We start from the raw sequence: 115,343 nt of genomic DNA, 5'->3' as shown, positions 1-115,343 counted from the left end.
TACCCTTTTAAACCAGATAATGTAAAGAGAGAATGGACTTTTACCATGGATGATCCCATACTCACATGTAATCAAGGGGTTTTTACACTCACTATTTCAGAATCTGGGCAAGGAAAAATAAAGCGTACCACAGAAAAAACTAATGATAGAATTAATATACAAACTATGACAACAATGTTATTAGGGTATAAAAGGCCGGATTATCTTTATAAAATAGGAAGGCTAGTATGTAATAGCGAAACATTAGATATGTTAGAAGATGCTATAGAGCAACAGACACCTTATTTCTCTGATTATTTTTAGAGGATGTAGAAAAAAGGAGGGGATTTAAGCCGAATATGTAGGCTTAAATCCCCTCCTTTTACATCTAAAACTAAATGATAGCTGGTCACTAGCTTAATTATCCGAAAAGGGGATGGAAATATCCGAGTCTCTCCCCAAATTAAAACTGGCGAGTATAATGTGGTAGTATTATTGGATTGTAGTACCATGGAGAGCCAAATCATTCAAGGGATGCAGTGGGGAAGTGTAGCCTTTATTATTTTAGAAGGCTTAGTTATTTGAATAGAATATTTGATTTATAAAAGGTATCTTACATGGGAGTACGCCACAAATAGACTAACGGTTATCAAGTATTATGTGGTAATAGCCAATTTAATGACAATGACCATAGGAGCGCTTATTCAGATATAAATAAGGAGTTTATTGATTATATTAAGGTAGCAGTGACAGTGGATAGGGTAGGTTCTGTACTTGAAAGTGTTACAGATTTTAGAGTCACTAGAGGCAGATTTCTAAGGGCGTGGGTAAGACTGTTACTAAATATAGAGATGATTTTGGAAAACAAGGAATATATGTTGAGCATCCAGGAATCAAAGGTTATTAGATGCACAGTATATTGTAGGGACAATTAAGTGTTCTAAGTGTAAACAAATCATTAAGCTAGTCATTAAAGATGTAGGCTAAATAAAAAGGAGCATAGAGCCATAAAGAACCGAAAGCAGAGTTATCCAGAGAGCCTAGGACACTATTTCTAAGAGACTAGAGGTAGTTGTAGCTAGGCTTATTTTATTGGCTCCATTAACTTAAGAGGGAATCAGCAGAAATTCTCCATTCTTCATTACCTTTCAAAAAGGTATTGACTCTCCCCTTACAGGAGTATGTAAAGTAAATTTAGTTACTAAGTCATATAAGTGTGAAAGGAGAGCAAATGAATACAGTTATTGAAGTGAATGGACTAAGAAAACAGTATGGCAGCAAGGTTGCAGTAGATGGCTTATCTTTTCAGGTAAGCAGAGGTGAAGTCTTTGGGCTTCTAGGACATAATGGTGCAGGAAAATCTACAACGATTAATTGCATTCTAGGGCTTAAAAGCTTTGAAGGAGGGAGTGCTACTGTGTTGGGTATGAAAGCAGCCAATTCTAGAAAAGAGCTTTTTGAGAGAGTGGGTGTTCAATTACAACAATCTTGTTATCAAGACCGCATTAAGGTAGAAGAGCTTTGCCAGGAGACAGCTACCCTTTATAAAGACCCTGCAGATTATGGAGAGTTACTAGAAGCTTTTTCATTAAGTGGATTCAAAAAACAATATGTTTCTACTTTATCTGGAGGAGAAAAGCAAAAGCTATCAGTATTACTAGCCCTTATCCCAAAGCCAGAGGTTATTTTTCTAGATGAGTTAACTACAGGTTTAGATACAGCAGCTAGAAGAGAAGTGTGGAAGAAATTACGTGAACTGAAGGAAAAAGGAGTGACTATTTTTCTCACTTCTCATTATATGGATGAGGTAGAAGCACTCTGTGATAGGATTTGCATTTTACAAGAGGGGAAGGAAATAGTGAGTGGTGCTGTAAAGGAACTCATAGGAAATAGTCCCTATGAACGATTAGAAGAAGCTTATCTTTGGTATATGGGGGAGGAAATAGAATCATGAAAAGGTTTCTAACATTACTAAAAGTAGAAGGACGCGTGGCTCTTAGGGGAATAGATGGTATTTTCTTTGGGGTATTAATGCCAGTAGGGATTGCCCTTTTAATAGGGATGATTTGTGGAGATAAACCAGCTTTTGAGGGAGCTGAGTATACTTTTGTGCAAGGCTCCTTTGCGGCTCTCATTACTGTGGGGATTTGTGCTACAGCTTTTATGGGAATTCCTCTTACAGTAGCAGATTATAGAGACAAAAAAATATTAAAGCATTACTGTGTGACACCTATTAGTCCAGCTGTGATATTATTAATACAAGTAGTTATTAATATGATAACGGCTTTAGTTTCCTCAGTAGCAGTTTACCTAATGATGAAGTTTGGATTTGGGTATCAACTTCAAGGCTCTATCTTAGGATTTATGGGTAGTTATTTACTAGTGATGGTGGCTATGTATGGGCTAGGCATGCTTATGGCAAGTTTATGTACAACAATAAAAACAGCTAATCTAGTGTGCACTTTAGTTTACTTTCCAATGCTCTTTTTATCTGGGGCAACGATTCCTTATGAGGTATTACCTAACCCTCTTCAAGCTACAGCTAATGTATTACCTTTAACTCAGGGCATTAAACTACTTAAAGGCTATTCTCTAGGAACACCTGTAAGTGACTTAGCATTTCCCATCCTTTTAATGCTAGGCATTGCCCTCATAAGTAGTGTCATTGCAGTGAAAAAATTTAGATGGGAATAGGAGGAGAGAAGATGGAAGAGAAGAATCAATGTGAAAAAGTAGAGCCAACTCTATATAAAATCGGCTTATTTTCTCAAATGAATCATGTCACTATTAAGACCTTGAGGCATTATGATGATATAGGTCTTTTACATCCAGAACATATTGATGAGGAGAATGGATATAGATATTATACCTCTAAGCAATTACCTATTTTACATGAGATATTAGCACTTCGTCAGATGGGCTTTTCCTTGGAGGAAATAAAGAAGGTTCAAGAGGGGATGTCTGTAGAGGAGCTTCTCCTTCATAAAAAAGCCGAGTTAATTAAAAGAATTGCAGAGGAAAATATGAAGCTTTCTCAGGTGGAATACTATCTTATTCATAAGGGAGGGGACAGGTCTTACAATGTCATTCTTAAGGAATTGCCAGAGGTCATTGTAGCTTCTATGAGAACGATTATTCCTAATTACAATGTCCTTTTTAATATTGTGCCTCCTATGGGACGTGAAATGGAGAGGTTAGGTTGCATTTGCGCAGTGCCTGAATATTGTTTTAATATTTATCATGATGGTGAATATAGAGAGGAAAATATAGATGTAGAGGTTTGTGAAGCTGTTACTGAGATGAAAGAAGACTCAGAGATGATTACCTTTAAAACCATTGAAAAAGTAGAAATGGCTGCATGTGCCTTGCATAAAGGACCCTATGAAGACTTTCCAAAAGCTTATGGAGCTATTTTAGCATGGATGGAGGAGAATGGATTTGAAATAGCAGGCTATCCAAGAGAGTCTTATATTGATGGTATTTGGAATAAAGACACACCGGAAGAGTGGTTAACTGAAATACAGTTTCCTGTAAAAAAGATTCAGAAGTGATACAAAAAGGCAGAAAGCTATAGGGTAAAATATATTTACAAAACAAAATACAAATACTATTTGATAATTATTTAGGCTGTTTGAGGAAAAGTCTACTATAGGGATAGAAAAGATATTTCAAGGAATGAGCTCAGGGCAAATAGAAGACTCCTTAAATGGTATTCGCTCAGCCAGCAGTGTCGGCCTTAATGTAATTATGGTATCAGATTTAATTGAGCCAACAAAGGAGATTCTATTTCTAATGCAAACTTAACTATGAAAAAATATGAGGATGTACCCTATTTTGATGAAGCAAGATTAACACTAATATGTAAAAAGCTGTATGCACAAGAATTAAAAGAAGAATGTTTTATTGAAAAGGATATTATAGATGAGGGGAATCCAGAGAGGAATCCCCTCTGTCGTATTAAGGAGAGTGCTCAGCTGACACGCTCTTTGTCAGCGCCGAAGGGAACCTAGGGTTCCCTAGCAGAAGAAATGTGGACGCTAGTCCACTTTTTTATTTTGTTCAATTTGATTTTACGACCAAATGATTAAATTTTCAGAATAAAATGTGACCCTTATGAAACTTAATGTGTCTAAAAAGTAGAAAAGGAGGAGAATAATCAATGACAGAGTATGAGTTAGAGCAGATGATGAATCAATATGGTGATTACATTGCACGTACATGCTATATCTATTTAAAGGATTGGGCATTAGCCGAAGATGCTGTGCAAGAGGTATTTATTAAGGCGTATAGATACATAAGTGAATTTAGGAAAGAGTCCAGTGAGAAAACTTGGCTCACTAGCATTGCTATTAATATTTGCAAAAATTATGTGAGGACAAGTTGGTTTAGAAAAGTACAAATTGGAATTGAAAAGATTGAAACGCGTAATACGTTAGAGGACGAATTGATTAATCAAATTAACCAAAGTGAGTTACTCAAACAAGTAATGGATTTACCTATTAAATATCGTGAAGTTATTCTCCTATATTACTATCAAGACTTTAAAATAAATGAAATTGCAGAGATACTTGGCATAAGTGAAAGTAGTATAAAAATGAGACTGAACCGAGCAAGAAAAAAGCTCAAAGATGATTTTGAGGAGGAATGTATATATGGATGAGAGATTGTTTAAAAAAGAAGTAGATACATATTTAGAACCAGTAAGATTATCGGACCAAGCGAAAAGAAATATTCGATTAGCATGCAGTGAAGATAAGCAGGAAAGCAAGTATTTATCCAGGCGTTATATAAAGTATAAAAAGGTTTCAGTAGCTATGTTAATGCTTTTAATTTGTTCAAGTACGATTCTGGCCATGGATTATACATTAGGATTAGGTTTGTTTTTTGAGCAGGAAGAAATGAAAAAGGTAATAGATGAAGTACAATATGTAAAAGCTTATGATGAAAATCAAAAGGTTAAAATGGAAGTAAAAGAAGTCCTTAATCAAGGACATGGAGCAGTTGCTACTGTTCAGTTTACAAATCTGGGAGATAAACCATGGACGAAGGATGTAGTATGTCAAAGAATTAGCTTTGTAATGGGAAGACGTAAATTTGGGCATCCATCATCTAAAGGGGTACTCTCTTCAGATGGTAGACAGCTTACTTATTGCATTGAGACATTTAACAACCCTGATTTAGTTAGTGATTCACCTATTAAAATTAAAGCAGAAAACCTTATGAAAAAACAAAGTATAGAAAAAGAAATAAAAATTCCTCTTAAGCCTTTTAAAGTTACAGAAATAGGCAGTACAGTAGAAAAAAATATAGAAAAAGAGGTCCAAGATAAAGGAGGATTAGCTATGGAGCTAAGGGAACTCTTAAATCGAAGAACCGAAGGTGGAAAAACAGCTGTAATCGATGAGGAGTATCCTTCAGTTTTATTAAAAGGTATTGCTGTTATTAATATTAAAGGTGATGAAAGATATAAAGAGAATCAAAATATTCAGGGGATTGTGATTCATATAACAGGTGACAAACCTTATATACAATCTGGGGACTCTAGAGAGATAAGGTCACAAAAATTAAATATGAAGTACGTAGAACCATATACAGAGGGCGAAATTACAGAGCTTGTAGATACAAGAACAGGACAAGTCTATAAGGCAGAAGAATTTGATTATTATGGTGTAAATGAAATTGTATACGGAGAGGTATTAAGCTATTTTCCTAATATAACCCCAGAACAAATCCCCTATTTGGAAGCCACCAAAATTGTTTATGATAAACAAGATGTATTAGTAGATAGCACATGGGAAGCTGAGTTTAAAATAGATCTGGGCAATGTTAAGAAATGGGAAACCAATATCCAAATGGATAAGACAGATTATAAGGTTATGGTGGATGAGGTGTATTTAACAAATACAGGTATTCAAGTAAAAGAACGTACAATTTATAAGAAAACTAATAGGTTTGCTGGTTATTTTAATAGTTACTGGCTAGATATTACACTGATTGATAATCAAGATAAAGAGATTAAGCTAAAGAATGTTGGTCTAATTTTAGGAGAAGATGACAGTAGTAAATCAGAGTACTATATATTAACTTATGAAAATTGTGATGAAAAACAAGAATTTATTGATGTTAATAATATTAAAAAAATCATTATCAATGACAATGAAATCAATTGTCAGGAATAAGAAAAATTAATTATACAATTATTTCTTTAAGTTTAGCGGATAACTACTTTGAATTAGGTTACTTACTGTCTTTGCACCTTCCATAACGATAGAAATACCGTTACCTGGATGAATAGATGTACCAGTAAAATAGAGATTTGTAACAAAAGGACAAATAGGCTGTGGACGTAGCCATGCACTTTGTAATATTGAAGGAGCAAGGCCAAAGGCAGCACCTTGATAGCAATTAAATTTTTGTTGTAAATCTCTGGGGGTACTCATTGATTCGTGGATAATATAAGGAGCGATACTATTTATTTCTAACAAATCAGCTAAATGTTTGAGACAGATACAGCGCATCCGTTCAATGGTTAAAGGAGACCAGTAGGAAGCATTAAAAGAAAGATTAGGCACACGCACCATGATATTTAAAGTGGTGGACCCATTTACATTAAAAGTATCATCGATATAAGAAGGGTAATAAATATACATAGGAAATTTCAAAGGCATAGTGCCACTCCCAACGGCTGAAAAAGTATTTTCCGTATCTTGTACGAGATAGATATTATGGGTAGAAAGCATGGGTAGGCTGATTGAAAGTGTAAGTCTTAGCATAAAAACAGAGCAGGTCATCTGAAAAGACAGAAGAGGTTTATGCAATCTAGCAGAACGATTTAGTAATTTCGTAATCGTAAAGTGATAATCAGCATTAGAAATCACAATATCTGCTTTTTTCATTTGCCCTGACGTGGTTAGGATACCATAAGCCTTATCATGATCAGTTAGAATGCGCTCAATAGGTGCATTGCAATAAAGTTGACCTTTACAGTCTATGAAGGCTTTTTGAAGCGCCTTTACATAAGCACCCATACCACCCTTGATATGAGTTAAACCTAGTGCCTGAGTACAGGCTGGTATAGTGGCATAAAGCTGAGAAATCTGTGAAGTTGGATAGCCCATATAGTAACTTTGAAATAGCAAGAAATCCCTAAGCTTAGGACTAGTAAAACGACGTTTAATAGCACAAGAAGCAGAAGTTAGGGGATTAAGTTTAATCAAAGCAGATAACTTATGAGGAGTCATCATATCTTTAATATGAGTTAAAGGCTGAGAAAGTATAAGTGCATAAGCAGTAAGATACTTTTGATAAAACTGATTGATGAAGGCATTATAATCACTAAAGGATTCATTATAAAAAGCCTCAAAATCATATTTATAAGAAATCCCATTTTTTTTAAATGTAAAGGAAGACCCATCTTCATAAAACACACGGTATAATTCATCTAAGTGAATTTCAGAGAAATAATCTTGCCAGTGTAATCCAATATCAGTGAAAATTTGACGATAAGCATAAGGATGAATACCAATGGAGGCAAAGCTATCATAATCAGCATAGCCTGGTGCACTAGGAATGGATTGAATAACGCCACCTACCTGTGGGCATTTTTCATAAAGTGAGACCTGATAACCTGCATGAAGTAGGTGGAGGCCACAACATAGACCACCTATACCTCCGCCAATGATAATAATATGACACCCAGCCATGGTAATACCTCCCTAATCAGATGAATAATGCAACTAGTTATCTTATGCATTAATTTTATATGGAACTAGTTATTACCTAATTGATATGAATTTAAACTAAAAAAGGTATTAACTGCCATCCGAATCAAGTCATAGATATATGCATTGAAATGTAATTTTACAATCTAATTCTATATATATAGAAAGTTATGATTAAATCTATTGACCTCCCTGACTAATGGTATTAGACTAAATGTAGTCTAATACCATTAGTCAAAGGGGTGTTTTAATGGAAACTTATAAATTAGGTGAAATGGAGCAAAAGTTTGCTGATTTAATATGGAATAACGAACCCATCAGCTCTCGTGAGTTAACTCAGTTATGTGAGAAAGCCTTTATGTGGAAGAGAACGACTACTTATACTATGCTAAAGCGTTTGTGTGAACGTAAAATATTTGAAAATAGTCATGGAACGGTAAGGGCATTGATGAAAAGGGAAGAGTTTTTAGGTGCCCAAGGAGAACAGTTTGTAGAAGAATCTTTTGGTGGTTCTCTGCCACAATTTTTAGCGGCCTTCACAAGGCGAAAGAAGCTTAGTGAAAAAGAAATAGAGGAAATAAGAACGCTCATTGATGCACAGGAGGAGGGATAAAAATGCTAGAAAGGTTATTTTTAGAAATCCTTAATATGAGTTTTACAGCAAGCTTTGTTATTTGCTTTGTAATGATTACTAGACTTTTACTTAAAAGAGTACCTAAAATTTTCACCTATGTTATTTGGAGTATTGTGCTATTTCGTCTGATTTGTCCTTTCTCTATTGAAAGTATTATGAGTCTCATGCCTGCAAACACAAAGCCTATCTCACAGGAGATTTTGTATACGCAGACACCTACTATCCATACTGGGCTTAATAATATGGATCAACTCGTTAATAATGCTTTACCTGTAGCTACTATAGAAGCTAGTGTTAACCCTATGCAGATATGGACTTTTATTGGGTTAATTGTCTGGGGAGTAGGCGTGGTAATCTTATTAGCGTATGGAATATTCTCTCTTATTAAATTAAAGAGGAAGCTAGAAACAAGTCGACATGAAGAAAACAATATTTATATAACAGCGCAGCTAGAGGTTCCTTTTGTGTTAGGTATCGTTCATCCTAAGATTTATTTGCCAGAGGGACTTTCGCCTGATGAAAAGCATTATATTCTTTTGCATGAACAAATACACATTAAAAGATATGATCATATTATCAGGCTCATTAGTTTTATAGTGGTGTGTATCCATTGGTTTAATCCACTTGTATGGGTAGCTTTTTTTATGGCAGGGAAAGATATGGAGATGTCTTGTGATGAGGCAGTCATTAAGTCTCTAGGAAATGATGTCAAAAAGGCATATTCTTCCTCATTACTATCCTTTGCAGTAGGGAAAAGGCATACTGGACTTATACCTCTTGCCTTTGGGGAAGGCAGTACCAAAAGCCGTGTTAAAAATGTATTAAGTTATAAGAAACCTAGTTTTTGGGTAGTAAGTATCATCTTAATAGGAATATTCCTATTAAGTGTGGGACTTTTGACTAATCCGATTACTTTCTCCACGGCGTTAGTTGCAAAAGAGGTGGATTTAACAAAGTTTGAAAGTAGTATCATAGGTTCAGAAATGCCTAGGATACTCTATGCGGATAGAAATAAGGTGATTTTTGAAGCTAGTGGCGTTTATGTGTATGATCTTAAAAAGGAAGAGCTTGTATGCTCCTATGCGTTTGAAAGCTTTGATACCCAGCTTCTTAAGAATAATAAAGTTTTTGTATTTTCACTAGCAGATGGAAAGCAGATCATATGGGGATTTGAAGATACAGCAGGCAATGACGTAAAGGCTTATAGCTGCATTACAGGGGAGAAAAACTTAATGGAGGTTAGCAAAGAGCTAATGGCTACCTATCAAAAAAATAGTTTTTCGTGCTATTATCCTAATGAAAATGATGAACGTTACAATCAGTCGTTTGGGGCCATTACTATGCTACCAGGTACCCAGGATGAAGTGATTTATTTAACTTTTACTAGCGTAGAAGTCGCTACCATTAAAATTGTTTATGAAAGTAGCTTAGAGCATAAGGAGTATCAAGTGTTTGGGAAGCAACAGGAGGTCACAAATAAGCAAGAAGTAGAAGAGATGAGGCCAACACCACAAATGGAGGCATCCCCTATCCAAGAATATGCAGAGCAGTATGTAGCTGAAATGTTTGAAAGCTATTCTAAGTATACGACATTTAAGCTTGTAGATAGCAAAATAACAGCATTAAATAAAATAGCTACCTTTACCCATTTAACGAATGCCCCTATTGAACTATGGGCTATTGAGTATCGCTTGCTTCCAGATAATATTGGTAATGTCTTACTGGCAGGAGGTATGAATACTATAGATGGTTGGATTACTGAAAATGGAGATATGGGAAAGCCTATTTTAGTTTTTAGTATTGAAAATGGAGGGCCAGAGTATTTAGGAGTACTAAGGTCTGGATATCTAGGAAACACATTATCAGGGCAAGAAGTAGCTCTTAGACAATTCCTTGAGAAAAGTGGAAAGCTTCCTAAGGAAACCTATTCAGGGGAACATATCTTAGTAAAATTTCCTCTTTCTACAGGAGAAACCTGTAAACTCTTATTATCTCAACCAGCCCAAAAAGGAAGTGGTGGCATATGGTGCGTAGAAAGGTGGATGGATGGTAATGGTAGCATTTACTATGATGATCCACAAGTAGATACTATCCTTATGGAGTATTATGAGGGTATGCAGGAGGCATATGATAAGGGTGAAATGCCTTGGCTTGTAGATACGAAGAATGTGGCACTGAAATACACCAATAAGGTGCTTGGTCAGATGCTTACCTATAAGGATATTGAACTCATAGAAAATGCATCCCTTAGTGACTTTCAGCAGTTACCAGTCAGTATCTATTTTGGATATATATCAGATTTTCAGCTAGATACAGAGCTATTTCATTTTGATAGAGCAGAGTGGGTTACAAGTAGTCAGGAAGAACGAATGAACGAACTGAATTTAAGTGATGCGGATATGCCAAATGGCTTTTATATTTACAATCCTAAGCATTACTTGGATACATTTATAGTCAATGAATATACCCAGTATCATTTTATGAAAAAAGCTAAAGAGTCTGATGAGTTAAATGAATATACCACTACAGATAAAAATGAGTTTTATAACTACCTCAGTGGGTATGAAGAAGGAAGTACTCCTCCGTTTTGGGTGCAAACACAGGGTGGTTATGTAACCAACATTCGTGAACAGTACCTCCCATAAGCAGATTTATAAATCTACAGAATTAGTTATAGAAATGAAACAAAAAGATACCAGAAAAAGAGATGAAAGTTCTCTTTTCTGGTATCTTTTTTAGTGAGTGGTTAGCAGATGTTTAATGGCCATAATAGGATGATAAAGAAGCATCCAAGGGCCGCTAAAGCGCATAACTTCTTTAATTTTGTCTTTGTGTTGTGGCGCATAACAATGGGTTTTGCAGGCGCTACAGAAGCTTTTGTTTTCACCATATTTGCAGCAGCTTAACCTCTTCCTGGCATAAGCATTAAGTACTTCACAGTCTGGACATAGGGTTCTAGATTTGTGTTTTTTACGGCAGTAAACACCAATCATAGCTGCTACGACTTGCTTTTCTTGTTCAATACGAGACATTTAAGATGCTCTTCCTTCCTGCATGTAATAGATACGGTCAGCGATGCTCATGGTAGAGGCTCTATGACTAACTAAGATAATGGTTTTATCCTCACTATGTGCTTTTAAGGCATTTAGGATAATGCTTTCATTTAAGCTATCTAAGTTACTGGTTGGTTCATCTAGAAGGATGATTGGGCTGTCATGTAAGAAAGCTCTAGCAATTCCTAATCGTTGACGTTCTCCACCAGAGAGGCTATCGCCTAGTTCACCTACTTTACTTTTAAACCCATTTGGTAAAGAAAGAATGAAGTCATAGAGATTAGCTTTTTTACAAGCTTCAATAAGCTCTTCCATTGTAGCATCACGTTTGGCAATGCGAAGATTTTCCTCAAGAGTTGAATCAAAGAGATAAGTATCTTGTGTAACATAAGCCATATTTTGACGGAGGCTAGAAGTCATCACTTGATTCACATTATGACACCCTATTGAAATCTGACCTTCCCTAGTCTCATGGAAATGCATAATAAGCTTAAGGAGAGTTGATTTACCACAGCCACTTTTGCCAGATATGCCAATGATTTCACCTTTTTTAAAGGAAATAGATAGGTCTTTTAAAATAGGGGTACTTTGGTAGGCAAAGGAGACATTTTCTACTTCGATACCTGTATCTGTAACTTCATGGCCAACAGTAATTTCTGGGGTATCTGGTATTTCTTCCAAGAGTGATAGGACACGCTCACCACTAGCTAAAGTTTGAAGAAGATTATTAGATAGATTACTTAAAGCTACAACTGGCCCATAGGAGCTCATAAGGCAAACTAAAGCAATAAGGAAGCCGCCAAAGGAAAGTGAACCATTTTGGCAAATTAAGATACCTACTAATAGCATCAGGGCTGAAAAACCTAAAAGTGCTGTTTCTGTAATGGCTTTGGTAATACCTTCATGAGTCTTGATTTTCTTAGTACTTTCATCGGCTTTAATACTTTTTGCTTGGATGACCTCATGACGAGCATTACCTTGATCAAAGAGGATGATTTCTCTCATGCCTCGTAAGGATTCAAGGAAGTATTGATTAAGTTCCCCTACATTTTCACGATAAACCCTACCATCTTCACGAGCACTTTTTGCTGTGAAATATGGGATGATTGCTCCAATAGTAATATAAGCAAAGAAAGCAACAAGTGCCATGAGAGGTGAGTAGTAACCCATAATACCTAGCATAATAAGGCAAGTAATGATGGCAATGGCAATAGGTGCAATAGTATGAGCATAGAATACTTCTAATAGCTCAATATCTGAAGTAATAAGGGCAATGAGCTGCCCGTTATCTTTATGATCTAATTTACTTGGAGCTAATCTTCTAAGGGATTTAAATACTTTATCTCTTATAAATGCTAGGAGTTTAAAGGCAATGTAGTGGCCACTCGATTGCTCCATATATCTTAAAACACCACGCATAATAGCAAAGATAGCTAAGCTAATATAGATTGCTTTCATTTCAGTAAAGAATGGAAGAAGTGGTATATCGAGAGTCGCTAAAATACCAAATGCTCCAAAAACAGTAATCCCAATAGCAGCTAAAAAGCCGAGCACACCCATGGTGATAGTAATCATCATAATAAGAGTAAAGGGAGAAATTAACTTAAGGAGTTTGCGCATGATAGTAAGGCCGCTTTTAGGCATTTTGATGTCCTCCTTCAAATATATTTTCTAGATTTTGTTGACTCATATAGAGGTTAGAATAAGTTTTGCCATGAGCTAAGAGCTCTTCATGAGTTCCTTGTTCTACGAGTTTTCCTTTGTCTAAGACAAAGATGGTATCACTTTCTACAACATTAGCAAGGCGATGAGAAATTAAAATAACAGTTTTAGTTGTAGCTAATGTTTTAATGATGTTATAAATAATGCCTTCACTTTCAACATCAATATTTGAAGTTGCTTCGTCAAAGATATAAATAGAAGCATCATGGAGTAAAGCACGGGCTAAAGCTAATCGTTGTGCTTGTCCACCTGAAAGATTAGAAGCCCCTTCAGTTAGCATAAAGTCAAGACCGCCTTCTGACATAACAAAGTCATAGAGGTTCACTTGTTTTAAGGCTTCTAATAACGCTTCATCTGTTGCATTTTTATTTCCCATGAGGAGATTGTGTCTAATGCTACCCTTAAAAAGATAGTTTTGATGCTTAACAATACATACATTCTCCATAAATGATTTTGAATCAATGCTACCCAGTGGCACCCCGTCAATGCTTATGTGGCCCTCAAAGCGTTTATTAAATCGCATAAGAAGAGAAACAATAGTAGATTTACCACAGCCTGATTCTCCTACAATAGATACAAAGCTGTTTTGCTTAATAGACATAGAGATGTCTTTTAAAATCTGACGGTATTCATCATAGCTAAAGTTAACATTTGAGATTTGAATATCTCCATTTTTAAACGCCTGAGTAGTAGCTATTTCATCTTTAGATTCAATATCAATAAGAGCAAATATATTTTTAGCAGCTGCCATTCCGTTCATTGCTACGTGGAAGAAAGAACCTAATAGACGAAGTGGAATGAAGAATTCACTTGTTAAAAGTAAGAAGACAATGGTTTCACTTAAGCTAATGCTTCCATTTCCAAAAGCAATGAGACTACAGATAATACCAATAGCTGCACCACCATAGGCAATAAGGTCCATCAGTGTGATGGAATTAAGCTGCATCGTGAGTACTTTCATAGTGATTTTTCTAAAGTGTTCAGCGTCCGTATTCATCACTTCATTGTAGTATTCATCAGCTTCATAGACTTTAAGCGTTGTAAGACCTTCTAAGTTATCTAAGAAATGATCTCCTAGTCCAGTATAAGAAGCCCAGTATTTATGAAAGAGTTTTTTAGCAAACTTGTTAACTGCAATAATTGATATAGGAATCAGTGGTACACACACTAATAAAATAAAAGCTACCTTGATATTAAGGAAGGAGAGGATAATAAATAAGGTAATAGGTGCTAATAAGCTATAAAAAAGCTGAGGTAAATAACGACCAAAGTAAATATCGATTTGTTCTACACCTTCACTAGCCATCTGAACCACCTTTGAAGTTGAAACTTCTTCGTTATAGTGGATACCTAGTTCTAACAGTTTGTTATAAATGAGAGAACGAAGCTTGTTTTTTACTTCACTACTTGCGTAGTAAGAAGCGCGGGTAGCTTTAATATTTGTAGTAAATCGAACTACAATAGCCAGAATAATAAGCCCAAAGGCAATGAGTATTGAATGTGTAGTAAGCTTGTCAAAAAATAAACCTTCTATTAAGAAGGCAGTTGAAAAAGTAGCAAGTATATTAAAAAGTAAACCCATCCACTGATAAAGCACAGTGTGAATGATAAAGTGGATACTGTTGGGGACTAATTTAATAAGTCGTGGATTAAACATAAATTTCTAAAACTCCTTGTGTATAAATTTCTAGTATTAAAACAATGAAAATAAAATTAGGAATGGAATAGCTAACTTAGACTGTTTTAATTCTAAAGATAAAGTAATAGTACTTAATGATATACAGTGCAATAATAAATAGCCTAAAAGCTAATACATCCACAAAGATGAGAGGGAAGAGCAACATGATTGAGGCAAAAGCAAGTGTGCATATTTTAGTTCTAAGTGTCATGGCTCTCTCGTTTACGAAGCTCTCTAAGTTATTTTTATAAATTTTGGTTTCAGTGAACCAACGGTGAAAGCGATCGGAACCTTTAGCAAAGCAAAAAGAAGTCGCCAATAAAAAAGGCGTAGTAGGGAGAACTGGGAATACAACCCCTAATAAGCCAAGAGCTAAAAAAATGAAACCTATAGTGAGATAAATAAATCGGTGCATAGAACCTCCATTACGGACTCATTGAAGTCTTTATAGTCATTATATGAATATCTTAATATAAAAAGAAGTTCATGTAAACAAAAAATGAAAATAATTATCAATATCGTAAAGAGGGTATATGTAAGGGCTAAACCCAATATAAATGTTTCGGTAATTCTAAATAAAGGGTATAGACAAAATTATCTGAAAACAGTAGAATGATGAAAAATAGTACAGGGGCAAATTAATTTTTTAGATGAAGTACAACTACGAACTATTTATATTAAGAGAAGGAATGGTGCGATATGATGTTTGTTGAGAAAAATAGTACAGAGATAATAGTAATTGATAGGGAAATTAAAGTTGTTGGGCTAAGTTTACAAAAATCAGGTTTACCAGTTTCATTTGCCAGCCTTGGAAAGCTGTGGGATATTTATGGTGAAACATATAGAGGCAGTGTTAAAAATGCGGAAACACCCGTTGTTGAATATGCCGTTTGTTTAAATAAAACACCTGATTATATTGCAGGATGCGGAGTAACAGAGATAGACAAGGTTGAAAAGGATTGTCTCTCATTTATAATTCCTTTAGGTAAGTACATTAAAGATACATTTAATGCCGAGACATTTGAACAACTAACGGGTGAGGTAATGGGCAAAAGAAATGTAAAAGCTTGGGCCAAAAAGAACAAGGTTAATATAAATGGACAGTTTACCATTGAAGTTTATCCAAGAGAGGATTTTGAAAAAGGCAATTTCCAAATGTATACGTTAACTCCTGTAAAAGAATAGTATATATTTCTTCTTTAAAACGGTTATGGCTATATTTTTCTCCATTTAAGTTCTAACTTTGTAAGTAATTTATCATGAGTTAAATCTATTATTGTATGAAGGGTCGTTAAGTGACCCTTCTCATTTTCTATAACATCACTACAAACGTGTAAAGAAGCTTCATCTAGGGCTTCTTTTTTATATAGTACTTTAATATTTGAGATTTCAGACGTATTTAAAATAGTTCTAGGTAAAGTATCAACTGCCATTTCAAGATACTTAACATTATTTACATGTTGATTGATATCAATATCACTATGTCGTGCGCGATAATCCTTTGAATATTTATAGCCTTCAAGTTGTATAAAATCGTCTAAGGGAATGTTTTCTTCTAATTCCTTTTCTATTCCATAGAGCTTACATTGTTCAGGGGAGATTCTTACAGGGCGTCTTTTATTAATGTCAATAAGCACAGCAGTGGAAATACCAGAAGCAAGGAGAGTACCTTCTGAAGTTTTAATTTTAAAACTTCGATAGCCATATAATTTTTTTATGCCTACAATATCCGTTTCAACAGTGATAGTGTCGCGAAATTTGGGATATTCGATAATGGTTAAGTCATATTTGAGTAGAACCCAAGCGCAATTATTAATAAGACCATTATCTGTTTCTCCTAGAGAATCACTTTGTGAAACAACTACATCCCATAAATAATTCATTAGAGATGAGTATTTACATCTATAATTTGAATCAACATCATAAATTTCTATCGTATATTTTTTACTGAATGTATTATCCATTTTTAATAGCCCCTTCGTATGGAATCTCTTTGTGACTAATTATATCTAAAGCAATCTAATGAATCAATTGTATTCTTGCCGTATACCTTGGCTTGTAAACAAAATGAAAGGTATATATGACCCAAAAGGTACGATAATTAAAAAATAAGGCTTTTTAAACTTATATAAGTTGGGTTATACTAAGCCCAAAGATAGGCCTTATAAAATAATGATATCTATACAGAGCAAATTTTAATGATATCAAATCCAAAAGAAGGCCATTAGTGTATAGCTTTCTTTTTGTATATTTATTAAAGGTGTAGATATCTAAATAATGAGGGAAAGAGGGGAATAAATGAAAATCTTAGTTGTAGAAGATGATTTATCCATTGCAATGGGAATAGAGTATTCACTGGGACAAGAAGGTTATGAGGTTAAAGTATGCGGCAATGTGGCAGAGGGGAAAGCTTATATAGAAAACGAAGTAGTAGATTTATGCCTTTTAGACCTTACGCTTCCTGATGGTTCTGGTTATGAGCTTTGTAAGGTGGCGAAAGAGAATAGAGATATTCCAGTCATTTTTTTAACAGCTTGTGATGATGAAGTTAATGTGGTTATGGGACTGGATATGGGCGCAGATGACTATGTAACGAAACCTTTTAGAATTCGAGAACTTATTTCTAGGATTAAGTCAGTATTGCGCCGCCATAATAAAACAGACAGTACAAAATCTATTTTTAATTATAATAATATTAGAATAAACACCTTGGAAGCCAAGGTTTATAAGAATAATAAAGAGGTGCAATTGACAGCTTTAGAATACAGACTGCTGCTTACTTTCATTACGCATGAGGGGCAGGCTTTATCTAGAAATCAGCTGTTAGAAGGCATATGGGATATTGCAGGAGACTTTGTAAATGATAATACTGTAACAGTTTATATTAAACGTTTAAGAGATAAATTAGAAGATGACCCTGGGAATCCAACATTTATTACGACGATTAGAGGAATTGGTTATAAGGTGGGAAGATAGATGATTCGGAATAAAGAATATAGAGTACTGCTTGTTGGCATGTTGATAGTAGCACTTATTAATATAATAGGTGCTTTTATTTTAAATACTAGTTCGGGATTTTTAGCTTTAGGAACAAGTATTCTGCTACTCATTTTAATATGGTTCTTTAATAGAAGGCGTTATAAAAAATTAGATGAGTTATCATCTTATTTGCACCGCATTTGTTCGGGAGAATACTCATTAGATATTAGAGATAATCAAGAAGGTGAGTTAAGTATATTAAAAAATGAAATTTATAAAGTTACTTTAAGGCTATCAGAGCAGTCTGAGCTATTAAAGAAGGATAAGGTTTATTTAGCAGATGCCATATCAGACATATCTCACCAATTAAAAACACCTCTTACCTCTATGATTATGATGACAGAGCTACTAGCAAGCCCTGACTTGGCAGATGATAAAAGGTTAGAGTTTACAAGAAGGATTAGACTGCAACTAGAGAGAATTGAATGGCTAGTAAGTTCGCTTCTAAAGCTTTCAAAGATAGATGCAGGAACAATTAAGTTCAAGAAAGAACCTGTAGAGGTAAAAGCCTTAATTAATAAAGCCGTTCAACCACTTTTGATACCTATGGAGCTAAAAGAACAAAGCTTAGTAGTAGAGGGAGATGAAGTACACTTCGTAGGTGATTTTAATTGGAGTGCTGAAGCTGTTGTTAATATCATTAAGAATTGCATGGAACATACACCTGTAGGTGGGGAAATTCATGTGCACACTGTGGAAAACCCACTGTACACAGAAGTAGTGATTGTGGATAATGGAGAGGGTATAGATTCAGAAGATATACCGAATATTTTCAAGCGATTTTATAGAGGGAAGAATGCCAGCAGTGAAAGTGTGGGCATTGGACTAGCCATGGCACGTAGTATTGTACTTGGACAAAATGGAGATATTACTGTGAAAAGTGAAAAAGGTAAGGGAACAAGCTTTAGAATTAGATTTTACAAGAAAGTTATATAAAAAAAATTGAACTATTCTGCTATATAGGTTTAAAGACTAATTTTTCATTATTCATTCTTAATTCTTCATTAGTTATGTAATGATGACAAAACTGTCATAATACAATCACAAGGATGTAATCCAGAGAGAATAGTATAGGAGTATAACCTAAGAGGAGGATGAAAATGGAGATCTTACGAATAGAAAACCTATCAAAAGTATATGGCAGTGGCGAGACAGCAGTGAAGGCTCTTGATAATATATCATTTTCAGTAGAGAAAGGTGAGTTTGTAGCTATTATTGGTGCTTCAGGTTCGGGGAAATCTACTTTACTACATCTTTTAGGAGGTGTAGATAGACCAACAAGTGGTAAGGTATTTGTGGATGGAACAGATATTTATCAGTTAGATGAAAACAAATTAGCTATTTTTAGAAGAAGGCAATTAGGTCTTATTTATCAGTTTTATAATTTAATTCCTGTACTTAATGTAGAGGAGAATATGACACTTCCTTTACTGTTAGATCAGCAAAAAGTGGATCAAAGACATTTAAATGATCTTTTAAACACGCTTAATTTAATTGAAAGAGTGAATCATTTACCTAATCAGCTTTCTGGAGGACAACAACAAAGGGTGTCCATCGGACGAGCGCTAATTAATAACCCGGCTTTGATTTTAGCAGATGAGCCAACGGGTAATTTAGATAGTAAAAATGGAATGGAAATTGTAGAACTCTTAAAGATGTTTAATAAAGAGTATAATCAGACACTTATTATGATTACTCATGATGAACGTATTGCTCTTCAAGCAGACCGAATTATATCCATTGAAGATGGAAAGCTTGCTAAAGACGAGGTGATTCGTCGATGAATATTGTAAATAAGCTAACGCTTAGACAGTTAAAGATGAATAGAAGAAGAACTTTAGTAACTATTATAGGAGCCATTATCTCCGTAGCAATGGTTACAGCGGTAACAGTTTCTGTGAGTTCTGCTATGGATTTGATGAAACGAGTAGCTATAAGCTCTGATGGTAACTGGCATATGCGTTATCATGATATGAAAGCGAAGGATATAGCAATTCTTCAAGACGATGAAAACGTAGACAAAGTAGTAGTGAGCTATCCAGTAGGTTACTCTATCTTAGAAGCTACCAAGAATAGTGATAAACCTTATTTATTTGTAAAAGGTTATAATCAAGAAGGCTTTGAGTTAATGCCGGTCAACCTAATAGAAGGGCGTTTACCTAAGGCTAGTAATGAAATAGTCATTCCAGAACACTTAGAATCTAGTACAGGCTTATCTTATAAAGTTGGAGATAAGATAAAACTAGATTTAGGACAAAGATATGCTATCAATGAGGAAACAGGTGAAAAGGAAGAAGGAGCCCTAAATCAAGGATATAGTTTTGTGAGAAATGCTGAAGGGGAAAGTATGGAGACTTTTGCAGCTCAGCAAACACAGGAATATACGATTGTAGGTGTAACCAAGAAGTCAAAAGAAGAATATAGTTGGTCCCCTGCGTATGAGCTTATGACTTATATTAGCCCAGATGAAATACCGAGTGAGGCTACTGTTACAGTATCCGTTTTACTAAAAAATTTAAATGTGGGTATCTATGAACATAATGCAGCCCTGGGTATAAAAGTTGGCATAGAAGTCGTGGAACCCAATAGTGAGCTATTAGCTTGCTATGGTGTAAATAGTGATAGTAGTTTAATTTTTGCATTATTTGGTGTAGTCGGCATTGTTTTAATCATTATTATGGCAGGTTCCATCTCCCTTATCTATAATGCTTTTGCTATTTCAGTAGCAGAGCGTTCTCAGTATTTAGGTATGTTGGCAAGTGTAGGGGCAACTAAGAAACAAAAGAGAGATTCTGTATTCTTTGAAGGTGCTGTTATTGGAGGAATTAGTATTCCGCTAGGTCTTTTGGCAGGGTTTTTAGGAATGAGTATTACTTTTGGTGCTATTAATGGTATGTTTAAAAATATTATGAGTATAGAAGAAAACTTACATTTGGTAGTATCACCCATAGCTGTTATAAGTACAGTGCTTATTTCTATTTTAACTATTTTTATTTCAACTTATATACCAGCTAGAAGAGCTTCTAAGATATCGGCAATTGAAGCCATTAGGCAAACAACGGATATTAAAATGAATAAGAAAAAAATTAAAACCTCAAAGTTTACAAGAAGACTATTTGGTTTTGAAGGGGAGCTGGCCTTAAAGAATTTAAAAAGGAATGGGCGCCGTTATCGTGCAACACTTTTCTCATTAATCATTAGTATTATACTCTTTTTGACAACAGCTACTTTTTCGGCTTACATGAATCGTTCACTGGAAATGGTGGTACAAAATACAAACTATGATATACGTGTATCAGCTAACTATAGAAATGATGTAGAAAGGAAAGTAGAGCTAGAGAAGCTAAAAAGTCTTGATAAGGTTGAAAAGTATAGCTTATTAGAAACGGCATACTTCGAGGCCGATTTACCTGATGAAATGACACCAAGTCATATAAAAGAATTTTTGGGTGGGATAGAAGAAAGAGGCTATTTTTACAATGTTAATCTTATAGCATTAGAAAATGAAGCCTTAAAAGCATATGCACAGTCAGTAGGAACAGATATCAATTTATTAAATAATCCTCAAACACCAGCAGCTATTGTATTAAATCGTGCTAAATTTAAGGATAAAGAAACGCAAAATTATAGAGATGAGGAAGTAATCCGAGCCTCTATAAATGATAAGCTTACATTAAGCAGGCGAGAATGGGATGAAGCTAGTAACGAAGAAAAGATATTAGATGGTGAAGAAATAGCTTTTGCTGGATTTGCTAAAGAGCCTCCAATGGGAATGGGAATTCAAGAAAATGATAATACCCTTAATTTAATTGTATCTGAAGATGTGCTTAATACACTTATGAAAAATAGTAATGAACATATGGGGTATGAAATATCTAGCTATCCAACAATGTATTTAACTTCAAAGGATCCTTTTGGATTACAAAAAGATATTCAAGCACTGCAAGAAAATAGTGGAAATCCAATCTATAGTATTTATAATATTTATGAAGAAAAACAGACTTCGGAGCAAATACAAACTGTCATAAAAGTATTTATCTATGGCTTTATTGTCCTCATTACCCTTGTAAGTGTGGCTAATATATTTAATACTATTTCTACTAGCATTGCACTTAGGAAAAGAGAATTTTCTATGTTAAGGTCAGTAGGAATGACACCAAAAGGCTTCAATAAAATGATCAACTTTGAAAGTATATTCTATGGTCTTAAAGCATTGCTTTATGGATTACCTATAAGTTTTATGATTATGGTGGTTATATATAAGCAGCTTAGTAATAGCTTTGATTTTGATTTCTTCGTTCCAGTAGGTAGCATAATAACAGTTATTATTTCGGTGTTCGTGATTATAGGGGCTTCCATGTTTTATTCTGGGGCTAAGGTCAAAGGACAGAACATTATTGAAGGATTGAAAGATACGAATTTATAAGCTCGCTAGTAAGCTAAGCACAATGAGAGCAAAAAGTATAAGTGATTAAGGTGTAATAAATAGAGATATAAAAGTAAGGTAATAAATAACAAAGAGATAAGACAAATAAGCAATAAAGGAAATAAGATGTGGTTAAGTGGATAGTTTGGGGATTATTTTACTCCTTAAAGAAAGTTATGGGGATACTTTCGGAGAAAAATAATAGCCAACTATCCATTTTTGTGATTGAATAAAGTAATAGAGCTTAAGCTATACTAGAAATTGTGAGCCAATTAGAAAAGCATAAATTAAGAGGGATAGCTAAATCACTAGTAAATAGTGATTCGGCTATTTGAATGAATAGTATTAGGAAGGGAAAAAGAAATGATAAAAGCAGTTGTTTTTGATATGGATGGTGTTCTTTTTGATACAGAGCGTCTTGTTTCTGTGGCCTGGAGTCAAGTGGCAAAAGAAGAAGCTATGGAAGGAATTGATATGGTATTAAAGGATTGTATCGGTAGAAGCTATGAAGATACCAGGTTAGTTTTTCTTAAACACTATGGTGAGACGTTTGATTTTGAAGGCTTTAGAACAAAAGCAGGTAAATTGTTCTTTAAAGATATAGAAGATAATGGGTTACCTATCAAATTAGGTGTTCATGAACTATTAGCTTACTTAAAAGAAAAAGGCTATAAAATAGGCCTGGCTTCTTCTACTAAAAAACAAGGTGTACTTTCTCATTTAAGAGAAGCAAAGATAGAAGAGTATTTTGAAGTAATAGTAGGAGGAGATATGGTAAAGCACAGTAAGCCAAACCCTGAAATCTATCAAATGGCTTGTAGGCTTCTCGGGGTAGAACCTAGTGAAGCAATTTGTATAGAAGACTCCTTAAATGGAATTCGCTCAGCAAGTAGTGCAGGCCTTAATGTTATTATGGTACCGGATTTAATTGAACCAACAGAGGATATTCTACCTTTGCTACATAAGCAGTTTGCATCTTTATTAGAGGTAAAGGCGTATTTAGAACAAATGTAAAGGCAAAGGTGCTATAATTAATTAAACAACATATTAAATGGAGGGACATATTATGAAGGAGATATCACATGACCATTTTAATGAAAACTCTTTTAACATGATAGGGAAGGATTGGCTATTAATTACTGCAGAAAAGGACGGAAGAGTAAATACAATGACTGCTTCATGGGGCGGATTAGGTATAATGTGGAATAAAAAAGTAGCTTATATCTTTATTAGGCCACAACGTTATACAAGAGAGTTTGTAGATTCAGCAGATAGACTTTCGATTTCAGTTTTACCTAATAGTTACAGAAAAGAACTAGGATATTTAGGAAGAGTTTCAGGTAGAGATGAGGATAAAATTTCTAAGGCAAACTTAACTGTGAAACAATATGAGGATGTACCCTATTTTGATGAAGCTAGATTAACATTAATATGCAAAAAGCTGTATGCACAAGCATTAAAAGAAGAATGTTTTATTGATAAGGGTATTATAGATGAGTGGTATCCAGAAAGAGATTATCATATAATGTATGTAGTAGAAATCGAGAAAATATTAGAAAAATAATAGGATCTAAGCAAAGAGGCTGAAATTGCTATTTGACCAGGGATTTTATTACTGGAATTTCATTTGAATTATTTTTATACGCTACTGTAAGATATATTAGGATAACTGCGAGGGCTAATAAGCCCTCTTTTTTCGTGGGCAATTTATTAAGTTAAATATTTATATGGTTTGGAAATTTTGAACTAAGAAGATAGATATAAAGAATTTTGAGAAGAATTATGAGGTTTTTCATAAATGATATTGAATATCAATATCTAATAATGTATACTGAACAAAGTGATTAAAATACTTAATATGTTAAATACCATTAATTTGAAAAATAATTAAAGAAGAGGAAGTTATGAGATACATTTTTATTAATCCTGTTATAGACAAGATGTATATGAAAGAACAATTAGATAAGGCATTACTTCAGAAGGGTTATCAGAGAATAGAAGTAAAGGTAGATTGGCATAAGCTAGTAAAAGAAAAGTATAACGAGATGCTTAAGCAAACAAAGTTAACTATCGTAGATAAACGCTGTCCAAAAGCTATTGAGACAATGAGCCCATATTTAGATAATAGAAAACTATTAGTACCTTCAATTGACCCAATCTTGATACACTGTGGAATAGAGCTAGCAGGCAGAGAAGAGCTAAAAGGCCATGAGAAGATTATTACAACACCATGCGAGAGTTTGGCAAGCTATGGAAATAAGCTGAAACTAAAAGATACGGAGTTTATAAGCTGGAAAGAATTCTTAAAGCATTTAGATCCAGATAGAGAAATTCAAATCAAATCACTGGATGAAAGTCCAATTCCACCAGGGTATTTTGAAAATTTAGAGGTTAAAATAAGTAGCATTTCTGGAGAAGAGAATATAGAAAATTATTTTAAGATGAATTTATATGAGAAAGATGAATTAGTCGAAATGCTGTATTGTCATAATGGTTGCCATAATGGAGATGGAGTATTAATCAATGAACAGAAGTAAAGTAATTAAAACCACCATTTCAGTAGTTATTCTGATTTCAATATGGGCACTTGTAACAAAGATGGGGATAGTGAGTTCTTATATATTACCATCACCATCTAAGGTTCTAAATAGCTTCTTTAAGATGCTTCAAACAGGTGAAATTTTTGAAGATATCTATATTAGTTATATCAGGGTTTTAAAAGGTTTTTTAATAGCAACACTAGTAGCATTTCTGCTTGCAATGGTGAGGATTATTTTGCCTCGATGTAATGACTACTATGAAAGCATTGTTCAGTTTTTAAAAAATGTGCCACCATTAAGTCTAATATCACTATTAATTTTATGGTTTGGTATAGGTGAGACAACAAAAGTTGGTATTATCGTATTAACTGCATTTTTTCCAATCTATTTAAACACAGTCAAAGGCTTTGTAAGCTGTGATAAGAAGTTGCTAGAAGTTGGAGAAATTTATGGCTACTCCGAGGTAGATAGTTTCTTTAAGATTAGATTGCCATATGCCATGTCGGATATATTAGTAGGTATGCGCATAGGCCTGGGTTATAGCTGGCGAGCTATTATTAGTGCAGAGATGATTGCTGCATCAGCTGGACTAGGTCACATGATTTTATTTGCTCAACAAATGTCCAGGACAGATAAGGTGATTGTTGGGATTTTAGTAATCGGTGTAGTGGGGTATATCACTGACAGGTTATTTGCGCTGATAATTGATAAGACTTTGAAAGGGTCAGAGAAAAATGGATGGGATTAAATTAGTAAATGTAAGTAAGTTTTATGCAGTGGAGAAAGACCAGGTTAAAGTTCTAGATGGTATTGATTTAACTATACCAACTAATAAAATTACGATTATTTTAGGACGAAGTGGATGTGGGAAAACTACACTATTAAGGCTTGTATCAGGTTTAGAAGGATTTGAGCAAGGAGCCATTCAAGGTATCGATTTAAAAAGAAAGGCATATGTTTTTCAAGAAGACCGATTAATGCCATGGTTAGATGTCAAAAAGAATATAACCTTTGGCCTTAAAAATAAAGAAGTCAATTATGAAAAAATAGATGAGATCATTGAAATGGTAGGTCTAAAGAAATTTTGTAGTGCTTACCCAAGTCAGTTATCAGGTGGTATGAAGCAAAGAGTATCTATTGCAAGGGCAATAGCTTATAATCCAGATTTTATCATGATGGATGAGCCTTTTTCAGCATTAGACTTTTTCACAAGAGAACAAATGCAAAAAGAGTTATTAAAGATTCATCATAAGACAAGATGTTCTATTTTATTTGTTACACATAGCATAGATGAAGCACTGATTCTCGGAGATAAAATAGTGATTTTAGAAAAAGGAATCATTAAGTCTCAATATGAAATTGAGGAAGAAAATCATGTAAGAGACTTATTAGATGATAAATTTGTAGGATTAAAAAAACAAATTATTGATGATTTAAAAATTGTTTAATAAAAAGACACAAACAAAGGAGAAAAGTAATGAAATTAGCAAAGAAAGTATTAACATCAGCATTAGTAATGGGGGTAATGATGACATCTATGGTAGGATGTGCATCAAATAGTAATTCATCAGCTGGTAGCAATGACACTACAACAACAGAACCTACACCTACAGAGGCAGTTGATACAGGAGCTATAGATTTATCACAATCAACATTAGATGAATTAACAATTACTCATGTAACATCACCACTTAATGTGCCAAGTATTATCCAAAAAAATCAAAATGCATTTGTTGATGAATTTAGCAAAAATGGTAAAACAATTGAAGTTAAGTATGCAGAGATTACATCAGGAGCTGATCAAACTCAAGCATTAGCATCAGGAGATGTAGATATCTTATATGCTGTTGGAGGTACTTCTGTTGTTCTAGCAGCAGCAAATGGTGCGGACATTAAAATCTTAAATATGTACAGTAGATCTCCAGAAGCATTTTGCTTATATTCAGGTGATGAAACAATTAAATCAGCAGAAGATTTAAGAGGTAAAACAGTTGCAGGCCCAGTTGGAACTAATTTACACCAATTACTAGTAGCCTATCTTAAAGAAGCGAATATGACCATTGATGATATTAACTATGTAAACATGTCTATTCCAGATGCAAAAGCAGCATTAGACGGTGGTAGCATTGATGCTGCACTTGTTGCAGGGCCTACTGCTTACAAATCAAAACAACAAGGATATAACTTAGTAACAGATGGTAAAGGGTTAACAGATGCAGTTATTGCAGTAGCAGTTAGAGAAGACTTCTATAATGAATACAAAGAAGAATTAGAAGTATTTATGAATGCACAAGCTAGCATCATTGAATATATCAATACAAACCATGAAGAAACTATGGAAATTGTTGCAACAGAACTAGATTTAGATAAAGCAGCTGTTGAGGAAATGTTTGCTCAATATGACTTTAATATTGAAGTAACAGAAGAAGACTATAAAGCATTTCAAAATGTAGCAGACTTTATGTATGAAACAGAAATGATTGAACAACCAATTAACACAGATGAACTTTTCATCAAATAAATAGGAGTAAATAGTAATGGTAGAAAAAATTAAAGTAAAAGACCATAATGATATTATTGAAATCACTTATGAAGATTTATTAAAATACCATGGGAAGCAAATGTTAGGTGGAGCAGCACTTGCATTTAAGATCATGCTTATGACGTTTCCTAAACTTTGTGATGAAGTGCCAGAGAGAGGAAACTTTAGCTTTTATAGTGGTATAGGATGCAATGGTAAAGGTATTATTGATGCAGCTGAAATGGTTATGCGTGTAAAAACATATGATAGATTAAGACTAGACCTTGAGTATGCTGAGGATAAGTTAGGGCAGCTAGCTCCAGGTGGTGGCAGATACTATTTTGAAATAGGATATAATGAAAAGCTTATTAAGCTATATTTAAAAGAAGGTATTATTCCAGATGAATTCATTACTTATTCAAAGCTAGCACATAAGTGCAAGGCAGAGAATGTACCTATGAAGGAAGAAGATCAAGAAAGACTATTAGTATTAAGGAAAGAATTAGCTAAAAGTATTATGGAAGCTAGGCCGAAAGACTTATTTGTCATAATGGCCTAAAATATAATGGATATAGATATTTTACCTTTCCCTTAACTAGGTAAGGTGAACCGTATCATAAACAAAAAATATGGTTTTATTTAAAATAAAATCAATAAAAAAGTATGCTTGAAAAAAGTAAAATGTTTATTTATAATAACAAGTAAATGAATATTGGCGCGTATAATTGTTCAGCGTGAGACTATGTATAATGGTCTCACGCTTTATTTTTGCTCCAGTACTAAGTTAAAAGAAAAGAGGAAGACAAAAATGGAATTTTATATGAAGCTACCACGTAACAAAAAGGAATTTGCTTTGTTTTTAGCTACTATATCTATTATATCAGTAAATATAATTGCACCATTAATTACTTGTTTTGAATTTGGATTTAATATGTATGTATGGGCTGATACATTAAGAGTCATACCATTTGTTTGGATAAGTGTTATTGCTTTAGTTTTATTGACACATAAACCAGCTGAGTGGATGACTTCAAAAATTATTGCAAAAGAAGATAGTTTTAATGCACATATCATTATAAACACATTATGTACAGTTCTTTTAATGTCAATATTCTTAACAGTAATAGGAACATGGATTGGTGTAGGGAAAATAAGTATGGAGCCAATTCATACATTCTTCTATAAATGGCCAAGAAACTTTGCTATAGCTTTTGCTGTAGAAACTTTTGTGGCACAGCCTATAGCAAGAATGACTATGTTAAATATTCATAAAATAAAAGATAAGAAAAATGATACAGCAGAAATCTTAAATTAAAAGAGACAAGTGATAGTGATAAAAATTAAGTAGGTATAAAAATAAGAAGTGTAGATCTAGTACAGATTAGACTACACTTCTTATTTTTATGAATTTATTTATTTTGTATGCTTCTTGCTTTGTTTTTTTATACTAAGGAGTCCGACTCCTGATATAAGGATAATTATTAAAAAGACGGTTGTTGAATGATTTTCGCCGGTCTTAGGAGAGGCATTATCCTGTGTGTTTGAGTTCGCTTGACCATCAAGAGTAGTATTGGCACCCAATAAATAAGAATTAGTATCACCAGAAGAAGTGCTATTAGAGGTGTCATTAGGGCCAGAAGCAGGAACAGAAGTAGGTTCAGGGCCAGGAGTAGGACTAGAAGTAGGAACAGAAGTAGGTTCAGGGCCAGAAGTAGGAACAGAAGTAGGTTCAGGGCCAGAAGTAGGAACAGAAGTAGGTTCAGGGCCAGGAGTAGGACTAGAAGTAGGTTCAGGGCTAGAAGTAGGACTAGGGCTAGAAGTAGGACTAGGGCTAGAAGTAGGACTAGGGCTAGAAGTAGGACTAGGGCTAGAAGTAGGACTAGGGCTAGAAGTAGGACTAGGGCTAGAAGTAGGACTAGGGCTAGAAGTAGGACTAGGGCTAGAAGTAGGACTAGGACTAGAAGTAGGCTCAGGGCTAGGAGTAGGAGTAGGACTAGGACTAGAAGTAGGCTCAGGGCTAGAAGTAGGTTCAGGGCTAGAGGTAGGACTAGGGCTAGGCTCAGGAGTTACTCCAGGTTTATAAAAAGGATAGAAATGGCCTTCTGCATCGGATTTTTTAACATTCTTAGCAATAATGCCTCCTTCAAAGTTGCCACCCTCTAATGAAACATCAGCTTGTGGTGCCACTAGGTGTCCAGAAAGTCCTTGGGCCGTTAGGTTTCCAGTTGCATCTGGAAAATTCCAAACCAATTTCATTCCTTCAAGGTTTATTTGTGCGCCATTGGTTCCGCCTTGAAGGTCTTTTAATGCTTGGCTAAAAGATTTACCATTCATGTTAATGTTATAAAATGAAAGTGTAAAATCAGTACTTTCTACTCCTGTAATAGAAATGATATATCTATAGTCTACAAAATCTTGAACAGATGAAAGGCCTTCAATAACAATACTACTTGCAGTGGTAATAGCATTATATGGAATAGTTATATAGGTATCCTTTGCAGGAGCTAATGTAAGGGTTAATGTCCCACTATTTATTGAATAAGCAGAGGTCCCTGATGTACTCCATGCAACTGATTGATCTTCGAGCTCTGTAAAGGCTTTATCAAAGTCAATATACCCTGGAGAATGTGTAAATTTTTCAGTAAGCCAACCTGGTAAGCTGGAATCTAGGGTATCATAATAAAAGTCAGTTACTTTATATGAACTATAGAGTGAATTATCAAGCCATTTTCCTTGTTCGAAATTAGATAGCCTTTTTACGTGTTTAACATAAGAAGCAACTACTTGAGCATCACCTACCGTGTTTGGTGTATCTAATATGCCTCCTACTGCAATGGCGCTAACACAATGGCCTGAATTAGTGGCTGTTAAATCCTCTCGTATAAAGTATTCATAATCACTTAAAACATTTTCGATTGTATAGGCTTTGTTGTATGTTGGTTGTGCATATGTAGTGTAGTTTAAGCAAGTAAATGAAATAAGAGTTAATGCAAGTATTGATGCAACTTTGAATCTAAATTTGCGTTTTTGTTTCATTAATAGAATCCGTCCTTTCAGTTTGATCAAGATAACATATAAAATATATGTGCCTGAATTAAATTTTATTAATAATCCGATAAGGGGACTATTCAGTAATAGGGAATAAGTGTAATGTATCTAATATCTATATAAAACTAATTAATAAATAGTATTGTCTTATAGTTTTTGAGCTATTATTAGAAGTCTTTTAGCAGAATTAGTTTTTAAACAGGTTGATAAAATAAGTAATTGGGAAGTTGAATTAACATCTAGATCTTTGGTTAGGACTTTTTGAGATTCATTTAAGATATTTTTTAGAAATAGAGTTTTACCCCCCTCATTTAGGAAATCAAACTGCTTTAAAATATGACTATTATCATATTCTGTTACTAAGACTATTTCATATTTAAAAGCTTGTTGTGGTGTATAAATAGAGATACAATAATTCTCATTTAAGAAGTTAGCATCCTCATATTTATGCAATGAGCCAAACATAGTTCCGTTGTTCATATTGTGGCCGTATATTACAGTAACTGGATCTGAGAAATCTATTTTGTTATAGCTCTCCGAATAGATACAGCCAGGATAGCCCCTTTGACCATCTATGTTGTGATTTAAATAGTAATTATCATCTTCTGGATGCTGGAGTATTGGATAATTGATTTCTGTACCAGGAATATATATCCAAGCGTAAATGTCATTATTAAGTTTTTTTAACTCATTAAAGTCAATACTTAAATAGGAGCTTTCGAAGAGAGTCTCTTGGTTCGAGGAAGATGGCTGAGTTGTTTTAAAAAATTCTTTTGTCTTAGTTTGAATGGCTTTGGTTTGAAGTCCCTTATATAAGGTTTCATTTTTATATTGTAGGTAATAATAGTTTGAAAGGTAAATAATGCTTACTATAATGCTAAAAGAAAATATAAAAAAGAGGACTTTGGGTTTTCGATTTTTTTTATTCATTGTATATCATATTAAGTACCTTTCTAGAGAATACATATAAAAATGGATGTAACTAGTTAATTATTAATGGGAGAGCATTTAATAAAAAATATTTAATAATACTATTTATTGATTATATGCTAGTTTTTAAATTAAATCTACTATTTGAAGAATTAATTTTTTTAATTTTTTAAATATTAAAATGGGATTAACTAAGATATAGATTAAGCAAGCTCACATAGATTTTATTTATTGGATATGGAACCATTTTTTTACAAATTAATATTATAGTATATGAAGGAGTTGATAAAATGCAATCAGAAGCAAATAATAGTTCAAACTTACAGAATTTATTTAATGAGTGTAAAGAAATGATGAATTATCATGTTATTATAAGAATGCAAGATGGTCGAGAATTTGATGGTGTTATTGAAAGCGTTGAGCCAGATGGTGTTAATGTTCTTATGGGAGAAGATGTAATCATTCGAGATGATGAAGATAATAGACAGATGCAATTTAGGAATCCTAGGAGATTTAGAAGGTTTAGACGTATGAGATTTCCACTTGCTACTATACTAGCACTATCATTATTACCTTATCCATATTATGCTCCACCATTTCCTTATGCTCAGCCATATCCTTTCTTTCCTTATTAAAGTGTCAAGTTGAAAGGTAAAACTAGAAAATGATATTTCTATAAGGTGGTTATAATAGCAGAGGTCTAATTAAGAGGACTTGACTAAATTAGAAAATATAAATGAAAAGGATATTTTCAATGAATTGGTTGAAAATATCCTTTTTTGCTATGGAACAACTTTGTTTGCAAGCTAATTTTTTCTTTTGGTTGTCTCATTATTTGATTAAATGGTACAATGAATTAAAGTATAATAAATAAGGGTGAATTGTATGAAAATATCTGTCTTTTATCATCATATAGTAGAAGCAGCAAAGCAGGTAGGGTGTACAGAGGAGAAAATCCTAAAAAAAATAAAGGAAGTAGGCATTACTGCTGTTGAGCTGGATAGAGATGATATCTTGAATCCAGATAAGCTTTTGGAACTTCTTAAAAGAAATGAGTTTTCTGTCTCTAGTATTTATGGATTTTATGATTTTTCCGAGACTGAGGATTTAGAGAACTGCAAGAAGCATATAAAGCTAGCAATGGCTATGGAAGCAGATAAAATAATGATTGTTCCAGGCTTTTATAGTAAAACAGATGAAAGTGCTAGAAAAAGAGAACTAGAACAAATGATTGAAGGAACAAGAAAACTTTGCAAGATGGCTGAGGCAAATGGAATGAGAGTAACGATAGAAGATTTTGATGATGAGAAAAGCCCCTTATGCTCAATAAGCGGAATGGGTACTTTTCTGGATGAAATTCCGTCGCTTTATGTTACTTTAGATACAGGGAATTTTATTATTAGTGGTGAGGACGAGCTTGAAGCTTTTGAGACGCTAAAAAATAAAGTCATTCACGTGCACTGTAAGGATAGGGCCTATGATGAAAACGGCAATATATGTCCGATATCTGTGGGTAAAGGGTTTATTAAAATGTCTGAGGTTTTAGAAGAGCTATCTAAAATGCATTATGATGGATGTTTAGCCATTGAACATTTTGGAGCAGAAAACTATCTTGAATTTATGATAGAATCCGCAAAGTGGATAAGAAGAAAAGTGGAGGTCTAGTCTTATGATAAGAGTTACTGTATGGAATGAATTTGTGCATGAAAGAGAATATGAAGCAATCAAAGCCATTTATCCAGAAGGTATACATAGCTGCATAGCAGAATTCTTAGGAAAAGAAGAAGCCATCACTGTAAGGTGCGCAACCTTAGATATGGAGGAACATGGGCTTACAGAAGAAGTGCTAAATCATACAGATGTACTCATCTGGTGGAGTCATGCAAAGCAGGAAGAAGTAAGTGATGAGGTTGTTCAAAGAGTAAGAAATCATGTTCTTGCGGGGATGGGACTTATTGCACTACACTCAGCACACTATAGTAAAATCATGAAAGTCCTTCTAGGAACTTCTATGAGTTTAAAATGGCGAGAGGGTTCAAGAGAACGCCTTTGGGTTACTGCGCCATATCATCCTATTGCAGTAGGAGTTCCAGAAACTATAGATATTCCAGAGGAAGAAATGTATGGAGAATTCTTTGATATACCTAAGCCAGATGAAGTCGTTTTTACAGGATGGTTTGCAAGTGGAGAGGTATTTAGAAGTGGCTGTACTTTTACAAGGGGCTATGGAAGAATTTTTTATTTCCAACCAGGACATGAGGAATATCCGATTTATCATATGAAAGAGATACAGAGAATTGTCATTAATGCTGTGAGATGGTGCCATTCTGAGATTAAAAGGACATTACCTATAGAATGTGAGAACACAGCTCCTTATGAAGCAATTTGATCTTTTGCATAAAAATCGTGATGTTGCAGGACTTTTCCTAATTCGAAGATAAGTCGAATACAACTTGGATTAACACCAATAGTCAGGCTTTTCTATGCCTAGCTATTGGTGTTATATAGAAAGAGGAGCTGGGCACTAATTTTTTAGCGCTCAGCTCCTTTTTTATGAAATAAGTTTTACGATTTCGTCTATTTTTTTAGCACCAAAGTATACTTTTTCATTGTTGATAATAACGGCAGGTACACTCATGACCTTATACTGGTCTTTTAATTCTTTAAAGAGAGAAATATCAATCATTTCTGTTTCTACATTTTTATTTTCCATGGCAATTCTCTGAGCAGCTACAACGACATCTGGACAGAGGTGACATGAGAGGGAAACACAAACTTTAATATTAGTATTTTGATTTAAATCTTTAATGTCTGTTAGGACTTGTTCGTTAATGGCTTGACCAGGTCCAGCTAGATTATAAATAGCTAATATGAAAGAATTGAGCTCATGACCACCTGGTACGCCATAGAATTTAACACCGCTATATGTTTTAGCATGATCTAAAAGGAATACTACAGGGTAACGTTCTACATTAAACTGAGCTTCAAGGTCTTTGTTTTGTCCCTTGGTATAAACTTCAAGATTAATTTTTTCACCTAAATCAGCAATGTCTAACAATAAATCTCTTAATTCAATAGACTTTGCATTCTGCTCATCTACAATAGTAATAAGTGTCACTTCTTTTTCCATTCTACTTAAAACACCTTGTAGTTGTGTTCTTAGTCCATCGTTTAAAAGAGAACTACGTCCAGCTGTTAGTATATTTTCTGAACTAGAACTAATAGGAGCAACTTTTTCTACTTTTTTAGGTGGAATATATTCGTCCTTAATACCTAATCTGTCTTTAAGTTCAATAACGTATCTTTCAGCTGCTGTAGCAGCAATAGCACCATCTGAAACAGCCGTTACAATTTGTCTTAGAGCCTTTGGTCTTAAATCGCCAGCTACATAAACACCTGGAATATTAGTTTCCATATTTTCATTAGTAATGATATATCCAGCAGGGTCCATTTCTAATACTTCTCGAAATAGCTCACTTTGAGGTGCATAGCCTACAAAAACAAAGACACCAAATGAGCCATCTTCCTCTTTGGCGTGATATTCAAAGCTTTCTCCTGTTTGGTTGTTAGTAAATTTAGCGTAGTTGACCATATCATCTCCGCTAGCTTCAATGATTTCTGTATTAAATTTGACTTCGATTTTAGGATGTGACAATACCTTATCTGCAATAGACTTGGCACAAGTAAACTCTGGTTCTCTAGCAATCACAGTTACTTTAGTCGCATATTTGGTAAGGAATATGGCTTCTTCTGCCGCAGCAAAGCCAGCACCAATAACAAATACCTCGAGACCTTCAAAGAATTGTCCATCACAAGTAGAACAGTATGCAACACCTCTTCCAGTAAACTCTTTTTCACCTTTAAAGCCTAGTTGTCTTGGAGAAGCACCAGTTGCAATGATTACAGATCTTCCTTTGACATCACCTTTATCTGTTTGAAGAATTTTAGTATCACCATTTAATGAGACACCTAAAACAGTTGCTGATAAAAAGTTTACATTAAAATCATCTGCTTGGGCTCTCATATCAGACATGAGTTTTGGACCATTGCTATCTCTAGCACCTGGGTAGTTGGAAACTTCATAGGTCTTATTTACCTGTCCTCCTAACTCATCTTTTTCGATAATGAGGGTATTTAATTTGGCTCTTCCAGCATAAATCCCGGCAGAAAGTCCAGCTGGACCGCCACCAATGATTACTAAGTCATAAATTTTTTCCATTATTAATCCTCCTTTTCATTTTTTAATTGAATATGAAGTTAGTCATTCATCTGTAATATCAATTCTGTCTTAACTAAATCAAAACATTGTTAAATAATCAAATGAAAGGTTAATTCTTTAAAAATATCTTTATTTAATAAGAGGAAGCTGCAAAGTAGCAGCTTCCTCTAACTTCATTTTATTAAAGTTTTCCAATTAAATCTAAGCTTGGTGTTAAAGTATCTTCACCTGGTTGCCATTTAGCTGGGCAAACTTGATCACCATGTTCTGCAACGAATTGAGCTGCTTGAACTTTTCTTAGTAATTCTTCTGCATTTCTTCCGATACCATTATCATGAATTTCGTAAGCTTTGATTTCACCTTCTGGGTTAATAACGAATGAACCTCTTAGAGCTAAGCCCTCATCTTCAATCATAACTTCGAAATCTCTAGCGAGTTTACCAGTTGGGTCTGCTAGCATTGGGTATTTGATTTTACCGATTGTATCTGAAGTATCAGCCCATGCTTTGTGAACAAAGTGAGTATCTGTAGATACTGAGTATACTTCACAACCAATTTCTTGGAATTTTGCATAGTTATCTGCAAGCTCACCTAGTTCTGTTGGGCAAACGAAAGTGAAGTCTGCTGGATAGAATACAAAGACTGACCAATGTCCTTTTAATGAATCTAGTGTTACCTCTTTAAAATCACCGTTTTGGTATGCTTGAACTTTAAAATCTGAAACTTTTTTATTAATTAATGACATAATTTATTCCTCCTATATTTTCACTATCAAATGATAATCTATATCATTTATCTATATAACTAATAATAATTATTATTTACTAATTTGTCAAGCTTTATCCTAAAATTTTATTTATGAAATTAAATCCCAATAAATTAAGGTAACTAAAAAGCACGTCTTTAGTTGTGTAATCAACTTTTAAGACGTGCTTAAATGTTTTTGTAGCCTTTTATATGTTAAGAGTATCATACTCAATAGCATCACATTCTGTTATTCTTGTGTAGCGCCTAAGAGGATAGTCTCCATCATGAGCATCCATACAAGTAATGTCAGACATTTTGCCAAGTTCCTTTACCCTAACTATACCAGCCCTCAGAAGTAAATTGGAGAGAACAGGATAGTCTTTGGCAAGACAGAGTAAACCAGCTGTTTGAAGGTAAGGCTTACTTTGACGAAGGACTTCTAATAACTGATGACGAGATAAGGGTTTAACAAGGCAGTTACCAAACATAAAAGAAAGTTCTAGCGTATGATCTGATTTGGCAATTAAACTTGCACCTTCACCTTTATAAGTACGGTTGGTAGAAAAAAGACTTTCTAGTTCAGCATTATAAACTTGTAAGCTAGACTGAGCAATAGCGCCTATATCATTAATAGGATACTTAATAGCAGCTTGTTCCATAAAAGGAAGGAACATTTCACAGAAGCTATAGATTTCATCTATATTTTCGGTATCAATATAAATGGTTTGACAAGAACTACATAAAAGTTGTTTGGTCCTAAAAATATGCAGAGCTAAAGCAGTAAGAGCAGAATCCTTTATGGCATTAGGGACTATATAAGCAAAGCCCAATTTATGGCCCCATTCAATAAGTTTGGTACCTGGATTAACCATTTTTCTAACAGCAGCTACAGCTAAATCACCACCCCAAACGACAACACCATCAGAGAGCTGAGCCATATATTTCATAGCTTCAAGATCAGTTGAAGGTGTATCAAAAACATAAATATATTCCTTGAGTCTAGGGTCTATAGTAATAAGCTCAGCAAGTAAAGTGATAGACAGATCTTTATCTGCTTGTGGGAGCTTTAAGATATTAATATTACCAGCTAATAAGCCTTCAACGATGCTACAAGCAGGAAGGCCATCAGCATTGCCTGCGGCAATATGAAATAAAACACCTAGAGGATAAGTATGTTTGATAATAGCTCTCTCCTCAAAAGGAGGGAGAATGATTTCAGGTTCAAAAGGTTTAGAGCCTAATTCTGTATGTAATTTACAAAGTAAACTTTCTCTTTTGAGCATATGGATAACAGTATGTAATTCCTCCTTTACTAAGGTTTGGTCTATAGGAAGTCTAGAAATAAAATGATTATAATCACCATTTGCTAGTTTTTTAGAAAGCCGATCACAAGCTTCTATTACCCAATAAGGATTAAGCATACTAGTAGCTAAAGTTTGACTCAGCATAGAGGGGAGGTCTTCTAGAATTTTATTTTGCATATGAGAGGGGATAATATTACCATTTATTAAAATCATAGCTTCATCTCCTTTAATAAGTCTGCCGCACCAGCAGCACAGGTTTTGATATCTTGAAGTCCGACTCTACCTATGATTTCTAGGTAAGGAGAAGTAATACCACAGCCACAAGACACCCCATCATGTAATATACCTAGATCGTCAGTCATTACACTGAGTAGAGGAACGCTTTTGACCATTGGAGTAATAAGATTGATAAGACCTATTTGGCCATTTTTAACAGGTTCTAATGTATGAACATCTCTTATAATAACCCTACTATAAATAGGAATATGAAAATGATGGTTAGGACAATCACAGTATAAAATAGGGTGCTCAACAGCACCGAAAAATTCTACAACATGAGATTCTGGAATGCCTAAAGTGTTTTCAATTAATTGATAAAGTTCTTTTTTATCAACTTGGCTAGTAAAGAATTGCTTCCAGCCACCCCCTAATAAGACCTTAGAGCCTTTTTTGAGCTTGAAATTTAGTTCCTTTTCCTTTAATTTTTCCAGTAGGAAATAAGTATAAGAAGGAAAACCCATGAAGCGAATAGGAAAAGGTTGATGGCTATACTTTTCAAGAGCAGTAATAAGGCCTTCTAAGTCTACTTTATAACCATCAGACGTATACTTCATAGCATAAGCACGATGTAAGGGAGGAGCAAATAAAGTAGCTCCAAAAGCTGTTTTAGTGACAGCTGTTTGATTACTTTTATGAGGTTCATAACCGAGGAGAATATAATTAGTGGGTTTAATGGAAAAGAGTTGATGAATTTTTCCTAGACGAAGAACCATACGAAGGCCACAATAAAGGCCTAGATTATCAAAGCCAATATGACTTTTCTTACCTTTAGTACCAGAGGAGGTTGCTTTAATAAGAAGTTTTTCAGGTGGCATGGTGAAAAGCTGGTGTGATTTAAAGAATAGAGTTGGAATAAAAGGTAACTTGGTTAAATCATTGATTGTATTTAATGAGGAAAAAGAGAAGTGGTTGCTATCAAGTATTGTTGCATATTCAGGGCAATGCTCATATTGGAATTGTCCATTTTGCTTAATGGCCTTTATAAAAAGACCATCTGTTCCAGCTAAATCATAGGGGTTCTTATGGGTAAAAAGTTTATTTCGGTAATCCATAGGTAGCCTCCTGTTTTTATTTTGAATCATTCCTCAGTCATTTCTCTTAGTGGCTGCATGATGTCTAGAAAACAGATATTTCTTACTATTATAGAGCAAATGGTAAGGAAGGACAATTCGTATGCTATAATGAAGATGAATTTTTAGAAGCTAGGGTTTTTACTATGTCAGAGGAAAGAAGGCGATGAGTTTGGAAATACTCATTATGGGTGGAACTGAGTTTGTAAGTGAAGCATTAGCTAAGTATATGATTGAAAAAGGACATCAAGTATCTATTTTTACAAGGGGAGTAAGGCCTGTGAAATACAGTGGGTTTACGGCTCATTATAAGGGGGATCGTAAATGTATTTCAGAAATAGCTTTCAATATAGAAGGAAAAGCTTTTGATTATGTTTTTGATATCTCAGCCTATACTTTAGAAGATGTAACAAACCTTTTTAAGGTCCTAGATACTTCGCAGCTAAAACGTTATATTTTCTGTAGCTCAGGGGCAGTGTACATACCTTCTGAAGAGATTATGGATGAAACCTTTTCAAAAGGAGAAAATAAGAATTGGGGTAAATATGGTTTAGATAAATTGGCCATAGAAGATTACTTATTTGAATTGTATCAGGCAAAAGGAATACCTGTTACTATGTTGAGGCCAACTTACATTTACGGACCTGGCAATAATCTATATCGTGAAAGCTACTTGTTCCATCAAATTTCAAAGAATCAACCTGTTTTAGTACCAGAGGGGGATACGAGAGTACAATTTCTTTATATTGAAGATCTAGTAAAGCTATTTGAAGCTGCTATGTATGAAGAAAAAGCTATAGGACAAGTTTACAATGTGACTCATAAAGAGCAGGTGACTTATGAAGAATGGGTAGAGACAGCAGCTGAGGTAATGGGTAAGCAAGCACAAATAATTAAGTTGAAAACACCAGAGGGTATGGTTTCTAGAATGTATTTTCCTTTTAGAGAGTGTACTTACTTATTAGATACTTCAAAGTGTGATAGGGAGCTTCTAGTAGCAAAAACACCTCTAATAGCAGGACTCAAAAAAGCTTATGAGTGGTATGTGGAAGAAAAGCCACAAGTCATAGATGAACGTATGCTAGAAGGTATAAAATTACTACTTGAGGGATTAGCCTTAGAGTAGTTTCATTGAGTTATAAAAGCAAATCGATTTACGAGATAAGGAGATATAAAGTGGAAAAGCAATTTCAAGTCATTACTCAAGATAAGTTATTACAATACGCTGAGCTTTTTGTGAAAGTGTTTAATGAAGAACCTTGGTATGACCATTGGACTATACAAACAGCCACTAAAAGGCTAGAAGAAATGATGGATAATCCTCATACGAGAGGGCTTGCTTGTTATATTGATGATGAATTAGTGGGTGTCATTCTAGGTCGTAAGGAACAGTATTATGATGGTGTTCATTTTCAAATTCAAGAGTTTTACATTAGCAATAATACGCAGGGGCTGGGAATTGGAACAGCTTTATTAGATACATTTAAAGCTGAATTGAGTAAAGAAGGAATTACTCAAATTTATTTAGTTACTTTAAAAGGGGAAAGAACAGAAGGATTTTATAATAAAAAAGGATTTAAGACAGATGAGCTGTCTATCCTTATGAATATGAAGCTATAGTAGGCTTAAGTAAATAATAAAAAGCTCTCACTAAGTATTTAGGTACATGGTGAGAGCTTTTTGGCTCCAGATTCTGGTTTGAAACTTTATTTAGTTGGTGCAAGATGTAAAATGTTAAATATAATAAAGATAATAATTTAATGTTTATCATTAAAAAATTATTGACAAAATATAAACTTAAACATATTATATATTTATAAATATTCTGAATGATAAGGTGGGGTTAGGATGAGTCGTAAGGTGAATGTAGATAGGGTTAAAAAATTTGCAAAAGCACTAAAAATAATGATGAATGTAATGATTGTTATAATGATTATTGGTTTAGTTGGGGGGATTATTATTGGAGGGATAATGGTTTTTATTCCTAATAGTAGTTTTGCACATGTTGGTTTGCAATTAAATATAGGAAGACATCTTAATATTCACCTAAGAGACAATAAATTATTAGAAGTGGCTCAAGTTAGAACACTCATTTTAGCTATAGCTAGTTCAATGATTCCTATAATCATTACGACTATTGTCATTGTTAAGATGATTAGAGACTTATTAATAACAGTGGAGGGTGGTAAACCTTTCGATGAAAAGAATTCTAAAAGATTGATGATAATAGGAATTACTGTAATAATAGGCAGCCTTTTTGAATCACTAAGTTATATTATAATTTATAATCTTGTAATTCCTATGATAAATTCGTTAGGACTAGAAAACATTAATTTTACCATTAATGCTTTAGATGGAAGTACTATATTATTAGGTGTTATTATTATCTTGATTTCTGGAATTTTTAAATATGGCTGTTACTTGCAAAACGAATATGATGAAACCGTATAGGAAGGAAGGACAACATGGCTATTATTGTACGTTTGGATAGAATGTTAGCAGATAGAAAGATGCAGCTTAGTGAACTCTCGCAGCAAGTAGGGATATCTATTGTTAATCTTTCTAATTTAAAGACAGGTAAAGTAAAGGCGGTACGTTTTTCTACTATCAATGCTATTTGTAGAGTATTGGAGTGTCAACCAGGAGACTTATTAGAATATAAATATATTGAAGGTGAGGAGTTGGAAGAGGAATAAAAAACACCATCATAGTCTTTTGCAGGCTATGATGGTGTTTTTTAGAGTCCATAACCATGTTTCAATAAAAATATATCGAAAAACGATAAAAATATATTGCTTTACATTTTGCGTTGTACTATAATACATTTTGAGGTGAGGAATTATGAGAAAATTAAAAACAGATATCTTAAGTCAATTATTATACTGGGTCGTAATGGGTGGACTTGCACTAGCAACAGCTAGTCTTGCAGCATTACCTTGGTTAATGGATTTTATTTTTGAGGGGAGTACCTTCTACAATTTAGTAGAACACTATAAAATTCTAGTTCTACTTTATATTACAGGAGTACCAGCTTGGATTGTATTATGGATGACTAGAAAACTAGCCCAAAATATTATTGATCGTGAGCCTTTCTCAGGTAGCAGTAGTCAGAGTTTAAAAGTCATTAGTATTTGTGCTTTGTTTATTTTCCTTTGTTACTTATTTACCTGTATTTTCATGCAGGCTACCTTTGGTATTATTGTTATTACAGCCGGAGCTTTTATGGTAGCTTTAATTGCAGCTATTTTATATCGACTTGTAGAACTAGCCATTGAAATTAAAGAGGAAAATGAATTAACGATTTAAGGAATAGCGAAAAATTGTAAAAGAAGATGAGGTGAAGAAAGATGCCTATTATCGTTAATTTAGATGTAATGCTTGCTAAACGCAAAATGAGTATGAATGAGCTTTCTGAGAAGGTAGGAATTACCTTGGCGAATTTATCTGTTCTTAAAAATAATAAAGGAAAGGCAGTTCGTTTTTCTACATTAGAGGCCTTATGTGAGGTACTAGAATGCCAACCCGGAGAATTACTAGAGTATGTTAAAGAGGAAGAGTTAAAAAAGTGAGTTAAGTGAGGTAAAGAGAGGGGGCTTTTGGGATGGAGAGAGCTGAAAAATGGATGTTGGGGGGAACCCTTGTTTTGGCTATTATCGTCATGGAGACTATTTTATTCGGGGGACTTGGATTAGGGGTAGTAGCTGGAGTGATAGCATACTTTGTATGTTTGGGCTTGTTTTCAAAACTGTATAATAGGGCAATGAGCAAGCTAGCTAAGTGGCTTATGATACCTATTGTATTATCTACCTTATGTTTTGTGATATTTGGAAATACAGTATTAAGAGGATTTAACATCATATTTCTAGCCATTTTGATTTTATTACATGCCCTTGAGGTATTTGGAAAATGTGAACAAGCAGCTTTTTTACCTGCTTGGGTAGGAGAAGTTCTGAGTTTAGGAATTACATTACCTTTTGCGTCTATTAATAAACCTGTTGTATTAGTTAAGGATGAACTTGGAACAGGGCAAAAAAGGAATATGAAAGTAATAGGTAAGGTGCTTTTAGGAGTAGTTATTGCAACACCTATACTGCTAGTGGTTGTTGGCTTGTTAGCCAGTGCAGATGCTGCTTTTGAGGGAATAATCAATTTTGCATTCCAAAACCTTACCTTTAATTTTGATAAACTGGGTGCTAAGTCATTCTTTGTAGTTGTTTTATTCTTTATGTTTTTTAGTTATTTTTATGGCTTATCACATAAGGAAGTTAGAGAAGTAAGAGAAAATTATATTGATCCTCAGAGGGCAAGAGATTCTTTGCTAATGGAGGATGAATCAGAGAGGATTTTAAATGAGGAACATGACCTCATTAATCAAGAAGATAGTGTGGTTAATCAGCCAGGGATCTATCTAGATTTTGTAGTAGTGAGTACCATAGGAACATTGCTCTGCTTAGTTTATTTGATCTTTTGCTGTTCTCAGCTGGCCTATTTTGTATCGGCTTTTAAGGGTGTATTGCCTGCAGATTTTTCATCTTCTGAATATGCGAGAAGAGGCTTTTTTGAGACATTACCAATAGTAGGGTTTAATTTGCTCACTATTATGTTTTTAAGCTATGTTACTAAGCGGGAAAAAGGAAAGAAAAATACATACATCAAAGTGATGATTAGTTTTATTACAGGATTTACAGCTTTTATGGTGACTTGTGCTCTTTCTAAGATGTTCCTGTATATGGAGAGATATGGCCTAAGCTTATGGAGAGTTTATGTAGCTTGGTTTTTAGTATTGAGCTTGATGGTGGTTATATTAGTATTTGCTAAAGTGTTCTGGCAGAAACTGAGGCTGATTAAGATAGTATTTATTGTGTTTACAGTCATGTACTTAGGATTAAATTATAGTAATGTAGATTACCTAGTAGCTCGCCAAAATGTAAATTTGTATAAGCAAGGCAAAACAAGTGATTTAAGTGGCTGTTATAATTTAAGTAGTAGTGCCTTAGGGCCTATTAAGGAATTGGTAGCTTCACATCCAGAAGTACTTGAATATCAAGAGGATATGTATTACGACACTGCAACTTATATTCTTTCAAGGTTGGAGTATAATCTTCAAAATGAAAAGTGGCAAGCCTTCAACCTAGCAGATTATAGAGGAAGAGCCTATCTAGAAAAAATTAAAGAAGCGGGCTATGAAAGTATTGAAGGTGCTGTGAGGCCTTTAGTATTTCTAAGATAACAAAAAATAGCTCTTCAAGTAGTATCACTACTTGAAGAGCTATTTTTTGTTCCAGACTCTTGAAATGAACTTTCGTGGCTAGCTAAGTAGGCCTTAATCAAGGCGCAAAATGACTCCTCAGCACGTATGCGTTATAGCTTAGTGCCTACTAGAACTAGTTATGAAAGTCAAACCAATGAGTGAGGAGCTCCTAAAAGTCTTGGCCGGTGCACCCTATGCTAGGAAGCTAAGACCTTAAGACTCTGGTTTAAAACTTTATTTGATAATGTGACGTATAAAAACATTTAAAACAACTTATATATGGCGTCTTCCTTGCAGCGTATCAGTGAACATCTTCCTTAAGTCCAGAGGTACCTATAACAATAGATTGAGACTTGGCTGACCCGGTTAGTTCCTCAGATTGAAGCTGTGGTAATTATGCCGTGGGAAGCTATTTATTTGTTCTTATACTTATATATATGTAGCCAAGTAACCGAATCCCTAATAAAGAATAAAATAAGTAACTACAAATCTCTATTTACTATAATCACTCAATAAAAAAAATAATATTATAAAAATATTAAGATTATTTAATTCGTCCTAAGAGTGATACAATGTAATGAGTTAAAGCTAATTAGGAGGGATTTAAGTGTTTTTATTAAATAGAAAAAAGGCTTGGCTATTGTCAGCAATAGTAGCTTTGGGTAGTGTAGGGACCTGTTTCGCTAGTGATACTATGGATAAAAGGACAGCTACTTTTATAGAACAAGTCAATGTAGAAAGGTCTTTAGGCTTTATTAATTATTTATCAGGAACTATAGGTTCTAGACCAGCAGCTACTGATAAAGAATACGAAGCAGCTTGTTATATTGCTGATGAATTAGAAAAGTTAGGTATGACAGTAGAAGTGCAGAAGTTTCAATATAGTAAGTTCTTTAAAAAATTTACTTCTTGGAATGTAGAAGCAATTAGAAAACCTAGTGGTGAAGATCCTCAAGATACGGATGATATTGTTTATGTAACCGCACATTTTGATAGTGTGAGTGCAGGACCAGGAGCTAACGATAATGCATCTGGAACTGGCGCTATGCTAGAAATTGCAAATGCCATGAAGGATTTAGATATTGATAAAGAAATAAGATTTGTTGCTTTTGGTGGAGAAGAGGAAGGTCTTCTAGGTTCAAAGGTTTATACAAAATTTTTATCACAAGATGAAAAAGCAAGAAGTATAGCTTGTTTTAATTTGGATATGGTGGCAACAGATTATGAAACTGTGACAGAACTAGGTATTTATACAGCTGATGGGAAAGAGAATTTAGTAACAGAAGTGGCTTCAAGAGTGGGAAAAGAACTTACGAGCTTTTCAAGTAAGACTACAAGTTATGAGGCTGAAGCAGAGAAGGATAAGTCAGGTAAATTAATAACTAGCAGTGCTTCTGACCACGATTCTTTTACCAGGGTAGGTATACCAGCTGCAGTATTTATCAATATAGACCCTAATAAAAGGGCAAGTATCTATGGTTCCCTCGAACCCTATTATCATACAGCTAAAGATCAAATAGAGCATATTAGTAGTGAAAGATTAGAAAGGAGTATTAAATTAGCTGGAAGTGCTATATATAATACAGTAGAAACTGAGCACTAAGCTAGTGGTGAAGTTCAAAATGAAAGGTTCCCGTAATGATGATAAGTCAGTATGAGAGCCTTTTTAGTCATTCTAAAATAGTGGGGGAGAGCGTTTGATGAAACAAAGAATAAGAGTTGCAGCCATATTAGTGAAAGAAGGTAAAGTCTTATTAGTAAAACATGTACATCCTAAGACAAAGTATCAATGGTGGGTGCCACCAGGAGGTGGGCTAGAAGCTACCGATGCCAGTATTTATGAATGTGTGATTAGGGAAGCATGGGAGGAAACAGGTTATCAGATAAAAGTAGAGGATATTTTATATATAAGAGAATTTAAAGATGATGAACGAGATATTTTAAATCTAGAATTATTTATGAGAGGGCATGTAGTAGATGGATATCTTACTGTAGAAAATATTTATGGCAAAGGAGAAGATGATGCATATATAAAAGAAGCACAGTGGCTGAGTCAGAAAGAACTAATGGCTTTAAATGTTTTTCCAGAAATAATAAAGGAGAATATCTTTTGGGAGGAGATTAAAAAGGATAGTATAAAAACGAGATACCTAGGAAGAAGTAACTAGTAGCAAAACAGATAAACATAAGAAGATGAATAAGTAAGGGTATTTATAGTATAAGAATTGAATTTTAGAAAAAAGAGGTAGAGGGGGATAAAAGTGAAAGCAATACCAAATATCATCTCAGTAGGAAGAATCGTTCTGAGCATTGCTTTACTTAAAGTGGAACCACTAAGTGGTGTGTTTTGGATTTTATATATAGGTTGTGGGTTAAGCGATATGGCAGATGGTTATATTGCTAGAAAAACCAGTAATACCAGCGAATTAGGAGCTAAACTTGATTCTATTGCAGACTTTGTTATGATTGTTGTGGCCGTCATTATATTTTATCCTTTAGTAAAACCTAATTATCTCATATTATTTTGGGTTCTAGGAATTGCAGCTGTTAGGCTACTAGCAGTATTAATTGCGTACATTAAATTTAGTACCTTTGCTATGCTCCACACTTATGCTAATAAGTTAACGGGACTTTTATTATTTATATTTCCTTTTGGAATGACTATCTTACCAGTAAATATTATTATGGGTATAGTTTGTTTAGTAGCAACCATATCAGCTTTAGAGGAATTTGTGATACAAGTAAGGTCGAAAAACTTAGATTTAAATAGAAAAAGTATTTATGTACCAAACAATGAAGGGCAGACAGAAAATCTAAATTAAGCGAGGGAAGTTTAAGTGAAGGAAATAGAAAGAATTCGGTGTGGGAATAGTAACTGTTTTTTAATAAAGCAAAATAATAGGGCAATCCTAGTAGATACCAGTAGAACAAAATATAGAGATAAAATACTAGAAAGCTGTAGGCAAGTAGATGTTAAACTTATTGTATTAACGCATGGGCATGTAGATCATATACAAAATGCTGCTTATCTTTCTAAAGAGTTAGGAGCTCCTATTGCTATGCATAAAGCAGATTGTGAACTCATTAAAAATAACATGCTAGAGCCTATGTTTGCAGATAAAGTGATGGGAAAACTCGTTTTGGCACTTTCTTTAGAAAGTTTTAAGCATGATATTGTGGAAGCTTTTGAACCAACTCTATTTTTAAATGAAGGAGATTCTCTAGAAAATTACGGTATAGAAGCTAGTGTAATAGAATTACCAGGACATACTAGAGGATCTATAGGATTAAAGGTATGGGAAGCAGATTTAATAGTAGGGGATGCTTTAATGAATTTGTTTTATCCAACAGTATCCATGCTTTATGGAGATAAGCAGATTATGCTAACAAGTGCCACTAAAATTACAGAGCAGGGAGAAGCTACTATTCATTTTGGTCATGGAAAATCTGTAGCCAATAAGCAGTGGGCTAAAAATTAGTTATACCACTTCTCAAATAATGAGAGTAGAATAAAAGTGTAAAGATAAAAACACAGTTCCGGTTGGTAGTCCGGACGTAGCAAATGCTATCAGTAACCTGCCTCCTTTGGTTGTCCCTTCTTTACTAAGTAAATTAAAAGGAGGAATGATGATGGAGAGTATGAGGTCAAGCTTTACTATACTTTTTGAGGGACCTTTTTGGATAGGTGTTTATGAGGTACAAGAAGGTAGTCATTATGAGGTCTGTAAGATAACCTTTGGACCAGAACCTAAGGATTGTGAAGTATATGAACTGATTTTAAAGAAGTGGAGCCAATTAGAAAGGCGCCATTATGAGGAAGTTCCATCAAAACTTGTAAAACCTATGAATCCTAAAAAAATGCAAAGGGCTATAAAAAGAGAACTGCAAAATACAGGCATGGGTACAAAAGCACAACAAGCATTAAAAGAGCAATACGCACAAAACAAAATAGAGCGAAAATCACGCTCAAGATTGCAAAAAGAAGCAGAAAAGCAGTATAAATTTGACTTAAAACAAGAGAAACGCAAAGAAAAGCACAGAGGTCACTAGTTCGGAAGTGATAGGGAGAGTTTAGATTTAGTTTAAAGCCATAATGAAATACAAAAAGCACAGGAGATTTCCTGTGCTTTTTGTATCTTTAAAGAGTAGTTGAACACTTGTGTAGCAGCCTTTTTACTGTTAAGCCTCCTAGATAACTGATCTTACTTATCTCAAGAAATTGGTGCTTATCAAAAAGATGCAGCAGATATTAATTGATTTCATTATTGATGGCTTGGGATTTATTGAAAGCAGGTTCCTATAATCAATAGAGCATTTTTATGATTCTTCTTCTGTGGTACTTAGGCGGTTAACTTTACAGAAGTATCGATAGAAATCAGAAGCAGTTTCTCGCTGCAATGGATCGGTGATAACTTTTTGCATATCATTTAAGATACGTTTCATTTGCAGGTTAGAAAAATATTTCATTTCCATTCTGCCCCATCTTGGAGAACGTGTAGTTGATGAAAAGTAATCCCAAAAGAGGAGTTCACCATCTTTATCGTTAAGTAAAATTCTATGAGTCTCATGACTTGGAATGATTCCGTCTTCACAGTACTTACCTTCAAAATCATCCTTAACCATAAATGCACCGATAATACGGCGTTCTTCTTCGAGGCATCCAGCTGGACATTCCGTGAGTAAGCAAGCAGAATTTAATTTGAGTCTGGTTGGTACCTTAGGGGTTCCTTTAGAGTATCCACTTAAATAATTACCTGCAAAAACTGACCATGACTTTAAAACGGTGTTACGGCTATTTTCCATAAAACCAAATGCTGCTTGTGATTCAGGGGCTACTTTCAAGAAGAGCATTCTTTGTAAACGTTCTTGTTCAAGTTGCTCTGCATTTTTAATCTTTGATATATCGTCTAAAATCTTGCCTACATAGGCTTGTCCTTCTTCGTCCGTTATAGAAATAAAACGAGAGAAGGCATCTGGAAATAGAAATTTCTTATGATTACCTGCAAAATCAACCGTAAGAATATTGTCAGTCCTATTTGTTATAACTCCTCTTCCAAATGTAACATGTTTGATTGCTTTTCCTACCAATTCCATCTCTGATCGCTCCTTTCGATAAAAAAATAAGAAGGACTTTTTATATCCATGCACTTAGCACAATACGAAAAGCCCTTCTTATACAAGACGGTTCTTTAGTTTATTATTTTATTAAATTTAGTTTATTTTGATTATTTCATTCATCATACCATAGATTGGAAAATAAAGCAAGGTGACGACATAAAATTAAAAACTATTGAAAAATATTTTGACAAATTTAAAATGTAGGAGTATACTAACAACAAATTAATAAAAGTAAACCGTTGATAGGGAGATAAAACTGTATAGCGCACTTAAAGAGAGTCAGGGAAGGTGAGAGCCTGATAGAAAGCGAATCAGACAAATGGACCCTAGAGGGTGAGGTGAAAAGGTGATTAGCCTTAGTATCCTAGACGCAAGACCAGCGTTATCACAGGTCAAGAATGTATTAGCATTCTAGCGAGGTGGGCATATTTTGTATGTCAATTAAGGTGGTACCGCAGATGAACGCATCTGTCCTTTGTATAAGGATAGGTGCTTTTTTAGTTGTCAAAAATAGTGAAAAAATGGGAGGAATTAATATGAAAAAGAGTGTAGCAAAAATAGTAACATTGGGTTTATTAATGGGGCTTACAGCAGGTTGTGGTAATAGTAGTACGGCTAGTAGTGGTGAAGTAGCAGCACCAAGTACTGAAGCTAAAGAAGGAATGAAAAAGGTAGCCATCGTTCAATACGTAGAGCATCCAAGTCTTGATACTATTAGAGAAAGCACGATAAAGGCTCTTGCAGAGCAAGGTTTTGTAGAGGGTCAAAATATTACAATCGATTACCAAAATGCACAAGCAGATCAATCTAACTTAAATTCTATCGCTAGTAAATTCGTTGGAGATAAAGCAGATATTATTATAGCAATTGCTACACCAGCAGCTCAATCAGTAGCTTCAGCAACTACAGATATACCTATTATTTTCTCAGCAGTAACAGATCCACTTGGAGCAAAATTAGTAGAGAATATGGAAGCACCAACAAGCAATGTAACAGGGACTTCAGATGCTATCCCAGTAGATCAAGTATTTGAACTTTGCAAAGAGCTTACACCAGATGTTAAAACAATTGGTTTCCTTTACACAGCAAGCGAAACCAATTCACAATCTGTTATTGAACAAGCAAAAGCACTTGCTGACAAGTACGGCTTTACATATGAAGAAAGTACTATTACTAACACATCAGAGCTTCAACAAGCAGCAGAAATCTTAGCAGGTAAAGTAGATGCTATTTATACACCTATCGATAACGGTATTGCTTCAGCTATGCCAGTTTTAGCAGAAGTAGGTAAAACAGCAGGCATTCCAGTTTATGTAGGAGCAGATTCAATGGTAGCTGATGGTGGATATGCAACAGTAGGTATCAACTATGAAGACCTTGGAAAGAAAACAGGTGAAATGGCAGCACAAGTATTAAATGGTACATCTATTTCAGAAATCCCAGTAGCTACTCTTGATAATTTCTATAAAGTAATTAATAAAACAACAGCTACTGCAATCGGTGCACCAGCGGATTCAGAAGGTGCAACTATCGTAGAATAACTTGTTAAGTAAGAATTAGAATAGTTAGTATAATAAAAATTGATTATCATCAAAAGATGAATTAAACTTGAGTTATAAGCTTAATTCATCTTTTGGTATATAAAATATAAAAGGATGAATAACAATATTATAAAAGGAGACTAGATGATGAATATGATAGCTATTACTTCAGCAGTGGAGCTGGGGTTACTGTATACGCTGATGACTTTGGGACTATTTATTTCCTATAGAATATTGGATATTCCGGATCTAACAGTAGATGGTAGTTTTACTTTAGGAGCTGCTGTGTCTGCTATTTGTGTTGTAGCAGGACATCCTATTTTAGGGATTTTACTTGCCATGGGAGCAGGTGTTTTAGCTGGAATGGTAACAGCTACGCTGCAAACTAAATTGAAGGTACAACCAATACTTGCAGGTATTTTAACCATGACAGGTTTATACTCCATTAATATTATGGTTATGAAGGAAAAGTCTAATGTTCCTCTTCTAGGTTCAGATACTATTTTCACCTATGCCAAAGCCCTATTTGGTAATCAAGGTGTTATGATTGTAGGACTTGTGGTAGTAGTAGTGGTTTGTATTATTTTAGGACTATTTTTATTTACTAAGCTAGGCCTTTCCATTAGGGCTACAGGCGATAATGAGGCAATGGTAAGAGCTTCATCTATTAATGTAGACTTAATGAAGATTATTGGACTTGCTCTTGCTAATGCACTAGTAGCAACTTCAGGAGCACTTATTGCTCAAAAGCAATCCTTTGCGGATGCAGGGATGGGAACAGGTATGGTTGTTATAGGGATAGCATCCTTAATTATAGGAGAGGTGATTGTAGATATCTTTGTAAAGAGAAGATCTATTCCAGTTAATATATTTGCTGCTGTTTTAGGCTCTATTATTTATAGAATTATTATTGCTGCAGCATTAGCAGTTAATATTACAGCATCTAGTATGAAACTTATTTCTGCTATTATAGTAGGTATTGCTATTTCTTATCCTGTTATACAAAAGTACATACAAGTAAGTGTAAGTAAATCCAAGAGAATCAGAGGGAGGAAGGACACCGAATGCTAAAAATTAATAACTTAAGTAAGACCTTCAATAAAGGAACTGTCAATGAGAAGGTAGCAATGAATGATGTAAGTTTACACCTAGAACCAGGCGATTTCGTAACGATGATTGGTTCCAATGGTGCTGGTAAATCTACTTTATTCAATTTGATTGCGGGAGACTTTCTTTCTGATGAAGGAGAAATCATTTTAGATGGGAAGTATATTACCTTTGAAAAGGAATACAAAAGAGCTAGAAATATAGGAAGGCTTTTTCAAGACCCACTTAAAGGAACAGCTCCTTCTATGACTATTGAAGAAAATCTGCTTTTATCCTACTCACGTAGCACGAGTAAGAGAGTTAGCTTTGGAATGAGTAGTAAAGAAAAAGCACTTTTTAGAGAGAGGTTAGCAGAATTAGATCTAGGGCTTGAAGACAGGATGAAGACTAAAATGGGACTTCTCTCTGGTGGGCAAAGACAAGCAGTGACCTTGCTGATGAGTACCCTAGTAACACCAAAACTTTTACTTTTAGATGAACATACAGCAGCCCTAGATCCTGGTACAGCTGATAAGGTACTTAAGATTACAAAGGAAATCGTTAAGGAGCATCAGATTACAACGATGATGATTACCCATAACATTCAATCTGCTTTAGATTTGGGAAATAGAACCATTATGATGGATAGTGGCAGTATAGTACTAGATATTAAAGGGGAACAAAGAGCTAATATGACAGTACCAGATGTATTAGCTTTATTTAAAAAGGAAAGTCATAAAGAATTAGATAATGATAGAATTTTATTAGCATAAGATAGAAGCCTTATATTTTCCCAGACTTGGAGGGAAATATAAGGCTTTTTATACGCTAGTTTGTAAAGGCATCTCTTTTATTTGAATCATAATACGTGTTACAAAATCATCGGGTTTACAAGAGGCAATATCATCTATTAAATAATCCTCATAAAAGAATTCACCGACTTCAAGATGGTGCCTTTGAATAAATTCTAGAATTTTCTTATATGTTTCATGTGTCGTTTCATAGCTTCCATGATGATAAGTAACAGCATATAAGCCTCTAGGTTTAATGATAATGGATGGAATAGTGGTATCGTGAGTTTTGGCATAGAGGCTTGTAAAACAATCCTGAAGGCCACTTGCTATATCTTCAAATTTAATAAGTGTCCCGAGTGAATCATGAGTCGTTAAGGCATACTTTTTACAAAATTGAATGTATTCTAGCATATAAGTTGAGAATTCCTTGTGTGTAGCAGAGCTTAAATTAGAACTAACAATAAGATATTCTTCTTCTTGTTCTACCAAAACTGTTTGAGCGTGCCTTGTGTTAAGTGCTAACACCGTATGGTGGGTAGCAGTAGTAAGACGGTTTTTTATTTCAGTGAGGTCAGCTATAGCAGAATCTACTTCAGATAGCTTTTCTTCTAGAAGCTGTATATAGTTTTCGGGCGTACGTGTATCAAGATAGGTCTTAATATCCTTTAAAGGCATGTGAAGGTTCTTAAGTGTAAGAATCATTGTAAAAGTGTAAAGTTGACGATACGAATAGTAGCGATAGCCATTTTCTTTAACAAGAGTAGGAGAGAATAAGCCGATTTCATCATAATGAAATAAGGTTTGTTTTTTTACACCACAAAGCTTAGCAAACTCACCTGTTGTGAAGTAAATTTCTAATTTTTTGTCCATATAAATAATCTCCTCTTGACTGTATGGTTACTGTATAGTTTAACATACAATAATGATGAAAACTATTAAAAAAGCAAGTCAAATATAAAAGGAGGTATAACAATATGAGACTCATTTTAAGCTATTTAAAAAATTATAAGCTTCTTGTGTGCTTAAATATTATTTCAGTTTTTGGTTTCGCACTTGTAGAGCTTGGCATACCAACCATTATGGCTAAGATTATTGATAATGGGATTGCTGTGGGTAACATACCCTACATTTATCAAATGGGCACTATTATGGCTATTATCTCAGTTATTGGTGTACTAGGCACTATACTGCTTGGCTACTGTTCATCTAAAATATCAACCAATATTACTCGTGATATACGAAATGATATTTTTAAAAAAGCACAAGAATTTTCTCATAGCGAGTATGATGCTTTCGGTGTTTCTTCAATGATTACAAGAACCACCAATGATGCATTTCAAATTTTACAATTTACAAATACTTTACTCAGAATGGCACTTTTAACGCCCATTATGTTCCTAGTAAGTGTTGTGATGATTGTACGGACAAATTTAGCTTTATCAGGGGTTTTAGCCGCTACTATTCCCTTTATCATATTAGGAGTAGTGATTATTGCGAAGCTATCAGGCCCACTTTCAGAGAACCAACAAAATAAACTAGATAGACTTAATCGTATTTCAAGGGAAAATTTAACAGGTATCAGGGTGATTCGTGCCTTTGGAAATGATGACCATGAAAATGAACGCTTTTCAGATACCAATGAAGACTATGCAAAGGTATCTAAAAAATTATTTAAGCTCATGGCTATTTCACAGCCTACTTTCTTCTTAATGCTTAATATAGCTATTATTGCAATTTTTTGGATATCCAGTCAGATGATCAGCTTAGGGGCACTTCAAGTAGGTGAATTAGTAGCTTTTATTGACTATTTATTCCATGCTATGTTCTCTATTATGCTTTTCTCAATGGTATTTATTATGTATCCTAAAGCGCAAGTGTCTGCAAATCGTATTCAGGAACTATTAGAATGTAAGCCTATCATTGTAAGCCCAGAAAATGGTGTAACCGAAACGAAAGAGCAAGGTTTAGTAGAGTTTGAGCATGTTACCTTTACTTATCCAGATGGAGAAGAACCTGTACTACGTAATATTAGTTTTACTGCTAAAAAAGGAGAAATGGTTGCCTTTATTGGAAGTACAGGAAGTGGTAAAAGTACACTGATTAATTTAATTCCGAGATTTTATGATGTAACAGAAGGATCTGTAAAGGTAAATGGTGTAGATGTAAGGGAATATGATCTTAAAGCGCTACGAAATAAAATAGGTTTTATACCACAGAAGACAAGATTATTTACAGGTACCATTGCAAATAACATTCGATTTGGTAAGAAGGATGCAACAAGCAAAGAGGTAGAGCACTCTACAAAGGTTGCACAAGCTTATTCCTTTATTAAGCGTAAAGCAAAGCAGTTCGAGGAGCCTATTAGTGAAGGTGGCGCGAATATGTCAGGGGGGCAAAAGCAGAGATTATCTATTGCTAGGGCCATTGTAAGGAAACCAGAAATATATATTTTTGATGATAGTTTCTCTGCGTTAGATTTTAAAACAGATGCCACCCTACGTGCAAAACTTAAAGAAGAGACAACAGATGCTGTTGTATTAGTAGTGGCACAAAGAATCGGTTCTATTATAGAAGCAGACCAAATTATTGTACTCAATGAGGGAGAAGTAGTAGGTAGTGGTAAACATGAGGATCTACTAAGAAATTGTGAAATTTATAAAGAAATTGCTTTATCACAGCTATCAAAGGAGGAGTTAATGCTATGAAAAACTTTAAAGAAACAATCCAAAAACTCATTCCTTTTCTAAAACCTTATTTGATTCCTTTTTTAGGAGCCATTTTATTTATTATCGGTGCTGCAGTCATTAATGCCATTACGCCAAGAACAGAGGGGCTCATTATCACGCAGCTCACAGAGGATGTATTAGCTATTAGTAAAGGACTAGAGAATGCAGGTATTCATTTTGATTATATTATTAAAGTCCTCATTCTATTAGGGGTACTTTACGTATTAAGTACGTTATTTACGTATGTAGCAAGTTTCTTATTAACCAATGCGATTCAAAATACGGTGAGAGATTTAAGAAATGCCGTGCAGAACAAGATAAGAAAATTACCTATTAATTATTTTGATCAAAATAGTTTTGGAGAGGTACTCAGTCGTATTACTAATGATATTGATACAATCTCTAATGCAATGCAACAAAGCTTTAGTCAAATTATCAATTCAGTGCTATCCCTTACACTTGCCCTTGGCATGATGTATGTTATTAATATTCAAATGGCCCTGGTAGCTACGCTTATTGTACCATTAAGCTACCTAGTATCTAAATTTATTGTAGGTAAATCTCAGCAATTATTTTATAATCAACAACAAGCACTAGGAAAATTAAATGGTGCTGTACAGGAGATGTATACGGGATTTAACGAACTTAAATTATATGGTAAGCAAGAAGATGCCATAGAAGAATTTGTAGGCATTAATGAAGAACTTTGTCAGGAAGGGTTTAAGGCACAGTTTATTTCAAGTATCATGTCACCTTTAGTATCGCTTGTAAGTTATTTAGGAATTGCTGTTATAGGGGCTATGGGTGGTATATTAACCATCCGAGGGGCTCTAACTGTAGGGAATTTACAAGCTTTTATCCGTTATATTTGGCAGATTAACCAGCCACTTACACAAGTTACACAGCTTTCTTCAGCGATTCAATCGGCTTTTGCAGCAGCAGAGCGTGTTTTTGAGTTTTTAGAAGAAGAGGAAGAAGTAAGTGATGCACAGAATACTGCTAAATTAACAGATGTTAAGGGAAATGTAACTTTTGAACATGTGAAGTTTGGTTATAAAGAAGGGGCTACCCTAATTGAAGATTTAAATGTAGAAGTGAAAAGTGGTCAGATGGTAGCTATTGTAGGGCCAACAGGTGCAGGAAAAACAACACTCATTAATTTGCTTATGCGTTTTTATGATGTAAGTGGTGGTTCTATTAAGATAGATGGGATTGATATTCGTGACATGAAGAGAGAAGACCTCAGAAGTCTTTTTGGAATGGTACTACAAGACACTTGGTTGTATAGAGGTACCATTGCTGAAAATATCGAGTATGGAAGATTTGGCGCTACGAGGGAAGAGATTATAGAGGCTGCCAAGGTTGCTAATGTCCATCACTTTATTAAAACCTTACCAGATGGATATGATATGGTGCTAAATGAAGAAGCATCTAATATTTCACAAGGTGAGAAGCAGCTGTTAACCATTGCTAGAGCGATATTAGCAGATCCAGCTATTTTAATTTTAGATGAAGCGACAAGCTCAGTAGATACAAGAATTGAATTGATCCTTCAAAAGGCAATGAGAAACATTATGAAGGGTAGAACAAGCTTTGTCATTGCGCATAGACTTTCAACTATTAGGAGTGCGGACTTAATTCTAGTTATGAAAGACGGAAATATTATAGAAAAAGGAACACATGAAGAACTGATGGCACAAGGTGGTTTCTATGAATCACTTTACAATAGTCAATTTGCAGAATCTTCTCCAGTAACATCTAATAGTTAATGATGGAAGCTAGAATGATAAGCATTCTATTTTACCTAAGAACTTTAGGGTATAAAATCCTAACAAAGAGGAAAAAGCAGGCTTAGATAGCCTGTTTTTTTATATCTATCATGTAGATTTGGAAGCGATTACTTATAAATTAAAGGTGAATCGTATGAGTGGTAGCTAGAGTTTTTAGATGCTATAATGTTTGAATATAAAGACTATTATGATATAATAATACTTAATTTGCAATACAGCATACCAAGGTATTTATAGCGAGTGAATGAAGTAAATCAGAAGTTGTGGAGAAGATTACATATGGGGAAGCTAAAAATTAGCTTGGGCTCAATATAAGAATAGAGAGGATGAACATGATGGATAGTTCCATATTTCAAAATGTAGATTGTGTATCTTTTTATGTTGATGACCTTGATAATGGTATTTCATTTTATTCAAATGCCCTTGGACTCAAATTGTTATGGAGGGCAGATTATTCATGCGGACTTGGCATGTGCGATGCTATAACCGAAGTTGTACTTGTTAATGAACACAATCCGCAAGTTAATTTTAAAGTCGAATCAGTAAAAAGTGCGTTAGAGGTTTTTCTAGATGCAGGTGGAAAACTTGAGTATGGCCCTTTTGATATCGATATTGGAAAATGTGCTGTTGTAGTTGATAAGTGGGGAAATAGGTTTTGCATGCTTGATATGAGTAAAGGACAGTATACGGTTGATGCCAATGGGAATGTTACAGGGGTTAAGTAAAATGAGATATATTGGAATTAAGGGTAGGGGAGTACAGTGATTAAGCATATTGTCGCATGGAATTTTAAAGAAGAAATATCACAGGAAGAAAACTGTAATAATGCTAAAAAAGTTAAAGAAGAGTTAGAGGGATTAAGGGCTAAAATTAAAGAAATAAGGACTATAGAAGTAATCATAGAACCCTTAAAGAGTGGAAGCTTTGATGTTGTTTTAGTGAGCGAATTTGATTCTGTAGAAACACTACAAGCTTATCAAATTCACGAAGAACATTTAAGAGTAAGTAGCTTTGTGGGCTCTGTTTTAAGGAATAGAAAGGGCATAGATTATGAAATTTAAAAAATAAGGTGAAAGAGACTCAACCTTGGGGGGATTGGCAATGTATAATTTAGAGCTGAGAAAGTTTAAAAGTTGTGATATTGGGTTATTTAAAAAATGGGTGTATGAGGACTATGTTGCTAAATGGTATGAACAACCACTAGATTGGATTTATGAACTAGAGCATGATCAAGATGAGTTCTCTTGGGTGGAACATTTTATAGTAGTTTGTGATGGAAAGGATATTGGTTTTTGCCAGTGCTATGAGTATAAATTAAGTGGAGAAGACTGGCATGGCGATATTGAGCTAGAAGGGACATATAGCATAGATTATATGATTGGCGAGAGGGACTACTTGAAAAAGGGAATAGGGACAAAAATTATTAACTTATTAGTGAAACATTTATTTGAAACAACAAGCGCCAAGAGAATTATTGTACAGCCTGATGAGGATAATAAGGCCTCCTGTAATACGTTGCTATCAGCAGGATTTACCTATGATGAGGAAAATGAACTTTATATTTTATAGCAGTACTATTTATTTTCTGTAATATCTATAGGTGTTATTGTAACATGACTATTAGCATAAATAAAAAAGAGCAGTAGATGTATCGTACATTTACTGCTTTTATATTATAGGAAGTGAAGTGCGTATGAACTACGCGGTTACTGCTGAGGCACTGTCATTGGTGCCTTTGGTAAAATACGCCTTGTAAGGGTGCCTTGAAGTGGATTTTTCTTATATTCATTCTTTTCCTCCTTCTTTAGTTGTGATTGGTTTTTCAACCTTTTGAATATTCATTTACAATAGTTGTTTTATTATTTAAAATAATCTAAAGTAGATGAATATTTATAAGATGATTATAGGGGATATGGGGGAAAGAAAAAATGGGTAAAAAAGCTACGAAAGCAGCGGATAACGTGTATTGTATTGCACGTTATAAAGCAGCAGAGGAAGAAAGCAAATTTGATAGTAGAGAAAGCACAGCAGAACTTATAGGAATGGATCGCACAAGGTTAGCAAGAATTGAACTTGGCACAGTGAATCCTTATCCAGAAGAAGTATTACAGTTAGCTAAAGCTTATGGCTCACCGGAGCTCTGCAATGTGTATTGTTCCAAACAATGTCCTATTGGAGAAAAGACTGTTAGGACAATAGAGATAGAGGAGTTTGATCGTATTGCCCTAAAGGCATTAGGCTCATTACAAAATGCTGATGAACTGAGAGAAAAATTAATTCAAATTGCAGCAGATGGTGTGATTTCTGAAGATGAGCATGAGGACTTTAATCATATATTAGAAGAACTTCAGAGGATATCTATGAATGCACAAGCTCTGCAGCTTTGGGCGGATAAGCATATTGAACTAATCCATAATAGAGAGGAAAATCAGAATGAAAGAAAATAGATGGTATATCTATCAAAAGGAAAGATTCCCGTTAGCTATGTACATACCTATGATTTTGGCATTTAGCTTCAGTGCTATTAGTTATTCAGCAGCAACACTTGATGGAAGGATTACAATTAAAGCTTTAGCAGTTTCCTTTTATGTATCGATTTCCTTTTTTATGCTACTTCGTATTGCGGATGAATATAAGGATTTTGAAGAAGACTCAAAATATAGACCTTATAGACCTGTCCCCAGAGGACTTGTAAAGCGAGAAGAGTTAGGAAAAATAGGCTTTGTATTAGGAGTAGGTCAGTTTATTATTTGTGGTTTGTACGAACCAAGGTTACTGATTTTATTGGTGGTGCTATGGATTTATTATGGCTGTATGTGTAAGGAGTTTTTTATAAGTAGTTGGCTGAGAAAACATATGGGCTGGTATATGTTTAGTCATATGCTCATTATGCCTCAGCTAGATTTCTTTGCTACTGCCTGTGAGTTTTTGCCTAGGCCAGGAGTTCAAATAGGAAGTGCTTTAGTCTGGTTCATTATTTCTAGTTTCTTTGATGGCATGGTCATAGAGGTCGGTCGTAAAATCAGAGCAGAGGAAGATGAGGAAGAAGGGGTTGAAACTTATTCAAAGTTATGGGGGAAAAAGGCCAGTGTTGGTATATGGCTAGGGGCGATGATCATTTCCTTTGCTTCTACTTTCTTTGCATTATATGAATTAGGAGGAGCAGCCCTAGGTAGCGTTACCTTAGGAATTGCTATTGCCATCTGTATACTAGGAGGCATACGTTATTTAAAAAATCCTCATGGTAAAAATGGTTCAAGGTTAGAATTATTATCGGGCGTATGGACCTTAGTAGATTATTTGTCACTAGGAATTATACCATTACTGCTATAATTTTTGATTTATATATGCAGTTCAAGGAAGGAATATTTACATAGAGGAGACTTAGATAAAATTGACATAGAACAACATGCAGGGTTTAAAAATAGAAAGTATACATATGATTGGAGGAAGTGTATGGAAAAGCAATATATAGTAACAGAGCGGGCTCATTTCATGTGTCCTAATATGCATTTTGGCATTCTACTAGAATTAGATGCACCCTATGAAGAAAAAAGAGTAAAAGCTTCATTAGATACCTTGGCGCAGGCACATCCCTTTTTAAGATGTACAGTCCAGTATGAAGAAGGAACAGAGAAGCTTTATTATGCAGTAAAAGAACAATCAATGATTTACTTTGAAGAGAAAACCAACATACACCATATGTGGGAAGACTATAAGCGTATTGCAGCGGAGAAATGGGATCTATTTGAAGAAGGGTTACTTAAAGTATATGTGTATCCATTAAAGGATGGAATGAAGGTTCTCTTTGTTGCCCATCATTTATTAGCAGATGGACGTAGTCTATTAGAACTATCTCAGGAGTTTGCTAATCATTATGTATCCGGGATTAGCCCTAAATATATAGAAGAAAAACTGATTAAGAGTATACAAGACCTACCATCTAAGAGTGAATTATCTGGTATTAGTAAGCTGCTCATTAAACGTACCAATAAACAATGGAAAAAGGAACAACACCAGGTAACTTATAAACAATACCAAGAATTTACTAAGGAGTATGTTAAAAATCATACGGTTAGCTATAAGTCTTACCAACTTTACGGAGACAAGTTAGAAGAAATGAAAACCTCTTGTAAAGAAAATGGAATTTCTATGAATGATTTACTAATGGCACACATGTATTTAAAAACGGGTACGAATAAGATTATTATAGCTGTAGATATTCGGGAGAAGATTAAGTGTTATCAAACGGGAGCACTTGGAAATTATGCTACAGCAATTGGCGTACGATGTAAGACTAAAACAACTGATGTAATAGAGAAGGCCAAAGAGGTTCATAAATGCGTAAAAGCTCATATACAAGATAATCGTAAATTAATGCTAGTACTTGCGTGCTACTTAGAGATAGAACCAACACTTTTAGATGCAGCAGCAATAACTGCGCTTGGTGGTTTTAAGAGCAAGGCAGGAGAATTTGTTGGAGGCAGTATGTTTGGGTTTAGAAAGCCTAGTAGCTATAGTATTACTAATTTGGGGAAAATCAATAATGTTAATATAAAGGAAGCAATGTTTATTCCACCAGCCTCTCCTGCAGCAAAAATGACTGTAGGTGTACTGACTGTTAATGAAAAAATGCAATTATGTAGTAGTGTCTATGAGAAAATGTAATTTTGAAGTTAATAGGATAAATATGTAGATGATGATACATCAGTTGCTCAGAATGGAAGGTTATATGTTTTAAAGTGTATTTACTAAAAAGTGATGATTTTGCTTGGATAACAAATATATGGGATGAAATTGATAAAATCAGAATTAATAATATATGAGAAAGAATTTAAACTAAAAGTTACGAGGGCGGTGGAATGAAGTATAAAATACATTTAAAACAAATTATTGCAGGTTGTGTTATCTTAGGCCTAATATTTATGCTATTTTTAATAGGCAAGGATATTTGGAAAAATAATTCATATCGTTTAATAGGACAGAAGCATTTGTCTCTATCTGATGGGAAAAAAGAGTTGTTTTGGTTTGATACTATACATTCAAATAATCCAAAGGATATTATGTTTAGATATCTTGAAGAAGCATTTAATAAATTTGAACCAGACCTTGTTTTAGTAGAGGGTGGTTATGATAGTTTTGTTGGAAGTAGAGAAGAAGCAATTTTAAATGGAGAAAGTAGCTTTGCTACTTATTTGGCCAAAGAATCTAATATAATAGTCGAAGATATTGAACCCCCACTTTCGGCACAGTTAGCATATCTTCAGACAAAGTATGACGCAAAGCAGATTCTTGCTATGTATGCATTAAGACAGATCGGGTCCTATGAATTATTATCTAACAGTAACCAAATAAATTTTGAAGAGGAGGTTGTTAACTTACTTGATGAACTAAAAGAGAATGGACTTGATTATGGAGGAACAAATGTAGCAGATGTATTACGTGCGGTTAATCTATATCTACCTCAAAAGATGACAACAGAAAATTGGAGAGACTTAAAAGTTTATCGTATATATGCCAGAGAAGATAATGAAATAGGAAGTATATATAATGATGTAGTGAATTATAGAAATATCTATTTAACATCATTAATAGAGAAGAAAAAGGGTAGTTATAATCGTATTTTTATTGTAATGGGTAATGCACATAAAGAAGCAACAGAAAATAAGCTACGTAGTATCTATAATAATTAAAAATAAGTCGGAAAGCGGGGAAATTATAATATGAACTCAGAAGTTAAAAATTACATTGAAAAATACAGTGTGGAGATACAGGAAATGTTTATTGCATTAAGAAGAGTGATCAAACAAAGCATTGCCAATGAAATTGAAGAGAAACTGTGGGCGAAGTTACCCAGCTATTATATAGGCGATAGATTTATTCGTCTTATTCCGTTTAAAGACCATATAAATATTGAAGCAGTAGCTATTATGGAATATAAAAAAGAGCTAGAGGGGTTTAAGATTACACCCAAGGGAATGTTACAAGTTTATCCAAACCAGAACATACCATGTGATATTTTACAAATTATATTCAAAACAACACTTTTAGGATGGATGTAATAGAAACTATCGAAGATTTGTCTTAAAAGAACACTTACAAAATTGGTTTATGAGGTTGGTCTTAAGATAGTTGGTTTAAGAATAGAGCTTTTTGATAAATGGGGGGATAAGATGAAGTACATAAAGCATGGGTCAGAGTTAACGAAGGAAGAACGAAAACAAATAGGCGGTAAGGCATCGGCCCTTTTAGATTTGGCTCAAGGTAGTTTTAATATTCCTGAATGGGTAGTAGTATTGCCTTCTGCATTTGAGGCAACGAAGAATCTAGAGCAAAGGGAATTGTTTGAGCAAGAGGTAAGAGAAACTATCAGTGCATTAGGGGGAGATGATAGGTATGCAGTAAGATCCTCTGCTTTGAGTGAAGATGGCATAGCTACATCATTTGCAGGTCAGTTTGAAACTTACTTGTGGGTGGACGCAAAAGACGTAGTAGCTGCTGTTTATAAGGTGTGGGAATCAGGCTTTAGTGAACGTGTAAAAGCATATAAGGAGCAAAGAATGTTAGGTGGGGAGGCGGAGGTTCCTGCCGTTATCATTCAAAGGATGGTATGTTCTAGTACTGCAGGTGTAGCTTTTGCTGTCAATCCTACTAATGGGGATATTAAGACCGCTATTGTTTCGGCTGTTTTTGGATTAGGTTCGGCCTTGGTAGATGGGGCTTGTGATGCAGATGTTTATGAAGTAGACCAGAAGGGACAGGTATTAAGCAAGGTACTTGGAGAAAAAGAAATGAAGCATGGCATAGAAGAAGGAGAACTTAAGACTATTGAAACCCCAAATCAAAAAGATAAGGTGGTCCTTCAAGATAGTGAAATCCAAGCAGTAGCTTCGCTAGCAAGAAAAGCAAGCCGACATTTTAATAAATATCAGGATATTGAGTGGGCTTTCGAAGATGGGCAGCTTTATTTATTACAGTCACGTCCAATTACGACTTTGGGCTTAACGCTAGAAGAGCAAGGTACTGTAGGTGTATTTGATAATAGCAATATTGCAGAAAGTTACATTGGCACCACCATGCCTCTTACCTTTTCCTTTATTAGAAAGGCTTATGCAGAGGTTTATCGTCAGTTCTGTAGAAATTTTGGTGTAAGTGAAACGATTATTCAAAAAGAAACTCAGATTTTTGATAATATGCTAGGCTTTGTAGATCATAGAGTTTACTACAATTTGGTTTCTTGGTATAAGCTACTTGCTATCTTACCAGGCTATCAGTTTAATAAGAAGTTTATGGAGCAAATGATGGGAGTTAAAGGGGAGCTACCTGAGGCTTTCTTAAAAAGTATTGAAACGCCTGAAGCCAAAGGCTTAGATAGAACGAAAGACTTATTGAGACTTATAAAAACAGGTTTTAAGATGTTAGGGGAGTATAGAAGATTAGAAAAAAGCATTAGGAAGTTTTACATAAGGTTAGACGAAAGCCTGGAAAAAGTAGATGTACAAAATATGAGGCTTGATGAGCTATATAGTTATTATAAGCTGTTAGAAAAGAAGCTTATGACGAAATGGGATGCGCCTTTAGCTAATGACTTCTTCTGTATGATTGGTCATGGTTTACTTCGCAGTTTGTCAAAGAAATGGCTGGAGGATGAAAGCCTTGCTAATCAGTTTCTGATTGGCCAAGGAGATATTATTAGCGCCAAACCAGCAGAGATGATAGGACAGATGGGGGCATATGTAAGAGAAAAGGCTTTGGGAAAACTATTTTTAGAAGGAAGCCTTCAAACCATTGAAATAGAGATTGAAAGGTTGCCTGAGTTAAGAAAGCAAATCAATGAGTATTTAACAACTTTTAGCGATAGGTGTTTAGATGAACTTAAACTAGAATCTAAGACTGTGGCAGATGACCCGCTTGTATTATACCGTGCTATTGGTGCTAATAGTATGAATGTGCGCAGAGTAGAAAGTTATAACCTTAATCAAATGATAGAGGAAAAGGTTAATAGTAAACTCAAAGGGCCTAAACGAAGAGGATATATAAAGGTGCTCAAAGCGGCGAGAAGATTAGTACGTAATAGAGAAAATCTAAGGTTTGAAAGGACCAGACTTTTTGGCAGGGTGAGACAAATCTTTTTGGAAATAGGAATGAGATGGGCCTCTACAGGACTCATTGAAAATCAAGAAGATATTTTTTATCTAGAGGTCTCAGAAATACTAGGTGTCATTGACCATACAGCAACAAGCTATAACTTAAAAGAACTAGTTGCTCTTAGAAAACTAGATTATGAAAGAGACAACTTAAAAGATGACCCACCAAGGCGTTTTATGGTGAAAGGCTGTTTTGGCAGCAGTAAACGCATAGATGATTTTAATGAGACCATCCATGATGAGCTTACTAAGGATATGAAAAATGGAGAAATAGAAAGAGGAAAAAGGCAAAAAGGTGAGCAAGATAGCCTAGAGCAATTGAATATCCTAACTGGTCTAGGCTGCTCCGCAGGTATAGTAGAAGGATATGCAAGAATAGTCCTTAATCCTAAAGAAGCAAGGTTACAGTTTGGAGAAATTTTAATAGCTAAGCAAACTGACCCAGGTTGGATTCTACTTTTTAATATGGCAGCAGGAGTTGTAGTGGAAAGAGGCAGTTTACTCTCACATGCAGCTATTGTATCAAGAGAGTTAGGACTTCCAGCAGTAGTCTCAGTAGAACAAGTGACGACGAGAACACAAGATGGTGACTATATTAGGTTAGATGGAGCTAAAGGGACTGTGGAGATTTTAAAGAGAAATGAAGAATTGATAATTAATAGCTAATTATAGAGAGGTATTAAATAAAATAGCACTTTACATAAGGAATTGTTGAGACGTTCTATAGAAGATGGTTTGTATATTGGAAGAGGTGTGATTAGGTGAATTATAACGAAATATTAGATCGAATATCCTGTGAGTACAATAGAATACTTTCAGATAATCTTGTGGGGATATATGTTCACGGTTCTATCGCATTTGGTTGCTTTAATTGGGACAAAAGTGATATTGATTTTTTAGTTGTAACTAAAGAAATACCCTCATTAGAGGAAAAGAAAGAACTTATCAAAGTTTTGATGGAATTAGACAAGATATGTCCACCCAAAGGCTTGGAAATGAGCCTAGTTCTTGAAAAAGTCTGCTCAAAATTTGTTTATCCTACCCCTTTTGAACTTCACTTTTCAAATGCGCACAAAGAAAAGTGCAAGAGTAATATAGAAGAGTATGTTAAAGCAATGAATGGTGTAGATAAGGATCTAGCGACACATTTTACAGTAATTAGGTCTGTTGGTATTGTTCTTTGCGGCAAGGATATTGCAACACTATTTGGAGAAATACCAAAAGCTAATTACATCGATAGTATAAAATGTGATGTTGAATGTGCGGAAGATGAAATTGTGGAGAATCCTATTTATATCGTTTTAAGCCTTTGCCGCGTGCTTGCGTATATGAGAGAGAATCTTATTATTTCCAAAGAACAAGGTGGGTTATGGGGGATCAAAAAATTGCCTTCCGTGTATGTGCCTGTTATAAAAGAAGCGGTAAAATGTTATCAATCTAATGAATGTTTTTCAATGGATTTTAAACTAGCAAAAGAGTTTTCACACTATATGGTTAAGCAGATATTCGTTGATAATTAAAATAGCTTTTTAAAGATAAATTTGAAGTAGTAGATGGGAGGAGCAAGTTATGAAAAAAAGTTTAATTGCATTATTAGTAATAACGGTGTTGGCAGTTTCACTAGGGGGATGCTCAAAGGAAGAAGCACTAGAACTTCCTATTGGAACTTATGAAATGAAAGATACCTCACAAATATTTCCTCCCTATATTAATTTAAAGGATGGCAATGAGTTTATTTTTGTATTTTCTGCATTAAGCAGTCAGTTACCTATTGGTACATATAGCATAGTGAAGGATGAATTAGTGTTAACTATCGATGATGAAGAAAAGATCACGTATGTTTTTAAGATTGATAATGGAGATCTAGCTTTCCAAGCAGATAAATCTGCCAGTATTCCTAAATTTGAAAAAGAAGATTCGATAGTAGATGGTGATATCTTTGTCTACAAACAAAATAACTAAATACTAACTTATTGGGTTGAACAGTTACAACAATTTTATGGTATAAGAAAGGACGAATATAATGAAACTTAAGGTCATTAATGAAACATTTTCAGTATGCAAAATTGAAGATATTAATAAGGTCAATTTTGAGGATTCATTTTGTTTTGTAGGTAAGACAGATGAGGAGTTATCTTTAGTATGTGCTACAAAATTTGCGCCAAGTGAAACCATAGAAAGAGAAGATGGTTGGAGAGGTTTTCGTATTGAAGGTGTTTTAGATTTCTCTCTTATAGGCATTTTATCAAAGCTTTCTACTATTTTAGCTGAGGAGCAGATAGGCATATTTGCTATATCTACTTTTAATACAGATTACCTTCTTACTAAAGAAGAAAACTTTGAAAAGGCACTAAAAGCTTTAGAAGCTAGGGGATATGAAGTAGTGAGATAGTACTTCGTATGAAGGAGGATGAAAAGTGCGCCATCTTATTAGATTAAGTGACTATACAAAGGAAGAAGTAAGGGAGATCTTTAGTATTGCAGACCGAGTAAAGCACGGGAGATATAAAGGTTTTTTAGAAGGGAAAACAATTGTGATGTTTTTTCCAACTAGTAGTATTAGAACAAGGGTTACTTTTGAAAAGGGGATACATCTTTTGGGTGGTCAGTCTATTTTATTTCCTCCAGAAGCACTCGATAAGAAGAAGCAATAGAGGATGTTATAGGGTATTTAAATAACTGGGCAGATGCAGTTGTTGTTAGGCATCAAAACATTGAACTTTTAGAATCACTGAGAGAAAATGCAAGTATTCCCATTATTAATGGGATGACGGATACTAATCATCCTTGTGAGATGTTGGCAGATATGTATGCTCTTTCAAATCTTAGAGAGGATTTTTGTGAGAGTCAATTTTTGTTTGTAGGACCAAAGGGGAATATTGGATTAGCTTGGAAGGAAGCAGCGGAGCTGATGGGATTTCATTTAAAACAAAGTGCACCATATGGTTATGAAATAGAAGATGTTGATGTTATTTATGATTTAGAAGAAGCCATAAAAGGTATAGATGTTGTATGTACAGATTCCCTTAGTGAAAGACAACTAAATGAGTTTAAGAATTATCAGATAAGCTTGGAACTAATGGAGAAAGCCAATAAAAATGTTTTACTTAATCCATGTCCACCATTTTTTAGAGGAGAAGAAGTCTCAAGGCAAGTGATTGATAGTTCTTATTTTGTAGGGTATGAATTTAAGAAGTGTTTGCTTGAAATCCAGCAAGCTATACTGATTTTTAGCTTGATGGAACAGTAGAACGTTAGCGAATTTAAAGGGGAGAATAGTATGAGTGAATAGAAATATGGCAATCAAAGTAAACATGAGTAGTAAACCGAAGAGGGGGAGAGAAAGAGATGAAAAGTGAGATTGAAAACTATGCTGATTTTTCCATCATACGTTATGCGCAGTGTTGGGAAGATACGAGCATTTTGTTAAAGGGACTAGGCCTTGCTGAAGGAGGTACGTATATATCTATTGCTTCTGGAGGAGATAATAGCTTAGCTATGTTAACGAAACCAGTAAATAAGGTAGTTGCCCTTGATCTTAATCCAGTGCAGCTCCACTGCGTGTATCTTAAAAAAGCTGCTTTTAAGAAATTGGATTACGAGGCTGTATTAGCTTTTCTAGGTATTACAGCATGTGACAAACGATTAGCTTTATATGAAGAGTTAAAAGAGGAATTGCCAGAGGGAACACAGTTTTATTGGGACAGTCACCAAGAACTTTTAGAAGCAGGTATCATTCATGTAGGTAAGTTTGAAAATTACTTTAAACTATTTAGAACAAAGGTATTATCTTTAGTACATAGCAAAAAAACAATAAAAGAGTTAATAAGACCCAAAACAAAAGCCGAACGTCTACGTTTTTATGATGAAAAGTGGGCTAACAGAAGGTGGCAATTACTTTTTAGATTCTTTTTTTCTAGAAGGATGATGGGGAAATTAGGGAGAGATGCAGCCTTTTTTAAATATGTAGAAGGTCACGTAGCTGAAAATATTTTAAAACGTGTACGCTATGCGCTGACAGAGATAGATTGTTCTAAGAATCCTTATTTAGAGTATATATTGTTTGGGCATTATGAAAGGAACCTGCCATATTATTTAAGACCAGAACATTTTGAAGCGATTAAAGCCAACATCGATAGGCTAGAGATTCATCAAAATAGTATAGAAGGTTTTTTAGAAACTTATGAGGGCGAAGGCATAGATGGATATAACCTTAGCGACATTTTTGAGTATATGGAAGAAGGCGAAATGCTGAAGATTTATAAGTCCCTGATAAAGTATGCTAAAAAAGGTGCTAGAGTGGTGTACTGGAATATGCTTGTTCCAAGAAAGTGTCCAGAGGTATTAAAAGAACAGGTGGAGACTTTAGAAAAGCTTTCAGAGCAGTTGTTTTTAGAAGATGAAGCTTTCTTTTATAGTAGATTTTTAGTGGAACAAATTAAGTAAAATGGACATAAGGAGTATGGAGGAAAGGAGGATTTAGTGATATATGGATTGCATCAAGAGATCACTAAGACAAGAAAATGATACAAGAAATAATCCATTTTTGGATAAGCGTTGTGGTACTAAGTGGTTGTTTGGCTCTAGCTAAGGTGATTCAAAAACGATTTAATCCCCCCCCTGAGGTTGCTAGAAAATTGGTCCATATTTTTATTGGGACAGTATCCTTGTTTTTTCCTTATTTATTTCATGAAAGGCTAACAGTACTTATTTTATCCTTTGTAATGTTTGCAGTGGTGTTTACCTTAAGACTTAGGCATTATAAGAAAAAGGAAGTAGGGAGTTATCTTTATAGCGTGGAGCGTTCAGCAAGGTCTTTAGGGGAGTTAGTATTTCCTATCGCCATTGGTTCAACCTTTTGGATGGCTAAGAGAGACCCTATTTTATACTTTATTCCAATCTTGATTTTGACTTATGCTGATACAGTAGCTGCTATAGTGGGAACGCGCTATAAAAAAGGTAAATTATCAGCAGAAAGAGAAGATGAAAAGTCGTTAGTAGGAAGTATAGCTTTTGCTATAACAGCTTTTATTTGCACCTTTGGAATTTTAGCTAGTTATAGTGATATGGCTTTGCCACGAATACTATGCCTAGCCCTCATTATTGGTGGACTGACTGCTTTAGTAGAAGCAACGGCATCCTTTGGGCTAGATAATTTGCTTATTCCTCTTTTGTGCTATGCTTTTCTTTTTAATCAATTGCCATTACCAGAGATTTATTTAATTTTAAATTTAATACTTATTATTGTCTTTTTTGTAGTAGTCTACAAGTATAGACATGTTGTTGATTTAAGTAAGCTGGCTATTATGGAAAGTGTATTAGCAGTATATATTACTTTCCTGATTGGTGGCATTAGATGGGGACTGGCACCTATTACAGTTTTAGTAATTTATCCAATGTTTCCAAGGAGAACACCTGAGCAGAGGAAATTAGTTTTTAATAAACATGTTATAGAATCCAATTTAGTGGTAGGGATTATTCTGCTCTTTTATGCTACCATTTGGGAACAAAGAGCTGAGCTGTTTATGGTGTTTTACTTGGTTTTTGGCTTACATATTGCACTTAATAATTATGGTAGCCTTAGGGGGTATCACAGTGCCGGTAAAAAGAAAGCTTATTTAGTGGGACTTGTAAAAGGAAGTTTTTTAATTGTCATGGGGGCAGTAGCTAATTATCTTGAGTTTGGGAAAGGCACAAATTTATGGCAAATGGGGATATGCTTAGTGTTACTAATGACTATACTGGGTATAGCAGCTAAATACCTAGATAAACCTAGCGAATATAATAGGTTATCGTTGGCAATGGCATGGAAACAAGCAGGGTTAGTAGCTGGAGGAACTTTAATAAGTGTGGTGGTGAGTTTGATTATTCTATGATGCCAAAACTTAGATTAAGAGCAGGGCAAGTCAAGGCGACCAAGAAGATTGTTAAACCTGTTATGGGGAGATTTCGTTTTATATTATGAAAGGGGAAAATAAATGAAAAAAACACTTATTTTATATATGGTAGGTATATTATCCCTAACAGCATGTTCTTTTAATACAATGAATGCTTTGTATGGAGATAATAAAAAAATTGCGAGTATTAGTAATACCTATAACCTTAATAGTAATGAACAAGAAATTAACCAGCAGACTTTTACTGGAAACATAGAATTTGAAGGGATGGAGACAATATGGGAGTATGAAGCTAAAGAGGATGCACAGCTGGAGATAGAGTACTTACTGTCATTAACTCAAGGTACAGCAAAGTTAGTATTAATTTCACCTGATGGTACAGTAACACCTATTGTAGAGAATACAAATCAATCAGAGGTAAAGGAATTAGCTCGTAGTCCATTAGGGATTAAAAAAGGCAACAATAGAATAAAGCTAGTTGCTAAAAATAAAGCTAACATTAGATTTGAAGTACATATTGAACAGGGAGAGTTTTTTGAACTAGGTATGTAGCTAGGAAGATTGTAGCATTTATTATGCTTGAAAAAGTATTCAGTTTATTAGAAGTGAATATATTAGATTGTCGACAAATGTAATAATTATGAGGATATGAAGAGGTCAAATAGGATAAATATCATTAGGAAGATTAAGATGAAAGAGTGCCACCAAACTATAAAATAGTTTTGTGGCACTCTTTCGCTGTGTTTATTTTTGGAAATATGAAAGGATATATACGGTAGTCCCTTTTTACTTTGGCAGTGCTGTAGAATTTTATATTAATATTAGCAAAAATTATTCCTGGTGAGGAAGTAACTAAAGTTTAAGGGCAATCTTATATAGTGTAGAAAGATAGTAATTATTTCATGAAAAAGCATAATATTGTAAGGTTACCTTATAGAATTGAATATTTTATGATAAGTAAGAGAAGGTTTAAATATAACTAGACATAATTATCGGAGGGGGAGTGGAATTATGAGTAAAAATAAGACAAATAAATCCAGACCTAGTAAGCAAAATCTACAAGGAAGTAAAGCAATCTCTTTATCTTTATCAAAGCAACTTTCAATTTTTATGGTATCTATATTTATTATTTTCATAGGTGTATTCATTTTTAATAATAGACAGATGAATAAAATGGTACAAGCTTATAAACAGTATGCAAGCTCACAAGAAATTGTAACGATAACTAAAAATATTTATACCCAAGCCATGCGTGGATTTAATAATTTGCAATCGGCTCTTTTATTTTATGGAGAAGAGTTTACACACTATGAGGATGAATATAACAAAGATAGTGAAGTCATACAATCAGAATTAGCGAAACTAGAGAGTATGAAAGAAACATTAATGGAAATTGATCCTGTACTGATAGAACAAGTAGAAAAACTAAAGGAAGTACTTGAAGCGAATAATGCATCTAGTAAAGAAGCCTTGGATGCTAAACGTTTTAATAAAGCATATGTATTCATGATAGAAGCCGGACAAGAGAATATGGCACAAATCCAAGAAATATTTAAAGAGATAGATACGCGTAATACAGAGAAAGCTAATAAGCAGGTACAAACTACAGTTCAATCACTAACTACAATTAGTCGAATGAGTATAGTAATTATTGTTATATTTAGTATTATGGCATCTATAATATTTATTGCTTATATTAATAGCTTAAAGAAAGCTTTAAAAAATATTACTAGTAAGGTAAATAGAATATCTAGGCTTGAAATTAATAATAAAGTGCAAGAAAAGAAGAAATTTGAGAAAAGGCTGTTTGTGGATGAGGTTTCTGAAATTGATGATAGTATACAAACGATGAGTTATGAATTACTTGATATGATACAAGTGCTTAGAGACTCTATTAAAGAATTACAAAATGTAGATTCACACCTAGATAGCAAAGCAGTAAATACTAAAAGTGCTTTTGACGTTATCAATCACAACTTAGACGGTGTAGTAAAAGAAATGAATGTTTGGAAGGAAGAAGTAGGAATTGTTGCGAATGTAACGGAAGAACTTACCGGTAATAGTGAAGAAACGAGTGCAACCTCAGAAAATATTACAAATACCACAGTAGAAGTGATAGGAGAAGCTGTTAATGGTATTGATATGTTACATAAAATCATGGAGCAGATGAAGCATATCAGGGAATTTATTGAAGAAGTAGTAGGGGTTATAGAAGCCTTAAAGAAGGAATCAGCTATAGTCAACAAGTCTACTGATATTATTAATCAAATTAGTGAACAAACTAATTTATTAGCTTTAAATGCATCGATTGAAGCTGCAAGAGCAGGTGAAAGTGGCAGAGGTTTTGCCGTTGTAGCACAGGAGATTAAGAATTTAGCAGATGTAAGTAGAAATTCTACTGTGGAAATTAAAAATTGTATAGATAAAATGGGTCACTTAATTGAACATACAAGTCAGTTGGTAGGCGATACTAATGAGGTGGCAAGTCAAGGTGAACGATTTGCTGAGCATACACTTGATAAATTTAATGTAATAGATGAGAACTTAAAAAGTACCATTGTTAGACTTGAAGGAATGAATGTTGCAGTAATTGAGTCTAGCAAAGGGATAGAAAGTATTTTAACAAGTATTAATGCAATTAACGCATTAGGAAATAGTGTGAGTGAAAAGACAAATGGTATTACAGAGGAAATGAGTGAACAGGTAGAACTTATTAATGATTTAGGAAATGCGGCTAATAAGTTATCTACTATAGTTAATATCCTAGACCGTATGATTAATAAATTTATTATAGACTAAAAAGTGAGGGGAAAATGTATGTTAAAGAATGTATTAGCTAGAGAAACACTAAACGAATCAACAAAAATACTTAAAAGTTATTTTAAAGAGTATATTGATGAGAACTTAGTATATGATAGTCAGTTTATGGATATTAGTAATACGCATATTATTGCTATTGGTGGATTCACCTTTAAGGTTCCAGCTTTAAAAGAGCTATGCAAGGATGAAAAATTAAGTTCCTATTTTGATAGTTTAACTCATTCAGGATCTCATTTGTTTTGTATAGAAGACTCTGGTAAAGTGAAGTATTTTTGCTATATAAATGGAAGTATTGTAGAGACACCCATAGATTCAGTCAACGAAAGTCATATGCTAGCCGTTTGTGAAGACTACAAAAAATGGGCAGGTTATATCAATATGAAAGGTGAACATGTTATAGACTTAAAAAAACCAGTGCCAGGCCCACATTTTTATACCAATATGCTTTTAGGAGATCGTATGAATTTTGAGCTAGCACTTCAGTCTACACCTAAAAGTGTAGTAGACCGCTTTGGGGGAGGAAGTTTTAGAGCACATGCAGCTACTCAAGTATTAGCTACTAGGTGGGATATGCTTCCAGAAGAAAATGGCTTCCCTGCTAATAGACAGTTTTATCTTGTAGAAGAAGGAAAACAAATTTTTTATTCAGCAGATGTATTAGATTCTAATATTAAAACAGCAGAATGTAGACATGGGCAAAATTATACAGAGATTGAATACGAAACAAAGTGTGGACTTCATATTTTAAGAACCATTTTTTTAGTACCACAGTATGAAGGTTTACCAATTGCTACAGAAGTTCAAAGAATTACAATTACGAATAAAACTTCAGCGACTAGAGATTTAAAGATAGTGGCTACAGGGATGTTAGCTACTGCAGCGCCAGGAGCACTTATGGAAGATGTGGTTTATTCTACTGTTATCATGCAGTCACAGCTTATTAAAGATGAGGAAAATCATCTCATAGGTTATGTCCCTTACTATTATCCAGAATCAGCAAGCAGAGATATTCGTTATACCACAATGGTAGCTTATGAAAAGGATGCTAGAAAATATCCAACAGAGATATGTACGCATTACGGTGAGTTTATAGGCAGTGGTAGCTTATATAAACCACAAGGTGTACGTAAGCTTTCTAATAGATTAAATACTAAAGGGCCAGGCTTCTTTGCGTTAGGTTGCCCTATAAGCATAGAGCCTAATGAAAATGTTACAGTAGATCATTTTGTAGGATTAATTTCTGAACTAGGAGAAACAAGAGTACCAGATGAAGTGGTTCATACACAGCTTACCAATCTACATCATCAATTTGCTATAAGGGGCAGTATCATCAATAGCTTAAATGAGCAGAAAGAAAGCTACAGAAAGTATAGTACCTATTTAGAAGTTAACACTGGTGATCAAGCCTTTGATAGTTATATCAATAAGAATTTACCTTTTCAAGTGCTTTATCAAACCTTTGTTTCTCGTTCCTTTGATTTAACTCAAAAAGGCTATAGAGAAATTGGCTTTAGAGAGATTCAAGATATTTTTGTATCACAATATTATCTTATTTCTATGGGTGAAATAGCTTATACAAAATCCTTGCTTAGGGAATGGATTGAAAAAGTATTTGAATACGGCTATTGCTATCATAATTTCTTCTGGAAAGGCAAAGAAGCAGGTAAGTGGTCTGATGATGGTCTATGGCTACTTCAAGCAGTTTATCGTTATGTCAACTATAGTGGTGATACAGGTTTCTTAAATGAAGAATATATTATTGCGGAAGCTGGTGGTAAGAAAAGAAGTGTTTATGAAACATTGAAAGCTATTATTACATATTCGGCAGAAATATCTGTGGGAGAGCATGGTTTGCCACTCATTGATTTTGCCGATTGGAATGATTGCTTGAAGGTAGATGATAGCTACTTATCAGGACCAGAAAAAGAAAAACGAGAGAAACCATTTAAAGGCTACTCAGAAAGTGTTATGAATGCTTTCTTATTAAAATTAGCCCTACAACACATAGAGGAATTTGCAGTTATTAATAAAGATACTGAGTATGAAGAGCATGTAAAAGAGTTAACTAAAAAGCTCGATGAACATATTCAAAAGGATGCTTGGAAGGAAAACTTCTTTGCTAGAGTACTTTTTAATAGATTTGGGGATGAGATCACTTTCTTGGGGGCAAAGAATGATGGCTTTTCTTCAGATGCAAACATTGATGGTACCTATTTCCTAAATTCATTCAGTTGGTCAATTCTTTCTTCAAGTGCTAATGAAGACCAGATTGCAATCATGTTAGATCAAATTGAAGCATACTTAAAAACACCATATGGTTTAAAACTAATGAGTCCAACTGATTTATCAAAAGTAGCTACTAGTACAGCGACTGGTGAGTATTTTCCAGGGGATAGAGAAAATGGAGGAATCTTTAAACATGCAACAATGATGGCAACTACGGCTATGCTTCAAGCAGCTAAGAAAGTAGTAAATAGAGAGCTTGCAAGTAGATTAAGTCAGTTAGCTTATTGGATGGTGGGACTTGTATTACCATATAAAGCCCTAGAGAATCCATTTGAAGTATGTGGTAATCCTCGTTGGTGTACGCAGTATAATAATAGCCAAACAGGGGAAAATATAGGGCCTACATTAAGTGGTACATCTACCTGGCTTGCTATTACATTATTTGAGATGTTAGGAATTAAATATGAAAAGAACTCACTTGTCATTGAACCATTATTAAGTGAGGAAATGACACAAATGAGTTATACATTAAGACATCTAACTTCAGAGTATATCATTGAGATTAAGAAGCCAGAAGGTTTAGTGAGAATAGTGGATAATAGTTACAGTATTATTTTAGATGGCAAGGTACTTGAAGATAATAAGATTACATTAGTGGATGATGGTTGTAAACATAAAGTAGAACTCATCTTTAGCGTATAAAAGTAGTCAGAGAAAAGGTGGTTTAAAAGTATGAAGAAATATACATATATAGACAACAAAGGCACGTTTAAACTCACAAATCCAGAGAGAAATAGCTATAGCTATTTCCCACTGGCTAATGAAGCTGGTGTGATGTCCAGCATTACGCCTCTTTTAAACGGAGACTGCAAAATGGGACAGAATACATTTTTATTAACACCAGTAAGCAGTGAAGACCTTCACAATAATAAGTCATCAAGAAATTTTTGGGCTTATATTGAAGGAAAAGGAGCTTGGTCAGCTACTGGCGCTTCGGCTATGTCTGCAGCGCAACTTTTTACTGAAGAAAAAGAGGCTACAGAACTAGAGGCGGGTACGATGTGGCATAAAATGACAAGAGTTTCTAATGCCTTAGGGATTAAGTCAGAAATTATTTCTTTTGTACCAGCTTGTCAAGATACCGTGGAATTAATGAAAATCACCATTACTAATATAAGTGACAAACAAATGGTGATTTCCCCAACAGCGGCAATACCTTTATATGCACGTTCTGCTGATAATTTAAGAGATCATAGGCATGTAACTTCCTTATTACATAGAATAAAAACAACAGATTATAGCGTCCTTATCAATCCTACTTTGACCTTTGATGAGAGAGGGCATAAGAAAAATACGATGATTTATGGGGTTGGAGGGGCAGAAGCTAATGGAGAAAAGCCAATAGGCTACTTCCCTATTGTAGAAGAGTATATTGGAGAAGGAGGTTCTTTTGAAGCCCCAGAGGCAATTATGTATCAAAAACAACCTCAAGTTCTGGCGGGAGCGAGTTTAGAAGGATATGAAGCCTTAGGAGGTGTTGTATTTGAGAAAGCAATCTTAGGCCCAATGGAAGCAAAAAGTTATTTAGTAGTTATGGGATTTAGTGATAATGAAGCTAAATTTGAGGAAATGGCTAAAAAGTACTTAAGTGAAAGTGATTTTGACCAAAAACTAGAGGAAACCAAGCTTTATTGGGATAAGAAAATTAATATTTCTTATACAACTAGTGATAAGCAATTTGATAACTGGATGTACTGGGTGAATTTTCAACCAATACTTAGACGGATTTATGGATGTTCCTTTTTACCACACCATGACTACGGAAAAGGTGGGCGAGGCTGGAGAGATCTGTGGCAAGATTGTCTAGCACTTTTAGCCATGGACCCAAGTGGTGTAAGAGGCATGTTATTAGATAATTTTGGAGGCGTACGTTTTGATGGTACAAATGCTACGATTATTGGGACCAAACAAGGCGAGTTTATAGCAGATAGAAATAATATTACACGTGTGTGGATGGATCATGGAGCATGGCCTTTCTTAACGACTAACCTTTATATTCAGCAAAGCGGAGATATTAAATTCTTATTGGAAAAACAAAGTTATTTTAAGGATTTACAGGTAGAAAGAGGAGCAGCTAAAGATGAATTATGGTCACTTAGTGAGGGCAACTATTTACAAGAAAAAAATAAGGTAGCTTACCGAGGCACAATAATAGAACATCTTTTAGTACAACACCTTACAGCTTTTTATGACGTAGGAGAACACAACAACTTAAAGCTACACGGAGCGGATTGGAATGATGGGCTAGATATGGCAGATGAAAGAGGTGAAAGTGTGGCATTTTCAGCTCTTTACGCGGGTAATATGCTAGAAATTGCTCAATTATTACGTGTACTAAAAGAAAAAGAACACCAAGATAAAATCATGTTAGCTGAAGAATTACAGCTATTAATAAAAGGTGATGCCGTACTTTATGAAGCTATAGATAAGAAGCGTGCTATTTTAGATACCTATTGTAAAAAGGTGAGACATACTGTAACGGGTAAACAAGTTGAAGTGACAATTGACACATTAATAAAGGATCTAGAAGAAAAAGCAAATTGGATGATTAAACATATAAGAAGTCAAGAATGGATTACCAACAAAGCAGGGTATAGTTGGTATAATGGCTATTATGATAATCACGGCCAAAGAGTAGAAGGTGATCATAAAGAAGGGACACGTATGATGCTAACAGGTCAAGTGTTTACTATTATGAATCAAATAGCGACTAATGAGCAAGTAGCTGAGATTATTAAGGCGGCTGATCACTATTTATATGATGAGGCAGTAGGAGGCTATAAGCTCAATACGAATTTTAATGAAGTGAAAACAGACTTAGGTAGGATGTTTGGTTTTGCTTATGGACATAAGGAAAATGGCGCAGTATTTTGTCATATGGCGACTATGTATGCTAATGCACTTTATCAAAGAGGTTTTGTTAAAGAAGGCTTTAAAGTAATTGATACACTTTATAAGCATTGTAGCTCTTTTGAAAAAAGCAGGATTTATCCAGGTGTTCCAGAGTATATCAATGATAAAGGACGCGGGATGTATCACTATTTAACAGGAACAGCTAGTTGGTTAATGCTGACTGTTATTACTGAGATGTTTGGAGTAAAAGGAAGTCTAGGAGACTTACACTTTGAACCTCAATTATTATTAGAGCAATTTGATAAGGAAGATCAAGCTTCTATTCAATTAACCTTTGCAGATAGAAAGCTTCAGGTAACTTATCATAATCAAAATAAGAAGCAAGCTGATGAATATGTAGTAGCCAAAATCGTTATTGACAATAAACCATATGGCAAGAATCATACCACTATTAAAAGAGAGGATATCCAGGTTCTTGATGCTTCTATACAGCATATAATCGATATTATTTTAGAATAAAAAAGATAGAATAGGTGTTTATTAAAGGGATTAGTTATATAAAGATAGATAAAAAGCAAGAGATAAAAAGAGTTGAATGATAAAATTCGACTCTTTTTTTGAAATAATATAAACTTAGTTAATTTAGATAGTATAATAATTATATATAAAATAATATAAAAAGAGAACACTCATTGTTGACAAGGAGGATGCTTATGTATGCTGTACAACTAGTAGATGACGAACCTATTGTAAAAAGAGGATTGAAAAAACTTATAAACTGGGAAGAATTAGGTTTTATAATAGCATGTGAAGCAGAAAATGGTGAGGAAGCATTAGAACAGCTTACTAATCAGCATATAGATTTAATTATTACTGATATAGGAATGCCTATTATGAATGGAATAGACTTTATGGCACAAGCAAGAAAACAAGAGTATTCAGGAGAAATAGTGGTTTTAACAGCATATGGAGAATTTGAATATGCTAAAAGTGCCATTAAATATGGAGTGACAGATTACATTTTAAAACCTATAGAAGAAGAGCAAATTATAGCAACCCTGAAAGATATCAAGAAGAAACTCCAAGAAAAGTTAGACAATGAAAATAGATATAAGTTATATAGTGCAAACATGGGTAAAGAGAGAACTTTTTCAAGAGAGAATGATAAGTTGCTTATTAAATATGCCATGACCATCAATCCAAAGGCATTAGAGGTGCTAGAAGAGATTATCAAAGAAGAAAAGAGTTTTGGTGAAGGAGATGTTGCTAGTATGTGTGTGAGGTTTTCATACATATTAGAGGAGCTAGTTACGAAAGTAAAAGAAAAGTTTGCTTATCTAGGTAAACTCAAAAACATAGAAGAATACCTTCATTATGGAGAGCAAGAGGAGAATACAAAAGATGATCTCATCAGTCAGTTCTCTAAAAATGTAAGAGAGATTATTGAGATTTTTGAAGAGAGTAGGGTTATTTATAAAGATAATGTAGTGATGCAGGCCTGCCAATATGTAATAGAACATATAGATGAAGAAATTAGTTTGGTAACGATCAGTGAAACTTTATCAATAAGTAAAAATTATTTTTGTAGCCTTTTTAAAAAGGAAACGGGAGAGAATTTCCTTAGTTTTGTTACACGTATGAAGATGAGACGCGCCCAATTCTTGTTAAGAGAAGAGAACCTTAGAGTATATGAAGTCTGTGATTTATTAGGTTATACAGATACTACCTATTTTACAAGATTGTTTAAGAAGTATAGCAATATGACACCTAATGAATATAAAAAGGTGGTGAATGAGCAATATGAGTAGTTCCTATAAAAATATGACAGAACAAAAGCGTATCAAGAGTGTAAGCTGGGTTCTAGTAAAAAGCTATCTTATTACTATGGGAATTTCCCTTTTTTTCGGGATGTTTTTATTTCAAGCTATATTACAAAGAGAGGTTAACTATAAGCTTCAAAGGGGAGATCAAGAAGCTTTAAATACAGTATCTTATTTTATTACTAGGCACATGCAGGAGAGCGAAAGAATATCATCAGATTTGGCTACCAATTTATTATTTCAGAATGCATTATCTAGGGAAGATGAAACCAATATTAGATTGGTTAATAGACTTTTAAGAGATAGCCTTGTTGGTAGAAATAATATAAGGTCTATTCACATTATTACTAGGGAAGGAAATGTTATTTCAGAGTTTAAGGAACCCAGTTACTTAAAAAACGATGAAGAATTCTTACAACAATTTGATTTACAGGCGATAGATAAAGAAAAAGGAAGTGCCTATTGGGGAATAGGCACCAATGTATTAGAACCAAAAGTGGGAAATACCTTGTATCTGGCTAGAGTCATACGATCAAAGGCTAGACTAGAACCATTAGGATACCTTGTTGTGTATTTAGATCCTGTAGATTTTAATAAGGATTGCGATGATATTTTAAGAAACATTAGTATGCAAGTAATTATTAAAGATAGCTCAGGGGCAACTTTAAAAATACCAGATAATTTAGAATTAGATAATCTAGAAGAGGTTATTAAATGGAAAAGTAAGGAATATCATTACATCAAAGAAGGTAGTAAAAAATACTATTATACAGTACAGGAGATGTCGATATTAAATGGCATGATTATGGGACTTAATATCCAAGCTAGAACTAATGATAATATGAATACTATACTTCTCTTTGCAGTGATTATGAATATTATTTTTCTTAGTGGGGCTTCACTAATTATAAAGAGAAAAGTTGTTTCGCCGCTTAAGAATATTGCAGATAAAGCAAGAGTAATAGGAAAGCAAGGTAAACTAGATACAAGATTCACAATAGATACAGGCTACACAGAAGTGTATGATATTACGTGTGCACTAGATGAGATGATGGAAGAAATAAAGGACCTTGTAAGTGAAGTAAAAGAAAAAGAAAAGTTACAAAAGCGATTAGAGCTCTCCATTATTAATCATCAGGTCAAACCACACTTTTTATATAATACGCTAAATGCAGCAAGTATACTAGTTGCCATAGAAGAGAAAGAGTCGGCCAATGAGCTAATAAAAACCCTAGCAAAATATTATAGAGCTTGCTTAAGCACTGGAGAAGATACAATTACTATTGAAGAAGAGTTACAAATTGTAAAAGAGTATGTAAAGATTGCTATTATTAGAAATCCTAATATTGTAGATATAACATATGATGTTGATGAAGAAGCATTAAAGAATAAAATACCTAAGATTACACTACAATCTTTAGTAGAAAATAGTATCAAGTATGGTATAAGGAAGCTAGGAGAACCTGTAAATATACATATTGATATTAAACTGGATAAGCCTAAAAATATAATGAATATTAGTATAGAAGATGATGGCGTAGGCATAAGTGAAGAAATGATAGATAAAATTATGAAAGGTGAGAAGCTAGAAGTCAAATCAGGATTTGGCCTTAAGGCAATAATAGCTAGAATTTTACTTTGTTATGATTTAAAAGATACAAATGAGGTAATAGAAATCACTTCTAAATGTGGAGAATATACAAAAATATTATTAAAAATACCCTATTAAATGGGAAATATCATAAAAAAACACACACAAAGTTAATTTTTTTATGTATTATCGTAATTTTGTTAAGTTAAAAAAATATTACCCTAGGTTTATAATTTGATTATCAAATATATAACAAAAGGGTGAGATAAATGAAGAAAAAACTATTACTTAGTCTTTTAGCAACAACAGTAGCAGCAACTTCTTTGATAGGTTGTGGAGGAAATAAACCAGCTAATTCAACACCAGGAGATAAACCAGAAGCAACTGTATCAGCTAGTCCAGAAGGAGATAAACCAACAGATACAGAATCAGGAGAGAAAACAATAGTTACTATGTGGATTATGCCAAATAGTGGTGAGCCAGATAAAGATTTAATGGAAATATTAAAACCATTCCATGAAGCCAACCCTGATATTGAAGTACAACCAACAGTATTAGACTGGGGTTCAGCTTGGACAAAATTAACTACAGCAGCAACAAGTGGTGAAGGCCCAGATATTACCCAACTTGGAACAACACAAATTGCAGCAATTGCAGCAATGGATGCTTTAGAAGATTTAACACCTGTGTATGATAGATTTGGTGGGGAAGCTGCTTTCGTAGAAGCTACACTTCCAACAACACAAATTCTTGGAGCTGGTGCAGAAAGATATGCGGCACCATGGTTTATTGATACAAGAGCATTATTCTATAGAAAAGATATTTGTGAAGCAGCAGGTGTTGATCCTACAAAAGATTTTGAAACATGGGATAGCTTTAAAGCAGCACTTGCTAAAATGAAAGATGTAGAGATTGATGGTGTTAAAGTACCAGCTCTTGGTATGCCAGGTAAGAATGACTGGAACGTTATTCATAACTATGCACCATGGATTTGGGGTGCAGGCGGAGACTTCATCGCTGAAGACAATAAGACAAGTATTATCAATTCAGACCAAGCGTTTGCTGGTGTTAAATTCTACTCAGAGCTCGCATCAGAGGGACTTATGAGTATGCCAGCTTTAGAGAAAAACTCAGCAGAGATTGAAGCATTATTCAATGCAGGTGAATTTGCTACAATATTCTCAGGTGCATATGAAATTGCTACTTTAAGAAGAGAACAACCAGAACTTGCTGAAAAAATTGGTACAGCTTCATTCCCAGCAGGTCCAGAAGGAAAATATGCTTTCTTTGGTGGTAGTGCATTATCTGTGTTTAAATCTTCAAAAAATAAAGAAGCAGCTTATAAAGTTATTGAATTCTTAATGACAACAGATGCACAAGTTGCTTACCAAGAAAAATGTGGAAACTTACCAACAGTTAATGCGGCTTATGAAACAGATTTCGTAGCAAATGAAGAAATGCGTGCAGCATTTAAAGAACAATTACAATATGGTAAGGCGTACCCTTCAGTTGCAGGATGGGGTCCATCAGAAACACTTCTTCAAAAAGGATTAAGCAATGTATGGGATAATATTATGGGTGTATTTGGAACATATGATCCAGCTAAAACAAAAGAATTCTTAGATCAAACAGCAAATGAATGTACAACAATCTATAGTCAGCAATAAATAACAGTATAGGATTGTATTATCTGCTCTATGAATATCATAGAGCAGATATATTATGACAGGAGGAGACGATATGGCTAAGATTCAAAAGGCTTCTAATAACAATAAAGTCCCTAAAAAGGGATTAATATATCAAATCAAGAGAAATAAGTTAGCCTATGGGCTGATTACACCAGCATTAATTGCCATGATTATTATTCATGTAATTCCTATTGTATCAGGAATTATGATGTCATTTCTCAATTTAAACCAGTTTACACTTAAAAAGTTCTTAAAAGCGCCATTTATTGGACTAGGTAACTATAAAACAGTGTTGTTAGATCCTAATAGTACATTGCGTTCAGGTTTCTTTGATGCGTTTAGGAATACAGCAATTTTTGCAATTATATGTAGTATCCTTGTAATTAGTATAGGGCTATTACTTGCAGTATTATTAAATAGGAAATTTAGATTTCAAGGACTGGCTAGAACATTATTAATGACACCTTGGGTAGTACCTTCCTTCGTAGTAGGTCTATTATGGGGCTTCATGTGGCAACAAGATGGCGTTATCAATAAAATCATAGTAGATATTTTACACATATTTCCAGAGGGGACTTATTGGCTGACAGGCCCTAAGGTTTTAGTAGCCATTATGATTCCAACTATATGGCGAACAGTTCCGTTTGTTATGTTAATGCTTTTAGCAGGACTTCAGCAGATACCAGACGACTATTATGAAGCAGCTGAAATTGATGGTGCTAATACATGGCAAAAATTTAGACATATTACACTACCACTTTTAAGATCTGTTTTATCTGTTCAGATTCTTAACGGTATTATCAACTATGTATATTCATTTAATATTGTAGCAATGATGTTTGGTCATGGTGCAGGCTTCCCAGGAAAATATGGAGATTTATTAATGACTAATATTAACCGTAACTCTTTCCAAATTTGGCAATTCGGTCCTGGTGCTGCAGCAACAGTTATTGTCATGATTTGTGTACTATCATTAGTAGGTGTATGGTACAAAGTATTCCAAAATGATTTGGTGGTGAATGACTAATGAAAACACAAAGACTATCTCAGAAAAAACGAACGAAAGACATAATGGATACTATAGGGACCATTGTTGTATGGATATTTGTTATACTTGCTTTATTCCCAATAGTATGGATGGCAATTACTTCTTTAATGACACAAGGGGATATTGCTACAGGTAAATTTGGTATTCCTAATAATTTTGGAAACTATAAAGAAATGTGGGAGAGCGTAGACTTTTTCAATTACTTTAAAAATAGTGTTATCGTGTGTGGTATTACAACTGCAATTGCTTTATTAATAGCTACCTTTGCAGGCTATGCTACAGCAAGATTTAAGTTTCCAGGCTCCAATATATTTGGTGCAGCAGTACTAGCTACTCAGATGGTGCCTGGAATTATGTTCCTATTACCACTGTATCTTGTATTCATCAAGATCCAAGATGCTACAGGTATTAGGATTATCAATACTTATGGAGGCCTTATCTTAGTATATTCGGCTTTTTATATTCCTTTTAGTATTTGGATTTTAAGGGGCTTCTTTGCAAGTATTCCTACAGAACTAGAGGAAGCAGCGATTATAGATGGTTGTAGTAAGTTTGGGGCTTTTATAAAGATTATATTACCTATTGCTAGAATTGGATTAATTGCTACAGGAATTTATATCTTCCTCATGGCATGGGATGAATTATTATTTGCATGGGTACTTACCACTTCTTCAGATGTGGCAACTATTCCAGTAGGTATAAGGTTATATGTAGGTAACTATCAAAATAGATATGACTTACTTATGGCGGCTGGTTGTGTAACAACCTTACCACCACTTATTATATTCTTTGGTTTACAAAAACAATTTATAAGAGGTATGACTGCTGGTTCAGTTAAAGCATAAGATTCTCAGAAAAGAAGCAGCCTTATTATAGTATAAGGTTGCTTTTGATGTTATAATTTACATAATATATAATTATCTGATTTTTATGCTAAAGGAGTGACAAATATGGGGGATGATAAATTCGTAAATAGAGTTATCATTAGTATTATATTAGTTTTAACAGCTGTTTTAGGAATACTACTATGTGTCATTTATTCAGATGTAAAAAATGCAGAAAATATAAATACTAAGAACGTACCGATAAAAGTAATAAAAATATGGACTATTCATGGAGGTATTGAAACAATTCTGAATGAAGTAGCTAGAGCATATGAAAGTGAACATGAAGGAATCAAAATTGAAATTACTACTTTTAAAAATGAAGTTTATCAATCAACCATTCAAAATGCTGCTATTACTAATGAGCTTCCAGATATTTATTTTTTCTGGGGGTATGAAAAACTTAAAAAATATGTAGATTTAGATTTGGTTTGGAATATTGGCGATGCAATGAAAAAATATTATGATGGTGAGAAACCTTTACCTGGAGCAATGGATGGCGTAACATATGATGGTGAAATATATGGGATGCCTATCAATGGTTGGTGCTCTAGTTTATTCTGCAATAGCGACTTGTTTAAAAAGTATGGTGTGGCATATCCTACTACCTATAACGAGTTTATTGAGGCTATAGAAAAGTTTAAAGAAAAAGGGGTAACGCCTATTAGTGGTAGTGCTAAAGAAATGTGGATGAATTCTTTATATTATATGGATTTAGTATTAGAAGAAGGTAGTGTTGAGAGCGTCTATGCTGCTAGTAAAGATCCTAGGCTGTTTAAAACAGAGCAATTTCATAGAGCTGCAAGAAAAATGGAAAAGCTTATAGCGACACAGCCTTGGGAGGATAATTATTTAGAAAGTGATGCATATGATGCAGCATATTTATTTTCACAAGGACAATCAGCTATGTTATTGTCTGGAAGTTGGACTGCTTCTAGTATTGAAGGAGAAGAGTCTAAAGTTATAGATAAAATAGATGTTATTTCTTTTCCAGGACTACCAGATTCAATAGGAGTAGGTGGCTATTCAGATGCATTGGTGGTTAGTAAACAAAGTCCAATTGTAGAAGATGAAGAATTACAAAAAGTATACTTTGATATTATCAAAGAGGTTTCTACAAAGGCTATAGAAACTGCTGGTATTGGATTACCAGCATATGAAAATCAGGTGATTAATCAAGATAAGTTTCCAACCCTATATAAGTGTGCACAAGTAGCTCCAACTAAAGCTATACATCCAGCATATGACCAGATTTTTGATGAAGTCTTGAGTGATACATACTACGATTTACTAGCACAACTGATGAGTAGAAAAATAAATGCAGATGAGTTTATTGAAGGACTATCCAAATAGAAAAGCTCTTGTTTACTAGAAATAAATAGTAAACAAGAGCTTTTTTGATTCCAAATATCTTTGATAATTTTACCTAGGTTAATCGTAACTTTATCAACTTTTTGATAATAGTTAAATTCTCTATACTAAATAGTAAGATAGTTTATTGAAGGGAGACGTATAGAGATGAAAAGAGGCCTTGTAATATTATTAAGTGCCAGCCTATTTCTTTGTGGATGTAGTACTAGAAATCAAGATTATGTGGGGGGGGATGTTGCGCAAAAAGGAATGAAAAATTTAGAAGGGACAGTAGCGTTAGAATTAGAGTTTGATAAGCCAGAAGATGAGCTGATGCAAAAAGCAGATGCTTATTCAAATGGAAGTATGTTTGATTGTACGTGGAGAGGTGCGAATTTAACCTTTGAAAACGATACTATGCATCTAAAAATTGATCAGGAGGAAGAAGGCGCAACACCAAAATGGTCAGGAGCAGAATATAGAACAAGGAGTATGTATCACTATGGTATGTATGAGGTGCGTATGAAACCTATTAAAAATGAGGGTGTTGTATCTTCATTCTTTACTTATACAGGTCCTAGTGATAATAACCCTTGGGATGAAATTGATATTGAATTTTTAGGTAAAGATACAACAAAAGTTCAGTTTAATTATTTTACAAATGGTGTTGGTCTACATGAATATGTGTATGATTTAGGGTTTGATGCATCTGAAGATTTTCATGAATATGCCTTTGAATGGCGAAAGGATTCTATTACCTGGTATGTAGATGGAGTAGAGGTATATAAAGCAGTAGACAATATTCCTCAAACACCATCAAAAGTAATGATGAATGTATGGCCAGGTACAGGTGTAGATAGTTGGCTAAATGCTTTTGATGGAACAGTTCCACTTACAGCTGAGTATGATTGGATGAGAGTTACAGCGTATGATGAAAAATAAGGAGAAAGAATAAATGAAAAAATACCGAGATACTAAAATAATCTTTAATAACATGCAGAAATTAGGTATCTTAGTAGCAGTTGTTTTAATAATTGCCATTTTTATATGTATAGGTATTTTGATGTGATAGTAAATTAAAAGGGCACTTTTAGTATCTAGCAAGTTCTTGTCATACAACTGCTACTTTAAATATAGAAGAAACTTGAATGTATAGAAAGATTTCTATTAGATACTTTATAAGAAAGAACCAGACGCATTTAAAGTTAAATTGAATTAAAATACAGCATATGAGGAGGAAGTTATGATAAAAATTAGCACTAGAAAAAAAAGATTAAGTAGCTTATTAGTGACGGCAATGGTCTTATCACAAATACAAGTTAATGGTATAGCAGCACCAGTTACAACAGATAGATTCTTTAATGATGTTAAAGAAAATGTTTGGTATAGTGAGGCCGTTAATAAATGGGGCCAAAGTAATATTATAGCAGGCTATGAGGATGGTAGCTTTAGACCTCAGAAAGAAGTTACAAGAGCAGAACTTGCGGCTGTGATTGACCGTATATTTGCATTAGAAGACACTACAAATTCTAAAAGTTATAAAGATGTGGACCAAGCTAAATGGTATCAAACAGCTATTGACCATATCAGCTCCGCAGGCATAATGAATGATGCTGGTGAAAACTTTAATCCTAATGAACCTGCTACTCGTGAAGAGTTAGCCTATGCTTTTTCTAAAGCTTATAAATTATCAGGTACTAATAACAAAGAATTTAAAGATCAAGAAGCTATATCTGACTGGGCAACAGAAGCAGTAAATGCTTTGATAGGAAACGGATATATGGTAGGTATGCCTGATGGCAACTTTGCACCAAAGGCGCATTTAACTAGAGCAGAAATGATAGTAGTCATTGACCGCTTAACATCTACTATTATAAAAGAAGCGGGTACTTATAAAGAAAGCATAGATGGCAACTTAGTTGTAAATACAAAGGATGTTATCCTTAAAGACATGACCATATCAGGGAACTTATATTTAGCAGAAGGTATAGGCACAGGAGATATATCTCTAGACAATATTACAGTAAAAGGGACTATATTTGTTGAAGGAGGAGGAGAAAACTCTGTTAAGCTTAACAATGTAAGTTTAGCTCATGCTATGGATATAGAAGTTATAAAACCAGTTAGAATAGTTAATAAGGGTAAAAAGATATCTGTTAAGTTAAGAAATCACTCAAAAGTGATTTTAGAAGGAGACTTTTCAGAGATTACGGTACCATATAATGTAATATTAAAATTAAATAGTTCACTAATAGCAGATAAGCTAATAACCTTACCTAATAGGACACAAGACAAAAATGCCGATATGGCTACTATTGAAATGGTAAAAGGCTCTGTAATTCAGTTACTAGTAGCTGATGGTGCTGTGAAAATATTAGGACAAGGTGAAATCAAACAATTAAATGAAAATGTAACAGGTGTAAAAACAGAAGTAACGCCTATCAAAGTAGTGACAGCGTCAGGAGTTCAATCCAGTATTCATACAAATACTTCTAATGGAAGTAGTTCTTCAGGTGATAGTTCATCAGAAGAAAATGAGCCAGGTACAGGAGATACTGTAGATCAAACAAAATGGAAGCTAGCTTGGAGTGATGAATTTAATGGGAATCAAGTAGACACTACTAAATGGACTTATAACAATGGTTTTTTAAATTTAAATGAAGAAAAGCAAGTTTATCAATCAGAGAATGCAACTGTAGGCAATGGCAAGCTTACTATAACAGCTAAAAAAGAAGATACAATAATTGATGGTGTGACTCATAAGTATACATCAGCTCGTATGGTTTCAAAAGGACGATATGCTCAAAAGTATGGGAAAGTAGAAGTGAGGGCAAAGTTGCCACTAGGAAAATCATTATGGCCAGCTATTTGGATGCTCCCTGAAAATGATGAATACACAGGATGGCCTAGCTCAGGTGAAATTGACATTATGGAAAGTAGAGGTAGTGTTCCTAATCAAGTTTTGGGAACCTTACATTATGGAGAAAAGAGACCAGATAACTCTCAATCAGGGAGTAGTTATACCTTCCCAGAAGGAGAAAGCATTAATGGTTTCCATACCTATGGCATAGAATGGCAACCAGGTGAAATAAGATGGTATGTAGATGGTAAACTTTATCAAACCCAAGATAACTGGTTTACAACAGATCCAGAAACAGGAGAAAGATATGCTTTCCCAGCACCATTTGATAAAGAATTCCATATGATTCTAAACTTAGCATTAGGTGGCTGGTATGATGGTGTAGGCACTAATCTAGAAGTAGACGACTCTATTTTTGATGGTGGTAAAGAATATGCTATGGAAGTAGATTATGTACGTTTCTATGAAAGTATAGATGGAAAATATCCAGAAGCCGTAGACCCTGACTCTAAAATACCTGATCTTCCAGGAGATGCAAGAAAGCCACTTACAGATGGTAATTTGATTTATGACAATACTTACACAGCGTATGGTATACAAGATAATCAAGAAGGAAATTTGGATTTTGGGGAAGGTTGGAACCTGCTTTATAAGGATAGTTTTGGAGGAGATGCAGTAGCAGCAGTTGAACCAGTAAATGGTATGCCATTTGCAAAGATTACAGTTAAAGATCCAGGTAATCAAGATTATTCTATTCAAATGATTCAACATACAACACTAGGCAGAGGTAGAACTTATAAATTATCTTTTGATGCAAAGGCGGAAAGTAATAGAGATATTCATTTTAAAGTCGGTGGTGGAGAAGCAAGAGGCTATGCTGTATACTCTGACAGTTATTCTGAAACTTTAAGTACTGAGGTAAAACACATAGAAAAAACATTTACTATGAAAAATAATACTGATATTGCAGCACGTTTTGAATTTAATCTTGGACTTGATGCGAATGATGTATGGATTGGTAATGTTAAGCTAGAAGAAGTTGAAAGTGAACCAGCTGTAGAAGACTTTAATCAACCTAAAGTGCCGCTTAAAAATGGTAGCCTTATTTATAATGGTACATTCGATAAAGGTAAACTAGATAGGCTTACCTACTGGAATTTAGAAGTTAAAAATGGTGGAGCTGCAACCATGAGTGTTCCAGAATCTACACGTGATTTACATATCAAAATTAACCAGGGAGGCTCTGATTTAAGTAATATTACCCTTGATCAAAGAGGGTTAAAACTTGGTGAAAATGCTAGCTATACGGTAGTTTTTAAAGGAAAGGCACAAACACCACAATCCTTAAAAGTAAAACTTCTAGGAGAAGATGGGCAAACGATTTACGCAGAGAAGATAGTGGACTTAACAACTGAAAAGCAGAAATATGAATTTGTATTACAAGGACAAGGTGCTAGTACTAATACAGGTAGATTAGTATTTGAAATGGGTGGTGTGGATCAGACGAATATTGTATTAGATGAGATTAGTGTCGTAGAAACTAGACAAGATTTTTCAAATGTTAATATATTCCCATTAAAAAATGGTGACTTTTCAAATGGGTTAGCAAACTGGAATGGACTTTTCATAGAAGGTGGAAAAGGAGAAGTTACTTTTGATGGTGAGGCAAAATTCTCAATTACTGATTTAGGAGCTAATCCATGGAGCGTTATGCTTGCACAAAACAATGTACCATTTTCAGCTGGTGTTAAATATGTAATTTCCTTTGAAGCATCATCAGAACTTCCAAGAGATATGGTAGTTAAAACAGAAGAAGAAGGTACTTGGAGAGCGTTCTTTGAAAAGAATGTAACTTTAACTCCAGAAAAGCAGAAATATAGCTTTGAATATACTATGCCGGCAGATGGAGATAAGGACCTAGGTCTTAAATTTTTAATAGGAACTACACCAGGTGCACCAGAAGGAGCGCATGTAGTTACTATTGATAATATCGTATGTGAAGTAAAAGATGGTTTGCAGCTAAAATCAGAGATAAAAAATGGGCAATTCAACAATGAATTAAACAACTGGAGTACTTATATTGCTAGTGATGCAGGTGCAAAGGCTGATATAACAGTAGTAGATAAAGCTTTACAAGTGGATATTAGTGACTTAGGTCAAAATCCCTGGGAAATACAAATTTCTCAAAAAGGCATTAAGCTTGAGAAAGGAAAGACTTATCAAATAGGTTTTAAAGCTAAAAGTGAAGCTGCAACAAAGTTAAAAGTAAGTGTAGGACATGAAGCAGAAGATTATTCATATACGAATTATTTATCAAGTGATCAGTTCTTTGATATGACAGAAACAGAGAATCAATATGCCTTTAAATTTACAATGACTAATGAGACAGATGCAAATGCAAAAATATCATTAGATGCAGGAAAACAAGAGGGAGCAGTCCCTACTACTATTAACCTAGATGATATTTACTTAACAGAAGTTCCTGGAGAGGAAAATGAAGAAGAAGGTGGGGAAGATACACCAACATCAATCATTAACCTTTTACAAAATGGGGATTTTGAGAACCAAGAAGATTTCAAATGGAATAACTGGAAAGCAGGAACTGCTGAAGCTACGTTTATTCATAACGGAGGTGTCCAAGTAGATATTGATAATAGTGGTGCAGATACATGGCAGATTACTTTAGAACAATCAGGTATTTCAGTTAAAAAAGGAAAGGCCTATGGTGTAAAATTTGATGCTAATGTTACTACAGCATCTAGTTTGCGTATTGCTCTTCAAGATACATCAAGTAGTGAATATATAGGAGAATATGCTCCAACTATTAATTTACAAGAAGGTAATAACACCTATGAATATGAATTTACTGTAACAAAAGAAGATGCATCTAATCTAAGCTTTAAATTCCAAATGGGCTATGACCAGTGGACTGCAGCATATCATAATGGCAAAAATCAAATCACACTTGATAATGTTATACTTTACGAAAAACCAGCAGAAGAAAGTGGTGAGTTAGTAGTGACATTGGATGACCTTATATTAGTAGAAAAAGGTACTACTACTAATATCCTTCAAGATGGAGACTTTAGTTCACAAGGTGATTGGGTGACAGGGGGACCGAATGTAACATTTGATTTTGCTATAGGTGCAGCTGAAGCAACGATTACCAATGAGGGGACAAATCCTTGGGATGTTATTATTTTCCAACCTGACATTGCTTTAGAAAAGGGTAAGGCTTATTCCCTTTCTTTTAAAGGAAAGGCTAATCGAGATAAGAAGATTAGAATGTTGACATCTAATGCTAGTTATGCAGAGTATTTTTTTAATGATTTTGAATTAACAAACGATTTTAAAGATTTTACTTATGAATTCGTAGTAGGATTAGATACAAGCTCAGCGTTAGAATTCAAGATTTTTATGGGTGGAGGTATTAGCTAGAAATTAGGCAGAAGAAAGAATAGAAGATAATAGTTAATTCAAATGGAACGAATTGAAAAGGTTTATTCCTACTTAAAAGATGACTTCTATATCGTTTAGAAGTCATCTTTTATATCATGTAATATAGAATTAGAGAGTATAAACTTCTAAGATGATTGGTACTTTAAAGTAATTAGAATAAAATATAAGGAGTTAAAGATATGTTTGATCACATGAATAGATTTATCATAGAAGATTACACCAATAGCCCTTCTTTTGCTAGCTTTTTGCCAGGAATTAGCGGCATTATGGGAATACCTATTTGGTGTTTTTACGTTAATAGAGGTCAGGGAATCTCAAGCTTTGGGGTGAGGGATAAAAATCACTCTATTATGGAGTTTCATGCTGCTCAACAAGCTTATCAAAATGTAAGTACAGTCGGGTTTAGAACTTTTCTTAAAGTAGATGGGAAATACTATGAACCATTTTATAATGAATATACCAAAGAAGAAGGCGTAGAGAGAGTCATGTATATTGGCTCTAATGAGATGGAAGTAGATGAAAAGAACCCTATGGAAGGTATTCAAATTAATGCTCTGTATTATACTCTACCAAATGAAGACATTGGAGGCTTAGTACGTCAAGTAACTCTTAAAAATATTAGTAAAAAAACCCTTCAAGTAGAATTCTTAGATGGTATGCCACAAGTAATTCCATATGGTGTAGATTTAAGCTCCATGAAGATGATGGGACAAACTGTTAAAGCATGGATGCAAGTTCAAAATGTAGAAGAAAAAGTTCCATTTTACTCAGTACGCGCAAGTCTGGAAGACTCTGCTGTTGTTAAGGAGGTTAAAGGAGGACATTTCTACTTCACAATGACTGAAAAAGGTGAGTTATTACCAGCAATAGTGGATAGTGAAGTAGTCTTTATGCAAAACACTTCTCTTACTAGACCACTAGGCTTTATCACAAAAGATAGAACAGCTTTTCTTAGCGAAAAACAAATTTGTCAAAATGCACTTCCATGTGGTTTCTTTAGTGGCAGGATGACGTTGAAGCCAGGAGAAACATATACTTTCTATAGTTTAATAGGGCAAGTAGAAAATAAGATGCAGCTTAAAAAGTTCCAAAGTAAGGTAACCGGAAGCAGTTACTTTGAAAACAAATACCAAGAAGCTAAAGCTCTTACAGAAGAGATTTGCAAGGTGATAGAGACTAAGACAGCTTCACAAGTATTTGATGCTTATTGTAAACAAACTTATCTGGATAATGTTCTTCGTGGTGGTATGCCTTTAAAATTAGGCGAAGAAAATATTTATCACGTTTATTCTCGTAAGCATGGCGATACAGAAAGAGATTACAACTTCTTTAGCATGAGTCCGGAGTTCTACTCACAAGGCAATGCTAACTTTAGAGATGTGAATCAAAATAGACGCTGTGACATTTATTTTGCAGACTTTGTAAAAGACTATAACATTAAGACATTCTATAACCTGATTCAATTAGATGGTTATAACTCGCTAAATGTACAAGGAGTTAACTATACATTAACTGAAGAAAATTAAATAAATATTTTAAAAGTATTAGGAGAAAATGAGCTGCTTAAAGAGCTTCTTTCAAAAGCTTTTACACCAGGTAGCGTACTAAAAGCCCTTACAGATAACAATATAACATTACAAGTTTCAAGAGAGCTATTTATCTCAGAACTTATGAAGGTATCAGAGCCTCATATCCAAGCAGTATTCGGTGAGGGTTACTGGACTGATCACTGGACTTATAATCTAGATCTAATTGAAAGCTATTTAGGCATTTATCCAGAAGCAGAAAAAGCCTTGCTTTTTGAAGACCACACCTATACATACTTTGAAAGTGCTGCAACAGTAAGGCCAAGAAGTGAGCGCTACGTCCTAACAGAAAATGGGGTTAGACAGTACAATGCTATAGATCATCATGTGAAAGCAGGTGTTACGCATCAGACAGCCAGAGAAAAGAATGGCAAAGGTGACACTTATACTTCAAACTTGTTTGAGAAAATGATGATCCTAGCCACTAATAAATTTGCTACGCTAGATCCTTATGGCATGGGGATTGAGATGGAAGGTGGCAAACCAGGTTGGTATGATGCTTTAAATGGTCTCCCAGGTATCTTTGGTTCCTCCATGGCAGAAACCTATGAACTTTATCGTATGATAGAATTTATGAAAAAAGCGATTAAAGCTTATCCTGAAAAGGTGACTTTACCAGTAGAAATGACTACTTTTATTAAAGGAATTCAAGAAGCACTTGTCAGTTATAAAGGTGAAAAAATTACAGAACTTGAATACTGGGATCAAGTAAATCAAGTGAAAGAAACTTATAGAGCAGCTATTTTATGGGGAATTGAAGGAGAAAAACAAACACTAAGTTCCACTGAGATAGAAGCTATTCTAACATCATGGCTGGAAAAATTACAAGAAGGCACCCAAAAAGCCATGGCTTATGGAGAAGGCCTATGTCCAACGTACTTTAGTTATGAAGTAAAAGCGTATGACAAGGAAGGAGATGTGATTATACCACGTCAGTTCCAAGTTATTTGTATGCCTTACTTTTTAGAAGGGCCTGTAAGATACCTCAAAGTAGAAGAAGGTAAAAAGGTAGCTAAAGCACTACATGAAAAAGTAAAAGCAAGTGAACTTTATGATGCAAAGCTTAAGATGTATAAAGTGAATGCACCATTAAAAGAAGCTTCTTTTGAAGTGGGACGTGCCAAAGCCTTTACACCAGGTTGGTTAGAAAATGAATCTATCTGGCTACACATGGAATATAAGTACTTACTCGAACTGCTTAGAGCCGGTTTATATGAAGCCTATTTTGAGTCACTTCGACATACACTAGTACCATTTCTTGATCCAAAGGTATATGGTAGAAGCATTTTAGAGAATTCATCCTTCATTGCAAGTAGTGCCAACCCTAATGAAAAAATTCATGGTAGAGGTTTTGTAGCTAGATTAAGTGGGTCTACAGCAGAGTTTCTTCATATGTGGCAAATCATGATGTTGGGTGAAGAACCCTTTAAAATGGAAAAAGGTGAGTTAACATTAAGCTTTACACCATCACTGCCAGCTTATTTGATAGGAGAAGATAAAATAGTTAAATGTCAGTTCTTAGGTGATATAGAAGTGGTTTATCATTTAACACAAAAGAAAGATGTCATACCAGGTAAAGCTCAAGTGATGCATATCACTCTTACTTACAAAGATGGTAGCAAGAAAGTAGCCAAAAGTAAGGTGATAGGTAGAATGGCTGAAGACGTAAGAAATCATCAAGTGAGTAGTATACATATAGAATTAAGCGTATAAAAAATAAAGATACAATAAAGTAATAGCTTTAATAGACGTATTAAAGGTATCAATCAATTATTGAAACAAACGGCGAAACATGATAAAAAAACTCCCCTTGTTATAAGCGCATTGAGTATTTAAACGCTTACTATAAGGGGAGTTTTTACTTGCTTATGCTTAAAAGATAAACATTATTTTTTAGTAAAAAGCCATTTTTGATCTTCACCATTTTGGAAAGGCCAAATATGTGCTAGAGCACCTTGAGAAGTACTTCCAGACTGAATAGAGAGGGCTTTACCAGATGCTTTATTCAATATTTTGCAGTAGCTTCCCTCAGTATAATAAATTTCCCATAGTTGATCAGGTGTATTATTATCTGAGCGTTGTTCAACAAGTGCACCATCATAAGTAGCAGAACTGCGGACAGAGAGTAACCTGCCACTTGCAACATTTTTGATTTTATAGGTATTAGAACCTGTACTAATTAATTGCCACTGTTGATTAGTACCATTCCCAAGTCCCCACTGTTGGACATTAGCATTTTGATAAGTACCAGCACCATCTAAAGCCATTTGACTTCTTTTATTTGCTATAGTGTAGGTACCATTAGAAAAGATGTTTGAAGTAGGAGGAGTACTGTTACTAGGAGTGAATTTAACCCAGTCATAATAAGCATTAAGATTAGTTGCACCGTTATAAGCACCTAACCAGTCATTAACCTGTGAAGTACCAGGCCAAATATTCATCATGATTTTTCCTGGAGTTGAAGGAATATTAGTAGTAGCAGTATACACTGCTCTACCATCTACATACCAGGTAATGGAATTAGGTTTCCAGTCAAAAGCATAAGTATGAAAACTAGTAGAAGCATCAAAACCTAAAGAATATACATACTCATGATTACCTACGCCGTTCGTATAATAATTAAATTGAACGATATTTGTATTTTTTCCTAGGAACTCTATATCAATTTCATCCCACTGTGTGCCATATGAAGGCCCAGTATATGTAAAGAAAGATGAAACAATACCAGAATTTTTAGCTGGTTTCATACGCACTTCATAGAGTCCATAGCCATACTTTTGAGATGTAGATATTTCCCCACCGGCATAACCACCATTAGAATCTGATAAAATAGATAACTGAGCAAAACCGTTTTGACTACGTACAGCATTGGAGCGCCAAGTACAATTAAACATGCCACCATTACTCCAACCATTGGATACTTGAAACTGATTAAGGGAATTAAAGTCATCAAAGAAACTGGAAGCTGCAAAAAGAGGTTTAGGTATTAAGAAGGCTAGAAGAAAAGAAAAAATAATTACTACAAATAATAAAGACTTACTAAATGTTTTTTGCATAAAATCACCTCTATAATTTATTATACAATCTATTATAGAGGTGATTTTGACTAAACATAGTGGAAAAAAGTATGATTTTATATAAAAATATTACTATTTTATAAAAATTCTGCATATTATTATAAACATTTTGTATAAATGGCAAGATTGATAGGAAAAAATAGTAATCATCTAATGACCAGCTGCTTCTAAAAGTCTATTTTTAATAAACAATCCAGATTCAGATAAATCGTCATCAGTCCAATTTCCTCTTGAAGTCGTAAGTGGTTTTAAAAGAGAGGCAGTTTCTTTTTTATCACAAAGACTCCAGTTTACCCAGCTTACATTATGTTCATTGAGTAGGTCCATCCAGATGTTAGATTGCTCTTCATTGAAGCCAGTATTACCAGAGGCATCACAGGTACCAAATTCAGATACGAATATGGGTAGCTTATATTTAGTAATACAATCCACTAAGCGCTGACGTAATGAGTCACGATGTGTATCAGCATAGAAGTGGAGTGCATACATAATATTTTCACCCTCCAATGGATTTTGGGCAGCTAAATGAATATCTTGGCTCCAAGTAGGTGTACCAGCAATGATAATACCTTGCTTATCAATGGCACGAATAGTTGCAATAAGTGTCTCGCAGTAAGGTTTAACTTCATTGTCCCATGTTACATCTGCACCATTTGGTTCATTACAGAGCTCATAAATAATATTAGGATAATTTTGATATTCAGCTGAAATCTCGCTAAAAAATCTAATAGCTTCATCCTTATGTGCATTAGGATTACCATCGCTTAAGCAGTGCCAATCTACAATGACATAGAGGCCGGCTTTAGTAGCAAGGTCAATGCCTTCTCGCATTAAGGTTTCTAAGCCATTCATATTTCCTAAGTAGCCAGAATCACTATCCGTATACATTGCCAGACGAATAACATTTGCTTTCCAGTCATCACGTAGCGTATTAAAACAACCTTCATTTACAAAAGCAGGAAACCATTGTAGGCCATGAGTGCTGACACCACGAAGTTGAAAAGGTTCTTGATTTTCATCTACTATGTAAGTTTCCTTTACATTAAGTCTTCCATGCATACCTACAGGTGTATTAGGATCAAAGGTAGGAGCAGGTTTAGGTTCGGGAAGAGAGATGCTAGGGGTGGATACTGGGGTAGGAGAATTAGAAGCCTCTTCAGTGGTTGGATCAACTATCTCTAATGCAGTTGAGGGAGTTGAACTAGAAGGCGTAGAAGCTATTTCATTATTTGTGGACATTGAACAGCTGACCATAAATGGGCAAAGTATAAGTAATACAAAAAGATATTTTTTAAAATCCTTTAACATAAATAATCACATCCTCTATTATAAATGATTTAAAATTTATAATTATATGATAACATTTTCGGCCAAATTAGTGTAAATTTAATTAAATGTGATAATTATTTATATTTAAATAGTAATTTTGTCATATATATAATAAAATTCAGTTAAAAGCATTAGGGGGGATAGTATGATCAAGATTATAAATAAGGAAGCGTTGGATGAATTATCAGAGGTATTAGGAAAAGGAATTTATGAGGGTTATACCGTAGAAAGAATACAGAGGGAAGCACCAGATTTTCACTTTTATTTAAAGGAAAATCATGAAGTGCTGGCCTGCTGTTCCATTTGGATACATACAAACATGATAGATGAAAAAGGAGTAAGGGCAGGAGCTATTGGTCACTTTGAGGCGTGTAATGAAGACTCGGCTAAAATAGTTTTAATGGAAGCCTGCAATAAGCTTAAGGAAGTAGGAGAAGCCTATGTAATTGGCCCTATTGATGGAAGTACATGGAATAGTTATCGATTAGTGACACATAGTGATGGTTCAATGCCCTTTTTAATGGAACCTAAATATAAACCAGGCTATAGTCAGTGGTTAGAAAACGTAGGGTTCAAGCCTACCTATCAATATTTTTCTACTAAAGAAACTATAAAAAGCATAGTCAAAGACACTAAAAAAGACAGTCAAAATGAAATAACTGAAAGCAAGCTAGAGCAAAGTGAAATAGAATCAATTGAGTTAGATCAAAGTATAAATGGAAATCAAGAGCTACTTGAAATCAAACCCATTAAGTTAGCCCAGTTAGAAGAAGCTTTAGATAAAATCTATGAAATTAGCATCCAAAGTTTTAAGAGTAACTTATTTTATAAGCCTATAGAAAGAGAAGCTTTTAAAGCTATGTATCGAGGCTATCAGCAATTTTTAGTAGAGGAACTGGTTTTAATTGCAGAAAAGGCTGGTAGACCAGTGGGCTTTATTTTTGCAGTACCTAACTACTTTGATCAGACAAGAAGGTCTGTCATCATTAAAACCATTGCTGTACTTCCTGAATATCAACAAGAAGGCATAGGGAAGAAGCTTTATCAGGAAATTACTAATAAAGCTTTGAATTTAGGGTTTACAGAGTTTATTACAGCACTCATTTATAAAGGGAATCACTCACAAAAACTTTGTGAAAGCGCAAAGATGATGAGAGAGTATACTTTATTTAGAAAGGAACTAAAGGTATAACTCCTACTATATATATAAGAAGGGTAAATTTATTATGATTCATCCCAAAAAGGAAATTATTAATATTAACAAATAGTATTAAAATGAAAAAAAGTATTGACTAGCCCTTTACAATAAAATAAAATTTCTTTATATTCAAAAAACATAAATTAGGGGGTTAAGATGGATAAGAAGTATTTTTGGAAGGAGATTGTACCTAAAAAAATTAAGAATCATATAAATACAGGGGGAGGCATGGGGATTTTTTCTTGTATAGTAACAGCAATTATGGCTATTGTTATAGAACCTTATATGATGGTTGATGCTATTTTAGTACTGGTACTGGCATTAGGAATTTTAATAGGAAAAAGTAGAGTATGTGCTATTGTTATTTTAATCTATTATATCTTTGGTCAAGTTACACTATTGCTGGAGGGAATGGTGAAAATGCCTAATGTAGCAATGATTGTAGTTTTTGTTATGGCATATATAAGTGCTATTAGAGGTACCTTTGCTTACCATAAACTAAAAAAGCAATATATTGAAAATCCTGAATCTATAAATGTTAACTAAGATAGAATAATTCAATTAAAATAAGTGGCTCTAGCACGTTTCTATGTTAGGGCCATTTAATTTAATATAGTAAAAAGAAAAGTTAATATAAGAGTATATCTCTAGTTTATAGTAAAGGCCATAGGCATAAATAAAGTAAAAGGATATACTCTATTTATAAAGGGGGGAAATAATGAATTTAGTAAAAATTCTTGAGCAAACAGCGTTAGATAGAGGCGCTTGTCCTGCCTTCATCGAGAAGAAAGAAATGCTAGATTACAACACTTTTTTAGAACGAGCTGGAAAAGTAGCCACAGTTTTAAAGTCAGAGGGTATTCAAAAAGGTGATCAGATTTTACTTCTAGAGCCAATTTCTACGAGGCTGTATCTTTTTCTAGTGGCGCTTTGGAGCCTTGGAGCAACAGTAGTTATTTTTGATCCATCAGCAGGTAGAGCTCACATAGAAAAGTGCTTAACAAGAGTAGAGTTAAAAGCTTTTATTGGTATGAGGAAAGCTATGCTTTTAAAATGCATCCTTCCTAGCCTAAGAAGGATCCCCAAAACTTTAACGGTAGACCGTCTATTAAAACAAAGTGAGAAAGTAGAAGCTGAAGGCTATGTAGAACCTTTGGAGGATGAGGCTCCAGCACTAATTACTTTTACAAGTGGTAGTACCAATATTCCGAAAGCTATTATAAGAACGCATTACTTTTTAATAAAACAGTATGAAGTTCTAAATCAAACTATGGATTATCAAGAAGACGACATAGACCTTGCTACCATGCCGGTATTTACCTTAGCTAATCTAGCAAAGGGTATTACAACAGTTATTCCAGACGATAGCTTTAGTGACATTTCAAAGCTAAATGCCAGACGCTTAATACAACAGATCAAGAAGCAGCATATTACTAGATTATCTTCCTCACCAACAGTAGCTCTTTTACTAGCAGAAGCAGCGAAGGAAACAGATGATTTAGCATCTATTAGAAGATTAAATATAGGGGGAGGTCCCATTTTTCCCAATATGTTACCAGTTCTAAAACAGGGCTTTAAAGCAGCTGCTATTACTATTGTTTATGGTTCTTCAGAAGCAGAACCTATTAGTGAACTTGATAGCACTCAGCTAACAGAAGATATACTTAATCAAATGAAACAAGGAAAGGGTCTATTTGTAGGCAAGCCAGTAAATGCAGTTACTTGTCAGTTAGTAAAGGGAAGTAAGCTTAAGTCGCAAATGACAGAAGAAGAACTAACGGCTACCTTTTGTAAAATCAATGAACCAGGGGAAATTATCGTCACCGGTGAGCATGTTTTAAAGACTTATTTACATGGTATAGGGGATGAGGAGAATAAGATAAAAACACCTAGGGCAATATGGCATAGAACAGGAGACTTAGGGTGTTTAGATGAGAGTGGCAATCTATGGTTACTTGGAAGAGCTATGGCAACTACTAAGAGAGAAGCACATACGCTATATCCTTTTGCTATTGAATGCGAAGTTTGTGTCCACTATAACGTTCCAAGAGCAGCTTATTTGTTTCATAAGGGAAAACATTTGTTAATTATAGAAGAGCCACAAGAAGGAGCAGGATTGAAAGTAGAAGATAAAGCATATATCAAAGAAAAATATCAATTAGATGAGGTAATAACATTAAAGCAAATTCCCTTAGATACGAGACATCGAGCAAAAGTAGAGTACGGAAAGCTTATTAAGTTAATAGAAAAAATTGGCTAACTGAAGAGAATAGGATAGAGGAAGAGCAAGAGCAATTTTATAGGTGTGTTAATGATAAAGTAACCTTGATTAGTATTAAGAAATAGTAAGTCAAATACAATTGAAGGAGATAGTTTAGTGGAAAAACAAAAAAAGAAAAAGCTAAAATTAATAGATATCCTACCGATATTAATTGGTGCCATTATTGGCTATACAATAGGTTTTGATAGTGTAAAACTCTTTCCTAAAGAATTTATAAAATCATTAAATTTAGTAGCTGTTCTTATTATCTTTATAACTATTTACTATAGTTCCATCTTACTTCATGAATTAGGACATTTTTGCGCTTTTAAAGCAATGGGTGTAAATATAAGGATGATTAAAGTATCTATAGTAGGAGTTATATTTAATAAGAATAAGACAAGTCTAAAGATTAATCCTAGTGGACTTGGCTTAGGGGGAATTGTTGTACCTCATATAGGAATTATTTCAGATGAAGCTAAGTTTAAAGAGATACAGAAAATTTATGCAAAAGCTATGATAGCAGCACCTATGGTTACCCTTAGCCTTGTTATTTTAGGAGGCATTAGTATAGTAATAAGTAGTGTAATGGGAATAATGAATACCCCTTATTTAATGATAACTGGTATATTCCTTTGCCTATTTAATATATTGTTGTGTATTGGATGCTTTATTAAAACAGAAAATGTATATGGAGATTTTAGGGCCTACTCTTGCTTCAAAAAGGATAATTTTTTTGCAGCATTAATGATGTATCAGTATATTATGCTGGCTGAGGATTTTGTGGAAGAAAGAGCAGGCAATACTTATTTAAGGCAAGTATTAATTGAAGGATTTAAAAATAGAGCAGCTGAAAAGGAAGTAGATATGTTGACCATATCTTGTAGTGCCACCTTTCTTATAGAATATCTTGTAGGAGAGATGGAAAAGCTACCTGAGTCCATTGCCGAGTATATAGATTACTGCTACTTAAACCAGACGCTCTTAACCAATCAAAAGGCATTAGAAATACATAAGAGCTTTTTGGTATATATGGCTTATTATTTTGAAAAAACAGGTGAACATAGCAAAGCTAAGCAAATTTATGAAGAGTTTATTACAAAGCTACCTAAAAACCAAGTATTTGATTATTGGAAGATACAGGCCCAGCAGATTATTTTAAAGAAAGATCATACCCAGCACCTATTGGATGTAAAGAATATTAAACCTAATAGCTTCTATAAAATATTGGGGGTATTTAATGGCTTTTATTGGGATGAACTTATACTTAATCAGATGGATAAGGACGAACTTATGGTATAGTTCCGACAATAATACATAAGAAAAGAGAGACAAAAGATATGACAGCTACATTGACTAAAGGAAATGAGACTAAAGCACTTCTTTTATTTAGCATACCTATGATTTTAGGTAATATGTTGCAACAGCTTTACAACGTAGTAGATACTTTAATTGTAGGTAGAACTTTAGGGCCTAATGCACTTGCAGCAGTTGGAGCCTCCTATGCGTTGATGGTACTATTAACTTCTATTATTCTTGGATTATGTATGGGTAGTGGTGTAGTCTTTGCACAGTTATTTGGTGCTGGAAGAATAGAAGAATTAAAAATAAGTATTGTTAATGCTTTTGTATTAATTTGTGTATTAACCTTGATAATAGATTTAGTAGCGTTTTTATTACTAGATCAATTGGTAGTATGGTTAAATGTGCCGGTAGAAGCTATGTCTTACATGATAGATTACTTGAGGATTATTTTTCTAGGTATGGGCTTTGTTTTTATTTATAATTTTTTTGCTGCGGTACTTAGAAGTATTGGCAATACTATGGTTCCATTATTATTTCTAGGAATATCAGCAATCATTAATGTTGTTTTAGATATTGTCCTTATTGTTAATTTTGGTATGGGAATTGAAGGCGCCGCTGTTGCTACAGTGGTAGCACAGGGCGTGTCAGCTGTCCTTATTGCCATATACTTTTTCAAAAAGGCAGAAAGCATTTGTCCTCGAAGAAACCATATGAGATATGATAAAAAGCTACTAGGCTTAGTAATTAACAACTCTATTTTAACCAGCATTCAGCAATCTATTATGAACTTTGGTATTTTAATGATTCAAGGGCTTGTAAATAGCTTTGGCGTAACAGTAACAGCAGCGTTTGCTATTGTAGTGAAAATAGATGCCTTCGCTTATATGCCAGCACAGGATTTTGGGAATGCCTTTGCTACCTTTGTAGCTCAAAATGCGGGAGCTAAAGAGCATAAGCGTATTTATAAAGGAACCTTGGCAGCAGCTAAACTGTCCATAGCCTTTTGTGCTATAGCATCACTACTAGTATGCTATTTTGCTAAGCCGCTGATGTTGTTATTTGTTGAACCAAAAGAAATGGAGATTATTAGGTTGGGCATGCAGTATTTACATATTGAAGGTGCGTGCTATATAGGGATAGGTATTTTATTCTTGCTCTATGGCTTTTATAGAGGTTTGGGTAAATCACAAATGTCCATCATATTAACTGTTTTTTCATTAGGGACAAGAGTGATATTAGCATACTTATTAGCTCCCATTCCAGAAGTAGGCCTATTAGGTATATGGTGGGCCATTCCAATAGGGTGGGTTATAGCAGATATAATAGGTATTTTATATGGGGTAGTAAAAAAGGAAGAGTTATTAGTTATAGAACATTTAGAAGAATACATGTAAAATAGAATTGAGTTTAAAAGGAGTGCAGTCAAACTATTTACTAGGTTTGATTGCACTCCTTTTTCATATTACTTAAAGTTTTTTGGCAAGTATTTTCTTGTATTGTTTAACATTTCTTCAAATAGTGCTTCAGCTTCAGCATAAGGAAGTGTAACTAATGGGTCATTTATAAAAGCAGAAAAAGCAAGTTTTTTATTACCTGATAGGCCAGCTTCCACAATAGTTTCTTGATTGCTGACATGAGTAGCTACCATACCATAGATAGGAGTTGGTATATTCCCAGCCATAATAGGTTCTACTCTATCTTTTCTAAATAAAGCATTAGTTTCTACGATAGTTCCTAGTGGTAAGTTAGGGATTTGACCTGTATTAGGAATATTAACATTAGTCACTAAGTCTGTCAGGCCTAAGAGTGCTTTGATTTGAAGAACACCTTCTTCTCCTGTTTCTTTAAGTTCAAAAGCTTCTTCGCCATTTGCCAGACGTGTACTACGCTCTAAGCGGCTATTTAAGTCATTGATACGCCAATCTACAGTAGTCAGGCCAAATTTCCATTCAGCAACAGTTTCAGGATCTTTAAGATACCATTTGCCATTTACAGCTTCAGCCAGATGACGATCTCCAGCTGCAGCGATAACGCCAAAGCGTCTAAATAAGTCAAATTTAACACGCTGAGCAGATTCAAAGGAGTTGTTCATCCAGTGGTCTTTATCATCTTCTTCAAAACCTGTTTCATAGAACTGATTCACGAAGCTTTCATACATAGGAAATAGGTCTTTACCTTTATAAGTAGCTTCAGTAATCCAAGTAAAATGGTTAATGCCTAATACATTAATCTTGATATCCTGCCTGGATACATTTGGCGTTCCAGTCACTTCTTTAATCATGCTGGCTAAAAGCTTTTGAGTACCAAATACTTCATGGCAACATCCAAAGGCTTTGATCTCTGGAAATACTTTATAAAGCGTTTTAACACAAATAGACATAGGATTGGTATAGTTAATAACCCATGCAGCAGGAGAATAAGCTTTAATGGCAAGGGCTATTTCTTCATACATAGGGATAGTTCTTAAAGCTCTAATATAGCCACCTGGTCCTACTGTGTCACCAACAGCTTGATAGATACCGTATTTCTCTGGGGTATGTACATCGGAATACATTTCTTTAAAAGTACCAGGTAGGATGGAAATGACTACAAAATCAGCGCCAGTTAATGCTTCTTTTAAAGAAGAAACAGCTTTATAGTTCCAATGAGCTTGAATATCTTTTAGCTCATTAAGTTTATTACCGATAATTTCATTTGTTTGAGCAGCATGCATGTCAATATCATAAAGTCTTACAGTTCCACTTAAGCTAGGTTCAGAAGCCAGGTCACTCATAAGTCCCCAAGCCCATCCTCTAGAGCCTCCTCCAATATAAGCAATTTGTACATCTTCTACTTTATTTTCTATATAGTTCATTAGCTTCACCTCATAGTAGGAATTTATAGAATCTTAGGTGTATTATAAGACAAAATAGTATGATATGATTATGATATATTGCGTTAAAACATTAATAAACAACATATTTTGCGTATGAGGAGAAAAGAGAGGATGAGTAAGTATAATTTAGACCTATTATGGAATGAACGACTGTTTAATATTGAATATAAGAAGTATACAAATAAAGATAGTATGGTCGAAACACACTATCATCTACATTATGAAATATATTATCAATTATCTGGAGATCGCTATTATTTTATTAAAGATAGAACCTATCATATTAAAGAAGGTACCTTAGTTTGGTTAAATAGTGAAGATATTCATAAGACCCTCTCAGCCAATCAATCAGTAGGAGAACGTATTCTTATTAACTTCAAGAGGTCATTTTTATCAGAAATTAGTAATCTGCAAGTAGAACGTTTACTTAAAACCTTTAATGAAAATCGATGTGTATTGCAGTTAACACCAGCTCAAAAAAGCGAAGTGGAACAATTATTAGAAAAAATGATGATAGAAAATAAAAGAGAAAAAGATGCTTTTTATAATCAACTACTGTTTTGTGAACTATTAAGTTTACAGCAACGTTATATGAATGAGGCCTCAAAGGAAGAGATTACGCCTATGAGTACATCTCCTAAGCATGAAAGAGTGGCAGAGGTAGCTCAGTACTTAAATGAAAATTACAGTAAGAAGATTACATTAGAAGACGTGGCTAAAGCGTTTTATATTAGCCCATACTATTTAAGTAGGACTTTTAAAGAAGGAACAGGTTTTAATCTTATTAATTATCTTAACTACATTAGAATAAAAAATGCAAAGATTTTATTAGATACTACAGATAAAATGGTGATAGATATTTCACATGAAGTGGGCTTTGAAAGCACAACTCATTTTGATAGGGTATTTAAAGACCTAGAAGGTATGACGCCATTGAAGTACAGGAAACAAAAAATAATAATATAGAATAAGCTATTATAGTACAAGAGTTAAATAAGAAAATAGGAGTGCTAAAAACACTCCTATTTTGAGGATAAGGAAAAGAGATTAATTGATATGATCACTCTTGAAACCTTCTCGTTTGATAGAATGTTTTTTTGCATTTGGATTATGATTTTGGTTTTCTGCCGTTAGTGGTGTTTGATAGTTACACTTTCTCATACGTGCTTCTTTGTTATCGATTTGGCTGTCTTTTGCCATAGCTTATCACTCCTTTAAGTTGGGTTAAGATTAGTTTGTGATTTTTTTGTGTTTGATATAAGTTTAAATTTTTGCCATATGCATGCTAAGTATAAGAAAGCCGTAAAATGAGTAATTGGTGAGGTAATCATTTATTAAGCAGTACTGTCTTTATAAAATCTACTTTTATGAGCGTGCAGAGTATGATAAAGTGGAGAATGGATAGGAAAATAATAGAAAAATAGACATGATTAAATTTGAGTTAAATAAAATAGATTACATAGAAAATGAGGGGAAAGTATGGAAACAAAACAGAATATATTAAAAGGGGCTATGATTTTAAGCATTGGTGTCATGCTCAGCAAAATTATTGGCCTAGTATATAGGATTCCATTAACTAATATTATTGGAGATGAAGGAAACGGACTGTATTCCTCAGCTTATCAGGTATATATCATTATTTTAACGTTAACAGCTACAGCTATACCAGCGGGACTTTCCAAACTTATTGCAGAGCGAGAGGCAATAGGAGAGCATAAGGAAGCAGAACATATTTTTAAGGTTACTTTAAGAGCAGGTTTTATTTGTTCTTTGATATTAGCAGTCATAGTTGTCTTAGGGGCAGATGTGATTGCAGATTTGTTTTTTAATGGAGAAAATGTTGGGCAACCTATTAGAGTACTTGTTCCAACCATTTTAATCATGACAGTGGTAGCCAGCTTAAGGGGCTATTTTCAAGGCCTGGGTAATATGGTCCCAACAGCTTCCTCACAAGTAATAGAGCAGATTTTTCATGTTGTTTTTACAGTAATACTAGCATACTATCTGATTGAAAAATCTCTTTTAAGTGCAGTAACAGGTGCAACTTTAGGCACTTCTATAGGTGCTTTAGCTGCGCTTTTAGCATTAATAGTAACCTGTTTGAAGATAAAAAAGGAAAGAAAGCCTGTTTTAGAAGCTCAAAAAAACTATCATCAGGAAAGTAATAAGGTCATTTTAAAACAAGTACTTGCGATTATGCTACCTATTATTATTAGTACGTGTGTATTTTCTATTATGACTTTTATTGATCTAAGTATGATTACAAATCTGCTACCTGAAAGTCTAAGTCAGCTGAAAGCAAGTGGACTTATTGAGGCAGTGCCAGTAGCAGACGTAGCTCATTTAGAAATCGGAAAGATAGCAACTAGTTTAAAAGGCCAGTATGGTTTTCAATATAACACATTCATTAATATTCCTATCTCTATTATTGTTCAAATAGCAGCAGCTTCTATACCAGCTATTGCAGCTAGTGCGGTTATCAATAAAAGAAAAGATATTAATGAAAAGATTAAAATGATTTTTAAGTTGGGGATGATTATTGCAGCACCCACAGCTGTAGCCTTCTTCTTATTTGGAGAGCCTATTATTGGACTTGTTTTAAGAAAAGCAACAGGGGGAGAACTCTTGTCAGCAGGTGCTGTTAGTTTAATCTTTATTACTATTGCCCAGCTTAGTGCGGCTGTATTACAAGCTATGGGAAAACCTAAAGAGGCTTCTGTTCATGCTATTTTAGCTTGCATTGTTAAGGTTGTTATTAACTATATATTAATACGTATACCACAGTGTCATATTTTTGGTGTCATTTACAGTACAACTATTTGCTATGCTATCTATGGCAGCTTAAATCTCATTTACTTATACCGCCACTTTGCAATAAAACTAGAGTGGAAACAAGTGGTTGTAAAGCCAATTATATGTGCTGTTATTATGGGTGCTATTTCGTACGGTTTATATGTAGTGATGAATCTATTAATGGGAAGAGAAAAGCTTAGCATGTTATTGGTGATACCAGTTGCCATAGTAGTATACTTCGTTGTAGCTATATGGACTCGCACCATTAACAAAACAGATTTAGAAGGGCTACCAGGTGGGAAGAAATTACAGCGTTTTATAAGAATATGAGTTAGTAGGGGGATTTTATGATATCAAGAACCTGGCATGGAATAGTGCCACTAGAACATAAACAGAGATTCAAGGATTACTTAAATAAAACAGGAGTAAGCGATACAATGGCTATTCAAGGGAATAGAGGTGCCTATGTGAAAATAGTAGAGCAAAATGAATGGGCACATTTTTTCCTTTGTACTATATGGGAGACAATGGATAGTGTTGTTGAGTATGCTGGGAGTAATCCTGAAATTGCAGTTACATATCCAGAAGATGAACAATATGGATTGATTTCAGATCCCATAGTGATTCATCAGGAAGTTTCAAGTTCCCAAAATCCGTTTATATAAAATAGGCTTACTGGCCTGTGGTAGTAAAGCCAGAACAAGGCTTCTAATAAAAAAGCGTCATGCCAAATGAACTGACCCAATAAGTTAGACCTAAAAATCTAACTTATTGGGGTCACATCATGTGAGGGCATGACGCTTTTTTCTATAAGGTAAGCTGAATTGAGAAAATTTAAAAAATATCTTGAATGTGACGTAACGTAATGAATTATAATGTAAACAGGAGGTTATAAATATGGAAAAATACAAAGCGACACCGGAAGGATATATGACAGTTGGTGAGGCTGCAAAGAAAATGGGCGTTACCGTCCGCACCTTGCAATACTATGATAAAGAAGGAGTACTTTCGCCATCTTCAGAAAGTGGAGGAGGCCGCAGGCTTTATACGGATAAGGATGTGATTAAACTTTATCAAATTCTGTCGCTAAAACATCTGGGGTTTTCATTGGATGATATAAAAAATCGCCTCATCTCTCTTGATACTCCCACAGATGTTGCGAATGCACTTACAAAACAAGCTGCCGCTATACGTGAAAAGATAGAAAACCTATCAGCATCTCTAAAAGAGATAGAAACGTTGCAAGAAGAAGTGTTGCAAATACAATCAGTGGATTTCAAGAAGTACGCTGATATTATTGTAAATCTGCAAATGAAGAATGAATTCTACTGGGTTATCAAGCATTTAGATGATAGGACTCTTGACCATTTTCGGTGCCACTTCGATAAGGATAGTAGCTTAGCAATGATGGAGACTTTCACACGCTTAATCGATGAAGTGATAGGGCTTCAAAAAGATGGCGTACTGCCTGAAAGTGAGAAGGGTCAAAACCTTGCCAAAGAGTTTTGGAAAATGCTTATGGAATTTACGGGTGGGGATATAAGTATGCTACCAGTACTTATGGAGACAAAAAACCTTAATGGTCCGGACAATGAATGGAAACAAAAACAAGCAATTGTCAACATTTTTATAGAACCGGCTTTAGAAGCCTATTTTACAACATTGGGTTATAATCCGGTAGAGGAGGGAGTAAAATGAGCTACGCCATACAGATTGATAGGCTAAAGAAAAGTTATGGGAATCATACTGTACTGAAGGGCTTGAGTTTCAATGTGATGAAAGGTGAAATTTTTGCATTGCTTGGCGTAAACGGTGCAGGCAAAACTACAGCCCTTGAATGTATCGAGAGCTTACGAAAGTATGATAGTGGCAGTATCGTGGTGAATGGCAAGAGGGGTATTCAGTTGCAGTCGGCGTCTCTCCCTGACCATATCAAACCCATGGAAGCTGTAAGGTTATTTGCAAAATGGAATAAAACAAAAGTAGACTATTCTATGCTTGCTGCTCTGGGGATTAACGAGCTGGCAAAAAAGCTATACACAGATATGTCAACAGGGCAAAAGCGGCGTTTGCACCTTGCCCTCGCCTTGATCAGTGATCCGGATATTGTGTTCCTGGATGAGCCCACTGCCGGACTTGATGTTGAAGGTAGAATATCACTTCATGACCAAATTCGAAAACTGAAGGCACAGGGAAAGACCATCATTTTAGCTAGCCACGATATGGCAGAGGTTGAAAGCCTGTGTGACCGCATTGCTATTCTGAATGATGGCAATATTGCCTTTTTGGGTACTGTTGCAGAATTGACCTCAAAAATTGGCAAGCGCTATACCCTTCATATCAAGACCGAGCAAGGTGATGAAGAATTTGAATCTGACAATATCGGGGATACCATGCTGACTTTGCTTGAAGATTTCAAGCAGCGGGGAATTAGCGTGTTGGACATTAAAATAGACAGGGGAACGCTAGAACAGCATTTTATTGACATAGCAAGGGGGAATGGCGAATGAGTGCATTTTTATACGGAGTGGCATTGCAATGGAAACTGGATATACGGAGCAAATCACTACTTATTACTTGTTATGTGGTTCCTCTTTTATTCTTTGCTGTTATGGGGGGGATGTTCACATCCATAAACCCCCAGGCTAAGTATACGCTTATACAATCCATGACTGTGCTAGGTGTATCAACTGGCGCACTGATAGGTTTGCCACCTTCCCTTGTAGAGATATACGGAAGCGATATAAAGAAAGTGTACAAAGCCAATGGTGTGCCGTTGTATCTTGGCATGGTTTCTATGTTTTTGTCAGCGTTTATTCATCTACTGATTATGTGCGCGATAATATGCATCATCGCCCCCATTGCTTTTGATGCGACGCTACCAGCAAGTCTGCCGTTGTATTTTAGCTCACTTGCAGTTTTTATTGCAGTATCATTAAGTATTGGGAGTGTCTTAGGGCTATGGGTAAAAAACCAAGCAAAACTTACCATGATTTCACAAGTGATATTTCTGCCATCCATTATGCTATCGGGGATTATGTTTTCTACTAGTTTACTTCCTAGATTTTTTGAGATTGTAGGGAAAATATTACCTGCAACTTGGGGGTATCAATTGATTGTGGACGAAGGTTTTTATTTTGGCAACCTGTGGCCTTTATTAGCTATTCTCTTAGGCGCGGTTATACTATGTGTTTTTTTGCTAAGAAGGCTGAAATCAGAATAATGAGCTATTGAGAGGAAGAGGTTTCCGTGTGAAAGACATGGGAACCTCTTCCTCTTGGTGTAAGGCTTCGGCTTATGTCAATACATACGTTGGGAGAGAAAGATTTACAGTGAAAAATTTAGTTGATATAAGCATAAGTTTGACTGTACTTAAATTTAGGAAGCTGTGATGATTGATTTGAGAGAATGATGCATAAGAAATTAGCTTAGTTGTCATCATAATACTAGAGGGAGAGGAGGAATAGGAGGGGGTAGAAGGCAGTTATAAAAAATATAAAATCCTAAAAAATCAACATTAATCATAATATGCTTAAAATGTGATGAATATGACGGAATAATGATGAATAATGATTATAAGTGATGTATACAAGATGAAGTTAAGATGGAAATAGATTACAATGAGATGAATATAAAAAAGGTCCAACGAAATGTAAATATATGGTATTGATAAAGAGATAAAATATCTCTTATAATAAAAAGAAACAGTAATTATATTGAAGATAAGAGGCAAATGATGGAGAAGACAATTACAATACAACAAGCAGCAGCCCAGCTTTTAGCTGAGTACAAAAAACCTCTTAAATCTAAAGATTTAGCAAAATTGGCACAAGAAAGAAGGCTAGTTGCTCCAAGTACAGCTAAAGACCCTATTCAATCCTTATCACAGACACTAGAGCGTAATATTAGATTAGATAAAGGAAATAAGCCAAGATTAGTATTTGTAGAAATAGAAGAAGGCCGTGCCATAGGCTTACCAGAGTGGTATGAAGAAAAGAAAATAGAGAAAAAGATAGCATGTGAAAAAATTGAGATTCCTTTACCTGCTGATCTCTTAAATAAGATAAAGATATACCAGACGAGTTTTAATTTCTATAGTATTGAGGAGGCAATTATTCAATTAACTAAAAAAGGATTAGGTGCAGCGTCGCAAGAATTGATTGATAGACTCAAGATAGAACTTGATGAATTAAATTAAGATCAACATAAATGATAGAAAGCCCATGAATTTCTAATGATTCCAACAGAAATTTATGGGCAATTTTTATATATGAGTGATAAAAAAACAGAATCAAATAATAGAGAAAATCATGAATAGAAAGGAATATCTTTCTACGCGTACCTACAATATAAACAAGGATTGGAAATTTGATATCATATGTGTTAAGCAAAAATTCAAAATTAATTTATTGACCGAGTGGTTTGTTTTTGTTATACTCTAAAAATAGACCATATGGTCAATAATGCTTATAGGAGAAAAGTAAATGAAGCAAAATGAAAAAAAACAATTAAGCCAAGATAAAATTTTAAACGCTGCCATTATAGAATTTGGAACAAAAAGTTACGAAAATGCTTCATTAAACAATATATGTAGTGACAATAAAATCTCTAAAGGACTTATTTATCATTACTTCAAAAATAAGGATGAGCTTTATTTATGCTGTGTTAAGATTTGTTTTGATGAACTTACAAGATTTCTTGACAGTAAAAAATATGTTTTCACTGATTTTCAAAAAGACATCAATCATTATCTTGCTTTGAGATACCGTTTTTTTCATGAAAATCCAAATTACAGTAATATCTTTTTTAACACGGTGCTGCAGCCTCCAATGCATTTAAAAGAACAAATCAAAGAGATTAGAAAAGACTTTGATGCACAGGGGCTTCAGTATTATAAGAATGCACTTAAAAATATTGTTTTGCGAGAAGACATTACTGAGGAAGAAGCAATAGGATATTTCTTTATTTTCCAAGAAATGTTTAATGGATACTTTCAAAGCA

Annotated in this window: 103 protein-coding genes and 1 pseudogene (2 of these 104 only partly in view); 86 read left to right on the top strand and 18 right to left on the bottom strand. The window is 34.3% G+C overall.

The genetic code is table 11. The annotated features are described in order from the left end of the window. From EKH84_RS01615 to EKH84_RS01585, 7 genes are all read left to right on the top strand, one after another. On the top strand, nt 1–303 hold the 3' portion of the coding sequence (locus EKH84_RS01615; protein ID WP_330547581.1) for a GNAT family N-acetyltransferase. Its footprint begins 885 nt before the window's first position; 303 of the gene's 1,188 nt are visible here — the last part of the coding sequence; the start codon falls outside the window, past its left edge; its stop codon occupies nt 301–303. A gap of 907 nt (nt 304–1,210) precedes the next feature. Then, nucleotides 1,211–1,933 carry an ABC transporter ATP-binding protein gene (locus EKH84_RS01610; RefSeq protein WP_127064866.1) on the top strand — a complete coding sequence of 241 codons (723 nt, stop codon included), beginning with the start codon at nt 1,211–1,213 and terminating at the stop codon, nt 1,931–1,933. Beyond that, entirely contained in the window at nt 1,930–2,673 is a 744-nt protein-coding gene (locus tag EKH84_RS01605) for an ABC transporter permease (RefSeq protein ID WP_127064865.1), read from the top strand. Before EKH84_RS01610 ends, EKH84_RS01605 begins: the two co-directional genes overlap by 4 nt. A gap of 11 nt (nt 2,674–2,684) precedes the next feature. After that, complete coding sequence (locus EKH84_RS01600; RefSeq protein ID WP_127064864.1) at nt 2,685–3,530, top strand: MerR family transcriptional regulator; 846 nt, start codon at nt 2,685–2,687, stop codon at nt 3,528–3,530. A 255-nt stretch (nt 3,531–3,785) separates the two neighbouring features. Beyond that, a complete protein-coding gene (locus EKH84_RS01595) occupies nt 3,786–3,989 on the top strand; it encodes a hypothetical protein (protein WP_243118631.1) in 204 nt (67 codons plus the stop codon). A 149-nt stretch (nt 3,990–4,138) separates the two neighbouring features. Further along, nucleotides 4,139–4,639 (top strand): sigma-70 family RNA polymerase sigma factor, encoded by a 501-nt coding sequence (locus EKH84_RS01590; protein ID WP_013659009.1) that lies wholly within the window; start codon nt 4,139–4,141, stop codon nt 4,637–4,639. Beyond that, nucleotides 4,632–6,158 carry a hypothetical protein gene (locus EKH84_RS01585; protein WP_127064863.1) on the top strand — a complete coding sequence of 509 codons (1,527 nt, stop codon included), beginning with the start codon at nt 4,632–4,634 and terminating at the stop codon, nt 6,156–6,158. Before EKH84_RS01590 ends, EKH84_RS01585 begins: the two co-directional genes overlap by 8 nt. Nucleotides 6,159–6,176: 18 nt before the next feature. Here EKH84_RS01585 and EKH84_RS01580 read toward each other — a convergent pair whose 3' ends face one another. Then, entirely contained in the window at nt 6,177–7,682 is a 1,506-nt protein-coding gene (locus EKH84_RS01580; protein ID WP_127064862.1) for a phytoene desaturase family protein, read from the bottom strand. A 268-nt stretch (nt 7,683–7,950) separates the two neighbouring features. Between EKH84_RS01580 and EKH84_RS01575 the strand changes: the two genes are divergently transcribed. Together EKH84_RS01575 and EKH84_RS01570 are read left to right on the top strand one after the other, a co-directional pair. Continuing rightward, nucleotides 7,951–8,313, top strand: a complete 363-nt coding sequence (locus tag EKH84_RS01575) for a BlaI/MecI/CopY family transcriptional regulator (RefSeq protein ID WP_013659006.1) — start codon at nt 7,951–7,953, stop codon at nt 8,311–8,313. 2 nt (nt 8,314–8,315) lie between these two features. After that, a complete protein-coding gene (locus tag EKH84_RS01570; protein WP_127064861.1) occupies nt 8,316–10,979 on the top strand; it encodes a M56 family metallopeptidase in 2,664 nt (887 codons plus the stop codon). A gap of 90 nt (nt 10,980–11,069) precedes the next feature. Here EKH84_RS01570 and EKH84_RS01565 read toward each other — a convergent pair whose 3' ends face one another. From EKH84_RS01565 to EKH84_RS22800, 4 genes are all read right to left on the bottom strand, one after another. After that, entirely contained in the window at nt 11,070–11,366 is a 297-nt protein-coding gene (locus tag EKH84_RS01565; RefSeq protein ID WP_127064860.1) for a nitrous oxide-stimulated promoter family protein, read from the bottom strand. Continuing rightward, complete coding sequence (locus EKH84_RS01560) at nt 11,367–13,031, bottom strand: amino acid ABC transporter ATP-binding/permease protein (protein ID WP_127064859.1); 1,665 nt, start codon at nt 13,029–13,031, stop codon at nt 11,367–11,369. Then, nucleotides 13,024–14,766 carry an ABC transporter ATP-binding protein/permease gene (locus EKH84_RS01555; protein ID WP_127064858.1) on the bottom strand — a complete coding sequence of 581 codons (1,743 nt, stop codon included), beginning with the start codon at nt 14,764–14,766 and terminating at the stop codon, nt 13,024–13,026. Before EKH84_RS01555 ends, EKH84_RS01560 begins: the two co-directional genes overlap by 8 nt. Nucleotides 14,767–14,842: 76 nt before the next feature. Beyond that, nucleotides 14,843–15,202, bottom strand: a complete 360-nt coding sequence (locus EKH84_RS22800; protein WP_127064857.1) for a YbaN family protein — start codon at nt 15,200–15,202, stop codon at nt 14,843–14,845. A 284-nt stretch (nt 15,203–15,486) separates the two neighbouring features. On the opposite strand from EKH84_RS22800, the gene EKH84_RS01545 reads away from it, so the two are divergent. Continuing rightward, nucleotides 15,487–15,972, top strand: coding sequence for a GyrI-like domain-containing protein (locus tag EKH84_RS01545; protein WP_127064856.1), 486 nt, complete (start codon nt 15,487–15,489; stop codon nt 15,970–15,972). A gap of 29 nt (nt 15,973–16,001) precedes the next feature. Here the strand turns inward: EKH84_RS01545 and EKH84_RS01540 are convergent, their stop codons facing one another. Next, the gene (locus EKH84_RS01540) at nt 16,002–16,751 is read right to left on the bottom strand and encodes an acyl-[acyl-carrier-protein] thioesterase (RefSeq protein WP_127064855.1); all 750 of its coding nucleotides are present in this window, start codon (nt 16,749–16,751) and stop codon (nt 16,002–16,004) included. A 334-nt stretch (nt 16,752–17,085) separates the two neighbouring features. Here EKH84_RS01540 and EKH84_RS01535 point away from each other — a divergent pair, with 334 nt between their 5' ends. The 12 genes from EKH84_RS01535 to EKH84_RS01480 all read left to right on the top strand — a co-directional run bounded on the left by EKH84_RS01535 (nt 17,086) and on the right by EKH84_RS01480 (nt 28,628). Then, nucleotides 17,086–17,763 carry a response regulator transcription factor gene (locus tag EKH84_RS01535; protein WP_127064854.1) on the top strand — a complete coding sequence of 226 codons (678 nt, stop codon included), beginning with the start codon at nt 17,086–17,088 and terminating at the stop codon, nt 17,761–17,763. Further along, nucleotides 17,764–18,762 carry a sensor histidine kinase gene (locus EKH84_RS01530; protein ID WP_127064853.1) on the top strand — a complete coding sequence of 333 codons (999 nt, stop codon included), beginning with the start codon at nt 17,764–17,766 and terminating at the stop codon, nt 18,760–18,762. A gap of 164 nt (nt 18,763–18,926) precedes the next feature. Beyond that, nucleotides 18,927–19,610 (top strand): ABC transporter ATP-binding protein, encoded by a 684-nt coding sequence (locus EKH84_RS01525; protein ID WP_127064852.1) that lies wholly within the window; start codon nt 18,927–18,929, stop codon nt 19,608–19,610. After that, nucleotides 19,607–22,252 carry an FtsX-like permease family protein gene (locus tag EKH84_RS01520; protein WP_127064851.1) on the top strand — a complete coding sequence of 882 codons (2,646 nt, stop codon included), beginning with the start codon at nt 19,607–19,609 and terminating at the stop codon, nt 22,250–22,252. The genes EKH84_RS01525 and EKH84_RS01520 overlap by 4 nt, the downstream gene beginning before the upstream one ends. A gap of 363 nt (nt 22,253–22,615) precedes the next feature. Continuing rightward, nucleotides 22,616–23,266: an HAD family hydrolase gene (locus EKH84_RS01515; RefSeq protein WP_013658990.1), complete on the top strand. Its 651-nt coding sequence runs from the start codon at nt 22,616–22,618 to the stop codon at nt 23,264–23,266. A gap of 52 nt (nt 23,267–23,318) precedes the next feature. Further along, nucleotides 23,319–23,816: a flavin reductase family protein gene (locus tag EKH84_RS01510; protein WP_127064850.1), complete on the top strand. Its 498-nt coding sequence runs from the start codon at nt 23,319–23,321 to the stop codon at nt 23,814–23,816. 340 nt (nt 23,817–24,156) lie between these two features. Continuing rightward, entirely contained in the window at nt 24,157–24,789 is a 633-nt protein-coding gene (locus tag EKH84_RS01505) for a hypothetical protein (RefSeq protein ID WP_127064849.1), read from the top strand. After that, the gene (locus tag EKH84_RS01500) at nt 24,776–25,540 is read left to right on the top strand and encodes an ABC transporter permease (RefSeq protein ID WP_127064848.1); all 765 of its coding nucleotides are present in this window, start codon (nt 24,776–24,778) and stop codon (nt 25,538–25,540) included. Before EKH84_RS01505 ends, EKH84_RS01500 begins: the two co-directional genes overlap by 14 nt. Further along, nucleotides 25,527–26,240, top strand: coding sequence for an ABC transporter ATP-binding protein (locus EKH84_RS01495; protein ID WP_127064847.1), 714 nt, complete (start codon nt 25,527–25,529; stop codon nt 26,238–26,240). Before EKH84_RS01500 ends, EKH84_RS01495 begins: the two co-directional genes overlap by 14 nt. A gap of 29 nt (nt 26,241–26,269) precedes the next feature. Continuing rightward, nucleotides 26,270–27,313 (top strand): ABC transporter substrate-binding protein, encoded by a 1,044-nt coding sequence (locus EKH84_RS01490; protein WP_127064846.1) that lies wholly within the window; start codon nt 26,270–26,272, stop codon nt 27,311–27,313. A gap of 16 nt (nt 27,314–27,329) precedes the next feature. Further along, nucleotides 27,330–27,872, top strand: a complete 543-nt coding sequence (locus tag EKH84_RS01485) for a hypothetical protein (protein WP_127064845.1) — start codon at nt 27,330–27,332, stop codon at nt 27,870–27,872. Nucleotides 27,873–28,121: 249 nt separating this feature from the next. Beyond that, nucleotides 28,122–28,628 (top strand): membrane protein, encoded by a 507-nt coding sequence (locus EKH84_RS01480; RefSeq protein ID WP_013658983.1) that lies wholly within the window; start codon nt 28,122–28,124, stop codon nt 28,626–28,628. Between the two features lie 98 nt (nt 28,629–28,726). Here the strand turns inward: EKH84_RS01480 and EKH84_RS01475 are convergent, their stop codons facing one another. Together EKH84_RS01475 and srtB are read right to left on the bottom strand one after the other, a co-directional pair. Continuing rightward, nucleotides 28,727–30,349 carry a collagen-binding domain-containing protein gene (locus EKH84_RS01475; protein ID WP_127064844.1) on the bottom strand — a complete coding sequence of 541 codons (1,623 nt, stop codon included), beginning with the start codon at nt 30,347–30,349 and terminating at the stop codon, nt 28,727–28,729. 159 nt (nt 30,350–30,508) lie between these two features. Then, complete coding sequence (gene srtB, locus EKH84_RS01470) at nt 30,509–31,291, bottom strand: class B sortase (RefSeq protein ID WP_127064843.1); 783 nt, start codon at nt 31,289–31,291, stop codon at nt 30,509–30,511. A 290-nt stretch (nt 31,292–31,581) separates the two neighbouring features. Here srtB and EKH84_RS01465 point away from each other — a divergent pair, with 290 nt between their 5' ends. From EKH84_RS01465 to EKH84_RS01455, 3 genes are all read left to right on the top strand, one after another. Next, the gene (locus EKH84_RS01465) at nt 31,582–31,926 is read left to right on the top strand and encodes a hypothetical protein (RefSeq protein WP_127064842.1); all 345 of its coding nucleotides are present in this window, start codon (nt 31,582–31,584) and stop codon (nt 31,924–31,926) included. A gap of 250 nt (nt 31,927–32,176) precedes the next feature. Beyond that, a complete protein-coding gene (locus tag EKH84_RS01460; protein WP_127064841.1) occupies nt 32,177–32,956 on the top strand; it encodes a sugar phosphate isomerase/epimerase family protein in 780 nt (259 codons plus the stop codon). 4 nt (nt 32,957–32,960) lie between these two features. After that, the gene (locus EKH84_RS01455; protein ID WP_127064840.1) at nt 32,961–33,680 is read left to right on the top strand and encodes a ThuA domain-containing protein; all 720 of its coding nucleotides are present in this window, start codon (nt 32,961–32,963) and stop codon (nt 33,678–33,680) included. A 162-nt stretch (nt 33,681–33,842) separates the two neighbouring features. On the opposite strand, the gene EKH84_RS01450 is transcribed toward EKH84_RS01455, so the two are convergent. The 4 genes from EKH84_RS01450 to EKH84_RS01435 all read right to left on the bottom strand — a co-directional run bounded on the left by EKH84_RS01450 (nt 33,843) and on the right by EKH84_RS01435 (nt 38,892). Further along, nucleotides 33,843–35,510 carry an FAD-dependent oxidoreductase gene (locus EKH84_RS01450; protein ID WP_127064839.1) on the bottom strand — a complete coding sequence of 556 codons (1,668 nt, stop codon included), beginning with the start codon at nt 35,508–35,510 and terminating at the stop codon, nt 33,843–33,845. Nucleotides 35,511–35,691: 181 nt separating this feature from the next. Further along, a complete protein-coding gene (gene ahpC / locus EKH84_RS01445; protein WP_127064838.1) occupies nt 35,692–36,255 on the bottom strand; it encodes an alkyl hydroperoxide reductase subunit C in 564 nt (187 codons plus the stop codon). A 208-nt stretch (nt 36,256–36,463) separates the two neighbouring features. Continuing rightward, nucleotides 36,464–37,774: an acyl-CoA reductase gene (locus EKH84_RS01440; RefSeq protein WP_127064837.1), complete on the bottom strand. Its 1,311-nt coding sequence runs from the start codon at nt 37,772–37,774 to the stop codon at nt 36,464–36,466. Continuing rightward, complete coding sequence (locus tag EKH84_RS01435; RefSeq protein WP_127064836.1) at nt 37,771–38,892, bottom strand: LuxE/PaaK family acyltransferase; 1,122 nt, start codon at nt 38,890–38,892, stop codon at nt 37,771–37,773. The genes EKH84_RS01440 and EKH84_RS01435 overlap by 4 nt, the downstream gene beginning before the upstream one ends. A 184-nt stretch (nt 38,893–39,076) precedes the next feature. Here EKH84_RS01435 and EKH84_RS01430 point away from each other — a divergent pair, with 184 nt between their 5' ends. The 12 genes from EKH84_RS01430 (at nt 39,077) to EKH84_RS01375 (ending at nt 48,211) form a co-directional block, all read left to right on the top strand. Continuing rightward, nucleotides 39,077–40,036, top strand: coding sequence for an NAD-dependent epimerase/dehydratase family protein (locus EKH84_RS01430; RefSeq protein ID WP_127064835.1), 960 nt, complete (start codon nt 39,077–39,079; stop codon nt 40,034–40,036). A 50-nt stretch (nt 40,037–40,086) separates the two neighbouring features. Then, nucleotides 40,087–40,530, top strand: coding sequence for a GNAT family N-acetyltransferase (locus EKH84_RS01425; RefSeq protein WP_190283451.1), 444 nt, complete (start codon nt 40,087–40,089; stop codon nt 40,528–40,530). A gap of 228 nt (nt 40,531–40,758) precedes the next feature. Continuing rightward, the gene (locus EKH84_RS01420; RefSeq protein WP_127064833.1) at nt 40,759–41,361 is read left to right on the top strand and encodes a DUF2975 domain-containing protein; all 603 of its coding nucleotides are present in this window, start codon (nt 40,759–40,761) and stop codon (nt 41,359–41,361) included. Between the two features lie 14 nt (nt 41,362–41,375). After that, a complete protein-coding gene (locus EKH84_RS01415; RefSeq protein WP_013658971.1) occupies nt 41,376–41,606 on the top strand; it encodes a helix-turn-helix domain-containing protein in 231 nt (76 codons plus the stop codon). Between the two features lie 145 nt (nt 41,607–41,751). Continuing rightward, on the top strand, nt 41,752–42,216 hold the full coding sequence (locus tag EKH84_RS01410; protein WP_127064832.1) for a DUF2975 domain-containing protein: 465 nt from the start codon (nt 41,752–41,754) through the stop codon (nt 42,214–42,216). A gap of 41 nt (nt 42,217–42,257) precedes the next feature. Next, on the top strand, nt 42,258–42,479 hold the full coding sequence (locus EKH84_RS01405; protein WP_013658969.1) for a helix-turn-helix domain-containing protein: 222 nt from the start codon (nt 42,258–42,260) through the stop codon (nt 42,477–42,479). Nucleotides 42,480–42,511: 32 nt separating this feature from the next. Next, entirely contained in the window at nt 42,512–44,140 is a 1,629-nt protein-coding gene (locus tag EKH84_RS01400; RefSeq protein WP_127064831.1) for a DUF4153 domain-containing protein, read from the top strand. A 628-nt stretch (nt 44,141–44,768) separates the two neighbouring features. After that, nucleotides 44,769–45,764: a M28 family peptidase gene (locus EKH84_RS01395; RefSeq protein ID WP_127064830.1), complete on the top strand. Its 996-nt coding sequence runs from the start codon at nt 44,769–44,771 to the stop codon at nt 45,762–45,764. Between the two features lie 97 nt (nt 45,765–45,861). Continuing rightward, nucleotides 45,862–46,329: an NUDIX domain-containing protein gene (locus EKH84_RS01390; RefSeq protein ID WP_243118630.1), complete on the top strand. Its 468-nt coding sequence runs from the start codon at nt 45,862–45,864 to the stop codon at nt 46,327–46,329. 93 nt (nt 46,330–46,422) lie between these two features. Further along, nucleotides 46,423–46,983 carry a CDP-alcohol phosphatidyltransferase family protein gene (locus EKH84_RS01385; RefSeq protein WP_127064828.1) on the top strand — a complete coding sequence of 187 codons (561 nt, stop codon included), beginning with the start codon at nt 46,423–46,425 and terminating at the stop codon, nt 46,981–46,983. A 15-nt stretch (nt 46,984–46,998) separates the two neighbouring features. Further along, a complete protein-coding gene (locus EKH84_RS01380; RefSeq protein WP_127064827.1) occupies nt 46,999–47,640 on the top strand; it encodes an MBL fold metallo-hydrolase in 642 nt (213 codons plus the stop codon). A gap of 151 nt (nt 47,641–47,791) precedes the next feature. Beyond that, a complete protein-coding gene (locus tag EKH84_RS01375) occupies nt 47,792–48,211 on the top strand; it encodes a YjdF family protein (protein ID WP_127064826.1) in 420 nt (139 codons plus the stop codon). A 267-nt stretch (nt 48,212–48,478) separates the two neighbouring features. On the opposite strand, the gene EKH84_RS01370 is transcribed toward EKH84_RS01375, so the two are convergent. After that, nucleotides 48,479–49,255 carry a hypothetical protein gene (locus EKH84_RS01370; RefSeq protein ID WP_127064825.1) on the bottom strand — a complete coding sequence of 259 codons (777 nt, stop codon included), beginning with the start codon at nt 49,253–49,255 and terminating at the stop codon, nt 48,479–48,481. A gap of 560 nt (nt 49,256–49,815) precedes the next feature. Here EKH84_RS01370 and EKH84_RS01365 point away from each other — a divergent pair. The 3 genes from EKH84_RS01365 (at nt 49,816) to EKH84_RS01355 (ending at nt 52,679) form a co-directional block, all read left to right on the top strand. Further along, nucleotides 49,816–50,820 carry an ABC transporter substrate-binding protein gene (locus EKH84_RS01365; RefSeq protein WP_127064824.1) on the top strand — a complete coding sequence of 335 codons (1,005 nt, stop codon included), beginning with the start codon at nt 49,816–49,818 and terminating at the stop codon, nt 50,818–50,820. Between the two features lie 147 nt (nt 50,821–50,967). Beyond that, a complete protein-coding gene (locus EKH84_RS01360; RefSeq protein WP_127064823.1) occupies nt 50,968–51,891 on the top strand; it encodes an ABC transporter permease in 924 nt (307 codons plus the stop codon). Further along, complete coding sequence (locus EKH84_RS01355; protein WP_013658958.1) at nt 51,885–52,679, top strand: ABC transporter ATP-binding protein; 795 nt, start codon at nt 51,885–51,887, stop codon at nt 52,677–52,679. Before EKH84_RS01360 ends, EKH84_RS01355 begins: the two co-directional genes overlap by 7 nt. A gap of 48 nt (nt 52,680–52,727) precedes the next feature. Here EKH84_RS01355 and EKH84_RS01350 read toward each other — a convergent pair whose 3' ends face one another. Beyond that, on the bottom strand, nt 52,728–53,570 hold the full coding sequence (locus EKH84_RS01350) for a MerR family transcriptional regulator (protein ID WP_127064822.1): 843 nt from the start codon (nt 53,568–53,570) through the stop codon (nt 52,728–52,730). A 104-nt stretch (nt 53,571–53,674) separates the two neighbouring features. On the opposite strand from EKH84_RS01350, the gene EKH84_RS01345 reads away from it, so the two are divergent. The 33 genes and pseudogenes from EKH84_RS01345 to EKH84_RS22435 all read left to right on the top strand — a co-directional run bounded on the left by EKH84_RS01345 (nt 53,675) and on the right by EKH84_RS22435 (nt 97,218). Further along, nucleotides 53,675–55,405, top strand: coding sequence for an ABC transporter ATP-binding protein (locus EKH84_RS01345; RefSeq protein ID WP_127064821.1), 1,731 nt, complete (start codon nt 53,675–53,677; stop codon nt 55,403–55,405). Next, a complete protein-coding gene (locus tag EKH84_RS01340) occupies nt 55,402–57,195 on the top strand; it encodes an ABC transporter ATP-binding protein (protein WP_127064820.1) in 1,794 nt (597 codons plus the stop codon). Before EKH84_RS01345 ends, EKH84_RS01340 begins: the two co-directional genes overlap by 4 nt. 353 nt (nt 57,196–57,548) lie before the next feature. Further along, on the top strand, nt 57,549–57,941 hold the full coding sequence (locus tag EKH84_RS01335; protein WP_243118629.1) for a VOC family protein: 393 nt from the start codon (nt 57,549–57,551) through the stop codon (nt 57,939–57,941). 36 nt (nt 57,942–57,977) lie between these two features. Then, nucleotides 57,978–58,277 carry a Dabb family protein gene (locus EKH84_RS01330; protein ID WP_127064819.1) on the top strand — a complete coding sequence of 100 codons (300 nt, stop codon included), beginning with the start codon at nt 57,978–57,980 and terminating at the stop codon, nt 58,275–58,277. Nucleotides 58,278–58,317: 40 nt separating this feature from the next. Next, nucleotides 58,318–58,785, top strand: a complete 468-nt coding sequence (locus EKH84_RS01325; RefSeq protein ID WP_127064818.1) for a GNAT family N-acetyltransferase — start codon at nt 58,318–58,320, stop codon at nt 58,783–58,785. Nucleotides 58,786–59,144: 359 nt separating this feature from the next. Continuing rightward, the gene (locus EKH84_RS01320; protein WP_127064817.1) at nt 59,145–59,663 is read left to right on the top strand and encodes a helix-turn-helix domain-containing protein; all 519 of its coding nucleotides are present in this window, start codon (nt 59,145–59,147) and stop codon (nt 59,661–59,663) included. Then, nucleotides 59,650–60,549 (top strand): UbiA family prenyltransferase, encoded by a 900-nt coding sequence (locus EKH84_RS01315; protein WP_127064816.1) that lies wholly within the window; start codon nt 59,650–59,652, stop codon nt 60,547–60,549. Before EKH84_RS01320 ends, EKH84_RS01315 begins: the two co-directional genes overlap by 14 nt. Nucleotides 60,550–60,672: 123 nt before the next feature. After that, complete coding sequence (locus EKH84_RS01310) at nt 60,673–61,884, top strand: condensation domain-containing protein (RefSeq protein WP_127064815.1); 1,212 nt, start codon at nt 60,673–60,675, stop codon at nt 61,882–61,884. Between the two features lie 194 nt (nt 61,885–62,078). Further along, entirely contained in the window at nt 62,079–62,909 is an 831-nt protein-coding gene (locus EKH84_RS01305) for a hypothetical protein (RefSeq protein WP_127064814.1), read from the top strand. Between the two features lie 30 nt (nt 62,910–62,939). Further along, a complete protein-coding gene (locus EKH84_RS01300) occupies nt 62,940–63,278 on the top strand; it encodes a DUF1801 domain-containing protein (RefSeq protein WP_127064813.1) in 339 nt (112 codons plus the stop codon). A gap of 111 nt (nt 63,279–63,389) precedes the next feature. Continuing rightward, entirely contained in the window at nt 63,390–66,029 is a 2,640-nt protein-coding gene (locus EKH84_RS01295) for a PEP/pyruvate-binding domain-containing protein (RefSeq protein ID WP_127064812.1), read from the top strand. Between the two features lie 95 nt (nt 66,030–66,124). Next, nucleotides 66,125–66,883 carry an aminoglycoside adenylyltransferase domain-containing protein gene (locus EKH84_RS01290; RefSeq protein ID WP_127064811.1) on the top strand — a complete coding sequence of 253 codons (759 nt, stop codon included), beginning with the start codon at nt 66,125–66,127 and terminating at the stop codon, nt 66,881–66,883. Between the two features lie 49 nt (nt 66,884–66,932). Beyond that, on the top strand, nt 66,933–67,325 hold the full coding sequence (locus EKH84_RS01285) for a hypothetical protein (RefSeq protein WP_127064810.1): 393 nt from the start codon (nt 66,933–66,935) through the stop codon (nt 67,323–67,325). A 61-nt stretch (nt 67,326–67,386) separates the two neighbouring features. Further along, on the top strand, nt 67,387–67,755 hold the full coding sequence (locus EKH84_RS01280) for an ACT domain-containing protein (protein ID WP_127064809.1): 369 nt from the start codon (nt 67,387–67,389) through the stop codon (nt 67,753–67,755). A gap of 25 nt (nt 67,756–67,780) precedes the next feature. Then, nucleotides 67,781–68,017 (top strand): hypothetical protein, encoded by a 237-nt coding sequence (locus EKH84_RS22450; RefSeq protein ID WP_256372386.1) that lies wholly within the window; start codon nt 67,781–67,783, stop codon nt 68,015–68,017. After that, nucleotides 68,014–68,121, top strand: a pseudogene (locus EKH84_RS22795) (peptide transporter); the annotation flags it as partial. The gene EKH84_RS22450 and the pseudogene EKH84_RS22795, both read left to right, overlap by 4 nt. Nucleotides 68,122–68,130: 9 nt before the next feature. Beyond that, the gene (locus EKH84_RS22445; RefSeq protein ID WP_243118666.1) at nt 68,131–68,613 is read left to right on the top strand and encodes a hypothetical protein; all 483 of its coding nucleotides are present in this window, start codon (nt 68,131–68,133) and stop codon (nt 68,611–68,613) included. A 98-nt stretch (nt 68,614–68,711) separates the two neighbouring features. Continuing rightward, on the top strand, nt 68,712–69,809 hold the full coding sequence (locus tag EKH84_RS01270) for a DUF3419 family protein (RefSeq protein WP_127064808.1): 1,098 nt from the start codon (nt 68,712–68,714) through the stop codon (nt 69,807–69,809). Nucleotides 69,810–69,886: 77 nt separating this feature from the next. Then, nucleotides 69,887–71,239: a diacylglycerol/polyprenol kinase family protein gene (locus EKH84_RS01265; protein WP_127064807.1), complete on the top strand. Its 1,353-nt coding sequence runs from the start codon at nt 69,887–69,889 to the stop codon at nt 71,237–71,239. Nucleotides 71,240–71,341: 102 nt separating this feature from the next. Continuing rightward, complete coding sequence (locus tag EKH84_RS01260) at nt 71,342–71,812, top strand: 50S ribosomal protein L7ae (RefSeq protein ID WP_127064806.1); 471 nt, start codon at nt 71,342–71,344, stop codon at nt 71,810–71,812. 459 nt (nt 71,813–72,271) lie between these two features. Beyond that, nucleotides 72,272–74,059, top strand: a complete 1,788-nt coding sequence (locus EKH84_RS01255) for a methyl-accepting chemotaxis protein (RefSeq protein WP_127064805.1) — start codon at nt 72,272–72,274, stop codon at nt 74,057–74,059. An 18-nt stretch (nt 74,060–74,077) separates the two neighbouring features. Next, nucleotides 74,078–77,008, top strand: coding sequence for a GH36-type glycosyl hydrolase domain-containing protein (locus tag EKH84_RS01250; protein ID WP_127064804.1), 2,931 nt, complete (start codon nt 74,078–74,080; stop codon nt 77,006–77,008). 30 nt (nt 77,009–77,038) lie between these two features. Next, nucleotides 77,039–79,738 carry a GH36-type glycosyl hydrolase domain-containing protein gene (locus EKH84_RS01245; RefSeq protein WP_127064803.1) on the top strand — a complete coding sequence of 900 codons (2,700 nt, stop codon included), beginning with the start codon at nt 77,039–77,041 and terminating at the stop codon, nt 79,736–79,738. 194 nt (nt 79,739–79,932) lie between these two features. Beyond that, nucleotides 79,933–81,027 (top strand): response regulator transcription factor, encoded by a 1,095-nt coding sequence (locus EKH84_RS01240; protein ID WP_190283450.1) that lies wholly within the window; start codon nt 79,933–79,935, stop codon nt 81,025–81,027. After that, entirely contained in the window at nt 81,020–82,768 is a 1,749-nt protein-coding gene (locus tag EKH84_RS01235) for a cache domain-containing sensor histidine kinase (RefSeq protein ID WP_190283449.1), read from the top strand. Before EKH84_RS01240 ends, EKH84_RS01235 begins: the two co-directional genes overlap by 8 nt. A 131-nt stretch (nt 82,769–82,899) precedes the next feature. Beyond that, nucleotides 82,900–84,297 (top strand): sugar ABC transporter substrate-binding protein, encoded by a 1,398-nt coding sequence (locus tag EKH84_RS01230; RefSeq protein WP_127064800.1) that lies wholly within the window; start codon nt 82,900–82,902, stop codon nt 84,295–84,297. Nucleotides 84,298–84,370: 73 nt separating this feature from the next. Then, on the top strand, nt 84,371–85,345 hold the full coding sequence (locus EKH84_RS01225) for a carbohydrate ABC transporter permease (RefSeq protein WP_013658935.1): 975 nt from the start codon (nt 84,371–84,373) through the stop codon (nt 85,343–85,345). Beyond that, a complete protein-coding gene (locus tag EKH84_RS01220) occupies nt 85,345–86,211 on the top strand; it encodes a carbohydrate ABC transporter permease (RefSeq protein ID WP_127064799.1) in 867 nt (288 codons plus the stop codon). Before EKH84_RS01225 ends, EKH84_RS01220 begins: the two co-directional genes overlap by 1 nt. 105 nt (nt 86,212–86,316) lie before the next feature. Beyond that, nucleotides 86,317–87,603: an ABC transporter substrate-binding protein gene (locus EKH84_RS01215; RefSeq protein ID WP_127064798.1), complete on the top strand. Its 1,287-nt coding sequence runs from the start codon at nt 86,317–86,319 to the stop codon at nt 87,601–87,603. Nucleotides 87,604–87,768: 165 nt separating this feature from the next. Next, a complete protein-coding gene (gene bglS, locus EKH84_RS01210) occupies nt 87,769–88,542 on the top strand; it encodes a beta-glucanase (RefSeq protein WP_127064797.1) in 774 nt (257 codons plus the stop codon). Between the two features lie 301 nt (nt 88,543–88,843). Further along, a complete protein-coding gene (locus EKH84_RS01205; RefSeq protein ID WP_127064796.1) occupies nt 88,844–93,898 on the top strand; it encodes a carbohydrate binding domain-containing protein in 5,055 nt (1,684 codons plus the stop codon). A 200-nt stretch (nt 93,899–94,098) separates the two neighbouring features. Next, on the top strand, nt 94,099–95,445 hold the full coding sequence (locus EKH84_RS22440; protein ID WP_243118628.1) for a hypothetical protein: 1,347 nt from the start codon (nt 94,099–94,101) through the stop codon (nt 95,443–95,445). 144 nt (nt 95,446–95,589) lie between these two features. Then, nucleotides 95,590–97,218 (top strand): hypothetical protein, encoded by a 1,629-nt coding sequence (locus tag EKH84_RS22435; protein ID WP_243118627.1) that lies wholly within the window; start codon nt 95,590–95,592, stop codon nt 97,216–97,218. A 173-nt stretch (nt 97,219–97,391) separates the two neighbouring features. Here the strand turns inward: EKH84_RS22435 and bglS (EKH84_RS22715) are convergent, their stop codons facing one another. Further along, nucleotides 97,392–98,561 (bottom strand): beta-glucanase, encoded by a 1,170-nt coding sequence (gene bglS, locus EKH84_RS22715; protein ID WP_190283448.1) that lies wholly within the window; start codon nt 98,559–98,561, stop codon nt 97,392–97,394. A 171-nt stretch (nt 98,562–98,732) separates the two neighbouring features. Next, nucleotides 98,733–99,890, bottom strand: coding sequence for a glycoside hydrolase family 5 protein (locus EKH84_RS01190; RefSeq protein WP_127064795.1), 1,158 nt, complete (start codon nt 99,888–99,890; stop codon nt 98,733–98,735). 166 nt (nt 99,891–100,056) lie between these two features. On the opposite strand from EKH84_RS01190, the gene EKH84_RS01185 reads away from it, so the two are divergent. From EKH84_RS01185 to EKH84_RS01165, 5 genes are all read left to right on the top strand, one after another. Next, nucleotides 100,057–101,103, top strand: a complete 1,047-nt coding sequence (locus EKH84_RS01185; protein WP_127064794.1) for a GNAT family N-acetyltransferase — start codon at nt 100,057–100,059, stop codon at nt 101,101–101,103. Nucleotides 101,104–101,265: 162 nt separating this feature from the next. Then, on the top strand, nt 101,266–101,655 hold the full coding sequence (locus tag EKH84_RS01180) for a hypothetical protein (protein WP_127064793.1): 390 nt from the start codon (nt 101,266–101,268) through the stop codon (nt 101,653–101,655). A gap of 172 nt (nt 101,656–101,827) precedes the next feature. Next, nucleotides 101,828–103,369 (top strand): AMP-binding protein, encoded by a 1,542-nt coding sequence (locus EKH84_RS01175; protein ID WP_127064792.1) that lies wholly within the window; start codon nt 101,828–101,830, stop codon nt 103,367–103,369. Between the two features lie 117 nt (nt 103,370–103,486). Then, a complete protein-coding gene (locus tag EKH84_RS01170; RefSeq protein ID WP_127064791.1) occupies nt 103,487–104,671 on the top strand; it encodes a site-2 protease family protein in 1,185 nt (394 codons plus the stop codon). A 38-nt stretch (nt 104,672–104,709) separates the two neighbouring features. Then, a complete protein-coding gene (locus EKH84_RS01165; RefSeq protein ID WP_127064790.1) occupies nt 104,710–106,068 on the top strand; it encodes an MATE family efflux transporter in 1,359 nt (452 codons plus the stop codon). 68 nt (nt 106,069–106,136) lie between these two features. On the opposite strand, the gene EKH84_RS01160 is transcribed toward EKH84_RS01165, so the two are convergent. After that, complete coding sequence (locus EKH84_RS01160; RefSeq protein WP_127064789.1) at nt 106,137–107,528, bottom strand: family 4 glycosyl hydrolase; 1,392 nt, start codon at nt 107,526–107,528, stop codon at nt 106,137–106,139. A gap of 132 nt (nt 107,529–107,660) precedes the next feature. Here EKH84_RS01160 and EKH84_RS01155 point away from each other — a divergent pair, with 132 nt between their 5' ends. After that, nucleotides 107,661–108,515, top strand: coding sequence for an AraC family transcriptional regulator (locus EKH84_RS01155; RefSeq protein ID WP_190283447.1), 855 nt, complete (start codon nt 107,661–107,663; stop codon nt 108,513–108,515). Between the two features lie 81 nt (nt 108,516–108,596). Here EKH84_RS01155 and EKH84_RS21785 read toward each other — a convergent pair whose 3' ends face one another. After that, a complete protein-coding gene (locus EKH84_RS21785; RefSeq protein ID WP_013658920.1) occupies nt 108,597–108,749 on the bottom strand; it encodes a hypothetical protein in 153 nt (50 codons plus the stop codon). Between the two features lie 279 nt (nt 108,750–109,028). Between EKH84_RS21785 and EKH84_RS01150 the strand changes: the two genes are divergently transcribed. The 7 genes from EKH84_RS01150 to EKH84_RS01120 form a co-directional block, all read left to right on the top strand. Next, nucleotides 109,029–110,672: a putative polysaccharide biosynthesis protein gene (locus EKH84_RS01150; RefSeq protein ID WP_127064787.1), complete on the top strand. Its 1,644-nt coding sequence runs from the start codon at nt 109,029–109,031 to the stop codon at nt 110,670–110,672. Nucleotides 110,673–110,689: 17 nt separating this feature from the next. Continuing rightward, on the top strand, nt 110,690–111,007 hold the full coding sequence (locus tag EKH84_RS01145) for a hypothetical protein (RefSeq protein WP_127064786.1): 318 nt from the start codon (nt 110,690–110,692) through the stop codon (nt 111,005–111,007). 232 nt (nt 111,008–111,239) lie between these two features. Beyond that, nucleotides 111,240–112,040, top strand: a complete 801-nt coding sequence (locus EKH84_RS01140) for a MerR family transcriptional regulator (protein ID WP_127064785.1) — start codon at nt 111,240–111,242, stop codon at nt 112,038–112,040. Then, nucleotides 112,037–112,852, top strand: coding sequence for an ABC transporter ATP-binding protein (locus tag EKH84_RS01135; RefSeq protein WP_127064784.1), 816 nt, complete (start codon nt 112,037–112,039; stop codon nt 112,850–112,852). The genes EKH84_RS01140 and EKH84_RS01135 overlap by 4 nt, the downstream gene beginning before the upstream one ends. After that, nucleotides 112,849–113,565 carry an ABC transporter permease gene (locus EKH84_RS01130; protein ID WP_013658915.1) on the top strand — a complete coding sequence of 239 codons (717 nt, stop codon included), beginning with the start codon at nt 112,849–112,851 and terminating at the stop codon, nt 113,563–113,565. The genes EKH84_RS01135 and EKH84_RS01130 overlap by 4 nt, the downstream gene beginning before the upstream one ends. A gap of 513 nt (nt 113,566–114,078) precedes the next feature. Continuing rightward, the gene (locus EKH84_RS01125; protein ID WP_190283446.1) at nt 114,079–114,540 is read left to right on the top strand and encodes an HTH domain-containing protein; all 462 of its coding nucleotides are present in this window, start codon (nt 114,079–114,081) and stop codon (nt 114,538–114,540) included. A gap of 286 nt (nt 114,541–114,826) precedes the next feature. Further along, a protein-coding gene (locus EKH84_RS01120; RefSeq protein ID WP_127064782.1) for a TetR/AcrR family transcriptional regulator crosses the window boundary here: on the top strand, nt 114,827–115,343 show its 5' portion. The gene runs 110 nt beyond the window's last position; the window shows 517 of its 627 coding nt (coding positions 1–517); the start codon lies at nt 114,827–114,829; the stop codon falls past the right edge of the window.

The sequence above is a fragment of the Cellulosilyticum sp. WCF-2 genome (genome assembly GCF_003990395.1).
Classification (GTDB): Bacteria; Bacillota; Clostridia; order Lachnospirales; family Cellulosilyticaceae; genus Cellulosilyticum; species Cellulosilyticum lentocellum.
Note: the sequence above shows the minus strand (reverse complement) of the source record. Positions and strands in the feature narration are given on the sequence as shown.

Bases quoted from the DNA above. Each gene is read 5' to 3' on its own strand.
- EKH84_RS01610 (WP_127064866.1), top strand. From the start codon at position 1,211: ATGAATACAGTTATTGAAGTGAATGGACTAAGAAAACAGTATGGCAGC.
- EKH84_RS01605 (WP_127064865.1), top strand. From the start codon at position 1,930: ATGAAAAGGTTTCTAACATTACTAAAAGTAGAAGGACGCGTGGCTCTT.
- EKH84_RS01600 (WP_127064864.1), top strand. From the start codon at position 2,685: ATGGAAGAGAAGAATCAATGTGAAAAAGTAGAGCCAACTCTATATAAA.
- EKH84_RS01595 (WP_243118631.1), top strand. From the start codon at position 3,786: ATGAAAAAATATGAGGATGTACCCTATTTTGATGAAGCAAGATTAACA.
- EKH84_RS01590 (WP_013659009.1), top strand. From the start codon at position 4,139: ATGACAGAGTATGAGTTAGAGCAGATGATGAATCAATATGGTGATTAC.
- EKH84_RS01585 (WP_127064863.1), top strand. From the start codon at position 4,632: ATGGATGAGAGATTGTTTAAAAAAGAAGTAGATACATATTTAGAACCA.
- EKH84_RS01580 (WP_127064862.1), bottom strand. From the start codon at position 7,682: ATGGCTGGGTGTCATATTATTATCATTGGCGGAGGTATAGGTGGTCTA.
- EKH84_RS01575 (WP_013659006.1), top strand. From the start codon at position 7,951: ATGGAAACTTATAAATTAGGTGAAATGGAGCAAAAGTTTGCTGATTTA.
- EKH84_RS01570 (WP_127064861.1), top strand. From the start codon at position 8,316: ATGCTAGAAAGGTTATTTTTAGAAATCCTTAATATGAGTTTTACAGCA.
- EKH84_RS01565 (WP_127064860.1), bottom strand. From the start codon at position 11,366: ATGTCTCGTATTGAACAAGAAAAGCAAGTCGTAGCAGCTATGATTGGT.
- EKH84_RS01560 (WP_127064859.1), bottom strand. From the start codon at position 13,031: ATGCCTAAAAGCGGCCTTACTATCATGCGCAAACTCCTTAAGTTAATT.
- EKH84_RS01555 (WP_127064858.1), bottom strand. From the start codon at position 14,766: ATGTTTAATCCACGACTTATTAAATTAGTCCCCAACAGTATCCACTTT.
- EKH84_RS22800 (WP_127064857.1), bottom strand. From the start codon at position 15,202: ATGCACCGATTTATTTATCTCACTATAGGTTTCATTTTTTTAGCTCTT.
- EKH84_RS01545 (WP_127064856.1), top strand. From the start codon at position 15,487: ATGATGTTTGTTGAGAAAAATAGTACAGAGATAATAGTAATTGATAGG.
- EKH84_RS01540 (WP_127064855.1), bottom strand. From the start codon at position 16,751: ATGGATAATACATTCAGTAAAAAATATACGATAGAAATTTATGATGTT.
- EKH84_RS01535 (WP_127064854.1), top strand. From the start codon at position 17,086: ATGAAAATCTTAGTTGTAGAAGATGATTTATCCATTGCAATGGGAATA.
- EKH84_RS01530 (WP_127064853.1), top strand. From the start codon at position 17,764: ATGATTCGGAATAAAGAATATAGAGTACTGCTTGTTGGCATGTTGATA.
- EKH84_RS01525 (WP_127064852.1), top strand. From the start codon at position 18,927: ATGGAGATCTTACGAATAGAAAACCTATCAAAAGTATATGGCAGTGGC.
- EKH84_RS01520 (WP_127064851.1), top strand. From the start codon at position 19,607: ATGAATATTGTAAATAAGCTAACGCTTAGACAGTTAAAGATGAATAGA.
- EKH84_RS01515 (WP_013658990.1), top strand. From the start codon at position 22,616: ATGATAAAAGCAGTTGTTTTTGATATGGATGGTGTTCTTTTTGATACA.
- EKH84_RS01510 (WP_127064850.1), top strand. From the start codon at position 23,319: ATGAAGGAGATATCACATGACCATTTTAATGAAAACTCTTTTAACATG.
- EKH84_RS01505 (WP_127064849.1), top strand. From the start codon at position 24,157: ATGAGATACATTTTTATTAATCCTGTTATAGACAAGATGTATATGAAA.
- EKH84_RS01500 (WP_127064848.1), top strand. From the start codon at position 24,776: ATGAACAGAAGTAAAGTAATTAAAACCACCATTTCAGTAGTTATTCTG.
- EKH84_RS01495 (WP_127064847.1), top strand. From the start codon at position 25,527: ATGGATGGGATTAAATTAGTAAATGTAAGTAAGTTTTATGCAGTGGAG.
- EKH84_RS01490 (WP_127064846.1), top strand. From the start codon at position 26,270: ATGAAATTAGCAAAGAAAGTATTAACATCAGCATTAGTAATGGGGGTA.
- EKH84_RS01485 (WP_127064845.1), top strand. From the start codon at position 27,330: ATGGTAGAAAAAATTAAAGTAAAAGACCATAATGATATTATTGAAATC.
- EKH84_RS01480 (WP_013658983.1), top strand. From the start codon at position 28,122: ATGGAATTTTATATGAAGCTACCACGTAACAAAAAGGAATTTGCTTTG.
- EKH84_RS01475 (WP_127064844.1), bottom strand. From the start codon at position 30,349: ATGAAACAAAAACGCAAATTTAGATTCAAAGTTGCATCAATACTTGCA.
- srtB (WP_127064843.1), bottom strand. From the start codon at position 31,291: ATGAATAAAAAAAATCGAAAACCCAAAGTCCTCTTTTTTATATTTTCT.
- EKH84_RS01465 (WP_127064842.1), top strand. From the start codon at position 31,582: ATGCAATCAGAAGCAAATAATAGTTCAAACTTACAGAATTTATTTAAT.
- EKH84_RS01460 (WP_127064841.1), top strand. From the start codon at position 32,177: ATGAAAATATCTGTCTTTTATCATCATATAGTAGAAGCAGCAAAGCAG.
- EKH84_RS01455 (WP_127064840.1), top strand. From the start codon at position 32,961: ATGATAAGAGTTACTGTATGGAATGAATTTGTGCATGAAAGAGAATAT.
- EKH84_RS01450 (WP_127064839.1), bottom strand. From the start codon at position 35,510: ATGGAAAAAATTTATGACTTAGTAATCATTGGTGGCGGTCCAGCTGGA.
- ahpC (WP_127064838.1), bottom strand. From the start codon at position 36,255: ATGTCATTAATTAATAAAAAAGTTTCAGATTTTAAAGTTCAAGCATAC.
- EKH84_RS01440 (WP_127064837.1), bottom strand. From the start codon at position 37,774: ATGATTTTAATAAATGGTAATATTATCCCCTCTCATATGCAAAATAAA.
- EKH84_RS01435 (WP_127064836.1), bottom strand. From the start codon at position 38,892: ATGGATTACCGAAATAAACTTTTTACCCATAAGAACCCCTATGATTTA.
- EKH84_RS01430 (WP_127064835.1), top strand. From the start codon at position 39,077: ATGAGTTTGGAAATACTCATTATGGGTGGAACTGAGTTTGTAAGTGAA.
- EKH84_RS01420 (WP_127064833.1), top strand. From the start codon at position 40,759: ATGAGTCGTAAGGTGAATGTAGATAGGGTTAAAAAATTTGCAAAAGCA.
- EKH84_RS01415 (WP_013658971.1), top strand. From the start codon at position 41,376: ATGGCTATTATTGTACGTTTGGATAGAATGTTAGCAGATAGAAAGATG.
- EKH84_RS01410 (WP_127064832.1), top strand. From the start codon at position 41,752: ATGAGAAAATTAAAAACAGATATCTTAAGTCAATTATTATACTGGGTC.
- EKH84_RS01405 (WP_013658969.1), top strand. From the start codon at position 42,258: ATGCCTATTATCGTTAATTTAGATGTAATGCTTGCTAAACGCAAAATG.
- EKH84_RS01400 (WP_127064831.1), top strand. From the start codon at position 42,512: ATGGAGAGAGCTGAAAAATGGATGTTGGGGGGAACCCTTGTTTTGGCT.
- EKH84_RS01390 (WP_243118630.1), top strand. From the start codon at position 45,862: ATGAAACAAAGAATAAGAGTTGCAGCCATATTAGTGAAAGAAGGTAAA.
- EKH84_RS01375 (WP_127064826.1), top strand. From the start codon at position 47,792: ATGGAGAGTATGAGGTCAAGCTTTACTATACTTTTTGAGGGACCTTTT.
- EKH84_RS01370 (WP_127064825.1), bottom strand. From the start codon at position 49,255: ATGGAATTGGTAGGAAAAGCAATCAAACATGTTACATTTGGAAGAGGA.
- EKH84_RS01365 (WP_127064824.1), top strand. From the start codon at position 49,816: ATGAAAAAGAGTGTAGCAAAAATAGTAACATTGGGTTTATTAATGGGG.
- EKH84_RS01360 (WP_127064823.1), top strand. From the start codon at position 50,968: ATGAATATGATAGCTATTACTTCAGCAGTGGAGCTGGGGTTACTGTAT.
- EKH84_RS01355 (WP_013658958.1), top strand. From the start codon at position 51,885: ATGCTAAAAATTAATAACTTAAGTAAGACCTTCAATAAAGGAACTGTC.
- EKH84_RS01350 (WP_127064822.1), bottom strand. From the start codon at position 53,570: ATGGACAAAAAATTAGAAATTTACTTCACAACAGGTGAGTTTGCTAAG.
- EKH84_RS01345 (WP_127064821.1), top strand. From the start codon at position 53,675: ATGAGACTCATTTTAAGCTATTTAAAAAATTATAAGCTTCTTGTGTGC.
- EKH84_RS01340 (WP_127064820.1), top strand. From the start codon at position 55,402: ATGAAAAACTTTAAAGAAACAATCCAAAAACTCATTCCTTTTCTAAAA.
- EKH84_RS01335 (WP_243118629.1), top strand. From the start codon at position 57,549: ATGATGGATAGTTCCATATTTCAAAATGTAGATTGTGTATCTTTTTAT.
- EKH84_RS01325 (WP_127064818.1), top strand. From the start codon at position 58,318: ATGTATAATTTAGAGCTGAGAAAGTTTAAAAGTTGTGATATTGGGTTA.
- EKH84_RS01320 (WP_127064817.1), top strand. From the start codon at position 59,145: ATGGGTAAAAAAGCTACGAAAGCAGCGGATAACGTGTATTGTATTGCA.
- EKH84_RS01315 (WP_127064816.1), top strand. From the start codon at position 59,650: ATGAAAGAAAATAGATGGTATATCTATCAAAAGGAAAGATTCCCGTTA.
- EKH84_RS01310 (WP_127064815.1), top strand. From the start codon at position 60,673: ATGGAAAAGCAATATATAGTAACAGAGCGGGCTCATTTCATGTGTCCT.
- EKH84_RS01305 (WP_127064814.1), top strand. From the start codon at position 62,079: ATGAAGTATAAAATACATTTAAAACAAATTATTGCAGGTTGTGTTATC.
- EKH84_RS01300 (WP_127064813.1), top strand. From the start codon at position 62,940: ATGAACTCAGAAGTTAAAAATTACATTGAAAAATACAGTGTGGAGATA.
- EKH84_RS01295 (WP_127064812.1), top strand. From the start codon at position 63,390: ATGAAGTACATAAAGCATGGGTCAGAGTTAACGAAGGAAGAACGAAAA.
- EKH84_RS01285 (WP_127064810.1), top strand. From the start codon at position 66,933: ATGAAAAAAAGTTTAATTGCATTATTAGTAATAACGGTGTTGGCAGTT.
- EKH84_RS01280 (WP_127064809.1), top strand. From the start codon at position 67,387: ATGAAACTTAAGGTCATTAATGAAACATTTTCAGTATGCAAAATTGAA.
- EKH84_RS22445 (WP_243118666.1), top strand. From the start codon at position 68,131: ATGACGGATACTAATCATCCTTGTGAGATGTTGGCAGATATGTATGCT.
- EKH84_RS01270 (WP_127064808.1), top strand. From the start codon at position 68,712: ATGAAAAGTGAGATTGAAAACTATGCTGATTTTTCCATCATACGTTAT.
- EKH84_RS01265 (WP_127064807.1), top strand. From the start codon at position 69,887: ATGATACAAGAAATAATCCATTTTTGGATAAGCGTTGTGGTACTAAGT.
- EKH84_RS01260 (WP_127064806.1), top strand. From the start codon at position 71,342: ATGAAAAAAACACTTATTTTATATATGGTAGGTATATTATCCCTAACA.
- EKH84_RS01255 (WP_127064805.1), top strand. From the start codon at position 72,272: ATGAGTAAAAATAAGACAAATAAATCCAGACCTAGTAAGCAAAATCTA.
- EKH84_RS01250 (WP_127064804.1), top strand. From the start codon at position 74,078: ATGTTAAAGAATGTATTAGCTAGAGAAACACTAAACGAATCAACAAAA.
- EKH84_RS01245 (WP_127064803.1), top strand. From the start codon at position 77,039: ATGAAGAAATATACATATATAGACAACAAAGGCACGTTTAAACTCACA.
- EKH84_RS01240 (WP_190283450.1), top strand. From the start codon at position 79,933: ATGTATGCTGTACAACTAGTAGATGACGAACCTATTGTAAAAAGAGGA.
- EKH84_RS01235 (WP_190283449.1), top strand. From the start codon at position 81,020: ATGAGTAGTTCCTATAAAAATATGACAGAACAAAAGCGTATCAAGAGT.
- EKH84_RS01230 (WP_127064800.1), top strand. From the start codon at position 82,900: ATGAAGAAAAAACTATTACTTAGTCTTTTAGCAACAACAGTAGCAGCA.
- EKH84_RS01225 (WP_013658935.1), top strand. From the start codon at position 84,371: ATGGCTAAGATTCAAAAGGCTTCTAATAACAATAAAGTCCCTAAAAAG.
- EKH84_RS01220 (WP_127064799.1), top strand. From the start codon at position 85,345: ATGAAAACACAAAGACTATCTCAGAAAAAACGAACGAAAGACATAATG.
- EKH84_RS01215 (WP_127064798.1), top strand. From the start codon at position 86,317: ATGGGGGATGATAAATTCGTAAATAGAGTTATCATTAGTATTATATTA.
- bglS (WP_127064797.1), top strand. From the start codon at position 87,769: ATGAAAAGAGGCCTTGTAATATTATTAAGTGCCAGCCTATTTCTTTGT.
- EKH84_RS01205 (WP_127064796.1), top strand. From the start codon at position 88,844: ATGATAAAAATTAGCACTAGAAAAAAAAGATTAAGTAGCTTATTAGTG.
- EKH84_RS22440 (WP_243118628.1), top strand. From the start codon at position 94,099: ATGTTTGATCACATGAATAGATTTATCATAGAAGATTACACCAATAGC.
- EKH84_RS22435 (WP_243118627.1), top strand. From the start codon at position 95,590: ATGAAGGTATCAGAGCCTCATATCCAAGCAGTATTCGGTGAGGGTTAC.
- bglS (WP_190283448.1), bottom strand. From the start codon at position 98,561: ATGCAAAAAACATTTAGTAAGTCTTTATTATTTGTAGTAATTATTTTT.
- EKH84_RS01190 (WP_127064795.1), bottom strand. From the start codon at position 99,890: ATGTTAAAGGATTTTAAAAAATATCTTTTTGTATTACTTATACTTTGC.
- EKH84_RS01185 (WP_127064794.1), top strand. From the start codon at position 100,057: ATGATCAAGATTATAAATAAGGAAGCGTTGGATGAATTATCAGAGGTA.
- EKH84_RS01180 (WP_127064793.1), top strand. From the start codon at position 101,266: ATGGATAAGAAGTATTTTTGGAAGGAGATTGTACCTAAAAAAATTAAG.
- EKH84_RS01175 (WP_127064792.1), top strand. From the start codon at position 101,828: ATGAATTTAGTAAAAATTCTTGAGCAAACAGCGTTAGATAGAGGCGCT.
- EKH84_RS01165 (WP_127064790.1), top strand. From the start codon at position 104,710: ATGACAGCTACATTGACTAAAGGAAATGAGACTAAAGCACTTCTTTTA.
- EKH84_RS01160 (WP_127064789.1), bottom strand. From the start codon at position 107,528: ATGAACTATATAGAAAATAAAGTAGAAGATGTACAAATTGCTTATATT.
- EKH84_RS01155 (WP_190283447.1), top strand. From the start codon at position 107,661: ATGAGTAAGTATAATTTAGACCTATTATGGAATGAACGACTGTTTAAT.
- EKH84_RS21785 (WP_013658920.1), bottom strand. From the start codon at position 108,749: ATGGCAAAAGACAGCCAAATCGATAACAAAGAAGCACGTATGAGAAAG.
- EKH84_RS01150 (WP_127064787.1), top strand. From the start codon at position 109,029: ATGGAAACAAAACAGAATATATTAAAAGGGGCTATGATTTTAAGCATT.
- EKH84_RS01145 (WP_127064786.1), top strand. From the start codon at position 110,690: ATGATATCAAGAACCTGGCATGGAATAGTGCCACTAGAACATAAACAG.
- EKH84_RS01140 (WP_127064785.1), top strand. From the start codon at position 111,240: ATGGAAAAATACAAAGCGACACCGGAAGGATATATGACAGTTGGTGAG.
- EKH84_RS01135 (WP_127064784.1), top strand. From the start codon at position 112,037: ATGAGCTACGCCATACAGATTGATAGGCTAAAGAAAAGTTATGGGAAT.
- EKH84_RS01130 (WP_013658915.1), top strand. From the start codon at position 112,849: ATGAGTGCATTTTTATACGGAGTGGCATTGCAATGGAAACTGGATATA.
- EKH84_RS01125 (WP_190283446.1), top strand. From the start codon at position 114,079: ATGGAGAAGACAATTACAATACAACAAGCAGCAGCCCAGCTTTTAGCT.